The 115,343-nt window shown below is 45.8% G+C and carries 107 protein-coding genes (2 of these 107 only partly in view); 52 read left to right on the plus strand and 55 right to left on the minus strand.

Going from position 1 to position 115,343, the window contains the following annotated elements; all coding sequences use genetic code 11:
* On the minus strand, nt 1-476 hold the 5' end (the start) of the coding sequence (gene ascB / locus ViNHUV68_RS15505) for a 6-phospho-beta-glucosidase (protein WP_391091415.1). The gene continues 916 nt to the left of window position 1, outside the view; 476 of the gene's 1,392 nt are visible here — the first part of the coding sequence; its start codon is at nt 474-476; the stop codon falls past the left edge of the window.
* A 194-nt stretch (nt 477-670) separates the two neighbouring features.
* Here ascB and ViNHUV68_RS15510 point away from each other — a divergent pair, with 194 nt between their 5' ends.
* The 3 genes from ViNHUV68_RS15510 to ViNHUV68_RS15520 all read left to right on the plus strand — a co-directional run bounded on the left by ViNHUV68_RS15510 (nt 671) and on the right by ViNHUV68_RS15520 (nt 2,337).
* Entirely contained in the window at nt 671-1,090 is a 420-nt protein-coding gene (locus tag ViNHUV68_RS15510; RefSeq protein ID WP_038173346.1) for a universal stress protein, read from the plus strand.
* Between the two features lie 281 nt (nt 1,091-1,371).
* Complete coding sequence (locus ViNHUV68_RS15515) at nt 1,372-2,031, plus strand: nitroreductase family protein (RefSeq protein WP_038173348.1); 660 nt, start codon at nt 1,372-1,374, stop codon at nt 2,029-2,031.
* Nucleotides 2,032-2,046: 15 nt separating this feature from the next.
* A complete protein-coding gene (locus ViNHUV68_RS15520; RefSeq protein ID WP_391091417.1) occupies nt 2,047-2,337 on the plus strand; it encodes an antibiotic biosynthesis monooxygenase in 291 nt (96 codons plus the stop codon).
* Between the two features lie 67 nt (nt 2,338-2,404).
* Here the strand turns inward: ViNHUV68_RS15520 and ViNHUV68_RS15525 are convergent, their stop codons facing one another.
* The 3 genes from ViNHUV68_RS15525 to ViNHUV68_RS15535 form a co-directional block, all read right to left on the minus strand.
* Nucleotides 2,405-3,661, minus strand: a complete 1,257-nt coding sequence (locus ViNHUV68_RS15525; RefSeq protein ID WP_391091419.1) for a PTS ascorbate transporter subunit IIC — start codon at nt 3,659-3,661, stop codon at nt 2,405-2,407.
* 9 nt (nt 3,662-3,670) lie between these two features.
* Nucleotides 3,671-3,958, minus strand: a complete 288-nt coding sequence (locus ViNHUV68_RS15530) for a PTS sugar transporter subunit IIB (protein ID WP_038173353.1) — start codon at nt 3,956-3,958, stop codon at nt 3,671-3,673.
* Between the two features lie 64 nt (nt 3,959-4,022).
* Nucleotides 4,023-4,466, minus strand: a complete 444-nt coding sequence (locus ViNHUV68_RS15535; RefSeq protein ID WP_038173354.1) for a PTS sugar transporter subunit IIA — start codon at nt 4,464-4,466, stop codon at nt 4,023-4,025.
* 249 nt (nt 4,467-4,715) lie between these two features.
* On the opposite strand from ViNHUV68_RS15535, the gene ViNHUV68_RS15540 reads away from it, so the two are divergent.
* Complete coding sequence (locus tag ViNHUV68_RS15540) at nt 4,716-5,744, plus strand: substrate-binding domain-containing protein (RefSeq protein WP_391091421.1); 1,029 nt, start codon at nt 4,716-4,718, stop codon at nt 5,742-5,744.
* A 228-nt stretch (nt 5,745-5,972) separates the two neighbouring features.
* Nucleotides 5,973-7,682 (plus strand): methyl-accepting chemotaxis protein, encoded by a 1,710-nt coding sequence (locus ViNHUV68_RS15545; protein ID WP_391091846.1) that lies wholly within the window; start codon nt 5,973-5,975, stop codon nt 7,680-7,682.
* Between the two features lie 27 nt (nt 7,683-7,709).
* On the opposite strand, the gene ViNHUV68_RS15550 is transcribed toward ViNHUV68_RS15545, so the two are convergent.
* The 7 genes from ViNHUV68_RS15550 to ViNHUV68_RS15580 are packed head-to-tail and all read right to left on the minus strand — an operon-like array spanning nt 7,710 to nt 13,863.
* Nucleotides 7,710-8,555, minus strand: a complete 846-nt coding sequence (locus ViNHUV68_RS15550; protein ID WP_391091423.1) for an EamA family transporter — start codon at nt 8,553-8,555, stop codon at nt 7,710-7,712.
* Nucleotides 8,556-8,611: 56 nt separating this feature from the next.
* On the minus strand, nt 8,612-10,369 hold the full coding sequence (locus tag ViNHUV68_RS15555; RefSeq protein ID WP_391091425.1) for a GNAT family N-acyltransferase: 1,758 nt from the start codon (nt 10,367-10,369) through the stop codon (nt 8,612-8,614).
* 17 nt (nt 10,370-10,386) lie between these two features.
* Nucleotides 10,387-10,827 (minus strand): YHS domain-containing (seleno)protein, encoded by a 441-nt coding sequence (locus tag ViNHUV68_RS15560; protein ID WP_038173359.1) that lies wholly within the window; start codon nt 10,825-10,827, stop codon nt 10,387-10,389.
* Entirely contained in the window at nt 10,824-11,570 is a 747-nt protein-coding gene (locus ViNHUV68_RS15565) for an NRDE family protein (protein WP_038173360.1), read from the minus strand. Before ViNHUV68_RS15565 ends, ViNHUV68_RS15560 begins: the two co-directional genes overlap by 4 nt.
* 3 nt (nt 11,571-11,573) lie before the next feature.
* Nucleotides 11,574-12,122: a hypothetical protein gene (locus ViNHUV68_RS15570; protein ID WP_391091428.1), complete on the minus strand. Its 549-nt coding sequence runs from the start codon at nt 12,120-12,122 to the stop codon at nt 11,574-11,576.
* Between the two features lie 27 nt (nt 12,123-12,149).
* The gene (locus ViNHUV68_RS15575; RefSeq protein ID WP_391091430.1) at nt 12,150-13,280 is read right to left on the minus strand and encodes a D-alanine--D-alanine ligase; all 1,131 of its coding nucleotides are present in this window, start codon (nt 13,278-13,280) and stop codon (nt 12,150-12,152) included.
* Complete coding sequence (locus ViNHUV68_RS15580) at nt 13,264-13,863, minus strand: VTT domain-containing protein (RefSeq protein WP_391091432.1); 600 nt, start codon at nt 13,861-13,863, stop codon at nt 13,264-13,266. The genes ViNHUV68_RS15575 and ViNHUV68_RS15580 overlap by 17 nt, the downstream gene beginning before the upstream one ends.
* Before the next feature lie 299 nt (nt 13,864-14,162).
* On the opposite strand from ViNHUV68_RS15580, the gene ViNHUV68_RS15585 reads away from it, so the two are divergent.
* The gene (locus ViNHUV68_RS15585) at nt 14,163-15,320 is read left to right on the plus strand and encodes a DNA glycosylase AlkZ-like family protein (protein WP_391091847.1); all 1,158 of its coding nucleotides are present in this window, start codon (nt 14,163-14,165) and stop codon (nt 15,318-15,320) included.
* 58 nt (nt 15,321-15,378) lie between these two features.
* Here ViNHUV68_RS15585 and ViNHUV68_RS15590 read toward each other — a convergent pair whose 3' ends face one another.
* Nucleotides 15,379-15,927 (minus strand): carboxymuconolactone decarboxylase family protein, encoded by a 549-nt coding sequence (locus tag ViNHUV68_RS15590; RefSeq protein WP_391091434.1) that lies wholly within the window; start codon nt 15,925-15,927, stop codon nt 15,379-15,381.
* Nucleotides 15,928-16,186: 259 nt separating this feature from the next.
* On the opposite strand from ViNHUV68_RS15590, the gene ViNHUV68_RS15595 reads away from it, so the two are divergent.
* Nucleotides 16,187-16,771: a TetR family transcriptional regulator C-terminal domain-containing protein gene (locus tag ViNHUV68_RS15595; RefSeq protein ID WP_391091436.1), complete on the plus strand. Its 585-nt coding sequence runs from the start codon at nt 16,187-16,189 to the stop codon at nt 16,769-16,771.
* Nucleotides 16,772-16,907: 136 nt separating this feature from the next.
* On the opposite strand, the gene ViNHUV68_RS15600 is transcribed toward ViNHUV68_RS15595, so the two are convergent.
* The 16 genes from ViNHUV68_RS15600 to ViNHUV68_RS15675 form a co-directional block, all read right to left on the minus strand.
* On the minus strand, nt 16,908-18,587 hold the full coding sequence (locus tag ViNHUV68_RS15600) for a FapA family protein (RefSeq protein ID WP_391091438.1): 1,680 nt from the start codon (nt 18,585-18,587) through the stop codon (nt 16,908-16,910).
* Nucleotides 18,588-18,705: 118 nt separating this feature from the next.
* Entirely contained in the window at nt 18,706-20,403 is a 1,698-nt protein-coding gene (locus ViNHUV68_RS15605) for a SpoIIE family protein phosphatase (RefSeq protein ID WP_038173371.1), read from the minus strand.
* 17 nt (nt 20,404-20,420) lie between these two features.
* Nucleotides 20,421-20,720, minus strand: coding sequence for an STAS domain-containing protein (locus tag ViNHUV68_RS15610; protein WP_038173372.1), 300 nt, complete (start codon nt 20,718-20,720; stop codon nt 20,421-20,423).
* Between the two features lie 46 nt (nt 20,721-20,766).
* The gene (locus ViNHUV68_RS15615) at nt 20,767-21,921 is read right to left on the minus strand and encodes a methyl-accepting chemotaxis protein (protein WP_391091440.1); all 1,155 of its coding nucleotides are present in this window, start codon (nt 21,919-21,921) and stop codon (nt 20,767-20,769) included.
* Between the two features lie 28 nt (nt 21,922-21,949).
* Nucleotides 21,950-22,987, minus strand: coding sequence for a chemotaxis-specific protein-glutamate methyltransferase CheB (locus ViNHUV68_RS15620; RefSeq protein ID WP_391091442.1), 1,038 nt, complete (start codon nt 22,985-22,987; stop codon nt 21,950-21,952).
* Nucleotides 22,984-23,631, minus strand: a complete 648-nt coding sequence (locus tag ViNHUV68_RS15625) for a chemotaxis protein CheD (RefSeq protein ID WP_391091444.1) — start codon at nt 23,629-23,631, stop codon at nt 22,984-22,986. Before ViNHUV68_RS15625 ends, ViNHUV68_RS15620 begins: the two co-directional genes overlap by 4 nt.
* Before the next feature lie 9 nt (nt 23,632-23,640).
* Nucleotides 23,641-24,492: a protein-glutamate O-methyltransferase CheR gene (locus ViNHUV68_RS15630; RefSeq protein ID WP_038173377.1), complete on the minus strand. Its 852-nt coding sequence runs from the start codon at nt 24,490-24,492 to the stop codon at nt 23,641-23,643.
* The gene (gene aer2, locus ViNHUV68_RS15635; protein WP_391091446.1) at nt 24,477-26,873 is read right to left on the minus strand and encodes an aerotaxis transducer Aer2; all 2,397 of its coding nucleotides are present in this window, start codon (nt 26,871-26,873) and stop codon (nt 24,477-24,479) included. Before aer2 ends, ViNHUV68_RS15630 begins: the two co-directional genes overlap by 16 nt.
* Nucleotides 26,874-26,941: 68 nt before the next feature.
* Nucleotides 26,942-27,406: a chemotaxis protein CheW gene (locus ViNHUV68_RS15640; RefSeq protein ID WP_038173380.1), complete on the minus strand. Its 465-nt coding sequence runs from the start codon at nt 27,404-27,406 to the stop codon at nt 26,942-26,944.
* Complete coding sequence (locus ViNHUV68_RS15645; protein WP_038173578.1) at nt 27,403-27,918, minus strand: chemotaxis protein CheW; 516 nt, start codon at nt 27,916-27,918, stop codon at nt 27,403-27,405. Before ViNHUV68_RS15645 ends, ViNHUV68_RS15640 begins: the two co-directional genes overlap by 4 nt.
* Before the next feature lie 54 nt (nt 27,919-27,972).
* Complete coding sequence (locus tag ViNHUV68_RS15650; RefSeq protein ID WP_391091448.1) at nt 27,973-30,036, minus strand: chemotaxis protein CheW; 2,064 nt, start codon at nt 30,034-30,036, stop codon at nt 27,973-27,975.
* 51 nt (nt 30,037-30,087) lie between these two features.
* Entirely contained in the window at nt 30,088-30,447 is a 360-nt protein-coding gene (locus ViNHUV68_RS15655) for a response regulator (RefSeq protein WP_038173383.1), read from the minus strand.
* A gap of 14 nt (nt 30,448-30,461) precedes the next feature.
* A complete protein-coding gene (locus tag ViNHUV68_RS15660; RefSeq protein ID WP_391091450.1) occupies nt 30,462-30,731 on the minus strand; it encodes an STAS domain-containing protein in 270 nt (89 codons plus the stop codon).
* A 351-nt stretch (nt 30,732-31,082) separates the two neighbouring features.
* Entirely contained in the window at nt 31,083-33,125 is a 2,043-nt protein-coding gene (locus ViNHUV68_RS15665; protein ID WP_391091452.1) for a GNAT family N-acetyltransferase, read from the minus strand.
* Nucleotides 33,126-33,214: 89 nt separating this feature from the next.
* Nucleotides 33,215-34,186, minus strand: coding sequence for a ParB/RepB/Spo0J family partition protein (locus ViNHUV68_RS15670; protein ID WP_038173387.1), 972 nt, complete (start codon nt 34,184-34,186; stop codon nt 33,215-33,217).
* Between the two features lie 7 nt (nt 34,187-34,193).
* A complete protein-coding gene (locus tag ViNHUV68_RS15675) occupies nt 34,194-35,411 on the minus strand; it encodes a ParA family protein (RefSeq protein WP_038173389.1) in 1,218 nt (405 codons plus the stop codon).
* A gap of 1,227 nt (nt 35,412-36,638) precedes the next feature.
* Here ViNHUV68_RS15675 and ViNHUV68_RS15680 point away from each other — a divergent pair.
* Nucleotides 36,639-38,609, plus strand: a complete 1,971-nt coding sequence (locus ViNHUV68_RS15680; RefSeq protein WP_038173391.1) for a replication initiator protein RctB domain-containing protein — start codon at nt 36,639-36,641, stop codon at nt 38,607-38,609.
* Between the two features lie 369 nt (nt 38,610-38,978).
* Here ViNHUV68_RS15680 and ViNHUV68_RS15685 read toward each other — a convergent pair whose 3' ends face one another.
* Complete coding sequence (locus ViNHUV68_RS15685; RefSeq protein ID WP_038173392.1) at nt 38,979-39,452, minus strand: hypothetical protein; 474 nt, start codon at nt 39,450-39,452, stop codon at nt 38,979-38,981.
* 403 nt (nt 39,453-39,855) lie between these two features.
* On the opposite strand from ViNHUV68_RS15685, the gene ViNHUV68_RS15690 reads away from it, so the two are divergent.
* From ViNHUV68_RS15690 to ViNHUV68_RS15705, 4 genes are all read left to right on the plus strand, one after another.
* Nucleotides 39,856-40,053, plus strand: a complete 198-nt coding sequence (locus tag ViNHUV68_RS15690) for a PA3496 family putative envelope integrity protein (protein ID WP_038173393.1) — start codon at nt 39,856-39,858, stop codon at nt 40,051-40,053.
* A 162-nt stretch (nt 40,054-40,215) separates the two neighbouring features.
* Complete coding sequence (locus ViNHUV68_RS15695; protein ID WP_038173394.1) at nt 40,216-40,425, plus strand: DUF3283 family protein; 210 nt, start codon at nt 40,216-40,218, stop codon at nt 40,423-40,425.
* Between the two features lie 92 nt (nt 40,426-40,517).
* Nucleotides 40,518-41,234 carry a YebC/PmpR family DNA-binding transcriptional regulator gene (locus tag ViNHUV68_RS15700; protein WP_038173395.1) on the plus strand — a complete coding sequence of 239 codons (717 nt, stop codon included), beginning with the start codon at nt 40,518-40,520 and terminating at the stop codon, nt 41,232-41,234.
* A gap of 141 nt (nt 41,235-41,375) precedes the next feature.
* Nucleotides 41,376-42,107 carry an SDR family oxidoreductase gene (locus ViNHUV68_RS15705; RefSeq protein ID WP_391091456.1) on the plus strand — a complete coding sequence of 244 codons (732 nt, stop codon included), beginning with the start codon at nt 41,376-41,378 and terminating at the stop codon, nt 42,105-42,107.
* 92 nt (nt 42,108-42,199) lie between these two features.
* On the opposite strand, the gene ViNHUV68_RS15710 is transcribed toward ViNHUV68_RS15705, so the two are convergent.
* From ViNHUV68_RS15710 to ViNHUV68_RS15740, 7 genes are all read right to left on the minus strand, one after another.
* Nucleotides 42,200-42,856 (minus strand): cupin domain-containing protein, encoded by a 657-nt coding sequence (locus ViNHUV68_RS15710; protein WP_391091458.1) that lies wholly within the window; start codon nt 42,854-42,856, stop codon nt 42,200-42,202.
* A 65-nt stretch (nt 42,857-42,921) separates the two neighbouring features.
* Nucleotides 42,922-44,169, minus strand: coding sequence for a protein kinase (locus tag ViNHUV68_RS15715; RefSeq protein WP_391091460.1), 1,248 nt, complete (start codon nt 44,167-44,169; stop codon nt 42,922-42,924).
* Nucleotides 44,170-44,273: 104 nt separating this feature from the next.
* The gene (gene gtfA, locus ViNHUV68_RS15720) at nt 44,274-45,746 is read right to left on the minus strand and encodes a sucrose phosphorylase (RefSeq protein WP_391091462.1); all 1,473 of its coding nucleotides are present in this window, start codon (nt 45,744-45,746) and stop codon (nt 44,274-44,276) included.
* A gap of 61 nt (nt 45,747-45,807) precedes the next feature.
* Nucleotides 45,808-46,899 (minus strand): sn-glycerol-3-phosphate ABC transporter ATP-binding protein UgpC, encoded by a 1,092-nt coding sequence (locus ViNHUV68_RS15725; protein WP_391091464.1) that lies wholly within the window; start codon nt 46,897-46,899, stop codon nt 45,808-45,810.
* 30 nt (nt 46,900-46,929) lie between these two features.
* Nucleotides 46,930-48,114 (minus strand): carbohydrate ABC transporter permease, encoded by a 1,185-nt coding sequence (locus tag ViNHUV68_RS15730; protein ID WP_157631125.1) that lies wholly within the window; start codon nt 48,112-48,114, stop codon nt 46,930-46,932.
* Nucleotides 48,114-49,124: an ABC transporter permease subunit gene (locus ViNHUV68_RS15735; protein ID WP_391091466.1), complete on the minus strand. Its 1,011-nt coding sequence runs from the start codon at nt 49,122-49,124 to the stop codon at nt 48,114-48,116. The genes ViNHUV68_RS15730 and ViNHUV68_RS15735 overlap by 1 nt, the downstream gene beginning before the upstream one ends.
* 76 nt (nt 49,125-49,200) lie before the next feature.
* Entirely contained in the window at nt 49,201-50,553 is a 1,353-nt protein-coding gene (locus ViNHUV68_RS15740; RefSeq protein ID WP_391091468.1) for an extracellular solute-binding protein, read from the minus strand.
* A gap of 340 nt (nt 50,554-50,893) precedes the next feature.
* On the opposite strand from ViNHUV68_RS15740, the gene ViNHUV68_RS15745 reads away from it, so the two are divergent.
* Nucleotides 50,894-51,943 (plus strand): LacI family DNA-binding transcriptional regulator, encoded by a 1,050-nt coding sequence (locus ViNHUV68_RS15745; protein WP_038173405.1) that lies wholly within the window; start codon nt 50,894-50,896, stop codon nt 51,941-51,943.
* A 9-nt stretch (nt 51,944-51,952) separates the two neighbouring features.
* Nucleotides 51,953-53,638: an alpha,alpha-phosphotrehalase gene (locus ViNHUV68_RS15750; RefSeq protein WP_391091470.1), complete on the plus strand. Its 1,686-nt coding sequence runs from the start codon at nt 51,953-51,955 to the stop codon at nt 53,636-53,638.
* A gap of 85 nt (nt 53,639-53,723) precedes the next feature.
* Here ViNHUV68_RS15750 and ViNHUV68_RS15755 read toward each other — a convergent pair whose 3' ends face one another.
* Nucleotides 53,724-54,629: a DMT family transporter gene (locus tag ViNHUV68_RS15755; protein WP_038173407.1), complete on the minus strand. Its 906-nt coding sequence runs from the start codon at nt 54,627-54,629 to the stop codon at nt 53,724-53,726.
* A 122-nt stretch (nt 54,630-54,751) separates the two neighbouring features.
* Between ViNHUV68_RS15755 and ViNHUV68_RS15760 the strand changes: the two genes are divergently transcribed.
* The 5 genes from ViNHUV68_RS15760 (at nt 54,752) to ViNHUV68_RS15780 (ending at nt 59,399) form a co-directional block, all read left to right on the plus strand.
* Entirely contained in the window at nt 54,752-55,234 is a 483-nt protein-coding gene (locus tag ViNHUV68_RS15760) for a MarR family winged helix-turn-helix transcriptional regulator (protein ID WP_038173408.1), read from the plus strand.
* Between the two features lie 31 nt (nt 55,235-55,265).
* Complete coding sequence (locus ViNHUV68_RS15765) at nt 55,266-56,408, plus strand: sugar diacid recognition domain-containing protein (protein ID WP_391091473.1); 1,143 nt, start codon at nt 55,266-55,268, stop codon at nt 56,406-56,408.
* Nucleotides 56,409-56,543: 135 nt separating this feature from the next.
* Entirely contained in the window at nt 56,544-57,809 is a 1,266-nt protein-coding gene (locus ViNHUV68_RS15770) for an SLC13 family permease (protein ID WP_391091474.1), read from the plus strand.
* A gap of 9 nt (nt 57,810-57,818) precedes the next feature.
* Nucleotides 57,819-58,955: a glycerate kinase gene (locus ViNHUV68_RS15775; protein WP_391091476.1), complete on the plus strand. Its 1,137-nt coding sequence runs from the start codon at nt 57,819-57,821 to the stop codon at nt 58,953-58,955.
* Between the two features lie 183 nt (nt 58,956-59,138).
* Nucleotides 59,139-59,399, plus strand: coding sequence for a DUF5062 family protein (locus ViNHUV68_RS15780; RefSeq protein WP_391091478.1), 261 nt, complete (start codon nt 59,139-59,141; stop codon nt 59,397-59,399).
* A gap of 158 nt (nt 59,400-59,557) precedes the next feature.
* On the opposite strand, the gene ViNHUV68_RS15785 is transcribed toward ViNHUV68_RS15780, so the two are convergent.
* A complete protein-coding gene (locus tag ViNHUV68_RS15785) occupies nt 59,558-60,436 on the minus strand; it encodes a LysR substrate-binding domain-containing protein (protein ID WP_391091480.1) in 879 nt (292 codons plus the stop codon).
* 92 nt (nt 60,437-60,528) lie between these two features.
* Here ViNHUV68_RS15785 and ViNHUV68_RS15790 point away from each other — a divergent pair, with 92 nt between their 5' ends.
* The 3 genes from ViNHUV68_RS15790 to ViNHUV68_RS15800 all read left to right on the plus strand — a co-directional run bounded on the left by ViNHUV68_RS15790 (nt 60,529) and on the right by ViNHUV68_RS15800 (nt 62,776).
* Nucleotides 60,529-61,491: a nitrilase-related carbon-nitrogen hydrolase gene (locus ViNHUV68_RS15790; RefSeq protein ID WP_391091848.1), complete on the plus strand. Its 963-nt coding sequence runs from the start codon at nt 60,529-60,531 to the stop codon at nt 61,489-61,491.
* A gap of 262 nt (nt 61,492-61,753) precedes the next feature.
* Nucleotides 61,754-62,164 carry a GNAT family N-acetyltransferase gene (locus ViNHUV68_RS15795; protein WP_391091482.1) on the plus strand — a complete coding sequence of 137 codons (411 nt, stop codon included), beginning with the start codon at nt 61,754-61,756 and terminating at the stop codon, nt 62,162-62,164.
* A gap of 153 nt (nt 62,165-62,317) precedes the next feature.
* Nucleotides 62,318-62,776 carry a GNAT family N-acetyltransferase gene (locus ViNHUV68_RS15800; RefSeq protein ID WP_391091483.1) on the plus strand — a complete coding sequence of 153 codons (459 nt, stop codon included), beginning with the start codon at nt 62,318-62,320 and terminating at the stop codon, nt 62,774-62,776.
* Nucleotides 62,777-62,954: 178 nt separating this feature from the next.
* On the opposite strand, the gene ViNHUV68_RS15805 is transcribed toward ViNHUV68_RS15800, so the two are convergent.
* Entirely contained in the window at nt 62,955-63,548 is a 594-nt protein-coding gene (locus ViNHUV68_RS15805; RefSeq protein WP_391091485.1) for an NAD(P)H-dependent oxidoreductase, read from the minus strand.
* A 275-nt stretch (nt 63,549-63,823) separates the two neighbouring features.
* Here ViNHUV68_RS15805 and ViNHUV68_RS15810 point away from each other — a divergent pair, with 275 nt between their 5' ends.
* Complete coding sequence (locus tag ViNHUV68_RS15810) at nt 63,824-64,321, plus strand: MarR family transcriptional regulator (RefSeq protein WP_391091487.1); 498 nt, start codon at nt 63,824-63,826, stop codon at nt 64,319-64,321.
* A gap of 152 nt (nt 64,322-64,473) precedes the next feature.
* Here the strand turns inward: ViNHUV68_RS15810 and ViNHUV68_RS15815 are convergent, their stop codons facing one another.
* Nucleotides 64,474-66,321, minus strand: a complete 1,848-nt coding sequence (locus ViNHUV68_RS15815; protein ID WP_391091489.1) for a M3 family metallopeptidase — start codon at nt 66,319-66,321, stop codon at nt 64,474-64,476.
* 342 nt (nt 66,322-66,663) lie between these two features.
* Between ViNHUV68_RS15815 and ViNHUV68_RS15820 the strand changes: the two genes are divergently transcribed.
* Together ViNHUV68_RS15820 and ViNHUV68_RS15825 are read left to right on the plus strand one after the other, a co-directional pair.
* The gene (locus ViNHUV68_RS15820; RefSeq protein WP_391091491.1) at nt 66,664-67,839 is read left to right on the plus strand and encodes a lytic polysaccharide monooxygenase; all 1,176 of its coding nucleotides are present in this window, start codon (nt 66,664-66,666) and stop codon (nt 67,837-67,839) included.
* 313 nt (nt 67,840-68,152) lie between these two features.
* Nucleotides 68,153-69,865 carry a S8 family peptidase gene (locus tag ViNHUV68_RS15825; RefSeq protein WP_038173427.1) on the plus strand — a complete coding sequence of 571 codons (1,713 nt, stop codon included), beginning with the start codon at nt 68,153-68,155 and terminating at the stop codon, nt 69,863-69,865.
* Between the two features lie 56 nt (nt 69,866-69,921).
* On the opposite strand, the gene ViNHUV68_RS15830 is transcribed toward ViNHUV68_RS15825, so the two are convergent.
* Nucleotides 69,922-70,404 carry an Lrp/AsnC family transcriptional regulator gene (locus ViNHUV68_RS15830; protein WP_038173428.1) on the minus strand — a complete coding sequence of 161 codons (483 nt, stop codon included), beginning with the start codon at nt 70,402-70,404 and terminating at the stop codon, nt 69,922-69,924.
* A 119-nt stretch (nt 70,405-70,523) separates the two neighbouring features.
* Here ViNHUV68_RS15830 and ViNHUV68_RS15835 point away from each other — a divergent pair, with 119 nt between their 5' ends.
* Nucleotides 70,524-71,123 (plus strand): LysE family transporter, encoded by a 600-nt coding sequence (locus ViNHUV68_RS15835; protein ID WP_391091494.1) that lies wholly within the window; start codon nt 70,524-70,526, stop codon nt 71,121-71,123.
* 140 nt (nt 71,124-71,263) lie between these two features.
* Here the strand turns inward: ViNHUV68_RS15835 and ViNHUV68_RS15840 are convergent, their stop codons facing one another.
* Nucleotides 71,264-71,509, minus strand: a complete 246-nt coding sequence (locus ViNHUV68_RS15840; protein WP_100751681.1) for a DUF3297 family protein — start codon at nt 71,507-71,509, stop codon at nt 71,264-71,266.
* A gap of 90 nt (nt 71,510-71,599) precedes the next feature.
* Nucleotides 71,600-73,585 (minus strand): U32 family peptidase, encoded by a 1,986-nt coding sequence (locus ViNHUV68_RS15845; protein ID WP_391091496.1) that lies wholly within the window; start codon nt 73,583-73,585, stop codon nt 71,600-71,602.
* A gap of 204 nt (nt 73,586-73,789) precedes the next feature.
* Here ViNHUV68_RS15845 and ViNHUV68_RS15850 point away from each other — a divergent pair, with 204 nt between their 5' ends.
* From ViNHUV68_RS15850 to ViNHUV68_RS15860, 3 genes are read left to right on the plus strand one after another with little or no spacing between them, the layout of a single operon-like run.
* Nucleotides 73,790-74,161 (plus strand): GntR family transcriptional regulator, encoded by a 372-nt coding sequence (locus ViNHUV68_RS15850; RefSeq protein WP_038173432.1) that lies wholly within the window; start codon nt 73,790-73,792, stop codon nt 74,159-74,161.
* A complete protein-coding gene (locus ViNHUV68_RS15855) occupies nt 74,158-75,027 on the plus strand; it encodes an ATP-binding cassette domain-containing protein (protein WP_391091498.1) in 870 nt (289 codons plus the stop codon). Before ViNHUV68_RS15850 ends, ViNHUV68_RS15855 begins: the two co-directional genes overlap by 4 nt.
* On the plus strand, nt 75,024-75,857 hold the full coding sequence (locus ViNHUV68_RS15860; protein WP_391091500.1) for a hypothetical protein: 834 nt from the start codon (nt 75,024-75,026) through the stop codon (nt 75,855-75,857). The genes ViNHUV68_RS15855 and ViNHUV68_RS15860 overlap by 4 nt, the downstream gene beginning before the upstream one ends.
* 76 nt (nt 75,858-75,933) lie before the next feature.
* Here the strand turns inward: ViNHUV68_RS15860 and ViNHUV68_RS15865 are convergent, their stop codons facing one another.
* Nucleotides 75,934-76,086, minus strand: coding sequence for a hypothetical protein (locus tag ViNHUV68_RS15865; RefSeq protein WP_169739001.1), 153 nt, complete (start codon nt 76,084-76,086; stop codon nt 75,934-75,936).
* A gap of 118 nt (nt 76,087-76,204) precedes the next feature.
* Nucleotides 76,205-77,797 (minus strand): bacteriohemerythrin, encoded by a 1,593-nt coding sequence (locus ViNHUV68_RS15870; RefSeq protein WP_038173434.1) that lies wholly within the window; start codon nt 77,795-77,797, stop codon nt 76,205-76,207.
* 318 nt (nt 77,798-78,115) lie between these two features.
* On the opposite strand from ViNHUV68_RS15870, the gene ViNHUV68_RS15875 reads away from it, so the two are divergent.
* From ViNHUV68_RS15875 to phnE (ViNHUV68_RS15905), 7 genes are all read left to right on the plus strand, one after another.
* The gene (locus tag ViNHUV68_RS15875) at nt 78,116-80,053 is read left to right on the plus strand and encodes an ATP-binding protein (protein WP_391091849.1); all 1,938 of its coding nucleotides are present in this window, start codon (nt 78,116-78,118) and stop codon (nt 80,051-80,053) included.
* On the plus strand, nt 80,053-81,411 hold the full coding sequence (locus tag ViNHUV68_RS15880) for a sigma 54-interacting transcriptional regulator (RefSeq protein ID WP_391091502.1): 1,359 nt from the start codon (nt 80,053-80,055) through the stop codon (nt 81,409-81,411). The genes ViNHUV68_RS15875 and ViNHUV68_RS15880 overlap by 1 nt, the downstream gene beginning before the upstream one ends.
* A 208-nt stretch (nt 81,412-81,619) precedes the next feature.
* Nucleotides 81,620-82,828: a glycerophosphodiester phosphodiesterase family protein gene (locus ViNHUV68_RS15885; protein WP_391091504.1), complete on the plus strand. Its 1,209-nt coding sequence runs from the start codon at nt 81,620-81,622 to the stop codon at nt 82,826-82,828.
* 237 nt (nt 82,829-83,065) lie between these two features.
* On the plus strand, nt 83,066-84,106 hold the full coding sequence (phnD, locus tag ViNHUV68_RS15890; RefSeq protein ID WP_038173439.1) for a phosphate/phosphite/phosphonate ABC transporter substrate-binding protein: 1,041 nt from the start codon (nt 83,066-83,068) through the stop codon (nt 84,104-84,106).
* 97 nt (nt 84,107-84,203) lie between these two features.
* Nucleotides 84,204-84,989 (plus strand): phosphonate ABC transporter ATP-binding protein, encoded by a 786-nt coding sequence (gene phnC, locus ViNHUV68_RS15895; RefSeq protein ID WP_391091506.1) that lies wholly within the window; start codon nt 84,204-84,206, stop codon nt 84,987-84,989.
* Nucleotides 84,977-85,771, plus strand: a complete 795-nt coding sequence (phnE, locus tag ViNHUV68_RS15900) for a phosphonate ABC transporter, permease protein PhnE (protein ID WP_038173441.1) — start codon at nt 84,977-84,979, stop codon at nt 85,769-85,771. The genes phnC and phnE (ViNHUV68_RS15900) overlap by 13 nt, the downstream gene beginning before the upstream one ends.
* A complete protein-coding gene (gene phnE / locus ViNHUV68_RS15905) occupies nt 85,771-86,574 on the plus strand; it encodes a phosphonate ABC transporter, permease protein PhnE (protein WP_391091508.1) in 804 nt (267 codons plus the stop codon). Before phnE (ViNHUV68_RS15900) ends, phnE (ViNHUV68_RS15905) begins: the two co-directional genes overlap by 1 nt.
* 87 nt (nt 86,575-86,661) lie before the next feature.
* Here the strand turns inward: phnE (ViNHUV68_RS15905) and ViNHUV68_RS15910 are convergent, their stop codons facing one another.
* Nucleotides 86,662-87,444: an HAD-IIB family hydrolase gene (locus ViNHUV68_RS15910; protein WP_391091510.1), complete on the minus strand. Its 783-nt coding sequence runs from the start codon at nt 87,442-87,444 to the stop codon at nt 86,662-86,664.
* A gap of 174 nt (nt 87,445-87,618) precedes the next feature.
* Here ViNHUV68_RS15910 and ViNHUV68_RS15915 point away from each other — a divergent pair, with 174 nt between their 5' ends.
* Both ViNHUV68_RS15915 and ViNHUV68_RS15920 read left to right on the plus strand, forming a co-directional pair.
* On the plus strand, nt 87,619-87,768 hold the full coding sequence (locus ViNHUV68_RS15915) for a hypothetical protein (protein WP_157631126.1): 150 nt from the start codon (nt 87,619-87,621) through the stop codon (nt 87,766-87,768).
* Between the two features lie 3 nt (nt 87,769-87,771).
* Nucleotides 87,772-88,869: an alkene reductase gene (locus ViNHUV68_RS15920; protein ID WP_391091850.1), complete on the plus strand. Its 1,098-nt coding sequence runs from the start codon at nt 87,772-87,774 to the stop codon at nt 88,867-88,869.
* A 43-nt stretch (nt 88,870-88,912) separates the two neighbouring features.
* On the opposite strand, the gene ViNHUV68_RS15925 is transcribed toward ViNHUV68_RS15920, so the two are convergent.
* Complete coding sequence (locus ViNHUV68_RS15925; protein ID WP_391091512.1) at nt 88,913-89,458, minus strand: TetR family transcriptional regulator; 546 nt, start codon at nt 89,456-89,458, stop codon at nt 88,913-88,915.
* A gap of 98 nt (nt 89,459-89,556) precedes the next feature.
* Between ViNHUV68_RS15925 and ViNHUV68_RS15930 the strand changes: the two genes are divergently transcribed.
* From ViNHUV68_RS15930 to ViNHUV68_RS15940, 3 genes are all read left to right on the plus strand, one after another.
* A complete protein-coding gene (locus ViNHUV68_RS15930) occupies nt 89,557-90,012 on the plus strand; it encodes an HPP family protein (protein ID WP_391091514.1) in 456 nt (151 codons plus the stop codon).
* Between the two features lie 75 nt (nt 90,013-90,087).
* Nucleotides 90,088-90,306 carry a DUF6500 family protein gene (locus ViNHUV68_RS15935; RefSeq protein ID WP_391091516.1) on the plus strand — a complete coding sequence of 73 codons (219 nt, stop codon included), beginning with the start codon at nt 90,088-90,090 and terminating at the stop codon, nt 90,304-90,306.
* 88 nt (nt 90,307-90,394) lie between these two features.
* Nucleotides 90,395-91,126 carry an RNA methyltransferase gene (locus ViNHUV68_RS15940; RefSeq protein ID WP_038173449.1) on the plus strand — a complete coding sequence of 244 codons (732 nt, stop codon included), beginning with the start codon at nt 90,395-90,397 and terminating at the stop codon, nt 91,124-91,126.
* 132 nt (nt 91,127-91,258) lie between these two features.
* Here ViNHUV68_RS15940 and ViNHUV68_RS15945 read toward each other — a convergent pair whose 3' ends face one another.
* Nucleotides 91,259-91,591 (minus strand): hypothetical protein, encoded by a 333-nt coding sequence (locus ViNHUV68_RS15945; RefSeq protein ID WP_038173450.1) that lies wholly within the window; start codon nt 91,589-91,591, stop codon nt 91,259-91,261.
* Nucleotides 91,592-91,758: 167 nt separating this feature from the next.
* On the opposite strand from ViNHUV68_RS15945, the gene ViNHUV68_RS15950 reads away from it, so the two are divergent.
* Together ViNHUV68_RS15950 and ViNHUV68_RS15955 are read left to right on the plus strand one after the other, a co-directional pair.
* Nucleotides 91,759-92,286: a DUF2975 domain-containing protein gene (locus tag ViNHUV68_RS15950; protein WP_391091851.1), complete on the plus strand. Its 528-nt coding sequence runs from the start codon at nt 91,759-91,761 to the stop codon at nt 92,284-92,286.
* Nucleotides 92,287-92,297: 11 nt separating this feature from the next.
* The gene (locus ViNHUV68_RS15955) at nt 92,298-92,519 is read left to right on the plus strand and encodes a helix-turn-helix transcriptional regulator (RefSeq protein WP_038173452.1); all 222 of its coding nucleotides are present in this window, start codon (nt 92,298-92,300) and stop codon (nt 92,517-92,519) included.
* Between the two features lie 68 nt (nt 92,520-92,587).
* On the opposite strand, the gene ViNHUV68_RS15960 is transcribed toward ViNHUV68_RS15955, so the two are convergent.
* Entirely contained in the window at nt 92,588-92,935 is a 348-nt protein-coding gene (locus ViNHUV68_RS15960; protein WP_038173454.1) for a rhodanese-like domain-containing protein, read from the minus strand.
* Nucleotides 92,936-93,134: 199 nt separating this feature from the next.
* On the opposite strand from ViNHUV68_RS15960, the gene ViNHUV68_RS15965 reads away from it, so the two are divergent.
* From ViNHUV68_RS15965 to ViNHUV68_RS15985, 5 genes are all read left to right on the plus strand, one after another.
* The gene (locus ViNHUV68_RS15965) at nt 93,135-93,635 is read left to right on the plus strand and encodes a molybdopterin-dependent oxidoreductase (RefSeq protein ID WP_391091518.1); all 501 of its coding nucleotides are present in this window, start codon (nt 93,135-93,137) and stop codon (nt 93,633-93,635) included.
* Nucleotides 93,628-95,751 carry an ATP-binding protein gene (locus ViNHUV68_RS15970; RefSeq protein ID WP_391091520.1) on the plus strand — a complete coding sequence of 708 codons (2,124 nt, stop codon included), beginning with the start codon at nt 93,628-93,630 and terminating at the stop codon, nt 95,749-95,751. The genes ViNHUV68_RS15965 and ViNHUV68_RS15970 overlap by 8 nt, the downstream gene beginning before the upstream one ends.
* Before the next feature lie 132 nt (nt 95,752-95,883).
* A complete protein-coding gene (locus tag ViNHUV68_RS15975) occupies nt 95,884-97,419 on the plus strand; it encodes a methyl-accepting chemotaxis protein (RefSeq protein WP_038173455.1) in 1,536 nt (511 codons plus the stop codon).
* A 21-nt stretch (nt 97,420-97,440) separates the two neighbouring features.
* Entirely contained in the window at nt 97,441-98,169 is a 729-nt protein-coding gene (locus ViNHUV68_RS15980; protein WP_391091522.1) for a transporter substrate-binding domain-containing protein, read from the plus strand.
* A 412-nt stretch (nt 98,170-98,581) separates the two neighbouring features.
* A complete protein-coding gene (locus tag ViNHUV68_RS15985) occupies nt 98,582-100,405 on the plus strand; it encodes a M4 family metallopeptidase (RefSeq protein ID WP_391091524.1) in 1,824 nt (607 codons plus the stop codon).
* Between the two features lie 183 nt (nt 100,406-100,588).
* Here ViNHUV68_RS15985 and ViNHUV68_RS15990 read toward each other — a convergent pair whose 3' ends face one another.
* On the minus strand, nt 100,589-102,250 hold the full coding sequence (locus ViNHUV68_RS15990) for a methyl-accepting chemotaxis protein (protein ID WP_391091526.1): 1,662 nt from the start codon (nt 102,248-102,250) through the stop codon (nt 100,589-100,591).
* A 184-nt stretch (nt 102,251-102,434) separates the two neighbouring features.
* Complete coding sequence (locus ViNHUV68_RS15995) at nt 102,435-102,821, minus strand: DCC1-like thiol-disulfide oxidoreductase family protein (RefSeq protein ID WP_391091529.1); 387 nt, start codon at nt 102,819-102,821, stop codon at nt 102,435-102,437.
* 303 nt (nt 102,822-103,124) lie between these two features.
* Here ViNHUV68_RS15995 and ViNHUV68_RS16000 point away from each other — a divergent pair, with 303 nt between their 5' ends.
* Nucleotides 103,125-103,481, plus strand: a complete 357-nt coding sequence (locus ViNHUV68_RS16000) for a YibL family ribosome-associated protein (protein ID WP_038173463.1) — start codon at nt 103,125-103,127, stop codon at nt 103,479-103,481.
* 131 nt (nt 103,482-103,612) lie between these two features.
* Here the strand turns inward: ViNHUV68_RS16000 and malT are convergent, their stop codons facing one another.
* Nucleotides 103,613-106,321 carry an HTH-type transcriptional regulator MalT gene (malT, locus tag ViNHUV68_RS16005; RefSeq protein WP_391091531.1) on the minus strand — a complete coding sequence of 903 codons (2,709 nt, stop codon included), beginning with the start codon at nt 106,319-106,321 and terminating at the stop codon, nt 103,613-103,615.
* 567 nt (nt 106,322-106,888) lie between these two features.
* On the opposite strand from malT, the gene ViNHUV68_RS16010 reads away from it, so the two are divergent.
* The 3 genes from ViNHUV68_RS16010 to glgB all read left to right on the plus strand — a co-directional run bounded on the left by ViNHUV68_RS16010 (nt 106,889) and on the right by glgB (nt 113,988).
* Nucleotides 106,889-109,342 (plus strand): glycogen/starch/alpha-glucan family phosphorylase, encoded by a 2,454-nt coding sequence (locus ViNHUV68_RS16010; RefSeq protein WP_391091533.1) that lies wholly within the window; start codon nt 106,889-106,891, stop codon nt 109,340-109,342.
* Between the two features lie 104 nt (nt 109,343-109,446).
* Nucleotides 109,447-111,627, plus strand: a complete 2,181-nt coding sequence (malQ, locus tag ViNHUV68_RS16015; RefSeq protein WP_038173468.1) for a 4-alpha-glucanotransferase — start codon at nt 109,447-109,449, stop codon at nt 111,625-111,627.
* Between the two features lie 183 nt (nt 111,628-111,810).
* Nucleotides 111,811-113,988 carry a 1,4-alpha-glucan branching protein GlgB gene (gene glgB, locus ViNHUV68_RS16020; protein ID WP_391091535.1) on the plus strand — a complete coding sequence of 726 codons (2,178 nt, stop codon included), beginning with the start codon at nt 111,811-111,813 and terminating at the stop codon, nt 113,986-113,988.
* 55 nt (nt 113,989-114,043) lie between these two features.
* Here glgB and ViNHUV68_RS16025 read toward each other — a convergent pair whose 3' ends face one another.
* The 3 genes from ViNHUV68_RS16025 to ViNHUV68_RS16035 form a co-directional block, all read right to left on the minus strand.
* Nucleotides 114,044-114,685, minus strand: coding sequence for an START domain-containing protein (locus ViNHUV68_RS16025; protein WP_391091537.1), 642 nt, complete (start codon nt 114,683-114,685; stop codon nt 114,044-114,046).
* 72 nt (nt 114,686-114,757) lie between these two features.
* On the minus strand, nt 114,758-115,171 hold the full coding sequence (gene arfB / locus ViNHUV68_RS16030; protein ID WP_038173473.1) for an alternative ribosome rescue aminoacyl-tRNA hydrolase ArfB: 414 nt from the start codon (nt 115,169-115,171) through the stop codon (nt 114,758-114,760).
* 101 nt (nt 115,172-115,272) lie between these two features.
* A protein-coding gene (locus tag ViNHUV68_RS16035) for a hypothetical protein (protein ID WP_038173475.1) crosses the window boundary here: on the minus strand, nt 115,273-115,343 show its 3' portion. Its footprint extends 169 nt past the window's final position; 71 of the gene's 240 nt are visible here — the last part of the coding sequence; its start codon lies off the right edge, out of view; its stop codon occupies nt 115,273-115,275.

The raw sequence follows: 115,343 nt of genomic DNA on the forward strand, positions 1-115,343 counted from the left end.
CGTTCAAACACGGTACGAGCATAACGCTCAAAGAAAGTGATCAGTTGGCGGTTTCCCCACCCGCCATAGTTTTCGACCAGCGAATACGGCATTTCGTAATGTGACAAAGTGACAAAAGGCTGAATGTCATGCTTTGCTAACTCAGCAAAAATCTTATCGTAATACGCAAGACCTGCCTCATTTGGTTCAAGTTCATCGCCGTTAGGAAAAATACGCGTCCAAGCAATCGATAAACGTAAGCAATTAAACCCCATCTCATTAAACAATGAGATGTCTTCTGGATAACGATGATAAAAGTCGATGGCCACATCTTTAATACCCGCACCGCGCTGCTCGCGAGTTTGGTGAGGGCTTAAAATACCGTTTGGTAACATATCCGCTGTTGATAGCCCTTTTCCGTCGCTATCAAAGTGTCCCTCGACTTGGTTGGCGGCAATCGCACCACCCCATAAGAAATTGGTTGGAAACGTCATCATTTACTCCGATCAATTACATTAACTGATTCCATTGTAGCGATGAAAAACGCCGCAAATGAGGCTCAGTTCACCGAAATAAATTTCCTAGTTTGGCGGCGAAGTAAAGGTTTTGGCATTTTCGAGACATTCGCGACAACTTTATTGTCACTTAGCGATTATGCTTGGATTAGGCGAGTTACAATAAGGTCACTATTATGAACTACAAGCATATTCTCGTTGCACTAGAACTCAGCGAAGAAACTAAGGTGCTAATAGACAAAGCGAATTACTTAGCAACATTGACCAATGCGGAGATATCCTTCATTCATATTGATGGTTCGCATGGTGAAATCTATCCCGAAGTGGCGGATATTCAAGCCAATGACACTCAACGGCCTTTCGGTGAACACACGATAGAGCAGATTCGCGCTTTTGAAGCCTATAGCGAGCATCCAATCAAGCACATCTTAGTCGGCACCGGCGACTTAGCTGACAAGCTAAAAGCGACCATTGAAGACAAACAAGTTGATCTGTTGCTGTGTGGTCATCATCATGATTTTTGGAGCAAAATTGTCTCTTACTCTAAGCATTTAGTTGATAAGTCCCCAGTCGATATTCTCGTTGTACCTATCTAGTATCGCTTAGTTTGTCATTGTCGCAGCCAACCCGCTCTGGCTGCGGCAGAACCTATGCAACTCCAACATCCCCATTATGGAAGAAAATCGCCATAGTCATTGGGTAAATTGGCTATTTTTCTTTTATCGTGTTTGCCATAAATTACTCACATCAAATTGAACAACCAAACAAACTCGCTAGTTTGAAGATATGCAGCTGTCATCTGCCAATCAAACACTGTTGACATATGGAACAACTTTTCTGCTATGACGCGCCCCAATTTAGAGAGTGAGAAATCGATATGACGCACCCAATTATTCAAGATCTTAACCGTCGCTACACAACAAAAAAATACGACGCGAACCAACGTATCTCAGAGCAAGATATACAAGTTATTAAGCAGGCACTGCGCTTATCAGCCTCGTCAATTAACTCGCAACCATGGAAATTTATTGTGTTGGAAAGTGATGAAGCGAAACAGCGTTTCCATGATACCTTCGTCAACAAATTCCAGTTTAATCAACCGCATGCAACAGAAGCATCACATACGATTTTATTTGCCCATAACCCTCACTTCACCAAAGAAGATTATAAAAAAGTAGTCGATGCCGAAGTCACATCAGGTCACCTACCAGCAGAGCGCTACAACGATATGCTTAACGGTGCGTTCGGTTTTGTCGAACTTAACACCGATAACCAAGGCTTTAATGGTCACTGGACCAAAGCGCAAACCTACATCGCGCTTGGAAACATCTTACACACTCTCGCCCGTATGGGGATTGCCTCTACGCCGATGGAAGGTGTCGACGCCGAGCTGATTGGAGAAACATTCAAGCAAGAGCTAGATGGCTATCAATGTGACTTTGCTTTAGCAATTGGCTATCACAAACAAGATGAAGATTATAATCACGGCTTGCCAAAAGCTCGCTTACCCATCGACGATGTAGTGACAACACTGTAAGCGAGATTAAACAAGATGGAAAAGTTAACTATTATTGCCAATATTGTCGCCAACGCCGACAAAATAGAACTGGTGCGAGACGAACTGTTAAAATTGATTGATAACACTCGCCAAGAACCAGGCTGCATCAACTACGATTTGCACCAAGATCAGCACAACCCTGCCCATTTTGTCTTTTATGAGAACTGGCAGTCTGCACAAGCACTCGAAGCGCACTTGGCCAGCAAGCACATTAGCGAATATGCTCAAGCGGTTGAAGGATCCATTGAATCATTCACCATCCATCGTTTGACACCAATCGGTTAATGCCTCACTTGATACAAAAAAGGCTTCCAAAATACGGAAGCCTTTTACATTGTAAATCAATCAAAGGTTAGCGAACAATCAGTCCCAGCAGGATACCCACTGCGCCAAAATCTGCATCACTAAAGGTGGTATTGGCAAAACCTAAATCACCAAGTACTGGCATGAGGAATACTGGCAAGAAGGTGATCAGTAGACCTTGCGCAAACGCGCCAAGAATAGCACCACGACGACCACCAGTAGCATTACCAAACACACCCGCGGCAGCACCGACAAAGAAGTGCGGTACGACACCAGGAATAATCACAGTTAATCCCATCACGTAAAGCAAGAACATACCAACTAGACCGGCAGCAAAGCTCGATAAGAAGCCGACCAATACCGCATTTGGTGCGTAAGGGAACACAACCGGACAATCAAGCGCAGGTTTTGCATTGGGTACCAACTTGTCTGAAATCCCTTTGAAGGCAGGAACGATTTCAGCGATAACCATACGCACACCTTGCAAGATAACGTACACACCACCAGCAAACGTGATTGACTGCATTAAAGCAAACATAAACCAGTGTTTACCGCCACTCACTTCACGCACGAAATCACCACCAGCAAAGATACAGGTCACCATAAAGATGATACCCATGGTAAATGAAATCGCAACGGGCGTATCACGCAAGAACAATAAGCTCTTTGGTACGTCCATGTCTTCAGTCGAGTGCTCTTTATTACCGAACTTGCTACCAATGAAACCTGCCAACACGTAAGAAAGTGTTGAGAAGTGACCGATAGCAACCTCATCAGAACCTGTTACTTGCTTCATATAACGATGTGCAATCGCAGGGAAAAACACCATCACTGAGCCAACGACTAGTGAACCTAGAGCGATAAGTGGCACACCACTCATACCACTAGACGACAAGATTGCAGCAACCATCATCGACATAAACAAGGTATGATGGCCCGTCAAAAAGATAAATTTCCAAGGAGTCAAACGAGCAATCAAGATGTTTACTAACATGGCAAAGAACATGATCATCGCCATCTCTTTACCAAACGCCTCTTGCGCAATTGAGACAATGGCTTCGTTGTTTGGTACCACACCGCTTATGCCGAATGCTTGTTGGAAGATGGTGGCGAAGTCACCAAGTGAACTTACCACCAACCCAGCACCCGCACCGAGAATAATGAAACCTAAAATCGTTTTTACGGTACCTTTGATACATTCCGTCACAGGCTTTTTCTGTGCGATCAAACCAATCAGGGCAATCAAGCCAACCAAGACCGCCGGCTCTGACAGGACATCATTCATTAAAAATTTAAAAAATTCCATAACGCCCCCTTATAGTGCGCCAAGTTCTTCAAGAGCCGTTGACAAGCGCGTTTTCATCGCCACTTTGTCTACCATGTTATCTAAGCTGACAATCTTTGGTTCAACTCCCAAAGATTTGAGCTGATCGGTAATGTCGTTAGTGCCAATAAAGATATCGCAATCCGTTCCTTTAGCACTGCCTAGGTCGATATGATCAACCTCTGCAGCAATACCTAACTCTTTAACTATGCTTTTGATGCTCATTTCCATCATCAAGCTCGTTCCAAGACCGTGTCCACAAACAACCATAATTTTCATCATTCTGTACCTTTTTTATATTCCTAATATCTGTAGGGGGTGATAGCAGGAGTTATTGTTTCAGTTAGTAGTTTTTGATTACCGCAACGATATCTTGTGCGGTTTTCGCATTACAAATTTGTTCAACATGTTCGTCATTCATAAATAGCTCGGCCAGTTTGGATATTGCACCAACATGACTGTCGCTGTCGGTTGCGGCTAACGTGACCAGCATTTTCACAGGGTCATTGCCTTCCGAATCGAAATTAACACCATTTTGGATAACAGTAAGCGCGAGTGAGAGACGGTTTACACCATCTTCAGGTCGGGCGTGCGGCATTGCCATCCCAGGACCGACAACATAGTAAGGACCCAGCTCTTGGTGAGAGCGAAAGATAGCATCGACATAACCTGGCTCAATGGCACCGTTATCTATCAACGCCTGACACGACTTTGTTACCGCATCTTTCCAGTTTGTTGCATCACTATGGATGCGAATAACGTCAGGGGTAATCAGTTCACTAAGCATTGCATCATTCCAGTTTGTTGTGTTGACAGTGACACTCTAGCGATGATCTTGAGATAAAAAACAGATCAACGTCACAAATGATAGCGCTATCTGATAGCGCTACCATAAACTGTGATAGCGCTATCATTTTAAATCAACAAACTGACAGTATTGACTTGAGTTCACTCTCCAATGCGCTAATATCGTTCCACCCCAAGCGCTGTGGTATGATATCAGCGTAAACGATGAGAAAAATTACGAAGTAAAATAATGAGTGAACCGCGAAAACGAAGAAGTACAGGTAAAGTAACACTCGCAGATGTAGCAAAAAAAGCTGGCGTGGGTTCTATGACCGTTTCGCGAGCACTGCGAACACCTGATCAGGTATCGGAAAAACTGCGCGAGAAGATCCAGCAAGTTATTGATGAACTAGGTTATATTCCCAACAAAGCCGCTGGTGCTCTCGCCTCAGCCGAAAGCTATTCCATTGCACTGATCGTACCGTCACTACTCGAAAAATCCTGCTCAATGTTCATTCCTAGTTTTCAGCACAGATTGAATAAAGCGGGGTATCAACTCCTGCTTGGCTATAGTGATTACTCCGTTGATAAAGAAGAAACACTGTTGTCGACCTTTTTAGAGAGTCGACCATCAGGTGTCGTACTTTTTGGTGGCGAACATAGTAAACGAACCCATCAATTACTCGACTCAGCAAATATCGCTGTTCTCGAAATATCTGAAATCACTTCAAAGCCTGACTTTCTCAACTTGGGAGTTGATCACTTTGACATTGGTAAAACATGTACCAAACACCTTATTGAACAAGGCTTTAGCAATATTGGGTTTATCGGTGCACGCGGAGAGCACGCCTCACTACAACGTAAACTGCATGGCTGGCAAAGCGCTATGATTGACAACTACTTGGCACCCGATCATTTTCTTACTACCCACGAAGCGCCCTCGTCACAATTAGGTGCAGAAGGGTTAGCCAGACTACTTCTGCGTGATTCAACGCTCAATGCCTTAGTCTGCAGTCACGAAGAGATCGCTATCGGCGCCCTATTTGAATGCCACCGACGGGTACTTAAGGTGCCCACGGATATCGCCATCATTTGCTTAGAAGGCTCAACGATGGCAGAGCACGCCTACCCAAGCCTAACCAGCGCCGAAATTGATTATGAACATATGGGCACTCGCGCGGCAGAAAAGTTGATCAATAAAATCAAAGGTGAACCTGTCGACACCATCACCGATATCGGTTTTAAACTAACGCGTCGCGCCAGCACGGCGATCAATTAACGCCTTACCGTACTTGCTTCAAAGTAAGTGCGGTCTCCCGACCAAGTCAAACTCCCCCATCACAGCTTCTTCGTAGTTATTTCCCTGCGCAATATTTGACTACGTTAACAATCTGCCATACTGAATATATTTATCCAAATAATTCATGACCTATATCAATTCCAAAATCTGATAGATCTCGTCATCCTAGCTATATTAGTAAAATATAAATAAAAAAAAGGAACCATGATGACTTCAGTCGCGCTAGATCAAACAGCAGGCCAAGATGAAAAACAACCGAAGTTATTTGGCTTTTTCGCAAGCGTCAGCATCAAACTAAAGTTAAGTCTTCTGCTAACCCTATTCGCTTTTCTGGTGCTCGGTTACCAAGGTATTTCGGGAATGCGAACCTCTGCCGCTTATATCGAAGATCTCTATAGTCAGGGAATGCAACACACGATCCGAACAAGCCGAGTGATTGATGAACTTGGCAACGCAAGAAGCGCCCTGTTACTCGCTTCTCAACATGCTCCATCATCTTCCACCGCGTCGATGCACGACCATCCACTCAGCCTGCACATCGATCAAATTCACGCCTCGCTTAAAATACTGCATAACATCATAGATAAGGAGTTATTGCAGTCTAAGCTAGCACCAGAGGAAGCCCGTGTAGTGAATAACCTTGCCAGTGTTGTTGATGACATCACTGACCGAGGTTTTACACCAGCCATCGCTAAACTCAATAATGGTGACTTCACCGGTTCCAACGTCATATTGCTCGAACAAATCAACCCACAATTTCAACAAGCTTACCAGTACGCCGAGCAGTTTTTCACGATGCAAGTAGAAGAAGGTAAAGAGAGCTTCCATGATGCCCAAAACAATACTCAACGTTTCATCTGGACGGTCAGTTCGATAACCCTTATCTCGCTAGTCGTGATTGTCAGCATGTCGTTATTTGTGGTTAAGCGGGTCAATAATGCCGTAGCGCAACTTGAGCACACCTCAGATAAAATTGCACGAGGCGACCTGACTCAACGACTTGATACTTCTGGCGATGATGAATTTTCGCATATTGCGGAGTCAGTGAACCGTATCGTGACCAGTTTCCAACATGTAGTACAAACCAACCGTGACTCAATTAGCCAGTTAGCGCGCTCAGCCGAGGAGAACTCTGCGGTAGCAATGCAAACCAAGCAAAACATCATGACTCAACAAGCCCAAACCGAACAAGTCGCGACCGCAATTAACCAGTTCACTGCCACGGTACATGAAGTAGCGCAAAGTGCTGCGTCTGCGGCCAACGCCTCTGAGCAGGCCGACTTAGCGGCCGCTAATGGACAACAAGTAGTGATGGACAGCGTGGAGATGATTGAACGATTATCCCAAGAGATGCAAGACTCGGTAGAATCGATGCACCAATTGGCCAAACACTCAGAAGAGATTGGCAGTGTGGTGGATGTGATTCAAGGCATTTCTGAACAAACGAACCTGCTGGCACTCAATGCCGCGATTGAAGCGGCGCGGGCCGGAGAGCAAGGTCGAGGCTTTGCTGTTGTTGCTGATGAAGTTCGTACTTTAGCGAGCCGTACTCAAGAGTCGACAGAAGAGATTTTGCAAACCATCCAGCGATTGCAACAAGGTAGCCGCGACTCAACTCAACGGCTTGAAACCGGAGCAAGTAATGCACTTTCAACGGTTGATAAAGCACGCGAAGCGGGCGATGCATTGACCCAAATAAAATTGAGCGTAGACCAGATCACAGCGATGAATGCGCAAATCGCCACTGCGGCTGAAGAGCAGAGTTTAGTGACAGAGGAAATTAACGCCAACATTAGCAGTATTAGTGAGATTTCAAATCAGAATGCAGTGGGAGCTGAGCAAAGTAGCGCGGCAACTCAAGAACTCGCACAACTTTCTGAAGTACTGCGCAGTGAAATTGATCATTACAAAGTCTAATTCCCCAAGGCCTACGCTGTTGTGGGCCTAATTTTTCTCTTTGGCAACAAAGGTAAGCGCAATCCCACCTAAAACAAGTAGCGAAGATAAAACCGCAGTAAAGGTCACGGATTCACCAAGGCCGAAAGCTCCAGCCACAAACGCCATCACAGGTACCGCAAGTTGAGCGACTGACGCCTGTAACACCGATATACGTTTGACGACTTGATACCACAATATATAGCCAAAGCCTGATGCGAAAATACCCGACAGCATGGCCCAAATGATGCCTGACCAAGAGAGGCTTTCACCCGAAAACAGGTAAGGGCTGACGACTACAGCCAGAAACGATGCCAAAACAAACCCGTGGGTAATCGCTACCGAAGCCTCACCCGTCTTTCGTCCTAATAAGGTAAACACTGCCCAGCATATTCCAGCCAACACCATTAACAGCGCCGCGGTAAGACTTGGGGTTTGCGCCGAAGGCAACATCAGTAACGAAAAACCACTAATGGCAATGCCAATACCGCTGAGTTCAAGCCAAGAAAGGCGGTTGCCTGATAAAACATGAAACGTCACTAAGGTGAGTTGCACCATGCCAAATAGAATCAGTGCGCCTGTGCCAGTACTTAACTGGGTATAAGCAAACGAAAAGCAGATCGCATAGCCAAAAAGCGCAATGCCAGACCACCAGCTTAATTTATCACGGACAAAAGCAACGTTAAGTTGGCGACGAAGTCGTAAAATGATCGCAAGGGTCACAGCGCCAGACACCAAGCGAATAAAGGTAAATGAACCCGGGTCAATCGATCCATCAGCCAGTGCATATCGGCAGAAAAAGGAGTTGGCGGCAAAGGCAAATAACGCCAACACCAAGTGGATGGAATGAGACATGCGCTTCCTTTCGAGTGTTGTATTAATTATATCTACCCATAATCAAACCGCCTTGCTTAAGCATCTTTTTGAGTGTGATGGCTTAGATAGGTTTGAGCCTGCTCTCGTCCCATGTACTTAGCCAGAACACGCTCAGAGACTTCGGTTAAATCGACCACGATCAAACCATCAAGGGCAAAGTTAAACGCAGGATCGACATTAAAGCAGACAAGCTTGCCGTTTAACCCTAAATATTGGCGCAGTAACACTGGCATACCCATCCCTTGCTCTAAGCGGCTGAGGACTTTGGACAGTAAAGGGAGCTTGACCAACGAGCTTAGCATATCGGGGCGCCAAAACTCCTCTCCACTTGGTTGCAGTGGTGTGGTGGGATGAACTAACCGTGCTTTATCATCGTCATAATAGTGTACTGTCATTACCGAGGCGATAAGCTGCCTTGCAACAGGACTGTAATCATTACTAATACTTACAGGGCCAAACAGGTGAGTATAATTGGGCTGACGATGGACAAAGGTCGCAATGCCCTTCCAAAGCAGCAGTAGTGATTGCATATTTCGTTGATAAGGCTGCGCCACCACAGATCGCCCGACTTCAATTGAGCGACCAAGCTTAGCTAAAAAACTCTGGTCATATTGAAATAAACTCGACGAATAGAGTGCATCGACGCCTCCTTGTTCAACCAGTTGGTCCACTAAACCTAAACGATACGCGCCGACCAACTCGCGCTGATGATTATGCCAAACAAACAACTGATGATAATGTGGATCAAACTGGTCAATGTCACAACTGCGCCCGCTGCCTTCCCCCACCTGGCGAAAGCTCTCTTCTCGCACTCGGCCAATCTCGCGCATCATATGGGGTATTTGTTTCGTTGGTGCGCAATAGACCGAAAACTCGCCCTGATCAAGTAGCTTGTAGTCACTCAGCTTGGCTAACTCTTGCTCGAGAAGCGCTATCGCAACTGGTGCGATGATCGGCTCAGCTTGATCAGGGATTGGCAGCGTCTGTGGCGCTTGATCTAAACTGCTCATCAAATAGGTATTAAGACGCAAGTAGTGCGTCACCTCTTGATCGCTGGCAAAGTCTTTAACCTCACTAAACACAATAGGACTACCGATCGACACTGAAATTGTCTGCCCCGCCTTGTTTAATAATTCTCGCCCGAGTAACGCAGTCCTAAGCAATGGATGGATGCGCCCGAGTTGGTAGAACAGCTTACTGTTCATACCACGAATGAACACAGGTACCGTGGTGGCTTGGGTGTGTTTGATGAACTTTGCAACAGATTGGCTCCACTGTTTGTCTGTGACCCGTTTGTCGCCAGCTTGCCAAGCAGAAACCTCACCCGCTGGAAAGATGATCAACACACCTCCTTGTTTAAGATGTTGATTCGCTTGTTTAATAGCTTTGCGATTGGTCGCACGCCCCCGTTCACCACCAAACACATCGACGCCAATAAACAACTCATCAAGCTCTGGGATTCGTTTGAGCAACTCATTCGCCAACACTTTGACATCTTTGCGCACCTGAGCAATCAATGAGGCGAGAATAATCCCTTCTATGCCTCCAAATGGATGGTTAGCCACGATCAATACTGGTCCCTGCGGGGGAATATTGTCCAAGCTGCCGTGATCAACCTGATACTGAGTACCAATACGCGCCAGCGCTTCTGTCATAAAATCAAAGCTATTTTTCGGTAACGCGCTTTGACAATAGAGCGTATCAAGTCGTGCTAACCCCGTCGCCCACTCTAATACAGACTCACCAATACCAAAGGGCGTTTTACGCGGTAATCGAAACGGACTGGCTATCATTGGGTGATCCTCATCGTTTATTGGCCAATCAACGTAGGCCAGTTCTGATCTGCGACCTGAATATGACCCGCTTGATCTTGATCCCACCACTGTTTCACTTTAGCGCTGTAGTTAAGGTAGAGCTTACCGTCGACGATCGCCCACTGGTGAGGGTCCGAAGGAGCAAAGTCATTTTTGACCGATACCGCCCAGGCGCAGTATCCACCGTACTGAGGCGCGTACCGCTGAGGGTCAGAAAGAAATAACTCAAGATTCTGCTGCGAAGAAAAATACCAATCGGCACCTTTGTATTCACTGTGCCACTGGCTATTGCCTTCAACTGCCTTGCCTTGGGTAAAATAAGCCACCGTATCAAAACCACTGAGCGCTTTATTGCTAAACAGACTGGTTGAGATTTCATCTTTGGCCAGCACTGGCGTGCTCAACAGTAAGACAAATAGTAAAAATAGTTTCTTCATTTAAAAACTCCTTGTTGTATTGTTTCAGCCGGCAAACAGCTCTGTTGGGTAGCAAAGTCGATATTGAGCTGCTCATCAATGGACTGATAAATCATTTTCTGCTGATTAGAAGAGACGATAACAGACGTAAAACTGACCGTTCGTGCATCGTCTCTGACCATTAGCGGAGATAAATGCGGCGCTGAGACATCGTGGGTTTGATGGAACTGCTGACCAAGCTCTAGCTGTGAATTGTGTTGTATTAAGTGATTAAACAACTGGCAGCGGTAGTGGTGCGCCTTATCAAAATGCAGCGCAGCTGAAGTGATCGGGGCACTCCCGTGAGTGCGGTGAAGTTCTACACCATCCCATAGCCACACCGGGGTCTGGTTAGCATTGCGCCGAGTATCAAACGACACAAGAGTAAAAGGAGCAAAATGGCTCAGATCCATTGCCAGAAGGCGGCTATCGACCTCTTCACTAACAGCACTGCTTGCTAAGCGCTTCACAATCAAACCGCGACTCGTCAGTACACCTTGTGGCAGTGAACCTTGATAGTAGTTGAGCAAACAGAGCGTCACACCATACTGATTGGTGGTAATCCAACTGCCTCCGCCAACCGGATCAATCGGCATCACACAATGCACGCCATCAATCACAAACCGCTGTGGCTCAAGCGCGGGTGCACGTGAGCGCTGTTCATCGCGATTGAAGTAGACTTGGTAGTGGTTGCTGCCATGATAAACCCAAGAAAGTGTACACATAATTTATTGCGCTCTTTGGTAGCTTGCGGTCGCGGGTGCAACGCCAAAACTGGCTTGAGTTTGCACGCCACGTAACGAGGCAACCACTTTCGCCATTGCGAAATGATGGGTCGCATGTAAAGTCGCAAAGGTGAGCTCACGAACCAATGTTGACTTGACCTCTTCACTATGGGTTTGCGACAACATGATTTCCGTTTCTACACACACGTTTTGGTTAAGCTGCTGGTGCGGTAAGTTGAATAACCACTGGATCAACTCGGCAATCTCTTGTTTAGCAAGACTGATGCTTCTTTCGACTCTATGACCGCGACGACGGACGTTGTAGTCAATTTTTCCCGATTGATGCTGAATCGCCTGAAACAGATCGATCCAATGACGATAATGCTCCCCGATAGAGCTACTGACATGCGGCTGGGCCACATAAACATAGTCATCGTCATTTAGTAGTTCGAGAAACTCGTACCCTTGCGACAGAGTTTCTATACAGCCAACTACCACAGGGGAAGTTTTTGCCTTGCTCTCTAAAGCAAGGTCAGGATGGATATTATTCATTATTTAACGCCTTACTAAATTGCACGGTTAATCGGTCATCGGGTAAAGTTTGGTCAGCCGTTTTTCTTCTCGCCACGCCTGCATCAACACAGAGAGACTCGGGCTTTGCAGACCTTGTTGCTTGTGTTTAGCGCCTATCTGATACAGCAAGCGGTACTGCTTGAGCAAAGTGGCAAAGATCTCCCGTAGTGGAGTATCACTGTCCCAAATGTGCGCCGCCTCACTACTGGCACCGTTTATCTCAAGAATGTCGAAGCTTTCCCCTCTCATGAGTAGATTGATATCCTCAAACTTGATATCTAATCGTCCGTAACAAAAACCAGGGAAATCCGCTAACACGCCGTCGAGCGCTTTTTCAAGCGCTTCGGTAATAAACGCGTTACCACTGCGGAAAATTGCGCCACGGGAATGGCTACCAGCAAAAGCCAATTGGAACTCTTCCCCTAGCCCCAAGACTCGATCTAAATCTTGGGTATGGCGCGGTAGATAGAGATGCTTGAGTTTACCCGCTCGCGGGCAACGTTCGATCAGCGCTTTTAGTGTCGATACGCCATCACCTACCACCAAGGGGCTGTATTTCAACGTCAATGAGATGATTTTGCCACAGCGCTCCTCAGGCTGACGGACGTAAAACACCCCAGCTTCAGCGCGATAACGTGATTTCTGTTGCAATAAGAAGCGTCCCTTATTAGGAAAAGATTGAATGTATTGATATAGCTGCTGCTGATCTTGAACCAATTTAACCCCAACACCACGACAACCCAGATCTGGCTTTGCCACCAGCGGATAGGAGAGTGAAGCTCGTGTTAACTCTACGAGCACGTTGTCCACTTGTTCATCAAGACTAACCGCGCTTTTACTCACGGTGATAAAGGGCAATATCCATGCTTTGGTTTGCTCACCGACCGAGGTGAAAATATCGTGTTTTGACTCGCCCACCATGCCGCTGAGCTTGATGCCCGGATTGGCAAGCAGAGGTAACGCCCAATCACGATGCCAACAACTCAAAGCAGCACTTTGAATTAAGACTGGCGTATAAAAAAACCACGTTGGTAGAAACTCAAAAGGAGAGATAACGCGTTTGGGCGGATCTAACACTGGCATGCCAGCATTGATACGCCCTTGCGGCAAGGTTTCTAACTTAGCGAGCGGTGTCATACTTATTCCTTACCAAGCGTTTAGTTATCAGTGTATTGACTAGCCACAACACAAACACACCACAGGGAATAAGCAGCCATCCCATCGGTTGTGACTGTATCCAGCTCAGCTGACCTAGTTGAAGTAAAGAGCCAAAGACAAGTGCCGTCCACAATGCAGTCGCGCTCAACACTGCAATAAAAAAGGTTTTTATCTCGATATCGACAAAACCACTGAGGGTAAAACCGACCGTTCTCAGACCCGGAACAAAGCGCACCACAAATAAGGTCACTAGTGCGTGTTGTTGCAGCTGACGTCTCACTCGTCTGCCGCGCTGAAAACGCAATAGTCGATAACGAAGCAAAGGGACTTTTTTAGCCGCTTTTCCGACCAAATAGAGCGCAAGATCTCCACTGCTGATACCAATAAAAATCGCCAGCAGTGCCATACTGGTCGGCATGGTTTGCTGCACAGCTAACGTCGCGGCAGTCACTATGGCTAAATCTTCCAGTAAATATGAGAGCAAGATAATCGCGACAAACAAAACAGGTGCAGACCATTCTTGTTGTAACAATCCGTTGTTTATCGAGTTGGCAATATCCATGCTCGTTTCCTAGGTTGGTTCGACTCAATGCTTACTTTTCAAAGTCTTTAGCAAAGGCGCACATATTTTGTTCACTGTGAATATAAGGATAGGAAACTCAGATAAAAAATTTCAATAATCGCGAAATTTGTTACCTGAACCTGGATCTAATCAGTGTCAGCCATTAAAAGGAAGCTAGCGCTTACTTTTTGTACAGACCCTATTGCAGATAGCAAGTCAGCATGCAAACATATCGTTCAGAAGAATCGAGCGCCACATCACTATTATCTCTTCTGCGCACGCAAGGAATCGCACTCACTATGGAATCTCTATCACTACCCCAAGCACAAAAACTGGCCCTGCTGTCACAAGGGTTGCCCTCCTCTGCGCAAAAAAGCGGCGCATACGACAAAACTCTCAAAGTCTTTGAGCAACTCGGCTATGTGCAGATAGACACAATTTCAGTGGTACAACGAGCGCACCACCATACCCTTTGGAGCCGAAACCTTAACTATCAACCTCACCACCTTGAGCAGTTGGTCGCGAACAAAAAAGTGTTCGAGTATTGGTCACACGCCGCGGCTTACTTACCAATCAAACACTATCGTTATACCTTGCCACGTAAGGCCGCTATCAAGTCAGGTGAGCAACGTCATTGGTATTGCAAAGACCGTCAGTTGATGCAAAACGTTCTGCGTCGCATTGAAGAAGAGGGGCCGTTAATGGCCAAGGATTTCGAATCTAAAGCCAACAAAACTGACGGCTGGAATACCAAACCTAGCAAGCGAGCGCTCGAAAACTTATACATGCAGGGGGATTTGATGATCGCTGAGAGGCGCGGTTTTCAAAAAGTTTATGACTTAACCTCGCGCGTCTTACCTCCAGAGACGAATACTTCAATGCCAACCGCTCAAGAATACGGGCGCTTTCTAGTCATGAGCTATCTCAATGCTCACGGTTTCGGCTCGTTAGCTGAAATGGTCTATCAGCTCAAAGACGTGCGGGATATTGTCAAACAAGCTCTACACTACTTAGAAGCGATGCAAAAAATCACCAAAGTGAAGATAGGATCCGGTGAATACTATGTCTGCATCAAAGCACTTGAACTGGTAAACAAACGCCTTAATCGCAAACGTGCAAAAATTCTTTCCCCGTTTGACAATCTGCTGATTCAAAGGAAACGAGCAAGTGACATCTTCAATTTTGACTATTTGATCGAATGCTACGTACCAAAACAGAAGCGGCAATTTGGTTATTTCTGTCTACCAATACTTTGGAATGGTCAATTGGTCGCGCGTGCCGATTGTAAAGTTGACAAAAACCACTCAAGGCTTGATGTACTGCATCTATTTACCGAGGCGAATTTAAAAGATAAAGACACGTTTTTGACTGCGTTAGAGCAAGAGTTACAAGCGTTTGCCATTTTTAACCAGTGTCACTGCTTTACCATTCATAACCATTCAGAAAACTGCCGTTAAACCACAAGTATGAGTAAAAAGTAAGCGCCAACTTAAAGTGAGCGCTTACTTTATAAACTTAGACTACCCAAGCGTACGGCTGAAACATTTCATCTAACGGCGTTTTAGCGACACGGTTTACGTAGTTACTGATGACCTTTTGCGACAGGCCTAAAATCACCTCAAGAATTTGCTGATGACTATAACCTGCTGCAAAGAAAGCCTCGACCTCTTGCTCTGACACGTCACCACGCTTACGTACCATGCTTAAAGTGAAGTCGTGCAGTGCTTGCAGTTTCTGAGTTGGCATCGGCGCGTTGTTGCGCAGCGCTTCGGTAACCGCAGGGTCAACTTTCATCGAATGAGCAATCGCGGTATGTGCTGGAACACAGTAATGACACTCATGCTCGACGTTGATGGTTTGCCACACCACCGTTAGCTCTTCAGCATCAAACGACGAGTTAACAAACTGCTGGTGAAGTTGGTTGTAGCCAATCAAGGTTTGTGGCGAGGCAGCAAGACGCGCAAGCAAACCCGGAATCGCACCCATTTGTTTCTGTGCGCCAGCAAGAATTTCTCGGCTCTGTTGTGGTGCGTCTTCTGCTGTGTGTACCGTAAAGTCAGTCATAGTCGTTCCTATATTTATCTTTATTTTTCATGTGGCAGGATTTGTCCCGTTGCAAACGACTATAGAAGCATTTGAACGAACGTTCAACAACTATTTTGAACGAACGTTCAAAACAGTACTGCCGATTGGTTTTATTCACTGTTTTTGTTTGGCTATTGCAACATCTAGCACCAGGAATCGCAGTTGAAGCCTTTGCGCTTTACCTGGCGTGAGTCAGTCTCTATAATTTGAACTATCGTTCAAGAATATAGGTATTATTGTGGCTAAGGCGGCTAAGTTTGATCGTCAACAGGTGATTGAGAAAGCAACCAATCTCTATTGGCAGAAAGGGTTTCATGGGACATCAATGCGTAGTTTGCAAGATGCGATCGACATGCGACCTGGGAGCATCTACGCAGCCTTCGGTAGTAAGGATGAGCTGTTTAAGCAAGCGCTGGATAACTATACCGACTGCGGGCGAGCAGACCTTGAGCGGTGTCTTGCTGCAAATGACTCACCAATTCAAGCTTTAAAACAGTTTATAAAATTGATTGTCATTGATTCTCGTACTCATGCGCCCAATGGCATGTGTATGTTAGCTAAAACCATTGCTGAACTTACTGATGAGCAGCATGATCTGCTTGAGCATGCCAAAAAGTGCTATCAAAGCATGGAAACCGAGTTTACCAAGGCGTTAAGGCTTGCACAGCAACAGGGAGAAATTCGAGCCGATAAAGATCTTCAGCAACTGGCACGTCACGTTCAGATTCAGATCTCTGGATTAAGAACTTATATCAAAGCAAGTCATGATGAATTGCCACTTGAGCAAATGATTGATGATATTTTCACTCACTATCCGTTTTAAGTGATTCTAGCAAATAGCTCAAAACGGGTCTGCAATGCGCTAAAAAGCGCCTATTGAACAATTCAAACACGCCGCTTGAATCAATACACCCGTCATGTAAGCCATGGGTGCACTTCTTGCCAGCGGCGATAAGAGTTTATAGTTGTTGTTCTAAATCATCTTCTTCGAACATAGATGAGAACTTAACCTCAAACTGATTGAATGTGAAAACACTCGCACCATAAACACGTTTAGTGATGATCTTTTCTTCACCAAACTGGACGGTAACGTGACTGTAAACTTTACCCTTAACCTCAACAACTGCTTCTTCGAGGGCTACCTCAAGTTCATTATCATGGTTATCGCGAACGGCTTTAACTTTCTCTAAATGTGCATTAGCTGCCTGTTTATCTTGTTCAAGTTGTTGCTCTTGCTCAGGCGTTCGTTGTGACTTAGGTATTTTTTTCAGCTCGAGCTCTTTACGCACCATATTCATGGTACCTTCTTGAGCTTGAGTGTACTGTTCTTTAAGTTTGGCTTTCTTATCTTTGTACATTTGAAAACGAGCAAAGGCATGGATGAAGGTAGCAGTATCGCCTTCGACTCCTAGGTTTACACAAGTAATTTTACTGCCAACTTTGGCATGTCCGCCACTGAGTGTCCCTTGCTTCCCAGCGGCATCACACACCACAAGATCACGACCACAACGCAGCTCATTGTTCATACAATGGACGCTGAGATTGATGTCATTTGCCGCTTGTAACTCTGAAAACTGGGCATAGTTAGCGGTGATAGACCCCCCTGATTTAACGATACAGCTTTTCTGCTCATTCTCTGAAACATTGTGGCCAATAATGCCTTTCGCGACCTCAATATCGCCTTGTACCTGAACATCCGCCGACTCAATGAATCCACCAACCGTCAGTGAGCCTGTGGCTCTTACCATCATGTCAGACTCAATATTGCCCAACACAACAACGTTTCCTTTAAACTTCACATGCCCCGTTGCGACACCGATAGTAGGTAAGCAAAGGGCGTTTTCCACCTCAACAGTACGCTCTTTGATGATTGGCATACCTGAAGCTTCGGCAATCAACACGTTGGGGTCATCCGGTGAGATTATTGTTCCTTTGCCTTCTTTGAGCACAGCATCACTGCCAGACTTCGCGGGGATAGGTTTACCTTGCACTGTCATGCCCGGTGTTCCTTTAGTTGCAGGAACACGCCTCATTAATGGTTGATTGGCGGCAACATTGATGGTTTCGCCTAAATTGAGCATATCGACTTTTCCACCAGGAGTGGCTTCTGTCGGTGCGAGGACTTGTTTACTGGGATCGTCAACAAGCGCAATAAACTTAGCATCAACGCCTTGTTTAGGCTCTTTGCCTTTCGCTACAGGTTGAGTAAAAGTTTCACCCGGCTTGAGTTGATGGCTCATCACTAACACTTTTTTGAGCGCTAACTTATTAATGCCTTTAGTCACATGTGCTTGAGCCAGCGCATGAACTATTTGTGGGCCTTTTAGGGGAGCGCCTTTATAGGCCCCCGTCACCGTCATATTGGCGATCATGTCTTGCTCGGTAAGCTCGATGTCAATAGCCGCATCTCTTACTTCTGCAATGACAACGCCAACATACGCTTCACTTTTCATCTCCTTGGCATAGTTGATGAACTTGGTCACATTATCATCTATAACGTATAATTCGCTGGCGTTAATCTTAGCTAACGCGTCGCTCAAACCTCGAGTGTCGAAGTTTGAATCTACGGTGATATCTGGCGAGAGTTTGGCTAACACTTGAGTGTTATCGTCAGAAAACGCGACAAATTTATCCCACATGTCATTCTGTCCTTAATACTTCCTGGCCTCAGTGTATAGAAAATATTCGCGGGACTGTATCAAAAGTGTGACGTTTTAAGGCTTACATCACTAGATGTTTTTTACACTGTAAATAACCCTAGCTTGAGCTCGGAAAGTGATGCGCTGCCGACAGTGAATAAACCGCAGTAACACTTCGCCCCTGTTTCGAATATTCTAATGAATCACATAATTCAGAAGCAAGAACAATGCCGCGACCATGCGTTAATGACTTATCTGGGCTGCTACCGCGTGTGCGATAGTCAAATCCTTCACCATTATGCTCTAGCTGCATGGTTAAACGTGCCTGAATGGGATCATAATCAATCATTAGCTCAACCCACATATCATCGCCGAGCTGCTTCAGCTTCTCTTCGCGGAGTTGGTAAAATAAGAAAAACCCATCCTGTTCCTCTTTAATTGACGAGTCCAATTTTAACAAACCATGCTCAATCGCGTTGGCAAACAATTCAGAAAGCACTGAGCAAACCAAATCAAGATGTACACCACCATGTAGTATACCGGTTAGAAATTTACGGACCTCTGTCATCACGCTAATACCACGCAACGCGCTGCCACAGAGCTTAAGTTTCGATTCGATGGGAATATGGTTAAGAACGACCTCATTCGGCGGTGAAATCTGGTTGTTAGCATTTGAAATAGGAAATGTCATGGCTAAGATAGATAAGTCATCACCTACCGTTTTATCAGCAAACTGACGAACTGAATCGTAAAGTGTTGGGATAATGGCGCGATTTTGTTTGAATACTTTCTCTAGCCGTTCTTGGCCAAACTGCTCGCCATGTTCATCAGAGGCTTCGATGACACCATCGGTATAACAGATAATTTGTTGCTCTGGCTCTAAACGGAAATTGACGATGTCTGCTTCAAATTCGTGCGGCTTAAGCACCCCAAGCGGCATGTGAGTTGACACCAGACGACGTACGATGTCACCTTTACGGTCAATCAAATACCCGTCAGGCAACCCTCCTCCCCACCAAGAAACTTCAAAGCCATTAGCACGTACTTCAAAAATACTCGCGGCGAGCATCATCCCCATCGGCAGAAAACGCACCAATACTTCATTCACTTCACGAGCAATTTCTCCCAACGACAAACCTTTTGATGCCATCGAAAAAAAAGCGCGGGTAGCCGGAATCGCGGAAATGGCGGCAGGCAGACCATGCCCGGTCGCATCAGCAATCATCACATAGACGCCACCATGAGGTCGATTGGCGACCACGATTAAATCCCCATTGAATACGGTTGAAGGGGTCGAAAGATAATTGATGCCATAGATATTTTGCACTTGGGCACTCATCTCAAGCATCAGATTCGAAAATATAGACTCGGCTATCGCATATTCATAACGCACTTGTTCATGAAATTGGCTTAGTTCATCACGCTGCTCCATCACTTGGTTGTGTATACGGACAATGCGGTAGTGAGCTTGAACTTTAGCCGTGATCACACTGCGTTCAATCGGCTTGAGAATAAAATCATCGCCATAATTTAAGCAGCGCTCAAACGACGCATGGTCGTCCAACACCGTTAAAAATATAATTGGCATATGTATATCAGGGAAAGCGAGTCGAATTTCTTGGGCAGTGGTAAAGCCATCTTTCACTGGCATCATGACATCAAGCAAAATAACATCTGGCAAAGACTCCATTTGCCTCATTGCCGCCACAACACCCTGACCATTTTCAAACGTTGTCACCTTCTCAGCGAGATGACTCAACATAAAACGACATAGTTCTCTGTTCGTTGCATGGTCGTCTACGATCATTACATGCATACGATCTCCTTAGTCATTTACTCAATATCAAATTTTTTATCGAATCGAGAAATTGTCAGTATTTTTCTCACTTGAGGTAATGTGTTGGTGATGCGTATCGTGCCATCTTGCTGGCCGAGATAATTGTGCATGTTGAGTAACATACCCAAACCTGCGCTATCGATGTAATCAACTTTACGCAGGTCGATAGTAAAACGAAATTCTTGACGATCACTGTAAGTACGGCGAAAGTCTTGAACCAGATTAAATCCGAAAGCTCCCTCTATCATTATCGTTATATGCTTTGCTGTAGAGTCTACTTGTGCTTCTACTGTCATAGTTTATTCCTCACCATCTGTCGTTTTTCGGCTAGCGATATTATTATTAGAACAGCTCTACCTCGCCTTCTTCGATACTATGCTGCGCCGCGGCTGGCGCATCACGACCAGAAATCTGCTGTCGTAGTTGGTTAACTTGCTGTGTGAATTCTTGGATTGACAACGATCCGTTGTCGTAACGCTGACAAAGCTCAGAGAGTGACTGTAGATAGCCAACACTATGCTTAGCATAATCGCCCTGTTGAGTGATGATGTCGGCAAATTGCAACGCGCGAATTCCGTTGTCAACTTGGACTCGCAGTCTGTCACCACTTGAACTGATCTTATACACTTCTTGCTCTACAGAGCGGTTCACCCGTTGAACCCCTTTCAACATCTCATCGACTTTTTCTTTAGATTCGATCGCTTCTGTCATGTCAATCGAAGCCATTTCTCCCACCGTTTTATTGGCTTCCTCAACCGTTTTTTGGGCGATATTAATTTCGGCCTCGATCTGTCCATTTAACTCTTCTGCTTTTACAGAAAGATTACGCACCTCTTGTGCCACGACGGCAAAGCCGCGTCCTGCGTCCCCTGCACGTGCAGCCTCTATCGCAGCATTCAGTGCCAACAAATTGGTTTGCTCTGATAAACCTCGCACTTGTTCAAGTAGTTTGAACACCGTGCCTAGCTTGTCAGACATATCGTGAATACTGTGCACCGCAGAAATACTCTTTTCCGAAACATTGACCAGCGTATCGACAAATTGACGAATGATGGCTTCGGTTTTGGGCAACACATTACTGATATCGCTATCGCTGTCTTGATTACCGAGTAAATTCTCAACCAACTCTGAGGTAATTTTATTTTGCTCTTCGGCCAGTTGCTGTAAGGCAAAATAGCTTTCATTTAGCGTCTTAACAGATTCATCTACGACGCTGCGCTGATGATCAAGCGGTTCGATTAATTGATGAGAAATAAGATCCAGAGTCTGACTAATATCAAAACGAGAGATTTCTTTTTCGCTCGGCTCAATAACGACCGCACTTGCTTGCGTTTGTTGTTTTGGCATGACAAACCAAGGAATGGCTGCCGCAAGAATCATCATCGCGACATTGACGATAGAGGAGGCCATACTGAGTGCAATCAATAACAGCATAATTTGCAGACCAATAGCAGCCACATAGCGTTTTTTTAAGTTAAGTTTGTTGTCTATTAGCATTTTTGCTTCCTTGACATAATGTAAGCAACTAACCATCCGGTGAAAGGTAATGAACGATTTGTTGTGCCACTTTGTTAATGTCGACAACCGACAGAGCTGCACCCATTTCGACTGCAACACGTGGCATCCCCCATACAACCGATGAGTCTTTGTCTTGTGCAATAGTTCTAGCGCCAAGTTGTTTCATGCGGAGCATTCCATGCGCACCGTCTTGGCCCATTCCCGTTAAGATGACGCCAATCGCCTTTGCGCCTACCGTTTCTGCGACAGCGTCAAACATGACATCCACCGACGGCTTGTGACGATTTACCGCAGGTCTGTCATCAAGTTGGCAATAAAGGTGACTGCCCCGTCGCAATACCGTTAAGTGTTTATCCCCAGGAGCGAGATACGCGCAACCATGAGTTAATGGTGCTTGAGTTGCCGTCAGCTCTTTGACTTCTATATCACTGTAATCATTTAAACGCTGAGCAAACGATGCGGAAAACTTCGCACTAATATGTTGCGTGATCACAATTGGAGGTAAACCTGATGGTAAGGAAGACAATACTTTTCTCACCGCTTCTGTTCCCCCGGTTGACGCGCCTATTGCGATCAACTCAATGTGATGATGATGCTTAGGTGCCACCAATTTTTCTGGGGCCGAAGGCATAACCGAAGTGACATTGGCACCTGCGGCAATCTTAATCTTATCGTTGACAAGGCTTTTGTAATTGAGCATCTCTGCGGTATTGTCTACCGATGGCTTGGGAAAGTAGTCGACAGCCCCCAATTCGAGAGCGGCAAGCGTGGCATCTGCTCCATGCTGAGTTAAAGTCGAAATCATCACCACAGGCATAGGGCGTAGACGCATTAAATTTTTTAAAAACTGGACCCCATTCATTTTCGGCATTTCGATATCTAACGTCAGTACATCGGGGTTATGCTGTTTAATCAACTCCCGCGCTTGAAGCGGGTCTTCCGCTGCAGCAACCACTTCTAGATCAGGATCTGAGTTAATTAACTGTGACAACAACGCGCGATAGACTGGTGAGTCATCCACAATCAACACTCGTATCTTCTTCATAAAAATAACTCCACGTCATCAGACTGATGATGGCTCTGTTTATCAAGTTGGTCAGCGTATTGCTCTTCTTGATGTTGCAAACGATAAACTTCAATAAATGGAATTCGCTTTAACCATACTTGCCCACTAACAGGGTCAAAGAGTACTTTTCTTGGCTCTAATCCTCCCAAGTCTTGCGAGACAACCGTCATGCCTTCTTGTGCAACGTAATTGAGAACAAAGGCAATATTCTTTTCACCGATCATTGAATTGCGTCCCATCATTTGCGCGCCACCAAACAGCTTCAAGCGCAGCGACTTGCGTTGAGCACCGCGCTCAAGCATGGCATTAAATAACATTTCCATGGCGTAACTGCCGTAGCGAGATGCGGTCGATATAAGCTCTTCAGGCTGCCAAGATTTGAGCTGTGATTTGCTATCAAAAGGCAATAGAAAATGGTTCATCCCGCCAATACGCAGCTTAGAATCCCAAATACATGCCGCGACACAAGAGCCTAAACCAGTTGCGATCAACTCATCCTCAGCGTCAGTACAATAGACACCACCAGGAAGCACTTTAACGATGTGTTTATCTTTTAGCGGGTGATAAAAACGGTTAAAGTGACTGTTTTCGTATTGTGGTGGTGCCAATTTTGAACCTAGCAAAATTGCCTCCTATTTTTTAACATAAATGGTATGGCCTAAGTGATGGAACAAATCCATATCCGCTGGCACACTTTCTGAGTGGCCTAAGAACAGCGCACCATTTGGCTTAAGCTGCTGATAGAATCGTTCGAGTAGCTGCCGCTGGGTATTTTTATCAAAGTAGATCATCACATTGCGGCAAGCGATCAGATCAAACGTCTGATCAAATTGCCAGTTCTGCAATAAATTAAGTTGGCGAAACTCGATCAACTGCTGCAAGCCGACTCTGCTCTTTATCTTGCCTTTTTGCGCGCCTGTCCCCTTAACAAAACATGGCTTAAGGTACTTCGCCGGAATACTCGACACCGCCGCTTTATCGTAAATACCAAGCTCTGCGTGGCTAAGTACCTTAGTATCAAGATCAGTCGCTAAGATTTTCACATCGTCGATATGATCCAACACCTTAGCCCAGTGAAGCGAAGCCACTAAGCTGTAAGGCTCTTCCCCCGTCGAACAACCCGCCGACCAAATACGCAATTTATTCAGCCCTTGTTGCTGCCACTCCTTAATCAATACCTTTTCGAGAAAATCAAAATGATGATATTCGCGAAAGAACTGAGTTTTATTGGTCGTCAAGCAGTTGATGAAATTCGCATGCTCTTGCGAATCTTGCTCAATGACTTGACGATAATCGCTAAAACGGCGTAGGCCTAACCGCCTTAATTGACGGCTAATACGCCCATACACCATGGTTCTTTTACGATCGGAAAAGTAGATGCCAACGTTCTTGTGCATGAACCACTGAATATATTTAAAATCTTTATCCGATAGCTCAAACTCATCTGGCACTGTCTTTTCGGATTGTGCTAGAACTCTTCCCATTCGTCCCCATCCTCTTCAAGCTTGAAGCTCGAATTTGCGACTTTTGGTGTTCTGATCTCTCTGATATTCGTATCTCGACTTGCTGAACCAGGTTTTGACTCAAACGTCGTCACATTCGTATCAGTGACAAAGAAGTTCATTAAATGAAGCAGTTGTTTACCTTCATCTTTGAGAGATTGGCTTGCAGCTGACGTTTGCTCGACCAAAGACGCATTTTGCTGCGTCATTTCATCCATAGTGGCAACCGCTCGGTTGATTTCATCAATACCTGTCGACTGCTCTTGGCTAGAAGAGGCGATTTGTGCAATCAGCTCAGTCACCTTCTCGACGGCATCGACGATTTCATTCAGTGTCGAACCTGACTCATCGACGAGGCGTGAACCTTCATCCACTTTTTCTACGCTGTCTTTAATCAAACCTTTAATTTCTTTTGCCGCTGCCGCGCTGCGCTGCGCTAGATTACGGACTTCACCCGCCACTACCGCAAAACCGCGGCCTTGCTCACCGGCTCTGGCTGCCTCGACAGCTGCATTCAGTGCCAATAAGTTGGTTTGGAATGCAATTTCATCAATGACACCGATAATGTCAGCAATCTTCTTGCTCGCGGTGTTAATCTCTGCCATCGCCGACACAGCCTGGCCGACCACTTCTCCACCTTTACTGGCTTTTTTCGCCGCATCGTCAGACAGTTCATTCGCACCACGGGCATTATCGGCATTTTGACGTACCGTTGCCGTCATCTGCTCCATACTTGCTGCGGTTTCTTCTAGGTTAGAGGCCTGAGCTTCAACGCGTTGACTCAAGTCGTTATTACCTTCTGCAATTTCCGTTGATGCAGTTGCCACGCGTGCCGATGATTGAGTGATTTTCTCAACCATATTGCGCAAATTCACAATCGAGGTATTCACCGCATGGGATAAGCGGGCAAATTCTCCGGTATTATCATCCGGCATGGTGATATTGAGATTGCCATCTGCAACTTGGCTCATCACATCAATACATTGGCCAAGGGGAGCAACCATTGTATCGAGAAGATTATTAATACCGTTACCCAATTCACGCATAAAGCCGTTATACACACTGGTATCAATACGATCAGTCAATTCACCAGCAATAGCTTTTTGAATTAATGACTCGACCTGACGCTGGCCATCTTGCTGCTCGGTAATATCGATCCACTGCAGCGCTGGGCCAATATAGTTACCTTGGCTATCGTGCATCGCGATACAGGTTAAATTAAATTCCAGTCCCCCGACGCTAATGTTGGATGAAAAAGGTAACCGATCAGGATTGGCGATAATGTTACGTTGATGACCTGGATTCTTATGGAAAACATCGATATTTTTCCCAACCAAATTACTTGCATCAAAACTGGGTAAGACTTTTTGCAAATCACTTTCACGACTGCGCATTAAGTTCTCTAGAGAAGGATTCAAGTAGGTGATGATGCCTTCTTTATCAGCCATCATTAGGTTAGTCGTCATCCCTGCTACCGCAGAGGCTAAGCGACCAATTTCCTCTTCTTTAGCACGCTCTTGAGTCACATCTCGCCACTCAAGTGTATTGCCAATATAATTGCCCGATGCGTCATGAATAGCAGCAACATTCAATTCGATCTTAAGATCTTGAATTTGAATGTCAGTGCTGAAAGGCAAGTTCGTTGGATCAGCAAGTAACGCTCGTTGATGAGCCGGATTACGGTGAAAATCATCAATACAACGCCCCATCAACCACTCTTCACTGGCAGTGAAACCTGTCCAAACACTACGCATCGTCGCTTCGTGAAGGCCAAATAGCTTCAGCGTTTCTTGGTTGATGTAGGTGATGAGAAAATCTCGGTCTATCATTACCATCGCAGTTTGAGCTTGATCAATCGCCGCTTGAAGACGACTCAATTCCTGTTCTTTGCGAATACTGTCGGTAACATCAGACCATTCAAGAGTATTACCGACGTAGTCACCAGACTCATCAATAATCGCTCCGACATTGAGCTCTATTTTGACGTCCTTAACATTAATCGTTGTAATGTAAGGTAGGTTTCCCGGATTCGATAACAGCTGACGCTGATGACTAGGGTTGGCATGGAACAAGTCAATGCAATATCCCAATAAAAAGTCCTCAGAAGCCTTAAAGTTTGGCCATACGGATTGGAATAAGACTTCATGAGTTTTAAACAACTCAAGTGACTTGCTATTGAGATACGTGATGTTGAAATCACGGTCGATCATCATCAATGCCGTTTGTGCCGCATTGAGTGCAGAAAAAAGCTGACTTTTGCTTAAACCTTGATCTTCTTCGATGTCAAACTCCTGCGCGAGTGTGTCCTGCGTTGGGGCGACAAACTGAGTTTCAGGCGCAGTGTTTCTATTCCAAAATGCCATGAGTTACCTCTCACTGGTTATTTCATCTGACGTTGTACCAAAACGAATAAACTGTCATTACGTTGGCATTAAGCCCAACTCTCTTCCGTTTGGCTGGGTTGCGCGAGCTCTGCTGTATCGAACAAAGCTTGCATATTAATTAGGACCATATGTCCATTGGGTACCGAAACAATGCCTTGCACATATCGATGATCAACATCGACACTGACGTGCGGCGATGGCTTTATTTGCTCATTAGTCAGTGAATACACTTCTGACACCCCATCCACGATAATGCCTAGGGGATGCCGTTGCTGATCATTAAGTACAATCACAACCGTTGTTGCGTTGATTTCGGCGGCAGATAAACCAAAGCGTAATCTCAAGTCAACAATCGGTATGTACTCGCCACGAATTTCCAGTACGCCTTGCATATAGTTAGGAGAATTGGGCACCTTCCTCACCGGTGTCCAGCCCCTGACCTCTCTGACATCGAGAATGGGCACGGCATACTCCTCGTCTTCAAGCAAAAAACTGAGGAATTCCTTAGTCATATTGGGTTCCTTAAAATCCGCTCAATATTGAGCAGTTCATCCGTATCAAGCAGAGACATTACACGCTCGCCAACATTTACAATGCCTTGTAGGTATGGCGTAACCAGTGAATCGCCAACACTCGGCGAAAGCACATTGTCCCCCTGACTCACGACATCACTGACCGCATCGACCACCAGTCCCATCATTTTGTCATCGTTATCACCACTGGAACGCAATACAATCACCACGGTGGTTGGCAGATATTGACACTCTCCGACCGAAAACCTTGCTCGAAGATCAATGACCGGAACGATCATGCCACGCAGGTTGATCACGCCCAGCACAAAACTCGGTGAACGTGGAATAGGCGTTGGTTTCTCCCACACACGGATCTCTTCAACATCTTTAATATCAACACCATAGAGTTCATTAGCTAACTCAAAACTCAAAAAGTCGGCATTTTCACTGACTTCATTACTCACGGCTTCGTTAAGAGCGTCCACATCGGTAAGGTGAGCCTGCGACGACATCGCGTTGTGCTCCGGTTGAGGTTTATCTATGCTGATACTGTCCATCGCAACTCCCTAAGCGGCCAAACCATTGTGTGAGGAATCATTACTACGATGAGTAAAGCCGGTAATCAAACCTTGAATATCTAAAATCAGTGATACCGAACCATCACCTAAAATGGTGGCACCAGAAATTCCGGCGACCTTACTGTAGTTAGATTCGAGGCTCTTAATCACAACCTGTTGCTGATCAAGCAGCTCATCAAGCAGCAAGCCGACGCGATTCCCCGCCGCTTCGACAAAGCAGATCAGCTGTCGGTCAAGCTTTCCGCTAACGCCCATCTCTAGTTCATCTTGCAGACGCAAAATGGGGATGTTCTCGTCGCGCAGACGGTAAAGTTCAACGCCTCCTGAAGCTAACTTAATGCTCTCAGGGTCGATTTGTATCGACTCGACAATAGTGAGCAAAGGAATCACGTAGACTTCGCCACCCACTTTAACCAACTGACCATCTAAGATGGCTAATGTCAGTGGCAAACTAATGATAAAACGACTACCTCGCCCTAGCTCAGACTCCACTTCAATGTGACCACTTAGCTCTTCGATGTTGCGTCGAACAACATCCATCCCGACCCCACGCCCTGAAATATCAGAGACTTGTTCTGCGGTCGAAAATCCGGGAGCAAAAATAAGATTCATCAGTTGCTTGTCAGAAAACTCTTCGCGGCGAGAGTCTCTCGGCAATACACCTTTTTCCAGCGCTTTGTTCCACAACTTGTCGCAATCGAGACCGGCGCCATCGTCACTGATTTCAATAACAATCGAACCACCTTGATGGTATGCGTTGAGCTCTATCGTCCCAGCAGAGGGTTTACCTTTTTCAACTCGAACAGCGGGAGCTTCTATACCGTGGTCAATGCCATTTCTGACTAGATGAACTAAAGGGTCAACAATGCGCTCTAACACGGTTTTATCTAATTCGGTTTGTTCACCCTTTATTTTCAGGTCTACTTTTTTATCAAGTCGACCAGAAAGATCGCGAATCAAACGAGGGAAACGACTAAAAGCAAAGCTAACTGGCAACATACGAATATTGAGTACGTTCTCTTGCAGATCTTTACTATTTTGCAGCAGTTGTTCGAGACCGGACTTGAGGTTATCCAGTTTATCCAAGGAAAAATCGTTGCCAATTTCTGTCAGCATCGATTGGGTAATGACCAATTCCCCGACCAAGTTAATTAAGCTGTCCACTTTATCAATATCGACGCGAATTGAACTGACACTAGATTCGGGTTTGGTCGTTTTCTGCCCTGGCTTAGTCACCATGTTTTGCTCAGTCGGAGCAAGACTGTCTGCCACAACCTCTTGCTTAACTAATGGTTCTACGCCAGATTCTGTGGGGGAAAGGTCAAGACGTTCAATTGTGAGATCGCATTCATCTTCAACCCATTCAAATATCTCGGTTATCTGTTCTCGTTCAATAGAAGCGCTAAGCGTTGCCGACCAACTCAAATAACAAAGTTCAGATTCAATCGCTTCTATCTCGGGTAAACGAGAGCAGTCAACTTGGATCACGCAACTCTCATCAAGCTCATTCAACTCCCTTAATATCCTTAATGGGTCATTGCCACTAAAAAACATCTCTTGGTGAGGGACAAAATGAATCAGCCATGGCTGCTCACTGGCATCGGTTTCAACAGCGTCGGATGGTTCGGCATTACTGGCCGTTACCTCGTCAGTGGATGACGCAGGTTCATCAAGCAGTGCCACCAGATCTTGCGTAACTTGCTGCTTGAGCTCGGTATTAACCTCACTCCCCAGTTCATGACCTTCAAGCATATTGTGAATACAGTCGCCACTTTTGAGCAGCAAGTCGACCGTTTGCGCAGTGAGATGACGCTGATGATTACGTACCAAATCTAGGTAGGCTTCAACACTATGAGTAAACTCACTGATGTCGAGGAGGTTAAACGTCCCTGCTCCACCTTTTATAGAGTGTGCAGCACGAAAAATAGTATTGATCGACTCGTCATCGACCTGATCGACCTGCAAATTCAGCAGTATTTCTTCAAGCACATTAAGATTTTCACGACATTCTTCGTAAAACATCTTGCGCAGTTGTTCCATGTCTAAAGCCATTGTTCGCCCTACCGTGTGACGTTGTCGTGACGACTTATAATATTTTCGAGGTTAAATCACGCGTTTTAATGTTTTTAGTAGCGTGTCAGGATTAAATGGTTTTACTAACCAGCCCGTCGCACCAGCAGACTTACCTTGTTGTTTTTTTTCAGTACTGGCTTCGGTGGTCAACATTAAAATTGGAATAAACTTGTATTGAGGCTTTTCACGTAATGCCTTAACCAGTTCAAATCCCCCCATGTTAGGCATATTGACGTCAGAAATAACGACATCAAATTTAGCGCTTGTCACTTTACTTAAAGCATCGCGACCATCGTTCGCTGTCTCGACCTCATATCCTGCATCTCGCAGAGTGTGGCTTACCATTTGGCGAATCGAAACAGAGTCATCCACAGCAAGAATTTTTGTCATATCCTTTCTCCAACTTAGTGATGAATATCAAGCTGATTAATTAGTCCAAGAGTCGTAATACTTTCGACGAGAAGTTCCGTCGGATGCAGTAGGTGAATAGTTACTTGATTGGATTTGGCACTAAGAAACAACGCTGTGAGCGCCTGCAAGCCAGCCGCATCGACTCGCTTAACGTTCGACGCATCTATTGCTAGTGAACCGTCGCTGGTTAACCAACGTTGATATAAATTGGTGCTATCAAGAACCGTTGAAATATCAAGGTTCTCGGGTAATAAATATTCCATTTCATCACCGTGCTACTTTATTATTATTCCTAACCACATACTAAGCATGTTGCTTATTATCCAGTGTAGGAACAATTCAACAATACGCAAGCCGGTACAATAGACATATTGGGCGAACTGCCCCTCATCATATACATAGTTATAACTATTTTTATCGATTAATTAGACAGTTAGATTGAGTTTTTTATCTAATAAAAATTTATGTTATTGATACATATAGTGTTTGATTTCGTCGTATATAAATCATTCTGGAGACATGAAACGAGGATAAGGAAAGGATTGATTTACACTGTAAAATCCGCCGATTCTGGGGCAGTTATGTCCATTTTACAGTGTAAATCATCAAATGAATTAATCACCTGATTGTGACTGAACTTGTTGGATAAGTGATTGCAACTCGCTTCGAAAGGTCAGTTCAACCTGTTTCCGTCCCGCTAGCTTTAACCGTTCAGCACATTGTGTCCAACTGTGCCTTTGTACCACACGATAAATAAACAGTGGGCTTGCTTGCTGTAATATTTGCGGGCACTGTTTCCACCATAAATCGAGTATAGGAGCGACACTATCAAAGCTTGCTCCACCTTGAATATAGTTTTGTATAAGGCCCTGCGCGCTAGGAAACTCAACGGAAGCATTATAATTGCTGAACAAACTACGGACGACATCAATCTCAAGTGACGCAAAATTTTCACTCAACGCATAACATAACGTTTGTCGATATAATTGTTCCGCTTGTTGTCGCCAGATTGGCGCTCCGTACAGCATAACAATCGAATGACACCCACTCGCCTGATCACGTTGAGTCCCCAACCTGACCGGGAAGAAGTCACTTTGACGCCAAAATCGAACCAGTTCTTCGGTTGCTCCAAAGCTGGTGGAGTAATAGTCGAAGTCGGTCTGCTGAATCAATTGCGTGAGCATCTTGTGTCCAATTCCGTTGCCCTGCAATTGTGGATGGACCGCGATGCGCATGATTCGCAAGCTGTGTTGCTCGGCAGCGAGCGCAATACCTAACTGATTGGCCAAGGTTACGGGAACCAAATGACCTTTAGGGCGACGTTTACCACGCTGGATTTGCTCAATAAGAGTGTTGTCGAGCCTTCCTTCTTCAACTGTCAATAGGCAACCTATGCACACTTGCTGTTCAAAACAGCCATACAGTTGAATCGCATCATCAGCGAGTAGCAACATCAGATCATTCGGGGTGGTCTGATAATGCGCATTAACGAGCAACGCAAAACAAGCGCGCAGTAACTCTGGTTGTTCCAACAAGGTTAATTTGTCGAGACGAGTTAAATGCACATCTCCAGAGACAGATGACACAGGGCTAAGTTCAGCGTTCAATAGAAAACTATCGAAGAGCCACTGCTCTAGCGGATCGTTGACGTTCCATCGGATGGGTTGGTCAAGATGAATAAAAACGCTGCCAGGACGTTGCGCTTTAAGCCAAGATTGAAACTTAAGCGTAAAACCCCGTCCACAGCCTTCGTAGCCATGAATAGTGGTAGAAAATACCACTCTATGATAAGACTCAACCATGGCTTGAAGCATCGGAATTGGAATAGCGGATGCTTCATCAACGAGCAAAAAGTCACTCTCAACGTTGCGTGATAACAAGTCATCAGGTGCAACAAACTCAAGAGTAGAGCGTTCAAACTTAATAGAGCGATTGGTCAACTGAGCTTCTGGCAACAGCCGTGCTGCATGTTCAAAGACGGGTTTCACGGCTGCTAGCGAAGGCGCGCTCAAAACAATATGGATATTTCGACTTTGCATCAGCTGAGCGGCTGCCATGCCTAGCGCACTGCTTTTACCACGCCCGCGATCGGCCGTCATCACTAATGGCCGTTTACGATGTCCTTCAACGACATTGATGATTTTATCTATCGCTTGTTGCTGTTGTGAATAGGATTGGAATCCACTCGACACCGCGTTAGGTGGTAATGTTTTAGGAGACAATGCTTCAGGTATGGCAGGTATCGCTGCATTAGGGGTTAAAACCAACAAGCTTTCCAATGCACGCGTCAGCCATTGCTCTGCAGGGGTGATTGGCTGGGCTTGGCTAGCAATCACAATCACTAGCCCCCCGCCCCGAACACAACCTGTCGCGGCGCTGAGACTGTTAGCGTCAAACCCATCACGAATGTCACACAACAATACTCGACACTCTTGGCCTAGCAGTTGATGACCTTTATTGAAAGCGAGCTGCTTGGCAGCTAGGTGATGACTTTCACCACCAAGACAAAATAGCTCATCCGACTTTAGCGGTTGGATTAAGGTTGCGATAGCTTGATTCTGCCACTGTTCGCTTCCTTTAAGCACGACCCCAAATCGATGGTTTCGCTGCAAGGCACGAGTAAGAAGCTGCGAGAAAAACAGTTTGATCGGATTCATTGAAAGTAGCATGGCGATTGGATTTTGTTGGGCTTTATTATGGCACAAAAAAAGCCGCTAAAAAGCGGCTATGATCTGGGAGAGATCGATTAATTGAGTTTTTGCGCGACCAAGTCGAGAATCTCGTTCATCAAGGTATCGTCGACTTTTTTAAGGTTAAGCGTTAAGCTCGTACCTTTACGCGAGTAGCTCGCACGACCTTTAATCAACTCAGTTTTTGCCACTGCTCCTTTCTTGGTAGGTGCGAGTTGTTCAATCCAAGCTTCAATAGTTTCACTGACTTCTTTAGTAATGCGTGCGACCCCTTGAGATTCGCTACGCTGCCAAACAAATCCGTCTTTAGTGCGACATTTTTCTAATAGCTGCGTGCGTTGGCCTTGATCGAGACAATTGTATTGCTTGTGCAATTTAACGATAGTCGGGCGACCCAGATCGGCAACGTTCGGGTAAGCTTGCAAAAGCTCCAATGGCAAATCGGCCGCTTTCAAGGCACCGCTGACTAATGCTTCGCTGCATTGAAACATCTTGGCTAACGCTTTTTGGTCCTCAGCTTCGCCACTTTCAAGCCTTGCCAGCATCTCTTTGCCTTTCTCGTATAAAGAGAGCGGTTTATGGGCATTAGCTACGTCTGATAGAAACTTAGCGTGTTTTGAGCTAATGTTCTCGCCAACGTAGATAAGGAATTCTTGCTCAGCCAACAGACAAGACATACGACGACGGCTGCCATCGAGCACTTCAATCTTGCCGTCTTGGCGTTTACGACCAACGGCTGGATACTGCTGACCTCGTTCGCGGAGTGTAACTAAGACATCAGACAAGGCATGTTCGTTAAGAAATGACTGTTCACGCGCATTCTCAGCAAACACAACGGTTTGCTCAGTGATTTGGTCTGCGGGAATTCGAACCAACTCAAACTGCACTTTACTTTCACCCGCAACGGCTAGCTCAATTACTTGTGTCTGCTCTTTAGCGGCCTGCTGTGCTTCTTGTGGCGTCGTTACATTACGCTTGTTCGCTTTGCCAAATAATCTGGCGTTCAAATCTGAAGTTTTAATAGCCATTTTTTAATTACCCCTGATTTAATGATGACCAATGACTATGCAATACACGTTCGAGTTCTAAAGCACTTTTTTGAACCGCATCTTGCGCCGTCGCCAGAGTTTTCTTACCACCTTCAAAATCACCAGTTGTAAGGTCAAACACTGTGCTATAAGTATCGGCACAGGTTTCAAACGCGCGACTACGTGGAATCGTCGCCATCATCACTTGATCACCAAGCAAGTAGTTCATTTCGGTCAATACAGCGACTTGTTTTTTATTATCGTCTTCAAACATCGTTGGCATTAGACGAGCAAACTCCAGTCCTTGCCAGTCGTCTGGGAACATTTCATATACCGTCGGTAAATGTTGGAAGAAGTTCACCGTTGATGCCCAATCAAGACGCTTAGCTGCACAAGGAATCAGTAACGCGTTTGAGGCGTACATTGCATTCCAAACTAAGGGGTCAACGTGCGGACCGGTATCGATCATAATGACATCGAATTCGTCGGCAATCTTATCGATTAACTTCTCTTTAAGCAGCTTGACAATATCAAGCGACTGGTTTTTAGACAGATGCTGCCATGCCTCAGCATTAAACATTGCGTCTTCAGGGAAAGCTGACACTGTTTTCAAATTTGGGTATTGCGTCGGTAGCAATACGTTCTTTTGTAAGAACTCTTTGTCGATCTCAACACCATCAGGAACATTGTCGAGCATAACGTCTACCGCAGAGTAGATATTGTCATGGTCATTTAGACTAATCTGAGGGTTTAAAAACAAACGCAATGAACCTTGTGGATCCAAATCGATTAAACAAATACGGTAGCGCTTATCTAGATTTAGTGCCAAACAGGCCGCCAAATGAACCGCTGTCATCGACTTGCCTGTCCCACCCTTCTGATTCTGAACATTAATAATCCATGGTTTATTGTCACCATTTTTTTTACGTTCATAGAATTTAGGGATACCAGCAGCATCCATCAGCATATGGGCTTCTTGCAAAGAGATAGAATAGTGGTTGGCGTTATTTTTAGTAAATTGATGGCCATCCGCTTCAAGCTTGCTGATTGCGTCATCGAGCTTGCGGCGTGTTAATCCCGATCGAGTTTCCATTAATGCTTTCGACATTGGAGGAAAATGTTCATCGCTGCGCTCTTCTAATACGATTTCGATACGATCAGCCTGAACCTGGGCTGTTTGTTCTGCTAGCTGAATGAGACTCGCAATGGTTTGTTCTCGTTTCATTTGCCAAATTCCGTTGTTATTGAACTAATGCAATTGTACAGCATTTATAATTACATACAATAAAAAGGTGAACATGCAATTATCGAGCAAAATCACACTAAATATAAAATTGACATAAATTTAATGTTCAATGGACAAAATGACGTCAATTTATAGTCTAAAAAGCGTCGGGATTGCTAATAATAATAAACCAGATTAAAAATGTCACAGCGTCACATATTTACATTGTAAATAAAAAACATCATTGAACAAGATTTACTCGGAACGATTAAGATTCATCACTAATTTACGGACGGTGCCGTTTCGATTTGAGCGTACCTAGTAGTGACAGTAGATATCAGTCATCGTGCGTATTTGGCTCATCAGGGTAGGGCAGTGACCTAAAACACGGAACAATGATCAAGAGGGTACTCATGATCATGCTTTCGAAGCGATGAGTCCTACTAGGAACGATGATCAAGGTTGATTTACACGATGATGAGTGATCGCTTTCGGTCCACAGACAAGATCAATGATCGGAAAAATGATCAAGTGTATATGCGTCCCGGAAGCATGAAAAATATCAACTAATTTACGGTTGAATGTATATGGATTCTGACTTTAGCCAAAATATGCTCGTTCTACCTTGAATATTGAACAGCAATCGAAATATTAGCCGTCGTCTGCCGAATAACATGATCATGCTTTCGGACATTTAAATGAATATGCGATGATGTGGATAAAAACATCACATTGTTTTTCGATAGGAAATATGCTGAATTAAACAGCAAACAGGGTTAAAATAGCACTCTCCTTGATCATTGTTTCGTGATTAAAAGTCGCCGTTCCCTTTTTGATGACAATGATTAAAGTGACCTTACTCGCCAAGTCTGTGGATAAAATGTGCAAGAGTGATGATCATGCTTTCTAGATTACATTGATCATTGATTCAGGCTTTTAATGATCATCGTTTCCAACATTTTTGATCATGCTTTCAGTGACTTAATGATCATGCTTACGGTAAAGTCATGATCATGCTTTCCAACCTTAAAAAAAATAGTCTTTTAAAGACAATAACTTACAACCAAATCACTAGCCGGATCATTAGATCATATAATCATTTAAGATCATATTAATCAGAAAGATCAGTTATTTAAAAGCAACAAATTTTTCTTTATTTATGATCTTTTTTTCTTTATTCTTTCGGAACTATAGCGATATTACGGCTACTGTGACACGGATCTAATAATGAGCTCAGAAGAAAAACTACTGATCAAAGCGCCAAGAAGCCACAAAGATGGACATTTATTTGAAGTGTCAGAATCTGCGGTCAATTGGATCGAGCAATACCAGCACTTCAAAGGCGTGACGAAAAGTATCGTTGAACTTCTGAACTTAATTTCTTTACGTGGATTTAGTAGCAAAGATGGTTTGGTCTCGACCACGGAATTAATTAATGCCACCGACGGTCAAGTCACTCGCGCCGCTATCCAACAACGCCTCAGAGCAGCCGTTACCATTGGCCTGTTCAAGCAGATCCCGGTACGTTTCGAACAAGGCCTTGCAGGCAAAACCATGCTGCACCAGTTTGTAAACCCTAACCAATTGATCTCCGTGTTAGGCGCCACCAGCTTGGTGACAGAATCGGTCAAGCTCAATGAAAAGCAAAAACGTTCCAAGGCATTAGCGCAGACCCAAGTCAACAAACGCCTGCTCAATGAACACGGTCTGAATACGCCACCTGCGATGAAAGACGAGGCGGATCAGTTTGTCGTTTCTCCAACCAACTGGGCTGGGATTATTGATCAAGCGTTAGCGCCACCGCGAACTCGAAAAAGTTATCAGAAAAGCATGGTCTCGATCTCGGGGACTCGTGCCGTGATCGAAACACGATCATCAAAAAGTATCATGACCGTGGATGATCTGATGACGCTGTTTGCGTTGTTCACATTGACCGTTCAATATCACGAACATCACCAGCATCAATACCAGCTTGATGGTACTCATGTACCCAATAAAACGCCGCTCTACATCACCGATATCTTGTCCCTACGCGGCAAAAAAGACAGTGGTCCGGCACGTGATTCAATCCGTGATAGTATTGATCGTATCGAATTTACCGATTTTCAACTGCATGAACTCACTGGGCGTTGGTTAAGTGAGAACATGCCAGAAGGCTTCAAGAGCGATCGTTTCCGTTTTATAGCCCGTACCATTACCGCATCGGAAGAAGCACCTACAGAAGGCGCTGACGGCGAAATACGCATTAAACCGAACCTATACATTCTGGTTTGGGAACCCTCATTCTACGAAGAGCTACTCACCCGTGATTATTTCTTCTTGTTCCCACCTGAAATTCTAAAGCAACACACGCTAGTATTTCAGTTGTACAGCTATTTTCGTAGCCGTATGTCACGCCGCCATACCGACTCGATGTTACTCAGTGAATTGAATCAGAAGTTAGCTCGCAATATCGAATGGCGTCGCTTCTCAATGGATCTGATCCGAGAACTGAAGAAGCTGTCAGACAATAAAGGATCTGATGAGTTATTTGTGGTTAATCTGTGGGGTTACCATTTGACCATTTTGACCTTGCTCGATGGCGACAAAATTAAAGATTATCAATTTGATATCAAGTGTGATGCAGACGAAGTGTTAAGGTACTCTCGAGCGCGTATGACCAATGCGGGGAAACGCAACATGGCGCCAACGTTGCCTAACCCTCTGCGCAATGAAATGGTCTCGAAACAGCAGCTCGAAGAGATGTCGCAAATCATCGACGGTGAGTTTGAGCCTATTCAGCGTAAAGAGCGCTCTCCACGTGGCAAATTAGGCCGCCGAGTCAAACAACGAAAACACTTGGTTGAGATCAACGCTGACGAGATCACCATAACCTTATCCAAATACACCTCCTCAGAGGCCCTAGAACGCTCTATAACGGCTTTAGCAGCCATGACTGGGCACACTCATGCCTCAATCCAAGAAGAGTGCCTGGAGCTTATAGACAAGCTTGATTTCTTACGAGTCGGTGAGCACGTCGTTCCCTACGAAACTTTGAGTAAAATGGTTGAACTGTACAATGGCCAAAGTGAGAACAAGCATTTGTCGATTGAGCGATTGATCGCCGGCCTCGCGGTTAGACGAAAAGTGTGCAAACAGGTTTTTGAAGGCCACCTTGATGAGACAGTATTTAGGGCGTTAGACGAAGTGGCGGTTTAACCACTAACATCATCGATCAGTGAAAAAGCCAGTGAGATTTGTCGCTGGCTTTTTTGCTTATGCCACCACTCGAAACACGCTGTTACACTCTTGGTTAGATCAGACAAAGTAACGACATTCCTCTGACAACGGGCTGACAATGATGAGCTGAGGCTTGGTTATTATTTATCCCGAATAGACAACCTTTTGTCCTTTCTGATAAATGAGGGATAGGATTGTCACTGATAGATTGGCTCATATTGTTACATTCATTCTGAATAGTTTGCGAGTTCTCTGAACTCGCTTTTTTTTGTCTAAAATTCAGGTCTTACAGACGTTTTCGAACAATCTAAAACATAATAATGCCTTGATCATTGTTCCGTATTGCTGTTAATGGACGATCCATGCCCCTTGATCATTGTTGCGGGATTCATTCCAAGCAAGGCTTTGGCTGAAACGTACGTGTGCTTCGATCAATTGCTTTGATTCAGTTTGCCAATGATCTTCCGGACGTTGATTGCAAAACTCCAAACTCATCACCACCAAAAGCTGCAAGCGTTTCATTGCCCAATCTTTGACAACTAATTCATATTGATTCGAACTTGCCAATTGTTGCAACTGCGCGCTAGCGAGTTGAAGAAACTGATAGGCTTTGATTGGTTGGCTATCATGACAACGCTTGAATATTCTCAGACAACCGTCTAACCACAATGCCATGGCTTCGCTTTGCTCATCACTGACCGCGTCTAGCCAGAGTGTATGGGGAGTTGCGAGTAGTAAACACTCAAGTGATGGCTCTTGATCATGCTTTCGGGTCTGGTGCCAGTTCATCATATTTTCTAACCAACGTTCTAGCTCGCTCATACTCTCAATCCTCATTGATGCGCTTCTTGCAACCTTGTTGAATTACAGACGTCAGCATTGTTTTGTCAATAGATATAGTGTGGCTTGAGAAAAGTGACTTCGCCACTGCACATTGAGTTAGTAAGAGAATATCGAGTGGAGTTTGACTAAGAGAGTTGTTAGAAACGCGCGCTGGTAACACTTAAGCGGCAGAAAATGAGACGTTGATCGCTTTGATTTGGCTCGGGGTAATCTTGTGAATGTACTGCGCAATAGCAGTGGGCGCAAAGCTTATTTATACAAAAAACACTAAGAGTTATCGAACTACTAGCACAATCACATTATCGAGCTAAAATTCTTAACAAGGGGTGGTAGATTTTGCTACAGATTAGTTGTCCCTTGCATGGTTTGTTCGGAGGTATTTATGTCCATTAATTCTATTGACCATGATGAAATGAGTAAAATTGCTAGCACGTGGGACTTCACGGAAGAAGTAGAGCAAAAATCGCCAACTAAACAAGTTAAGTCTGCCGAAGCTCGTCGTCGTATCGAAGCATTAAGAGAGATTCGAGAAAGCGGCTTGACTATTGAAGAGGCGAAAGAACTGGGTATTTTGCACTAGTTTTGAACTCATACACAAATACTAGAGGGCGGTAGTGGATTACCACCCTTTATTTTTACCATTTTTTTGATCTATTCCGTAGCACACATAGGGATTGGCTCTCTACAATAGGCGCTTGTGTGGTATATTCCCTCCCCATATTTTGCAGATGAGAGCCTTGGTATGTCGATTAACCTGTCTACTCTTCCGCCGAGCGAGAAAAACAAGATAGAGCTTGATAAGCAAGCGTCGTTTTTGGTTTGGAAACTCCGAGAAGCGAAAGCGATGCCTGATGAAATTGATCAGCAAGCAGCGAGAATTGCCGATGACGCAGAAAAAGTGTCATTCTTAGAGTCTGTTGAAAAATATAAACGAGTAATGGGCGTGGCGTAATTCGCTTTATTCCTCTGCAAAGCGAGAAATTGAAATGTGCTCGCATTTTGCTAAAATCCTTCGCGTTAAATTGAATTAGAGAGAAGATCCCGATGGGAAGAAGTTTTGAAGTGCGCAAAGCCTCTATGGCAAAAACTGCAGGCGCAAAAATTAAAGTTTATTCCAAATACGGTAAAGAAATTTACATGTGCGCGAAAAACGGTGGTCCAGATCCAGACATGAACTTGTCTCTGAAGCACCTGATCACGAAAGCGAAAAAAGACCAAGTCCCAGCGCATGTTATCGATAAAGCGATCGATAAAGCGACTGGTGGTGGTGGTGAAGACTACCAACCAGCTCGCTATGAAGGTTTTGGCCCTGGTGGCGTAAGTGTTATCGTTGACTGTCTGACCGATAACGGCAACCGTACTTTCCAAGATGTACGCCAATGCTTTGTTAAAACGGGCGCGAAAATTGGTGTTGAAGGTGCTGTTTCTCACATGTTCGATCACCAAGCGGTATTCCAATTCAAAGGCGATGATGATGAAGTCATTCTAGAAACGCTAATGATGGAAGACGTTGATGTCACTGATGTTGAACTAGAAGATGGCGTGATCACGGTATTCGCTCCTCACACTGAGTTCTTCAAAACGAAAACAGCGTTGAATAGCGCCTACCCAGACTTAACGATGGATGTCGAAGAGATTACTTTTGTTCCTCAGACTCACACACCAGTTGCTGGTGACGATGCAGAGAAGTTCCAAAAGTTCCTTGATCTTCTTGATGACTGTGATGACGTACAGCAGGTTTATCATAACGCCGAGCTGTAATCGACATATTGCTTTATAAAACCGAGCCTTAGCGCTCGGTTTTTTTATATCTTCACACTGAACACTAGGGTAGTAAACGGTTAGTCACGGTTGATTTTACAGTGTAAAGTGGGACGACAAAGGAATGTTGAAGGAACAATAATGAACAACGTTGTGATAGTGACGGGGGCGGGTCGAGGTATTGGCGCTGAAACGGCCAAGCTGCTTGCCGGGCAGGGGGATTTGGTTTGTGTCAATTACCTAAATAATCATATTCGGGCTCAACAGGTGATCGAGCAGATTACTCAGTCGGGAGGGCGGGCCTTTGCTTTTCAAGCGGATGTGTCTGATCAAGTGCAAGTTGAAGCGATGTTTACTGAAGTGAGAGCTTGCTATGGCATGGTGACTCATCTGGTAAACAATGCCGGGATTCTCTTTGACCAATCGACGCTGTGTGACATTGATGTTGCTCGTTTTAAGCGAGTGATGAACTCCAATGTAGTGAGCTGCTTCTTGTGTTGTAAAACGTTTATCAACCAACTTGATGGTGTAGGGGCTATTGTCAATGTCTCTTCTGCTGCATCCCGTACAGGCGCGCCATTTGAATATGTTGATTACGCCGCTTCCAAGGGCGCGATGGACTCGTTGACGAAAGGCCTATCTCTGGAGTTGGCTGAGCGAGGTGTTCGAGTCAATAGCGTAAGGCCTGGGTGTATTTATACGGAAATGCATGCCGATGGCGGCGAGCCGGGACGTGTTGATCGATTGGCTGAATTTATCCCGCTTAAGCGCGGTGGGACGGCGCTTGAAGTGGCTAATGCCATTGCTTGGCTACTCTCAGACGAGGCCTCATATGTCACAGGCTCGTTCATTGACATTGCTGGCGGGCGATAGGCATTGTCCCTATTAGACGCCTCTTGTGCGTAACAAGAGGCGCTATAAAGACACAGAACTCAACAGCAGCCAAAACTAAGAGAAGACAATGACTAAGGCGTGAGAGGCAAATGTCCGGTTTTGACCAGTATGATCGTTTCTTGGTCAACAAAGGGGAAATGTTCACTCATATGTGGGCTACGAATCCAACTCCCTATCGGATAAACGCCGTGTTCATCAGCAAATTCTCCAGATAGCACAAAAATCTCTTCACCGCCGAAATGACGATGAGGCTGAAATCTCTCTCCTGCTGGCCACTTAACTAAAGCTACGTGCTCATGTTCAAAGTCATGCAGTGGCATGACTTGTAAACCGCCCATGCCTGCTAGCCATTGCTGGTGATGAGTATTGAGTCTGATAGTCGCGCTATCGCGTTTATCAAACTGATTGAGTTTGACTAAGATGACGCAGCCCTCAAGACTGAATGGTGCATGATGGCTGCCTGGTGGATTACGTAAATAACTGCCCGCTGGATAGTCGCCATGTTCGTCAGAAAACACGCCTTCAAGCACGAAGATCTCCTCGCCCATCGGATGATAGTGCGTGTTAAAACGAGATCCCGCATCATAACGCACCACGCTGGTTGTATGGCCTGATTCTGCTTCTTCTCGCTCTAATGGTTTACGCCACACACCCTTGGCAGGACTGGCAACCCAATCTAATTGTTGCGTTTCTATCACCACGCGCTGGGAAAAATCCATGTTGTGCATACAAAACCTTATTCATTTGGTGACCATACGGTATCCATTGTACCAAAATAATCACCACTCGATCACTACTGGGCAATACGCATTAAATTATGCACATAGTGGTAAGTCTCACTGTCGATATCGCGCGGGTCACATACAGAAAGTAAATCTTGGATAAAATGACCTAAGGCTCTTGCTTCCACTTTACGTACACCTTGTTGCTGACACTTAGGTAAGTAGTCGTATACGGAAGCGGCACCAAAGTCGCCAAAGATCATCTCGGCGTGATGATTAATTAACACATTGTGCGCGTACAAATCACCGTGACAGACCTTATTGTCGTGAAGATGACTAAATACTGCCAGCATCTGGCTGACGATATGTTCGATTTGAACAATGCTTAGGATCAACTCTGGCTTGAAGACATCACGGGTGCAGGTAGCTAATGTTGGCGGTAGACCTAAGTTAAAGTATTGGTCAGGAATCAGTTCCATGATCAGCGCTAAATAACCTGGTTGATTGACTTGAGCAATCGACTTTACCAAGTTGTTATGTTGCCCAGCTTTCAAGCAAGCTTGAAGTTCATCGTGAGGATAGCCATCGCTGGTCACCTCGCCTTTAAACACTTTGACCGCAACCTCATTGGGGAAGGGACTATCGTCGTTGAGCCAATTAGCATGAGAGATAACGCCCGATGCACCTTGTCCAAGAACGTGATTGATTGAGTAAGCGTCTGAACTCACTTCAGGCACACTGTTTTGCTGCGCGAGTTGTTCGCAAAACGGGTTGCCGGCAAATGCCATCCAAGCGAGTTTCGGCAGTTTCAACAGTACATCAGGGAAAATCTCTAACTGATTTGCAGACAATCTAACGAGCTCTAGATTGTGTAGATGTTCAAAACTGGTCGGTAACGCTTTAATTTGGTTGCCCGCTAAAGCGAGTTTTTGTAGGCGAGGTCGATAGCCTAAAGACTCGGGCAACTGAACAATTTGGTTGTCAGTGAGAATCAACCAGCGGAGCGGTTTCGGCAGCGACTCTTCTGCTACGCGCACTATCTGATTGCTTTTAAACCCGACCATTTCCAGCTTTTCACAGCGTCCCAACACAAGTGGAAGGTGAGTAAAACGGTTATTCGATGCGAATAGGATTTTGAGCTGAGGAAGATCAGCGAGCCATTGAGGCAAGTCGTTGAGTTGGTTATTGGAGACATCAAGAATTTCTAACGTGTCGGCCAGAGTTAAAATCTCTTGCGGTAATTGTGTTAATTGCTCAGATAGTTGAAGGCGCTGAATGCCTTTTAATTGACCATTCTTTAGTTGTTTTACTGTGTGCAAACCGTCTGCCTATTGTCACGCATGGAAGGGAAAGAGCGCGTATTCTACGCAGCAACGGCGCGAATGGCGAGTCACGTTTCAACCTCTGTGCCGTGAATCAAGCCTCAGTCGTTAAGCAGATGCTTCAAATCGATCTCTTGTCTCTTGCCATCCAATGCATGACGGATCACTGCGCTTTGGTTGGCAAGATCCACCGTTAATTCAATCTGGTTGTGATTGTCGCGCCAGCTTAACTCGAGTTGCTGTTGCGTGCCGGCTAGATGAAATTGACCATTAAACGCGGGGTGGGTGTTACGCAGTTTAATTAGCTCAATCAGCCCTTTAACGACAGGTAGCGCTAACTGCTGATGGATTTTGTCTTGATCGAGGTAAGGACGATTGATATCGCGCCCCTCCTGAGTCTGTGCGAGAAGATCGATATCATTATGCATTGCTAGCAGACCAGCATAATAGACCTGAGGCACTCCTGGGCTAAAAAACTGAATCGCCCGAGCCACCAGATAGTGAAAATCATTGCTTGCCAGTGCATCGTAGTAGCTGCAATTGACTTGATAAAGGTCGAGATTATTGGCGGCCGAGCCTGTTGCTAAGCGACTCTGTCCGCCACTGTTGTGATGAATCGACTCGACCAGTTGATTGATTTGTTCTTCGTTGAGTAAACCCGGCTTGTCACCTTGAGGGCCCGCATCGATGATGCCGATGCCGTCATGAGTATCGAGAACCGTTAAGCAATTACGCGGCGCGATTTTTAACCAGGCAATCAGAGCGTCAAAGTCATTCGCTAACAGCGCATGTAACACCAGCGGTGGCAGCGCAAAGTCATAGACTCGATGAACGCGTTTCGCGACCTCAATTTGCGTTTGGTAGTGGCTGTGAATTTCCGCAACGGTCTCCATCCCGAGTTGATTAGCTCGCTGAGACAGCTTATCGATAAACTCGAAGGTTTCATCCAACATAAAACAGCTGGTATCGGGACGTTTGATGGCATAGCCTGCGGCATCAAGGCGAATGATTTTGATGCCATTGTCGGCAAACAGTGACAGAATCTGTTCTAAGTAGGCTTGGCCTTGAGGGTGCTCGACATTGATATCAATTTGGTTATCAGTAAAGGTGGTCCAGAAGTTGACCTGCTGGCCTGACTTGAGCGTTTTGGCGCTGAAGCAGCGGCTAGGGCGAGGGCGGTAGATCGCTTCGGCCTGATGGTCGGTAATTCCATCAGGGAAGACGTCTTGCTGTTTGAGAAACAGGGGCCAATATTGAGATTGCTTGCCATTGTCGATCACGTCCAAAAATTGGGGAGACTGCGCCGACGCGTGGTTGACGATGAGATCGGCCATGATCTGGCAATGATCACTCAATTGCTTCACGTCTTGCCATGATCCTAAGCGAGAGTCGACCTCGGCATGATTGATGGGATCAAACCCAGCATCACTGCCATCGATCGGATAAAAAAATGGTAGCAGGTGTACACCAGCAAAAAGTTCATCTAACTCATGGCTTAAAAGCTGAGTGAGGCCGTTAAGATCAGAGCCTGTGAGTCGGTCAACATAGGTAATCAATTGAACTTTGTTGTGCATGGTAAACCTCGCGCAAGAAGGCAAGCCCCATTGTCAAAGCTCGCCATTAACAGAGATAGAATTAAAGGTACTTAAGTGAGATTCCGTCTTGGTTGAACAGGTGAATTTTCTCAACATTGGCTTTAAGGTGGATTTGCTCGCCGCGATGGAAGTCTAAAATTCCGGGCAGTTTGGCCACGATCGTTTCATCATGACCTGCAACATTAATATGCAGTAATGTCACTTCACCCAATGACTCAACGAACAGTACCGTGCCTGACATCAACGCATCGTCAGTGGTTGCGACAAGGAAATCTTCTGGTCGAACCCCCAATCTGAGAGTGCTGCCTTTGAGTGTTGCTTGAGCGGCAATTGGTACGTCAATGGTTAGGCCGCTCTGTGCTTCAACCGTGCAACTATCGCCCGCCTCCAGCAAGGTTGCTGAACTAAGATTCATTGCTGGCGAGCCAATAAACTGAGCGACAAACACATTGGCCGGATTGGTATAGAGTTCGAGTGGTGTACCGATTTGCTCAATTTTCCCTGCTGATAGCACCACAATACGATCGGCTAAGGTCATGGCCTCGACCTGATCATGAGTGACGTAGATCATCGTCGTCTGGTCGAGCTCTTCCTTGAGGTTGGCGATCTCGATACGTGTTTGTACCCGAAGCGCAGCATCAAGATTAGATAATGGCTCATCAAATAAAAAGACTTTTGGCTGACGAACAATTGCCCGCCCAATCGCGACCCGCTGACGCTGACCACCCGAGAGCGCTTTGGGTAAACGATCAAGGTAAGGCTCAAGTTGCAGCATGCGCGCGGCTTCCATCACTCGGTCATGAATGGCATCTTTCGACTCTTTTGCAATCCGCATCGCAAAGGCCATGTTGTCGTAAACGGTCATATGTGGGTAGAGCGCATAGGTCTGAAACACCATCGCAATGCCACGCATCGCGGCAGGCAGATCGTTGACGCGCGCGCCTTCAATAAAAAGGTCACCCGAGGTTATTTCTTCAAGCCCGGCAATCATGCGCAGCAAGGTCGATTTTCCGCACCCTGATGGGCCGACAAACACCACGAACTCACCTTGTTTGATGTCGAGGTCGATGCCGCGTAATACCTGAGTGTTGCCGTATGATTTGGTTACGTTAGTTAAAGCTAATCCTGTCATATCATTATTCTCATCATTGGCTAACGGCTGCTATTTGACAGAGCCTGAAAGAAGTCCACGAACTAAGTAGCGTTGTAAGGTGAAAAAGACCGCCAAAGGAACCGCAATAGAGACAAAGGCCGAGGCGGTGAGAATTTCCCAGTTGCCCCCTCGCGAGCCAAGCAGTTCACGCAAACGTGCGGTCAGCACAATATGCTCTTCACCAGTACCAAGGAACACCGTTGCCACCAATAAGTCATTCCACACCCACAAGAACTGGAAAATGGCGAAAGAAGCGAGGGCAGGGAACGACAGGGGTAATACGATACGCATAAAAATTTCAAAATCGGTCGCGCCGTCTACTCGCGCCGATTCAATGATTTCACGTGGCAGACTCGAGATATAGTTACGCAGTAAATAGATCGCCAGCGGCAAGCCAAAACCGGTATGCGCAAGCCAGATACCAAGATAGGTTTTGGCGCCAACGCCAAACAAGGCGCCGATGTCGTTATAGAGCCGTAACAGTGGGATAAGTGACATTTGCAGTGGCACAACCAACAAGCCGACCACCAGCGCGATAAGCAGGTTTCGTCCTGGCATTTTCATCCATGACAATGCATAGGCCGCGTAGGCTGCGATAAGAATGGGAATGATGGTTGCTGGAATGGTCACGGTCAGCGAGTTAATAAACGATCGACCAATGCCTTCAGCGGTGAGCACTTCTTGGTAATTGTCGAGGCCAAATTTTGGCGGCACGATCGCAGTAAAGAAGATGCGCTTACCACGCGAGCCTTTAAATGGCTCGGCAGAAATCATCTGGTATTCACCAGTCTCTGAAACGGTCAGAGTACCGTCGCCACGCATGTCGGCGACCTCTCCGGGTTGGTAACGGGTCGGTTCACGTGATGAAAAGCCAAACGCGCTGACCGTGGTCGGTTGTCCTTCTATTAACAGTTGGCCAGACAATACATAGACATCGCCTTGTTTTACTTGCGTGTCGGCGCCACCGGTTCGCTCGATTAAGTTTTGTTGGGATGAGGTTAAAGATGTCCACCAGCCTGACAGAGCCAATTGATCTTTGTCGCGGAAAGAGGAAATAAACAGCCCTGCAGTAGGTAGTGTCCACAAAATCACGATGATCAGCACTGAAAAATGCATCAGTAGTGTCAGCGGTGAGCGTCTGAGTTTACTCAGGCCAAAGGGGGCTTTTTTAGTGTCAGTGGTTAAGCTTGGCATTAGCGATCCTCCATCTGAGCACTTGCCTGGCGCATATTCCACACCATGACAGGGATAACAGCGACCATGATGATCACGGCAATAGCGGCACCACGGCCAAAGTCACCACCGCCACGGAACATCCAGTCAAACATCATGTTAGCCAGTACCTGAGTGCTCCATTGACCGTTGGTCATGGCTAACACAATATCGAATACCTTGAGTACCAAAATAGTGATCGTGGTCCACACCACGGCGATGGTGCCCCAAATTTGTGGGATCAGGATTTTAAAGAAGATCTGCACGCCATTGGCGCCATCAAGGACCGCCGCTTCGACGGTTTCTTCGGGAATACCGCGCAGCGCAGCTGAGAGGATCACCATGGCGAATCCGGTCTGGATCCAGACAAGGATCACCATTAGAAAAAAGTTATTCCAAAAAGGTAGGGTTACCCACGCTTGCGCTGAACCGCCCAAAAGCTCCACCAACGCATTAAGAATACCAATCTGCTCAGAGCCGGGGGCGCGGTAATCATAGACAAACTTCCAAATAATCGACGCGCCGATAAATGAAATCGCCATCGGCATAAAAATCAAACTTTTGGCGATGTTGCCCCAACTGACTTTATCGGTAAGAGCGGCAATGACTAAGCCAAAAAAGGTTGAGGCGGCAGGAACAACCAGTAGCCACAGTAGATTGTTAAACAGTGACTCGCGAAATTCTGGATCATTAAATAGCCAAGTGTAATTGGCCAAACCCACATATTTATCGCCATTTCTGTCATGCAGTGAGAGCACAATTGACTCAAATACCGGATAGACAAGGTAAAGACCTAAAAAGCACAGCGCAGGGCCAAGAAACAACCAAGGACGAACAGAAGCGGCGCGACGTAGGTTACGCGCCATGGTTTGGCTGGAAACATTTCGGGTCGGGAAAATGATGGTTAGCAACCAGTTGCTGCCAACGAAATAGACCACGCAACTTGCGACGCCTAATACCATGATAAATAAAGAGGAGTAGAGCTGTTCCATCGTGGCCTCACCTAGTCTACAAATTGAACTAACACAAAGCCGATAGAAGAAGTTCCTATCGGCTTTAGAGCGCGGATTATTTCAATGCATCCCAAGTGGCTTGCACATCGTTGGCGACATCTTGCGCAGCTTTGCCGCCACTGTAATCGACCATGCCTGTCCAAAAAGCACCTGCGCCGATCTTGCCTGGCATCAAGTCTGAACCATCAAAGCGGAAAGTGGTGGCTTGAAGTAAAATCTCGCCCTGTTTTTTGAGCGTGTCATTGCCGTAAGCTTCGACGTTCGCCCCTTTATGTGGGGTTAAGAACCCTGATTGCGCCATCCAAATTTCATGGGCAATTGGTGACTGGAGAAATTCCATAAAGGCGCGAGTAGCTGGGGAGTCTTTGGTAATACTCCACATCGTTCCAGCGCCAAGCACAGGTTTACCCAATGGTTTTGATTCGTAGGACGGGAAGTAGAAGAAGTCGACATCGGTGCCGAGCTCTGTGCCTTCAGGAAAGAAGCTTGGGATAAACGAAGCTTGGCGGTGCATGTAACATTTTACCGGAGAGGTAAACATCCCTTTGGGTGAATCGCGGAAGTCGGTTGCGGCCACGGCGCGTGATCCGCCATCGACATAGGCATCATTACGCACGAACCAACCAAACTCTTCGATGGCGTTAACCACTTTGGCGTCGTTAAATTTGAGCTCGTTGGTCACCCATTTATCGTAGTCAGCGGGCGATTGAGTGCGAAGCATCATGTCTTCAACCCAATCGGTTGCAGGCCATCCAGTTGCACCACCTGAGCCTAAACCAACACACCAAGGCGTTTCGCCATCTTTAACGATTTGTTGGGTGAGCGCTTTTAACTCTTCCATGGTTTGCGGTACGTCATAACCTGCGTCTTCAAAGTTTTCAGGTACATACCAAACCAAAGATTTCAGGTCGACTTTATAGAAAAATCCGTACAGCGCCTCTTTGCCGTCTTTACCTTTGAATGTGCCAAGGTCAACCCAAGACGACCCCGCGGCATAATTGTCATTCAGCCAGTCCGCCGTTTTTGGCTCAAGTGGTGTTAAGAAACCTTTGGAGGCCAGATCCGCAGCTAAGCCAGGCTGGGGGAAAATAGCAATGTTCGGCGCACTGCCAGCCTGAACATCAATCGCAATTTGCTGCTCAAAAGAGTCTGACCCCGAGTAATTTACCGTTGCGCCTGTGGCTTGCTCAAAGTAGGCGAACACGCTTTCAACGAGCTCTTTATCTTCGGTTAACCATGGGCCAAAAATGGTCACTTGTTGCCCTTTTAAATCTTGGCTTTTAAGGGCTTCATAGCTCTGCCAATTAAAGCGAGCATCTTCGCCGGGAGCGTATTTTAAGTCGGCAGCTAGGGTCGGGAAAGAAAAGACTGCGACTGCAATTGAACTAGCAAGTAGAGTGGATTTCATTGGTCAGACTCCGTGTATTCAGATACTTAGTAAGCGTTTCTTGTTGTATAACCGAGCGTCTTGTACCTAATTGTGATAGTGATTTATTAGGCTCATGTCTTAATCGATTAAGCTATCAGTAATCAAAATAGGAGTTGACGCTAAAGCTGCTCGTTTTTTGCGCGCTTGTTGTGCCTTCGATCAAACTTTAAGCCGAAGATTTGTATGAAATATGACCGCACTCACACTCACTTAATGCTGATTTTTGCGCGAGTACTTATTTTTACTTAATCGTTTTAGACTTTAGGTAAAGATTAACTATCTTTGCCTATAGTTGTTGCGTAATGGACGATTTCAAACGATGCAAAACAAAAAGCCAACACTTAAAACAGTAGCTGAACATCTCGCGGTTTCAACCGCAACGGTGTCGAATGCGTTTAATCGTCCTAACCAGCTGTCCAAAGCGCTGCGCGACAAGATTTTATTTGAATGTGAACGGCTTGGTTACACCGGGCCAAGCAACGCAGCGCGCAGCTTAAGAACAGGCAAAACCAGTGTGATCGGTGTGTTGCTGGCGGATAATCTGGCGTATAACTTTACCGATCCTGTCGCCAGTGAGTTTCTGACTGGCATTTCCAAAGTGCTTGATGCCGCGCACGTCAATATGCTGTTGCTGCCTTCAAAAAGTGAGAATTATCAAAACACTCAGGTCGAGAGTATTCCTGACAGCTTTATCGTTTATGGCAAGCCGATCGACACCAATGTGATTACCCATATTGTGCGTCAGCATAAACCTGTAGTTGCGGTGGATTTTTGTCTGCCGAACTTTCCATCGATTAATATTGATAATCAACATGCGGCTTATCAAGTCGCCAAACACGCGATTCACCGCCCGGATGACAACGTGATCATTCTCGGTCTGCGTTTGGAGCCCTCGACGTCGCTTTGTCTCACCAGCTTTAATCATCTTTATTCCAGTGAAGAGTCAGTGTCACGTTGCCGCTTTGAAGGCTACAAACAAGCAATGCAAGAGCGCGGCAATCTGCTCAGTGTTGAAAAGGTGTGGCAGATTCATGATCTTGAGATCTCGAGCCTAAAAACCATGCTACGTGGCACGTTAACGGCTCCGGAAAAAGTCGATGTATTGTTGTGTATGAGCGATAAAATCGCCCTGGCAGCGCTTGATGTTGCCAATGAAATTGGCCTGACCATGCCGGACGATATTCGCATTGTTGGCTTTGATGGCATTCCCATCGCAGAGCGGGTTGGACTGACGACTATTGAGCAGCCGATCATGCAAAAAGGGCAACTGGCGGCGCAGATGGCGTTGGGTCAAATAGCGCCAGATTCGATTCAGCTTGAGAGTAAATTAGTGATTCGAGCCAGCAGTGAACGTTTTCCTAATCAGTAAGGAGGCACTATGAACAACCAGCAGTTGGCGAAGCGTTGGTGGCACAACGCCGTTGTGTATCAGATTTATCCGCGCAGTTTTAATGATTCAAATGGCGATGGCATTGGTGATATCAAAGGCATCATCGAAAAACTTGATTATATTCGCGAGCTTGGGGCTAATGTGATTTGGCTGAGCCCAGTTTACCAGTCGCCAATGGATGATAATGGCTACGACATCTCTGATTATCAGAGCATCGCGCCCGAGTTTGGCACCATGCAAGATATGGACAGGTTAATTGCCGAAGCGGATAAGCGCGGCATCAAAATTATGATGGATCTGGTGGTCAATCATACCTCTGATGAGCATCCTTGGTTTGTCGAGTCTCGTGGTTCAAAAGACAGCCCTAAGCGTGACTGGTACATCTGGAAAGATCCCAAATCGGATGGCAGTGAGCCAAATAACTGGGAGTCGTTCTTTAAGCCTAAAGCTTGGACGCTAGATGAAACAACAGGTCAGTATTACCTGCATATATTTAGCGATAAACAACCTGATTTGAATTGGGCCAATCCTGAAGTGCGTGAAGCCGTTTACGAGATGATGCATTTTTGGCTTAAAAAAGGTCTTGGCGGCTTCCGTATGGACGTGATCAATATGATTGGCAAACCGTCAGATTACCCAGATGCGACGATTTTTGATCAAGGTGTTGCAGGATGGGAACATTGGTCAAACAATTTATTGGTTCACCAGTACTTGCGGGAAATGCATGACAAAGTACTGAAACATTATGATGTTTTGACCGTGGGTGAAACGCCTTTTACCACCACATTGGACGGCCGTTTTTACTCCAATCCGGCGCGTAATGAGATCAGTATGATTTTTCAGTTTGAGCATGTCAGCATTGACCGAGAAGAGCACAACGCGGTCAAAAAAGATTTCGATCTGGTGCAATACAAAGAGATCATGACGCGCTGGCAAGAGGATTTGTACCAAAAAGGTTGGAACAGCCTGTACTGGAGTAACCACGATCAGCCGCGTACGGTATCACGTTATGGGTGCGACTCAGCTCAGTATCGAGTTGTCAGTGCAAAAATGCTGGCGACGGTACTGCACATGATGAGCGGCACGCCGTACATCTATCAGGGCGAAGAGATCGGTATGACCAACAAACACTTCAATAGTATCGATGAATTCAACGACTTGATGGCGAAGTTCCATTATCAAAAGATGATCGCGCGTGGTGTGAGTGATCAAGACGCTATCGCATTTCTGAATGATTTTTCTCGAGATCACGCTCGGGTCCCCATTCAGTGGAATCACCAAGCCAATGCCGGTTTCACGTCAGGTACGCCATGGTTGCCACTTAATGATAACTATCAGCACATCAATGCCGAGCAAGCGGTCAGTGATGCGGATTCTATTTATCACCATTACCGTCAGTTAATTGCTCTGCGCCAAGGCGACGACTATGGTGATGTGATTGTTTACGGCGCGCACCAGCTACTCGACCCAGATGACAGCGAAGTTTACGCCTATCGACGCGAGCACCAAGGCAAAACTCTGCTGACGATTGCTAATTTCACTGACAAGTCGCTAGAGAGAAGTTATCAAGGTAAAGTCACAAACCAGCTTATTAATAATGGTGTAGGCGTTGTTGATGACTTAATAAACCTGCAACTTCAGCCTTACCAAGCGCTGGTGGTTGAAATCGTCTAAACGGCGCGCGTATAAGACAAAATAAAATGGCATGGCTTAACAACCATGGCATTTTTACACTGTAAACAGAGGCGATCGATTGAGTTTATTTGGCTTTTTGCGCGCACGGTGTCAGGCGCATTTTTTTTGCTCTTAGCCTAGTCAATACTTGCGGTAGTAGTGACATCGCAATCATGCTCATCATTAAGCTGTATTGAAATAGGCTGAACGATTCGCCCAGTAACAACAAGCCTGTGACGATCCCTGCAATCGGATTGGCAATACCGCCAAAGGTAAAGTCGACCACAGACATGCGTTGTAATAACCACACATACAAACCGTATCCGAGCGCAGTATTGAGTATGACCAGCCAGCTCAAGCCAACAAGATTGAGCATCGATAAGTGGCTCAATATTTTGCTGTATTGTTCAGGAGCGATCACGGCTTGTAGGCCAGAGGCGACAGATAAAATCGCACCACCAAGAATCAATTGCCAAGTCAATACCGTCCACCAATGGATGCGATTGCCCAATGATTTGGTCAAGGTACTGCCGATAACGATACAGGTAATCGCACCTAGCATCGCGATAAGTCCGATAGGGTTAAGGCTGATTGAACTAGGATCAAACAACATCCACGCCAATGCGATTAATGCCACCCCACTTAACGATTGAACATTATTTGGTCGCTGTTTACCGCGGAGCCAATGATAGAGCATGGCAAATACCGGAACCGACACCATACCAACGCCGGCAATGGCTGACGGTAGATTTAAGGCCATCACAAAAATTAAACCAAAGAAGGTGGCAATATTAATCAGCCCAAGTCTGAGCAAGATTGGCCAATCGCTTTTTTGCGGCAAACTTGGCTTGATTGCCAGTAGCAGCAATCCGGCCGGTAAAGCTCGGATGGCACCAAGCAGCAACGGCGGCCAATCTGTCAGGGCATATTGTGTCACCGCGTAGGTGGTTCCCCACAAAAACGCAGGGATCATAGCAAGTAATACATTCATGTTAATTATCTTTATGTGAAGATAGTTTGATTAAAATGTACGCTTAAAGTTGCTGCTTGTAAAGTATCTTTATATTAAGATAACTCTTCTATTGTTGTTAATACCTGTGGAGATTAAACGAAATGGATGCGATTGACCGCGTTGTAGGCCAATGGGCGGCAGAGAAACCAACGTTAGAAACAGAACCCATGGCGATCATGGGACGCCTGATGCGCGTGGCGAAGTATATGGAAGCTGAAGTCGCTCAGTTGCATAAATGTCACGACCTTAAGCCAGGGGAGTTTGATGTTTTGGCGACTTTGCGTCGTAGTGGTCAGCCTTACCGCCTGACGCCTTCTGAGTTGATGGGCTCGATGATGCTGACTTCAGGGGCGATGACCAACCGACTCGATAAACTGGAATCTAAAGGGTTGATTGCTAGGGCGCATAGCCAGTCTGATCGTCGCAGTGTAACGGTCGAGCTATCGGCTGCCGGACTGGCGCTGATCGACACCTTGATAGAACAACACGCCGCAGTGCAAGCCAGTTTGGTTTTAGGGCTGAATAGCGAACAAAAAGCGCAGCTCAATCAAACTCTTAAAGCTTGCCTAGCGCAGTACGAATAACCTTGTCCACCTGTCTAATGGAATCGGTGTTATGCAGTTAAATAGCTTGATCGCTCGGCAAATTGTCGAGCGAGCGACAAACATCATTAAATATCCTGTGAATGTGATGGATGAAAATGGCCAGATCATTGGATCAAGCGATCCATCGCGTTTATATCGGACTCATGAAGGGGCTTTGCTCGCTATTCACGACAACCGCACCCTTGAAATTAACCACAGTGTCGCCAGTACGCTCAGTGGTGTTAAAGAAGGGATTAACCTACCGATTGTGTATCAAGACAGTGTGATTGGTGTGGTGGGCATCTCGGGTAAGCCTGAACAAGTGCGAAATTATGGTGAGTTGGTCAAGATGACGGCGGAGCTGATTGTCGAGCAAGCGGCGTTAATGGCACAGATCCAGTGGAATAAACGCCACCGTGAAGAGCTGTTATTGCAACTTATTCAAGGGTCGACCCTCAATGAAAATCAGCTGCTATCGATAGCCGAGCGGCTCGATCTTGATTTATCTCAGCCGCGGGTTGCCGCAACAGTCAAGGTGATTCCAAAACCCGGAGAGCCACTAACTTTGGAGCAATTGCAACAATTAGTCCATCTGTTGGAGTACCCAGAAAGAGACAATATTGTCGGCATTGTTTCTGTGTCGATGAACGAGGTTGTCGTGCTAAAGCCGGTGACGGTGGTGGAGGGGACGTGGAATAAAACGGAGGAGAAAAAGCGGGCCAAGCGTTTGCTCAAACGGATTGCTCAACAGGCCGACTTCTCTGTCAAAATCGCCATGGGAGAGTATTTTGCTGGGCTTAGCGGGTTATCTCGATCTTATGCCACTGCCAAAGCGACCTTAGCGTGCAATGCAGAGAGTAAAGAGTCGATCCTGTTTTATCAGCAGCACAAGCTATCGGTATTGATTGATGGGCTGAAACAAGACGACTGGCGACGAGAGCAGTTGACGCACCCGCTCGATAAGTTGGGTGAGAAAGACGCAAAAGGTGTGCTGCTTAAAACCCTCAAGGAATTTTTTGCTCAGGATTGCGATCTGGCTCAAACCTGTGCAGCTCTCCATATTCATCGCAATACGCTACGCTATCGCCTAGAAAAGATAGAGCAAATTACTGGTTTATTTATCAATAAGTTAGATCATAAAGTTCAACTCTATCTAGCGATAAAATGCTTATAGTTTGACTATCTAAATTGTGCGTTTGCACAATTGCCATCTCCCTTGTGTGGGAGAAATTTGTTATTTTGCATAAAGAATTTCACGCTAACTGCTTCTACTCTGCAGGCAGTTAACGAAATAAACGGAAACAGCAAAATGATAGAAGTCTCTACGCTCGGAGCCTTGACGGCCTTAGTCGTCGCCATTGCTCTGATCCTCAAAAAAGTACCGCCTGCGTATGGCATGATTATCGGTGCGCTTGTCGGTGGTGTTGTCGGCGGCGTATCGCTTACAGATACCGTGTCACTAATGATCGGTGGTGCGCAAGGTATTGTGACTGCCGTGCTGCGTATTCTTGCTGCTGGTGTATTGGCTGGCGTATTGATTGAATCTGGCGCCGCGACCTCGATAGCGGAAACCATCGTTAAAAAAGTCGGTGAAACGCGCGCGTTGTTAGCACTTGCTATCGCTACGATGATTTTGACTGCAGTGGGTGTGTTTGTCGATGTCGCCGTTATTACGGTTGCGCCGATTGCTCTCGCGATTGCCCGCCGCGCAAATATCTCTAAAACGGCGATTCTGTTGGCCATGGTCGGTGGTGGTAAAGCGGGTAACGTGATGTCACCCAACCCAAATGCTATTGCCGCGGCCGATGCGTTTAATGTGCCTCTTACCTCGGTGATGGCGGCAGGAGTGATCCCAGGTTTATGTGGTTTGCTGCTGGCGTATTTCATCGCTAAAAAATTGGTTAACAAAGGCACTAAGGTCGAGGCCAGTGAGGTTGTCGAAGTTGACCACTCACGTTTGCCAGCTTTTAAGGCGGCCATTGTGGCTCCTTTGGTGGCGATTGCGTTGCTGTCATTGCGCCCGATTGCAGGAATTAACGTTGATCCGCTTATCGCGTTGCCGCTTGGTGGCTTACTTGGCGCAGTGGTGATGGGTCGATTTGCTGATACAAACCACTTCGCGGTTGCCGGTCTTAGCCGCATGGCACCAGTGGCGGTCATGCTACTGGGCACCGGTACACTTGCCGGCATCATTGCTAACTCGGGTTTAAAAGATGGCCTTATTGATGTGTTAACGGCATCAGGCTTGCCATCGTTCGTCTTAGCACCTGTTTCTGGTGCGATGATGGCATTGGCGACTGCCTCAACAACGGCGGGCACGGCTGTGGCGGCGAGCGTCTTTAGCAGCACCATTTTAGAGCTGGGTGTACCAGCATTGGCGGGGGCGGCGATGATTCACTCGGGTGCGACGGTCCTTGATCATATGCCACACGGCAGCTTCTTCCATGCCACAGGCGGCGCGGTACACATGGATATTCGCGAGCGTCTCAAGCTTATCCCTTATGAATCGGCGGTAGGTCTAATGATCGCCTTTGTTTCAACCATGATGTTTGGCGTATTTGGCCTGTTTGTTTAAGGATTTCTTATGAAAATTGTAATTGCTCCAGATTCTTACAAAGAGAGCCTCACTGCGATGGAAGTGGCGACGGCGATTGAAAACGGCTTTAAGCAAGTCTTCCCACAGGCGAACTGCATTAAATTGCCAATGGCCGACGGTGGAGAAGGAACGGTTCAATCCTTAGTTGATGCCACTGGGGGAGAGATTGTTAACGCGTTGGTCACAGGCCCACTAGGTCAAACGGTAGAAGGCTTTTATGGCTTACTTGGCGAAGGTACGACGGCAGTGATCGAAATGGCGGCGGCCTCGGGCTTACACCTAGTTGAGCCAGTGCAGCGTAACCCTCTTTTGACCACCACCTACGGCACCGGCGAGCTGATTAAAGCGGCGCTAGATGCTGGGGTGACACACATAATTGTCGGTATTGGTGGCAGTGCGACCAACGACGGCGGCATGGGGATGGCGCAGGCGCTCGGCGCACGTTTTATCGATAGCAATGGCGCAGAGCTCGGTTTTGGCGGCGGTGCATTGGCTCAACTGGCTAGCATTGATTTATCTGGTTTAGACCCACGTTTGGCCGCGATTAAACTTGAAGTCGCTTGTGATGTTGATAACCCGTTGTGCGGTATAAAAGGCGCATCGCACGTGTTTGGACCACAAAAAGGTGCGACGCCAGAAATGGTCGCCCAGCTAGATGCAAACCTTGCCCATTACGCGCAAGTGATTCATCAAACCAATGGAAAAGAGGTGATTGGCCAAGCGGGTGCAGGGGCAGCGGGCGGTTTAGGCGCTGCGCTATTGGGCCTCTTTGACGCCGATCTTCGCCCTGGCATCAACATTGTTATGGACGCGGTGAACCTTTGTGAAGTGGTGAAAGATGCCGATTTGGTGATCACTGGTGAAGGTCGCATTGATAGCCAGACGATTCATGGTAAAACACCGGTTGGTGTGGCGCGCACAGCGAAAATGTACGATTTGCCAGTGATTGGTATCGCCGGCAGTATCGCTAAAGATTGCCACGTGGTGCATGAGCATGGGATTGACGCTGTTTACAGTGTGGTGCTCGGTGCAACCGATTTGCCCACCGCACTGAAAGAAGCGGCGTTTAACGTTGAAATGACCTCGCGCAATGTGGCCGCCACATTGGCAATGACGTTTAAGTAAGCCTTGCGCTTCACTCTGACTAACGGTCGCTATTTAGCGGCCGTTTTTTTGATCGCCAAGCTTAAATACAGGGATATTTAGGCTCGATAATCTAGCAGCTTAACGAATCTGAAAGTGACACAAGCAAGTGAAGCCTTCAATTTGGTATACTGACCATTCTACTGATATTAAGGGTGACAATGTATGTCAAAAACCGCGAAACTCTTGAATGAAGACAAGTTGGTAAAAAAGGCATTAGAGGTTGGTGTCAAGATGGCAAAGATGCAGGGGTTTGATTTACCTATGTCGCCACAACCGGTTAAAGTTAAAGCGATTTATCTATTTTTGGTTGATGCAAAACAAATCACACCACTGCCAGAGAGTAAATTAGACGGTGCCAGTATCAAACATCGTTTAGCACTATGGATACATAACGCCCTGCCTGATAATGATCCTTTAAAATAGGCACTACTCGTATCAACTGTCTGTCGTTACAGCGGTGGAATGAATAACAAAGGCGAGCCAACAGGTTCGCCTTTTCTGTATGTAAACTTAACCCTAACCCTAACCCTAACCCTAACCGTTATCAATCGATGATAGCGGCAAAGAAGCATGTGATTCAATTAAGGGCGTAGGGCTCGATTCTGCTCTACAAATTGAATAAAGTTATCTCTCGCAAGGTTCTCTAACTGTTCATTCCAAATTAGACCAACATCCCACGAGCTATTTTCTCCTGAAAGTTCCCAAAAAGCGACGTGCTCATTCGCAATATTCTTGACACTTGCTGGAACAATAGTGAAGCCCAAATTTGCCGATACCAGCGCCAACAGTGTTTGAATATCATCAGCCTCTTGAGCAACGTTCAGTTTTTTCTCATGCTCTCCCAATAACATGTTTATTTGTTGGCTTAGACCCATGCCTCGTTCAGGATTGAGCTGTAAATAATCGATTGAATCTAACGAATACCACAATTTGTTTTTGTCTATGATTTGGCTGTTATGCGTCGCTATTACTAGGTAATCTCTCGAGAGCTTCATCCCTTTCAGCGGGGTAATAGCAGGAAGTCGACTAAAACTGAGCTGAAGTTCTCCTGAAAGCAACGCCTCCGACTGGTTTTGAGATGGTATATCGTTGAGTGTAATATGGATTTCTGGGTACTTTTTTTTGAATTTAGCTATGTAACCTGGTGCCAGATGGTAAGAAGAGATACCAAAACCTATATTGAGATTTCCTGCAATTCCCTTGGCGACTCGTTGGGTTAAAGATTTATAAGACTCAAAATTCGACACAATACGTTGCGCTTCAGGTAAAAGAGCAACTCCTGCCGCAGTAAGACTGGCACCTTGTCTTCCTCTTTCAAATAATACTACCCCACAAAAAGCCTCAAGACGTTGAATCTTCTTAGTTAAAGCTGACTGAGTGATATGTAAGTGCTCTGAAGCTACTCGATAGTTACCATCTTCTGCTAATTGGCAGAATGTGCGTAAATCACCAAAATCCATTCCGCTTGCTCATTAAATATAGGAATTTTATTCATTATACGGAATTAAAAGAGCTTTTTAAAATGATTGATATTCACTAAGTAAAAGGAACAATCATGAAAGATATCCGTGTTGCTACTGTTCAATTTAACCACCATGCGAACGATAAAAACTACAACTTATCGCTCATTCAAAGTTACGTAGAAAAGGCGGCTAAACAAGAGGTGAAAATCATCGCTTTCCCTGAAATGTGTGTGACTGGTTACTGGCATGTTTCGAAACTTCAAAAGTCAGAGATCTATGATTTGTCAGAATTCATCCCACAAGGGGAAACTACTCAACGTTTGCTAAAAATGTCTGAAAAATACCAGCTCAGCATTGGTGCAGGTTTAATTGAAAAGGATGAGGACGGAAATCTTTATAACTCTTACGTAATGGCAATGCCTGATGGTCAGATAGCCAAACACAGAAAGCTGCATACGTTTGTCAGTGAACACATGAGTAGTGGGAGTGAATATACTGTATTTGATACACCACATGGATGCAGGGTGGGGATTCTTATTTGCTGGGACAATAATTTGGTAGAGAATGCACGAATTACAGCATTAAAAGGTGCCGATATCCTAGTTGCTCCTCATCAAACAGGTGGAACCAACTCACGCAGCCCAAATGCGATGGGGTTGATTGATCCCCAACTTTGGCATAACCGCAAGCAAGATCCAGAGTCGATTCGTTCTGAAATGCAAAGTTCAAAAGGAAGAGAATGGTTAATGCGTTGGCTACCCTCGCGTGCTCATGACAATGGCATGTTCCTGATCTTTAGCAACGGTGTTGGGGTTGATATGAATGAAGTTAGAACGGGTAATGCAATGGTACTCAATCCTTACGGAGAAATTATCGCAGAAACTGATAGCGTTGATAACGATATGGTTATTGCAGATCTGAATGCAGAACAACTAGATATGTGTACAGGTAAACGCTGGATCAGAGGTCGTAGACCTAATCTCTACAATCCCCTAACAGTTGAAGGGAACGAATTAACGCCTTATCACGCGAGGTTTTCGGATCAGAAGTAGATGGACCAACTGTTCTGAACAGTCGCGATGCTAATAATGTGTTGGCCTTAACTTAACTAGAGGTTTTATACTTCTTTTAAATCGAACATACCAACGTTTAAGAGTGATTCCAAACGCTTGCTAGTTTCGTTTCGATCGAGTGTGGCAAACGCTGTCACAGCTTAACACAGCGTTATGCATACTAATCAAAAATACACCTAACATGTTTATTTACACAGTTGTCATGTGTATGATCCGAACGTAATAAAAGGAACTATAGATAATGACATTAAAATACGAAGCAAAAGTCCCCAGTCCATCAGAGTTTTGTGAAATGCGAGTGAAGGCGGGTTTGTCTCCAAAGTCGTTAAAGGCTGCCACCATTGCTTTGCCAAATAGCTTGTATGCCATCTCGGTTCGAGATGGTAATGCTCTGATTGCCATGGGACGTGTGATTGGAGACGGCGCATGTAATTTTGAAGTAGTGGATGTTGCCGTTGATCCAGACTATCAAGGTCAAGGGTTAGGCCGAAAGGTTATGGAGCACATAGATGACTATTTGTCGTCGGTTGCCTTAGAAGGCTCTTATGTTTCAATGATCGCAGATGAGCCAGTATTCTACGAAAAGTTAGGGTACAAGCTTGTTTCCCCATCTAGCCAAGGAATGACGAAGAAATTTAAGCCGCACGCATGATAGTTTAAGCAGATTCGTAAGGCTTGGCACTTTCGGTTTGAGTCAACTTTTAGTGCCTACAGCACAATAGTTGAGGTCGGTGGTAGTGTTGCCCACTACTTAGTTGGCCATTAAGTGCTTAAATGCCCCCATTCATCAATTGAAGGATTAATTTTGATTATTAGAGAAGCAAACGTAGACGATATTTCGCGATTACTATATTTAGAACAATGTGTTATAGACGCTGAAAGACCATATAACTCTTCTTTAAAAGATAAGTCAGCGCACTATTACGATATAGAAAAGCTTATCTCATGTTATAAATCGCATCTGTTGGTTGTAGAGGTAGACAGCGAGATTGTTGGCACAGGTTATGCTCAAATACGTGACTCTAAGCCCTCTTTAAAGCATGAGCAACATTGTTATCTAGGTTTTATGTATGTATCTCCAAACTATCGAGGCCAAGGGATTAATTCTAAGCTAGTAAGAAAATTAATTGATTGGAGTAAGGGAAGGGGTATATCCGATTTTTATCTTGATGTGTATTCAGAGAATGACTCAGCGATTAAAGCTTATGAAAAAGTTGGCTTTAAAGGCGGGTTATTAGAAATGAAGCTTTGTCTTACAGAGTGAGGCAATGCACCTTAGTAACCCCCCTTGAAAGGGAATAACACAATGGGGCAGTGCTGTGCTCGCCAATCACAGTAACTGATTAGCTCGAGTTCACAACTTTGTTAACCAACAATAATAGAGGCACCTAAACCGCTCGAAAAACAGACGGGCTTTGCAGTTATAGGTGCGATTGATTATTTTACATACCGTAGCGAAATGCTTTCCCCGTAGAGGCCATTTCACGGTGTACCGGAGCTAGTGCTTGAGAATAACTTGCAAGCAACGCCATTGTATACTGACTACGTTCGTACATTTTTTGATCAGTACACTGGTGGTCAATCGTTAGCAGTTCTTCTATATTGCGAAAGATTAGATGATCCGGTAAGAAACATGCGTGGTTGTTCTTACTACCTGTCATGCGTAGCTCACTGATAGGGTAAACGCCATTAACACTAGCAGACACACTCACCAGTAACGCTGGCTTATGAGCAAGTTCTTCATCTGTTGTTAGCAGCAAAAAATTCTTAAGTGCAGGCGTCGCCATTCCGTGCCACTCAGGGGTGATAAAAATCACCGCATCCGATTGTTTAAGCATTTCGGAAATTGGTGTCCATTGCTGCCATTGTTCGCTTTGCTGCCAAACTCCTTCGTTCCAAAATGGTAGGTTGAGTTGATGCAAGTCCAAAATATTCGTCGTCTCGAAGTGCTCTGAAGCAAGTGATGCTAAATAGCGTGCGACGGATAGACTTTGTGAGTTTGCACGTTGGCTACCAGATACAATTGTAATCTTCATATTAATTCCTTTTTAAAGAGTGAGAACAAAGCCATTCGGCCTATTAGGTAAATCAGTTCCATAGGGAGTCGCCACAACGATAGCCATTAGGACAAAAATCGGTCCGATAGTACTGGTCAAACCGATAATCTTTATCTGATGAAATCCGTTCATATCTGACGCCTCGATAAATTTCCATAAAAGTATCTTTCACGAAAGATACTTTTTGTAAAGTAATTGGTATTTGAATTATGATCAAGTATCTTTTTGAAAAGATATTTACAACGGAGATAAAAATGTCATCAGATAGCGTTGATTCTATTCTGGCTCAATGGAAAAGCGTCAGACCCGATCTGGACTGTTCCTCGATGGGTGTCGTTGGGCGTCTACGGCGTACGAGCAATGCCTGGAAGAGCAAGATGGATAAGGTGTTCAAAGAGCATGGATTGAGTAGTATCGAGTTTGATATCTTGGCGACGATGCGTCGAAGTGATCCTTCTGGTATCACACCAACAGAGTTATACAAGACACTAATGCTCTCTTCAGGTGCCGTCAGTACGCGTTTGGAGCAGTTGGTAAAAAAAGGCGTGGTAGAGCGTGTTTCAAGCGAATGCGACCGACGCAGCTGCAAAGTCATCTTGACCTCAAAAGGTGTTGAGCTTGTTGATACTACATTAAACGCTCATATTGATAACATGGATAATATGCTGAATGTATTGACTAAAAAAGAGCAACAACAGCTCGCCAGTTTACTATGTAAAGTGTTGGCTTATAAAGAAAGCGATACAAGATAGTAAAGCTGGTTCAATATTGCTGCCGTTTGGAACAAGTAACAATTGGTATCATTGTAATCTCCAAACTCATCATTTAAGTTCTTGAGATCTCGCTGAACAACATTTTGGGTACAAAAACGGTCGCCAATTGCGACCGTTTCTCGTTAAGTGACTTAGCAGCCGTAATTTTGATAGATGTAGCGTTCAAACTGCTGACACATTTGTTGATCTGAACGGGTGTTGCTGGCCAGTTCGTTGTTGCCATCGACTACTTTAATCGTGGCATTCAAAGGGGCTGGCTCGGCTCTTTGACGTGTGGCTAACTGATCGATTTTCTGTTGCTGCTGCAACCAGGCTTGCTGTGGTGATAAGTTACATTCATCAGCAAGGTACTTGGCGTTAAAACCTTCACCCGTCAGACTAACGATGGTGTCGTTATGTGAGCGTTGGTTACCCGCATGCCAGTAATGTTTTGCCAGCAAAGGGCCAATTTCTGGGTTGTCAGTCAGGTAGCCAAACTTATCTAAGAAATAGGCGCGAGTTTGGTAGACCGCCATGTGCGCAAGCAAGTAACCGTGATAAGCACAAGACGCCTCATCAGACAGTAAATGAGGAATAGCCATCAGTGGGCGTGGGCTACACTCTAGGCCTAAAATCCGTTTTTCACAGTCGCGGGCGAGCGCGGTAATTTTCTCAGGGGTAAGGTCGCCATCACTCATCTGGTACAGCGCGGATTCAAAGTAAGGCACAACCAAGATACTGCGCTCTTGATAGGCTTTAAAAGGCTGATTACTGTTGATCATCGCTTGGATGATCTCGTCTGGTACCGGATTACCTTTGGCATCTAACGCGTATTGTTTGAGCCAGTCGGCGTCGTTTAACAAGCTATCGCAGAACATCGACTGGGTTTCGGCGTAGGCCATCGAGGTTGGCGCAAACTCTTGCGAGAAGCACGGCGCATTCATTTTTACGTTGGCAAAGTGCGCGGCGTGCCCACCTTCATGGAATAGAGTATTGATACCATCATAACCACTGCCCACTTGATCGGGCTTGGCATTGCTGGTGAAGTTGACCTTAGCGGCCACCCACTCATTTTGATTGTAAAATGACGGAATCGGCCCGTGACAGAAGCCATTTGGGTATTTGCCTTTTCTGTCGAGTAGATCCAGCGTCAGTTCGGCGCCAGAATAATCAATATTTAAACGACCAAACGACTCTACCCAGCGACGCAAAGATTTTGAGAACGGCACGTAAGGGTCAAGCTCTCGCATCACATCGCCAGAGTAGGAGTAGACAAAATTGTGCCCTTTGAGTGCATCCAACCCTTTCTCTTGGGCGAGCTTTCCCAAACTGGTGAGATTGGTTTCGCGGGTGCGCTGCTCAAAATCATCCAAAATGCTAAACAGCTGTTTCGATGTCATTTTTTCTGTTTTAACAACCGAGTACTCAAAGAAATTGCTGTAGCCCAATGAGCGAGCAAACTGGTTACGTAGTTTAACCAGTTCAATCAATCCGTTATGCAATAACCATTGCTCAAGATCGAGCAGAGCTTGGTGAGCAGATCGACGAACGCTTTCATGGTTATTGGTACGAATCGTTGACGCCAGTACTGGCAGAGAGCCTTCGGTCACATCGCCATGTTCATTGCTGAAGGTTAAGACGTGTTTTTGCTTCTTCTCAAACAGATCGGTTTCAAAAGCGATCAATTCGTTTTTCAGCTGCTGCGCTTGTTCACCTTCGATAGCATGCGCTTGAAACGTCGCTAACCAGCCTTTTAGGCCCGTTTGAGTGCTGTGCCTTTGCTCGTGATCGGTGATGTGCTCTGCGGCTTCAAGTTGCTGTTTAATTGCGCTAATTTGCGTGGCGTCACTTAGAAAATGGGTCCATGCCGTTTGCGCTTGAGTTGAGCCTTCGTGGTCATCACTGATGCCCATATAGGTCTGCCAAAAGAAGTCTTCTTTGCTGCGGTGGATGGTGAGATAACGTTGATTGAGATCGTTTAAATATTCGGTCGCGGTCATTTGGATCCTTCAAATGGTGGCTTAACTGGAGCCTGAATTATGCCATGCTTCGGCGATGATTAGGAATCTAGATGAGTATTCACCAACTCATAAGTCGTAAACAATGTTCTACGTCAGCAGCTTTGGGTCTGAGTCAACGGCGATGCAGTCGCAAACAGAATTTGAAGTGACTCGAAAGAGTGTGCGTGTGGCAGCGGTTTTCGACAAAAATGTTGGAAAGCAGGCAAAGATCTAACAATTCATCTGGCATATAGGGCGCATAAAACGCGTTTATCCTGCTAGCTTTGAGTGGCAAACCAAATAATTGTTGGTTGGCGAGTTGGCTAAATATAAGGATAAAACATGAAAATATATACCTCTTTATCACTACTTGGGCTCAGCACTTTAGCGGGGCTTAGTACGTTTCACGTCAGTGCCCATGGTTGGGTCGAATTTCCTAACGCACGGCAAAACATCTGTTACCAAGATGGTGGTTTCTGGACCAATGAGATTCCTAATCCAGCGTGTCAGGCAGCGTTTGATCAATCCGGTGCTTATCCGTTTGTGCAACGCAGCGAAGTGTCAGCCAATGTGGCGAACTACCGCGATATGGCACACGTGCAAGCGATAGTTCGAGATGGTGAGCTATGCTCGGCGGGCGATTCAGCTAAAGCTGGGCTTAATGTTGTTTCTTCTCACTGGCAACGCACCGATGTCGCGTTAGATGAGAACAATCAAATAGATTTCGTTTTCTATGGCAAAGCGCCACATAACCCTTCTTATTGGCAATTTTACCTGACTAAGGCAAATTACGACTCAAGTCAGCCGCTCACATGGAATGACCTTGAATTAATTGATAGCGCGGGCAACATTGCAATTGATGAGCAGAAACGTTATCGCACCAAGGTGACTTTCCCTGCAGGGCGTTCTGGTGACGCCATTTTGTATACGCGCTGGCAGCGTGTGGATGCTGCGGGAGAAGGATTTTATAACTGCAGTGATATCACTTTACGTGGGAGTGGCACCCCTCCGACTGACCCAACAGACCCAAGCGATCCGGCGAACAATCTGACCGCACTGGGCTATTTTGTCCCCCAAGGTTTTGGTCCGGTAGAGGCGGGCGATACGATTCGTTTTCGAACCTTTGACGCAAGCGGCGCTGAAATAGTCGATCTCTCTTTAGCGATCAGTACGAATAACACGACGACGTGGGCGGCGGAGATGGCCGATCAATTTAACTCGCAACAAAACGGTGATTGGTATGTGGGGATTTGGCATCAAGAAATGAAGCACTATATGTTTGATAGCAACAACATCTATGCCAATCAGGTGTTAGCACCCAATGATTCGTTTAGCTATGCATTGTCGTTGATCAAGGCTGACACACCACCACCAACCGAACCAGATAACTTATGGCGTAAAGAGGCGGTGTACAACGCAGGCGATGTCGTCACCCACAACGGCCGTGAGTGGACGGCGCAATGGTGGACCACAGGCGAAGAGCCGGGAACCACGGGCGAGTGGGGCGTGTGGCGTTAGTTTTCGATTCATATCAAGCCAAGCGGCTGACCTGTTCGGTTAGCCGCTTTTTTTGCACATAGTGTGATTATAACGTGCAAAGTAAAGTCCAATGTTTATTGTCTAATCTATTGATTACAAATAACTTTCAGTATGTCGGTTGGTATTAATTATCAATAGGTTTGTTAATAGAATGTGTCTCAAACTTTAGCGAAAAAAAACCGTCCTCAGTGAGATCTTGCTATAAATAAATTGATTTCATGAATGCTATTCAATGTGTTGCAATTTATCTTTTGTGCGCTTTTTAAGCACAAATAAATAGGATGTAACAATAATGAACAATGGATATAAACTTTCTGCTGTCACGTTAGCTATTTTGGCTTCTGCGTCAGTGTCTGCCAACGTCAGTGGCAACCCAGCTCCCGTCAACTCGCCCGTCATTACCAATGTCAAAGGGACCATCGTTGAAGACTACACGCCGCAAGCGCCCGCACTCGGTATGTTCACGATGCGTATGATGAGCGACAGCGCTGACAATCGTGGAGACTGGTTTAATTTCTCGGCTAATGATTCAAGTGTCCAAGGTGTCGGTGCAGACTATGTGTACGACTACCTGTTGCCACCGCTTATGCCACAGCCAGTGATTGTGGCTGTGTTAGATTCAGGTGTTGATGTTGAACATCAAGATTTAAAGAACAAACTATGGACTAACCAAGACGAAATTCCCAACAACGGCATTGATGATGATGGCAACGGCTATGTAGATGATGTTCACGGCTGGAACTTCCTTGGTAACTCACTCGGCATCAACGTTGACCATGACACACTTGAAGTCACCCGCGAATACAAAAAGTATGTGGATCTGCAACAAAATGGTCACTGGATTCCACCGAAAAAACGTATCTACTACCAAGAGGTGGAAAAAGACTACCTTGAGTCGGTCGAATACAACCAAAATGCGCTTGATCAAGTTCAACTTGCGACTGAGCAGGCCAATCAATACCAGCAGCAAATACTCGACTTGGTTGAGCATGATGATTTCACCGTGGCTGGTCTGCAAATCTTGCTGTCCAATGCAAATCCTGATGTGGTCAGTGCGACGCAAAACTTGTTAGCGGTTTTCGATAACTGGTATTCATTTGACTACCTAGAGTCGCGCCGCAGCCGTTATCAAGACGCTTTGGATTATCACTATAATCTCGATTTTGATCCTCGTGCTGACATCGTGTTTGACGACATCAACAATCCTTGGGAAAAAGGCTATGGTAACAACGATGTGAAGGGTCCAGTCGGTTCTCACGGAACGCACGTCGCGGGCATCATTGCCGCCGAGCGTGGTAATGGCGTCGGTATTGATGGGGTGGCTGACTACGCACAAATCATGGCTGTGCGTGTGGTGCCAAATGGTGATGAGCGCGATAAAGACATTGCCAATGCAGTGCGCTATGCGGTTGATAATGGCGCTAAAATCATCAATATGAGCTTTGGCAAGAGCTACTCTCCGCGCAAATACATCGTAGATCACGCGTTTCGCTATGCGGCGCGTAAAGGCGTGCTGATTGTCCATTCTGCTGGTAACAGCCGCAATGATAACGATATCAAACCAAGCTTTCCAAACCGCTACTCAGTTCACTATCGCTCTAAGCCAATCTCAACGTGGCTGGATGTTGGCGCATCGGCGAAATATGCCGATAACCAGCTAGTGGCAAGCTTTAGTAACTTTGGTAAAGACTCGGTTGACTTGTTTGCTCCGGGCTACCGGATCTTGTCGACCACGCCAGGTGATACCTATGGCGCGAAAAGTGGCACTAGCATGGCCGCCCCCGTTGTTTCAGGTGTCGCCGCACTGATTTTGTCACGCTATCCAGACTTGTCGGCTACCGAGCTTAAAGCGTTGTTAATGAACAAAGCTCGTACGTACCCACAGCTTTTGGTCAACAAGCCATCGAGCCCAGCTGATTTAGTGCCGTTTAGTGACTTATCGATCACTGGTGGTATCGTTGATGCCGAAGCGGTTTTTGAAACGTTGCAAGGGCAAGGCCACTAAGGCGTGGCATTAAACCTAGAAACCTAGAAACCTACAAGGCTGCGTTTGCAGCCTTTTTAACCAATCGGCAGTTGAAAGGTACTTTTGATCTCTTTAACTGATATATTGGACTGAATCGCACTGACGCCTTTCACGCGGCGCATCGAGCTGATGCGTTCAAAGTATTCGTCTAAATCCTGCGCTACGACCTGCACAATATAGTCAGCGCCGCCTGCGATGCAGTGACACATAAGAATCCAATTGTTCTCTGCGACAAAGTCCTCAAACGGCTCGGTATTTTCTACCTCATGGCTACCCAAGGTGACAAGAGTAAATCCCGAGACTTGAAAGCCAAGTTTCTTACGATTGAGCCGCGCGGCATAACCTTCGATGTAACCTTCATCTTCCATGCGTTTCCAGCGTCGCCAGCACGGCGTTTCACTTAAGTTGACCGTTTCGGCGAGCTTGCTGTTACTCATGCGGCCATCGCGTTGAATATGGCTGAGAATGGAGAGGTCGGTGTTATCTAGAATAAATTTGGTGGATTCTTTCTTTTTCATACTAGCTTTAGAAATATCTTGCTCATTGATGGCTAAATCATAACGTAGATAGCAACTTTATTCCTGCCTAGTTAAGTAGACTGTTGTGAAATTTAAATCATAACCTTAAGAGGGAGCCAATGAGTGCTCAACTGATGACAGCGTTTCTGCTGTTTTCGATATCCATTTCAATGACGCCTGGGGCAGGCAACATTGCGCTGATCGGGCTGTCCAGCCGTTACGGCTTTAGCGCGACATTGCCATTTGTATTGGGTAATGCGGCTGGGGTTATCGCTATTTTGGTTGGAGCCAGCGTGGGTTTAGTCGGACTGTTTAACCTTTATCCCGACGTCTATACCCTATTAAAGTGGTTGGGTGCTGCGTACTTGCTTTATATGGCTTGGGGTATCGCTAACATGGAACTCGATGGCAACAAGGTGGTAAAAAAATCAGGCTTTACCTCCGGGGTGCTGGTGCAGATCCTCAACCCTAAAGGTTGGGTGGCTTCGCTCACGGTATTTTCTCAGTTTGTTTCACCGACCGACGATTACCTAATGCAGGTGGTGGTTATTATTAGCGTGATGGTTGTGACGGGGGTGCTTGGTATGCTCGCTTGGGCTTATTTTGGCACTATACTCAATCGGTTGGTGCAAGCGCCGCATAAAATGGCCTGGGTGAACCGTGGTTTTGGCGGTAGTCTTGCGCTGGTGGCTTTATTTGTCGTCAGTCAGCCAGCGTAAACACGCTCGTTGAGTCGATTATTGAACTCGCTTTCAGCCCACAACCGCGCTATTTGGCACTGCGGTTGTGTTGCCTTTTAACTAAAAAAGCCTGCGTCGTGGCAGGCTTTTTATCGTCTTGAGGGCAAGAAGCTGTCGACTTAGACGTAGTACGCTTCTACTGTTCCTTTAAGTTGGATCAGCATTGGGTTGCCGTAGCGATCTTTTGCTTTTGGCGAGGCAATTTTAACCCAACCTTCGCTAATACAATACTCTTCAACGTCAGTGCGCTCTTTACCGTTAATACGAATACCGATCTGGTGATCGAAGCACTCTTTAACAAAGAAAGGGCTGCGAGGGTTACCCGCTAGGCGGTCTGGAAGCGCTGGTTTAGTCGTATCGTTCATATTTTGAGACCTTGAAGTCATTAAAAAAAGTGCGTCATTGTAGTCATAGCTTGGCTGGCATTCAAGTACTGGCTGACTTCTAATTGGCGTTTACAGCCCTTTGTGATACTGAGCATTTTCGGTTGGACAAATGACCTGATCTAAATCGGTGTCGACATGAGCTTGCGAGAGAAAGCCGAGAAATGTCTCAATTAACATCACTTTGCTGACTGACAGTTTGGTTTCTGTTTGGATATCACGTAGGTCAATCAACACATCGGTAAACTGTTGTGGTAAGTCGCGCAGCAACGCTAAGTTTAGAACATGTTGCTTAGCGTAGAGCGAGTTGTGGCTGCCTTTGTGTTTTTGTATCACGTAAGAAGCGTCTTTTAAGTTGATGATTGAAGTGTGTTTCTCGCAGCGCTTTAAGCAGCCTTTATTAACTTTGAGTTTGCGACACCCTGCCGTCGTTTGAAACAGGCATTGGCGGCTAGTTAGTAAGGTGTTGGGGTGATAAATGCTGTAATAACTGCGCATGCCGGTTGGCCGTTTAATATGACGCATCTGCTTCATATTCAGTTCGTTTGAAATGAAGGCACCACTGGCGGCAAACTCTTGTTGCAAACATTTGAGCACGTATGAGTTGGTGGTATTCATCTGCGGCCCTGCTATCCAGTTTAATCCTAGCTGTTGGGCCAACATGCCGACCCCTGAATTATTGGTTATTAAAAGTGCTGGCCTGATGGCGACTAACAATTCTCGTGCAGCTTGGAAGTCATCACCTATTAAGATGGCTGGAAAGTAAGGTTTCAGATGGGGGTGTGTTTGGAACAGCTCAATCATCGCACTCAGCTCGGCTGCCAAGCCCATCGGCAGTTGGTAGTAGAGCTCAATGTCATTGTGTCGGCATAGTGTCACATCTGTTTTGCTAGCAATAAGCACCGACAGTTTTGGTGGTGTGATTACCGATTCCGCTTGCGGTAATGTGGCCAAAATGGGCATGCAGGTTGCCCCTTTTAAGCGCCGATTGGCAGCGGGATCGGATGTGATGTCAAAAGACGCGGTTTTCTGCGCCACGTTCTGGATGATGGTGGTTTTATCATCGTAGAGTTTCTTTTTGACTCGCTGCACATCTTCAACACTTTGGCACTTTTCAATATGGGTAAAGTGGTTGACTGCATGATCTCTGGGGTTATCAATGTACATGTCTCGGCCAATGTTGCCGTGAAGAAAAGCGTTAGAGAAATCGCGGTTGAATACCGTGTACAGTGCGCGGGTATCATGGCAAAGTTTCACCCCCTGACACAAGCGGTCGATTTGTTCACGCCACTTGTCGACCACAGTAAAAACGTAGTGTGATTTCTTGATTCTTCCTTCCACTTTGAGTGAGTAAACTCCCGCATCGGCAAGGGCGGCTAAATCACTAAACGCAGAGTTATCTTTCAGGTTGAGTGGGTAGTTGCTGCCCGTTTGGGTGGTTTGATATTGATCTCGACAAGGTTGGCTACAACGACCGCGATTGCCAGACGCCCCATTGCGCGCCGAACTGATGTAACAGATACCTGAGAAGCCAATACAGTAAGAGCCGTGAACAAACACTTCCATCATGACATTGTGTTGGCGACCAAACTCAGCCAACGGTTTGATCTCATTGATATTTAGCTCTCGAGACAAGTTTACCCGACTGGCGGTCAGTTGATTTAAAAATTCAATCTGGCCTTCATTATGCGTATTGAGTTGAGTAGAAGCGTGCACATCTAGATTGGGAAAGTGATGTTTAAGGATATAAGCCAAGCCAAGATCTTGCACAATCACACCATCAATTTGAGTGGTATTGAGTTGATTAAGCAAACGAACAATGGCTGGAATTTCACTCTCGAGAATCAGCACGTTAAGCGTAATGAAGATCTTACATTGGTGCTGGTGGGCTAAGTTGATCACACCGTTTAAGTTGTCTAGGGTGAGGTTGGTGGCCCGATTACGCGCATTAAAACGATCCAAACCACAGTAAATGGCGTCTGCCCCTGCGGCAATGGCGGCTTTAATCGACTCTAGATCACCACCTGGTGCTAACAACTCAAACTGATCGCGTGTCACTACTCATCTCTTACTTGAACAAAAAAATAGGCAGGTATCTTATGCGCTTCTGCTTATCAATGTAGTGGAAGTTAAGCCTTTATTAATCTGAATCAACAAATGGGCTCAGATCTGAAAAGATGTGTTTAGGGTTGCATTTGTCTTTAATTGCTATAGTGTTATACCTATATATAACACCAACTCGAAATCAATAGGGTATCGACCATGACAGATTGGAACGAAACACAGCCTATATTTCGTCAACTTGCTGACAGGATCATCGAGCAAATTTTGCAAGGTGTGTGGCAAGAAGGTCAGGCGTTACCGTCAGTTCGATCGGTCGCGGCAGATATGAAAATTAATCATCTTACCGTGATGAAAGGTTATCAACTGCTGGTCGACGAAGGATTGGTTGAAAAGAAACGAGGCCAAGGGATGTTCGTTGCACTGGGCGCATTAACTCAACTTAAAGCGACACAGAAGCAAGCGTTTATTGAGCAACAAATTCCATCGATAGCGAAGAAGTTGCAACAACTGGACATTCCATTAGACGAATTTATTGTGCAGTTAAAGCAGCACGTTGAGGGTGAATCATGAGTGTATTAATTGATGTTAGGCAGGTTTCTAAGCAGTATTCTGGCGGCTCTAAACAGCAAAGAGAAGCGCTAAAAGACATCAGTTTTGAATTGAAAGCGGGGCAAGTGCTTGGCTTACTCGGACATAACGGCGCTGGCAAGTCGACTTTAATCAAGAGTTTGCTTGGTGCCCACCACTATCAAGGTGAGATCAGCGTACTTGGGCTCGAACCAGTGACGCAGCGAGCGAAAGTGATGCAGCATCTTGCTTATATTTCGGATGTTAATGTGTTGCCCGAGTGGATGACCGTTCAGCAGTTGTTGCGTTATACCTCTGGGGTACACCCGAGCTTTGACGTCAACAAAGCTAAGTCTGTGCTAGAGAAAACCGATATCAGGCTGAATAGCAAAATTAAGTCGTTATCCAAAGGGATGAAAGTTCAACTCCATTTAGCCATAGTGATTTCAACCGATACTAAGGTTCTGATTCTTGATGAGCCGACCCTCGGCCTTGACTTGGTCTATCGCGATACCTTTTATCGCCATCTGCTTGAGTGGTTCCATGATGGTGAGCGTGCCTTGATCATTGCCAGCCACGAGGTGTCGGAAATTGAACACCTGTTAACTGATGTGTTGATTCTGAAGCATGGTCAGGTTGTGTTACAGTCCGACATGGACAGCTTGGCGCAAGACTATGTGGTAGTAGAAACCAGTGATGATCATCATGCTGGGATTGAAGCTTTAAAGCCTCTGTCTCGCGAGCGAGGGCTTGGTAGTACACGTTGGCTGTTACATGCTGCCCAGATCGATCAGCTTGATGGCATCAACAAAATTTACAATGTAAAACTGGCGGATCTGTTCTTAGCGCTGCAAAAGGAGGCAGTATGATGAATGCCCATGTGTCTATGCTGGAAAAAGAGTGGTTAGAGCACAAAATAATTACCCGAGCCCCTTTGGGATTGCTGGTTTGTGGCGTGTTACTGCTGCTCGCGGTGCTAATGAATTCGACCATTCAAAGTAATGTCACCTACGAGTTAACCTACGATGTTGACGGAATGGGATCGGGTTTTGAGTTGGGCCAGCAGCTTAGTCAAATGGTGTTTGGCTTTACTGGGTTGCTGTCTATCATGTTAACCACGCTTTATTTCCCCAAAACACTGCGTAAAGAGCGCCAAGAGGGCAGCGTGATGTTTTGGCGCAGTATGCCAGTGTCTGACTTAACAACTCATTCGATTAAACTGGTGTTTGGCTTGCTGGTGACCCCAGTCATTTGCTCGATACTCGTGATCAGCGCGGATCTATTGATGTGGTTAGTTAATGTGATGATGGCGCAGAAATTCCCACTGTTTTTCACTGGTGAATCAATTCTCTACGTGTTGACGCATTGGGTCGAATTTATAGGCAGAATGTGGTTAGTTGGTGTAGTCCTTGCGCCCGTGGCGATGCTGGCGATGGCAATTTCACAAAAGGTTCATTCGCCACTCTTGGTTATGCTGATAGGTTTTTATGTGATCAAGTTGTTTTCAGATAGTCTGCTAGGGACCTCTGTCGTCGGTGACTTTCTTATCGAGGTCACTATGTTGCCGTTAGACGTGCTTCTGGCCGATAACCCATTCATCGCGATTAGTAATATTGGTTTGATTAGCCTTGTGGTGTATTTCTTACTTGGAGCGATCGGACTACTGGCGAGCTTGAAATTAAGCCGCGTTGTCGATTAGACGATAACCAACAAAAAAGGTAGCGAGATCGCTCGCTACCTTTTTAATCAAGTGACAAATTTAATCAAGTGACAAATTAAGCTTTCTTTAGATCTTTTGCAGGGTAAGTGAGTTGCATACCGTCTACTTTGACGTGGACATAGTTACCGCCGCCGCTTAAGCCAGTGACGACCATTTTACCTAAATCAACGCCTTTTGTTGCGACAACAATATCATCGATTGCAAACATGGTTGCTCCTCCTTATGAACAGATTCAACGGATTTTTCGGAGCGGATTAAAGCAATAACGATGTGTCTTGACCAATCAAGTTTTTTATTGACATGACAAAAAAATCTCATGGCAAGGCTTAGTTTAACTGGTTATCTTTAAAGCTTTGTACGTAAGCTTTATCTTCTTTCATGATGTGCTGCACAAGCCAGTTTTTCAAAAAGGCCATCAGCTCGTCGCCAATCTCTTCACCTTTTTCTACTCGAGCTTGAAAGTCCAGTACTTGCTTGACGAGACTATGATGCTTATCGATGTGTTGTTGAGTTTGTTTATAGTCAATTTGCTCGAACAAGATCTCTTCGTATTTAAAGTGGTTGGCTGTATAGTCAATTAAACCTTGTACGACTCGCTTAATCGAAGCTAAGCCATAGTTGTGGTTGAGTAAGTGGTACAACTCGTTGATGAGATGCACCAAGGTTTGATGTTGGCGATTGATCTCATCCAGACCAATATCCAGTTGGCTGTTCCACTCCATCAGTTTGTCTCGTTTGGCTTCCTCTGCTTCTATTTGCTTGCTGTCTGTGGCAAAGCGGTGCAGTAATGAATCTATCTCACCTGATAAGTTGCGCACGGTAATGCTGGCAATCAACGTTTCTTGAGTGGCACGGACGTTGTTCTCGGATTCGCTCGCAATCAACTGCAAGCATTCATCTAAGCTCAATGTTTGACCCAATTGTTGTTCCGATGAAGTGGCGATCTGCTGACCATATTGGCGTACTTGATCGATTTGAAGGTCGAGCTCTGCAAAGGTATGTTCAGCGGTAGAGGCTATCTCTAATGATTTGGTCATGCTCGATTTATTTTCTTGCATGGTATTCATGACATCATCAGTCTTGGCTTGTAGGTTGGATATTTTACCGCGTATCTCTTCGGTGGCTTGCTGAGTTCGCATGGCTAAAGAGCGAACCTCATCAGCGACCACGGCAAAGCCTCGTCCTTGCTCACCTGCTCGAGCACTTTCGATCGCAGCGTTTAGAGCCAACAGGTTGGTTTGTTCAGCAATGCTACTAATGGTCTCCATCACTTGGCTAATTTGCGCGGTCTCTTCCATCAGAGATTGGAAGTGTTGATTGGAATTATCAATATGTTGATTGGCGGTATCTAGGGCCTGTTCAAGCGCACGCATATCTTGAGTGCCTTGATCGGCTTTGGCTTTGGCTTGATTGGCTAAGGTCGCGGTTGACTCACAGTAGTCTGAGACATTCTTAGTGATGTCAGACAGTTGGCTAATGATCTCTTTGGCAGTATCAACATCGCGTTTTTGTCCGATCGCGCCTTTTTTTGATAACGCGGAGTCTTCTTGCACAGTGTCAGCGACTTCGACCAGTCGCGCCGTCGATTTTCTTAATGCGTGGACGGTGCGCGAAATGTCTTCGCCGATGCGATTAAAGGTCTTGAGTAAAGGATCATTGACTGGCGCTTGCCCGCTAATGCGCACAGTGAGATCACCTTCAGAGAGATACTTAGCCGTGCTGCTTAATTTACTCAATAAGCCGTTCATCGAATGAATCAGTATCACAATAATAAGGTGATACAGCACTAATAAAGTAATCCAGCCCCACCATTGTTGAACTAACAGCTGATAGGCGATAGGTGAAATCAGTACCGTTAACAATAATGACCACTGCACAGAGGAAAGTTGATTCAGCTTCGCCAGTACCGTTGTAAACATAATCCTGCTCCCTAGTGGATAATCAGTATATTGCCCCATTAAAGATAGACCAACGGCCTAATTTGAATTGAACTTATTGTGCGAATATTGAACCAACTCGTGCTTAACACGAAATGCGTCTATTTGGCGAACCATCGTGGCCTCGAAAGTGTTGTTGAATCCAACCCGCTGCACAGCGACGATTTCTAACCATCTATGCCACAGATCTGCCATTTACACCTTTATTAATAAAATGTAGTGATGTTTCATTGGTGTTGTTAATTAATTGCTACTTAAAGTCGCATGGCGTTGAGTTGATAGGAACGTTCAGTGAATCAAATGGTTAGTCAAGAGCTCGAGATGGCGCATCTACCACCCCCTAACTCGTACCGAGGTCGCTTTAAATGGCGAGGTATCGAAGTGCGTCTTGGTTTAGCGTTGGCCTTGTTATCATTGACGACGTTATTACTGGCTCTGTTTAGTTCAACCACGTACGACAAATTGGAATTTGCGTTGGTGGAGTTGAAAGAGAAAGATATCGCCTCTCTTGAGCAAGCCGCTAGGCTCAACGACATGGTTCGACTGGTGATTACGGACTCTTCGCAATTGATCGATGCAGAATCAAATTTACAGCGTAACGAGGCCATGCAGCGGATTGAGCAAAGCATTGGGGTGATGAAGCAAGTGCTGGTGCATTTTCCCACCTACCACGCCTATTTTAAAGATTTGATCATGCAGGTGAATAACAGCTTAAGTTTGCTACATCAAAGCAGTGAGGAGTCGCGTAAGCTGAACAATGAGTTACGCAATTTGCTTGAAGGTTTCTATCCGTTGTTACAGCAAGTGAGTGAAGAGCTTAATTTTTTGCCCGATGAGCAAAAATCGCGTTTGCAATATAGCCAGCTAAAGGCATTGCTGTTTTATCAGCTTGGCTTGGTCGAAAAGCTCTACAACGATGGCAGCTTTAATGAGCTTGACTACACCACCTACCGATTAGAACAGCTTGGTCAAGAGTGGTTTAGTTTGTGGCTTGCCAGCGGGTTAGCTGAATCGCTCCCCGCATTAGACGAGAAACTGTCGGTCATCTATACCTTGGCTTCGCGTTCAAGCAAACTCGTCACGCTCAAAAATCAAGCGCTTGAGCACCATTATCAACAAGAATATTTTCTACAAAACAGCCGTGAATATTTGCATCAGCTTTCAGTGCAGATCGAGCGCAACACAGCAGATGTCAATTTAGAAATCGATGCTTCGATTGAAAAGATCCAACACTCTCTGGCTTCAAATCGAACCTTCTCACTGGTTTTGTCGGTATTTAGCTTATTGGCGGCAGCCGCGATTGCGTGGTTTTATGTTCGTAAGAATATCCTCGAGCGGCTGCTGACTTTACGCGATGACATGTTTGCCATTTCAACAGGCCACCTCGACACTCGTATCGAATTAAAAGGTCATGATGAAATCACTCAAATGGCCAAGTCACTGCAAGTCTTTCAGGCAACCGCACAGGTCGTAAAAAAAACCAATCAAAGACTCGAGGCTGAGGTTGAAGAGCGCAGAGCGGCGGAAGAGAAACTGCGTGTCACGCAAGATGAGTTGATTCAAGCCGGAAAGTTGGCCGCACTTGGGCAATTGAGCGTCGGTATAACTCATGAAATTAATCAGCCTTTGACCGCGATCAGCAGTCATGCGCGCAGTGCGCAAAAATGGCTCGAACAGCATCGCCCTGATAAAGCGACCCACAATCTACAGAAAATAGAAACGCTTTTGGGTAAAGTCGCCGCCTTGACCCGACACCTGAAAGCGTTCTCACGCAAAAGTGACGGTAAAGTTTCATCGGTATCAGTGATGCCTGTAGTTAACGATGCGATTGAACTGTTTGCCAATAGTTCGGTACCGATTTTGCTCGACTGCCACCTCACGCCTTATGAAGCAGTAAAAGCGAACCCGATTCGTTTAGAGCAAGTGTTGGTCAACTTAATCAGCAACGCGATAGATGCGGTCGCCGAGAACGTAGAGCCACTGATCGTGGTGTCAGTTAAGCGTGACGACGAAAAGGTGCTCATCGCGGTCAAAGACAACGGTAAGGGCATTCTTGCGCAAGATATTCCTCATATATTTGATCCCTTTTATACCCGAAAAGAGGTAGGCAAAGGCTTAGGGCTTGGGCTGTCTATTGCTTTTAACATTATTAAAGACTTTGGTGGCTCGATACGAGTCTCTTCGCAGCCCCAACATGGCAGCGAGTTTGTCGTCCACTTAGAACAAGGCGAAAAGTAATGACAATCGAAAAACAGATTACCTTAATTGATGATGAATTAGACGTGGTTGAAGCGGTAAGTGAGCTATTAGAGCTTGAAGGCTTTGAGGTCACTGGATTCACGGATCCTAAGCTTGGTCTTAAATCATTAACGCCCAACAGTCAGCAAGTGGTGTTGTGTGATGTCCGCATGCCACAGCTTGATGGCTTGGCGATGTTGGATGCCATTCAAAGCCGCGCACCACGCTGTGAAGTGGTACTAATGAGCGGACATGGTGACATTCCGATGGCGATAGAAGCGATGAAGTTAGGCGCGTTTGATTTTATCGAAAAACCGCTTCAAAGCGATGAACTGCTTGAAAAGCTTAACCTTGCCAACACACATATTCAACACGCAGAAGAGCGTGGTAGCACGATTTCGACACTGCCGATTGAACAGGTTCTGATTGGCGTGTCGCCGCAAATGGAAATGATTCGGACACAAGTGCTCGCACTCGCACGAACGGGCGTTGATACCATCATTAATGGTGAAACCGGAACAGGGAAAGAAGTGGTGGCGTATTCGTTGCATCAGTACTCTCCGCGCCGCGATAGGCCGTTTGTGGCCATCAACTGTGGTGGTATGACGGAGAGCATTATCGAAAGTGAGCTGTTTGGCCACGAGGCAGGCTCGTTTACCAGTGCCAACAAAAAGCGTATTGGCAAAATCGAGCAAGCACATGGTGGTACGCTGTTTCTTGATGAAATCGAAAGTATGCCCATTGCGGTGCAGATTAAGCTGTTGCGGGTGATCCAAGAAAGGGTGATCGAACGCGTCGGAGGCAATAGTTTAATCCCGGTCGATATTGTCATTATCGCAGCCAGTAAAGCCGATTTATCCGAGCTTAGTCAACGAGGTGAGTTCCGCGCTGATCTGTTTTATCGTTTAAATATCGCCAGCTTAAACCTTCCTCCTTTACGTCAGCGTAAAGAGGATATTCAGTCACTGTTTCGCCATTTTGTGGTCCAGGCCAGTCAAAAATATAAAACCCGCGCTTCGACCCTCTATGCCGAGCAAATCCAACAGCTGTGCCGACACGATTGGCCAGGCAACGTACGAGAGTTACGAAATGTCGCTGATCGTTTTGTATTGGGGATTGTTGGTGAAGGGTTTGATTTACAGGCGCCGTCTACGTTAGGCAGTGAGAGTTTCGCCTTCGAGCAACAAATGGAGCAATACGAGCGCAATGTACTCACTGAAGCGTTGATCGAAACCGCAGGCAATATCAATGAAGTTTCTGAGCGACTTAATCTGCCACGCAAAACGTTGTACCGCAAGATGAAAAAACATCAGCTCGATAAGGAAAGCTTTAAAGCTCATAGCCGCGTAGAACTCTAGACATAAATGACCCATGCTATCTGGTTTGGGTTGGTGTTTTCTTTATCTACTTGAAATTTAATGGAAAAAATGTTGGCATGGCGCGTGCAACTCAGATGACAACTCTGATAAAAAACAACCATTATTTAATCGTCTGTAAAACAATTGAAATGTGTTGAGTTCAGAGTCTTGTTATCCAAAACACATCATTTGCTGCAAGGAGAAACCAATGAAGCAAATCGTCACGAGTAGTATCGCGCTCTTATTAGGTGTCAGTTCAGTTGCTATGGCAGGCAATGAACCGGCGCAAGTCGGCCCACGTCCACTTTATTTAGTCAGTGACATGGAAAACAGTCCGCTCAAAACCAAGCTTGAAAGCTGCAGTAGCGGCCCCTTCCATCGTAGTGACTTCTCTATTGGTCACCGTGGCGCTGCGATGCAGTTTCCTGAGCATACTAAAGAATCTTATCTAGCTGCGATTGCTATGGGTGCAGGCGTACTTGAGTGTGACGTTACGTTTACTAAAGATAAGCAGTTGGTTTGTCGCCATTCACAAAGTGATTTGCATACGACCACCGATGTGCTTGCGTACCCAGAACTGGCGAAGAAGTGTACGGTTCCGTTCAAGCCAGCCAACCCAGACACTGGTGAAGATGCTCAAGTTGAGTGTCGTACCTCTGACTTTACCTTAGCCGAGTTTAGAACGTTAAAGGGCAAGATGGATGGTGCTAACCCGAAAGCGACCACGGTTGAAGAGTATATGCAAGGCACGCCAGGTTGGCGTACCGATCTCTACTCCCAAACGGGGACCTTGATGACTCACGCTGAGAGTGCCGCGTTATTTAAGCAGTACGGTGTTAAAGTCACGCCAGAGCTTAAATCGGCGGCGGTTGAAATGCCGTACCAAGGTTTCACTCAGCAAGACTATGCGCAAAAGCTGATTGATGAACTCAAACAAGCCGGTTTCACGCCTGATGAGGCATACGTTCAGTCGTTTAATCTTGATGACGTAAAGTACTGGATTAACAATGAGCCGAAATTTGGCAAACAAGCGGTGTATCTTGATGATCGTATGTACGAGCAGCAAGACTTTGTCGCCTCCCTCGAGAATATGAAAGATCTACACAAGCAGGGGGTTAACATTATCGCTCCTCCTCTCTACGCCCTGATTGAACTCGATGGCAACAAGATAGTTGAATCCAATTACGCTAAGCTCGCCAAGCAAGCCGATCTTGACATTATTGCTTGGACGCTAGAACGTTCAGGGCCTTTAGCGCAAGGTGGCGGTTGGTATTATCAATCGGTAACCGAGCAAATCAAACGTGATGGCGACATGATGAAAGTGCTTGATGTACTGGCAAAAGAGGTCGGTGTAATAGGTGTATTCAGTGATTGGCCATCAACAGTGACGTACTATGCAAACTGTATGGACATTTAAGTTTTAAACGACGTCAATAAGCAACTGAAAGGGCCGCAAGGTCCTTTTTTTGTCTTTATTTTCATAGGACACAAATGACTCAAGTTTGACTAGATTGGTAGGACAAAAATGACCCAAATAAAAGCGACCTAGAATGAGTGATTGTTAACTTATTGAATAATATGTTCTTTTAATCTGGCACGCCGCCTGCAATAGGGAAGGGGAATATCAACAATAACGTGAATGTAAGGTTCTAATATGAAAAACAGTGTAAAAGGATTGTTAATCGCTGGGTCTTTGTTGCTGCCAACCCTTTCGATGGCAAGTGAATGTGCTAACCGTGGTGTTCTTGACGATAGATATTGTGATGAGAACCAAGACCTAGTGGCCGATGCACCGAAACAGGCGTCTGAATGGATTGATCCAAGCACCTTAGTGTTTACTTATACTCCGGTTGAAGATCCGGCACTCTACAAAGATGCTTTCGCGGATTTTCAAGCGCACCTGAGTAAAATCACCGGTAAAAAAGTCATCTATTACACTGTTCACTCTAATTCGGCACAAGTAGAAGCGATGCGTTCTGGCCGACTGCACGTGGCTGGTTTCTCTACAGGCCCAACGGGTTACGCCGTGAACCTTGCTGGCTATGTACCAATCGCGGTGAAAGGTGATGAATCTGGCTTCCAAGGTTATAACTTGGTTACGATTGTACGTAAAGATAGTGGCATCAATGAGATGGCGGATCTAAAAGGTAAGAAAGTGGCGCATACGTCAGCTTCGTCAAACTCAGGTAATCTTGCCCCGCGCGCTCTATTTCCAGCTCAAGGCCTAGTGCCAGACGAAGACTACAAAGTGCTCTACTCAGGTAAACATGACCAGTCGATCTTGGGAGTGTTTAATGGCGATTACGACGCTGCACCTGTTGCTTCTGATGTCTATGATCGAATGGTTGCTGCAGGTCGTGTTGACGATTCAGAGCTAAAGATCATCTACCGTAGCCCACGTTTCCCCACTTCTGCTTTTGGCTACGCTTATAACCTCAAACCTGAGTTAGCTGACAAGATCAATCAAGCCTTCTTTAGTTACCGATTCACTCCAGAAATGAGTGAGGCATTTAAAGGTGCAGACCGTTTCTCTCCGATCACTTATAAAGAAGATTGGTCTGTGATTCGTGATATTGCCCATGCCACAGGTACCGCTTACACCAAAACGGGTTTGAAAAAGCTCGCCGAGAAAGACGCTGCTAAGCGCGCAAAGAAAAAAGCCGCAGAGCTAGCAAAACAAGCCACCGCGCAATAATTATTCTCCAATAACGTCAATAGTACGGTGCCTTGTGTGTAGGGCGCAGGGCACTGTACACCTCAAATAGACCAAGAAAAAAACAAGGAAAAGTAGTATGGCCGTAGCAAGCTGTGACAGCGCAAAGTATGACGGAATCAAGATTAATAACCTGTTTCATCAATATGTGGCGGGCAAGCCAATCCTTAAAGGCATCGATATTGATGTCGACCAGCCGGGCATTATCGCCATTATTGGTCCGTCGGGCACAGGGAAAAGTACCTTATTGCGCTGTATCAATCGTCTCAACGATCCAACCAGTGGTGAAATTCTTTTTCAGGGCGTCGATCTCACTAAATTGCAAGGCCAAGCGCTGCGTAATCAACGTCGTCATATTGGGATGGTGTTCCAAGAGTACAACTTAGTCGAACGTTTAACCGTGATTGAAAATGTCCTGTGTGGTCGTTTGGGTTATATGTCGTCGTGGAATGCGTGGCGTCGTAATTACTCGAAGCAAGATCTAACTAAAGCGTTTGAATTACTTGAATTCGTTGGTCTACAAGATTTTGCTAACCAGCGCGCCGATAGTCTCTCGGGCGGTCAGCGCCAGCGTGTTGGTATTGCTCGCGCTGTCATGCAAGACCCGTATATTTTGCTGGCGGATGAGCCTACTTCATCACTTGACCCAAAAACCGCAGTAGAAATTATGGAGTTGATGGAAACGTTCGCCAAAGAGAAACAGATTCCAGTTCTGGTCAACATTCATGATGTCAATCTCGCTAAGCGTTTCGCTAATCGTATTATTGGGATGTGTAACGGCAATGTACATTATGACGGCAGCCCAGAAGGCATCAGCGAAGACGACCTTAAAGTTATCTATGGAGGTGAGTCATGGCTGGATTAAACGCACCATCAGCAAGTGTCGAAAACCCGTTCAAAGCATCATGGGCAAGCCGTATGGGCGTGGTTGCTGTTATAGGCTACTTGATCTATAGCTTCACGACTCTTAACCTCAGCTTTGAGCGTCTAATCATCGGTTTTGGTGAAAGTGAGCGCCTACTTGCTCGCATGTTCCCACCCGATTTTTCTCGTTCGAGTTTATTGCTGAGCGGTTTGGCTGAAAGTCTGCAAATTGCCATTATCTCGAGCTTTGTTGGCATTGTGATTTCGCTGTTTCTTGGCCTATTGGCGGCGCGCAATATGATGCCCGGCATTGTTTCCACGCCTGTGCGTGCATTTATTGCCCTGTGCCGTTCGTTCCACCCTGTCATCATTGCAATTTTGTTTGTTAAAGCGGTCGGCTTTGGGGCGCTGGCGGGGATACTCACGTTAGTGTTCGCTTCGATCGGATTCATTGCCAAGCTGTTTGCCGAAGCTATCGAAGAAATTTCGTTTAAACAAGTTGAGGCGATTCGTGCGACCGGAGCCAGTTTCCTTAGTGTGATTTTGTTTGCGGTAATGCCGCAGGTCTTCACACGTTTTATCGGCTTCTCTAGTTATCAGCTTGATTCAAATTTACGAAATTCGACCATGGTCGGTATTGTCGGTGCTGGCGGTTTAGGCGGCACCCTATTTTCGGCTTTTCAGCGCTTCGATTACGATTTTGTCGCAGCAATTTTGCTGACCATTATTGCCCTGATTCTAGTTGGCGAGTTTTTGTCTAATGTAGTAAGGAGAATCTTCTAATGACGACTGCTTCGATTGATAAAGAATGGCACCGCTTTACTTTTAATGAACGCCTTGCCAGGTTCGCCGCTTACTTGTGTTTTGTTGCTGCGATTGTGTGGTCTTGGCAAACGGTAGAGATCATTCCTGAATTCTTGTATGACGCGCCTGCGCAGTTTGCCGATATGTTTAGTCGCATGGTGCCGCTTGATTACGCTTTTTACCCTGAAACCATTCACGCAGCGCTGATTGAAACCTTGCATATTGCGACGTTAGGGACGTTATTTAGCTTATTGATGGCGATTCCTTTGGCGTTGTTAAATGCGCCGAATATTATGCCAAGTAAAACGCTGAACTGGATAGCGCAGGTGTTTCTGGTTTCATCACGCTCGGTGAACTCTTTGGTATGGGCGCTGTTGTTTATTGCTCTATTTGGCCCAGGAGTGCTGGCCGGAATCATGGCCATTGCAGTGCGAAGTGTCGGTTTTGTTGGCAAATTGCTGGCCGAAGCGATTGCTGAGGTCAATATGGGCACGATTGAAGCACTTAAAGCCACGGGGGCATCGTGGGGCAGTGTTTTATTCAAAGGCTATTGGCCACAGGTTATCCCTGCGTTTTTCTCGATTGTTCTGTTTCGTTGGGATATCAACGTACGGGAGTCAGCGGTTCTTGGCTTAGTGGGTGCGGGGGGTATTGGTGTGGTGCTCAATGATGCGCAAAACTTATTCGAATGGCAAAAAGTAGCGATGGTGCTCTTGAGTATTTTTGCGGTGGTGTTATTAGCAGAAGCACTGGTTGTGCAAGTACGCAAAAAATTGATTTAAGCTTCCTTCCAAGCGAAGAAACGGCCAAGCGCCGTTTCTTTTTCTTGATTAAGAGTGTGAGGTATTGATGGTGGCTTGTTATCGAAGTTATGCTTGCTTTAAAGCCAATAACGCGTCAGCAAACTCAGCAAATCCATAACCGCCACACTGGTTCATGACCACACTAGGTTTGTGGTCGAGTTTATGCCAATAGTGTTCGATGTTTTTGACCCCGGCCGTTAGTGGTAAAGACTCAAACATTTGTTGGTCATTGAGCGAATCTCCGACGTAACAGCACTGGGTGAGAATGTCTTGGTGTGATAAGCCTTGAGCACGCAAAAACTCAACACTACTGACACGCTTTGAATGATCGCCATACCAAGCATTGATGTGAATGGAACTTGCGGTTGCATGAGCACCAAGAGCGTGAATGTGAGCAACGATTTGATCGATGATTTCGCTGTTGAGAGGCGGTCGATTTTGGCCGATATCGATAGCAACCTCACACAGTCGGTACGCTTGATCTAAGGTGAGGTTCACTTCGACAAAGCGAGTCAAAATCATGTCTATTTGTTGTTTGAGTTTCGCTTGGCTTGCGCGCATCTCGTCTAGTGGTACTGAGGACGTAAGCGTAATGCCGGGCGTTTTTTTCTCTAGGCAAAAGGCACCATTTTCACCCAAAACAGCGTCGACTGGCCACAACTGGGCGATATGATCGCACCAACCTGCACACGCGCCCGTTACGGCGACAACCTTAATGCCATTTTGCTGCAGTTTGTTCAACGCCAACAGCGTTTCTGGTGGTAGTTTGCCCTGCCAAGTCAATGTGTCATCAACATCGGTTAACACCCACTTTATCGGTTTCCATGCCTTTGTCAGCGTCATTTCCATGCTCGGTTTTTTCTAATCAATCGGCTAACCAGTATACCATGGGGACTGACGCTCGGTGATTGCACAGCGTTGAATTGAGACCGCCGCCAATATTCTCTGAGCGGACGAAAATGATAACAATTTATTATCGAATCTATAAAAAACCATAATTTCACTACTAGTCAGTCAGGCGTTATGTTAGCTGCACGATGTAACACAGTGCCATTGGTGGCAGAAGGTAAGATTGATACCAACACTACCATGGTGCGAGCCCGATTGCGTTTATCTTCCGAGCCTGATGGCAATCAGATGAGTGGATTCAAGCAAGCAAATGATGAGGAATAAATGATGAAAGATGCACTATTTCAGCCGATTAAATTAGGTAAGCTTGAACTAAAAAACCGTATTGTTATGCCACCAATGACACGCTCTCGTGCCACTCAGCCGGGTAATTGCGCCAACGACATGATGGCGGCTTACTACGCCCAACGTGCAAGCGCAGGTTTAATCGTCGCCGAAGGCACGCAGATTTCGCCGTTAGGTCAAGGGTACGCGTGGACACCTGGTATCTATTCTGAAGAGCAAATTGCTGGTTGGAAAAAAGTTACCGATGCCGTGCATGCCAAGCAAGGCACTATTTTTGCGCAATTGTGGCATGTAGGGCGAGTTACGCACCCTGATAATACCGGTGGCGAGCGACCGATTTCATCTTCGGCACTGAAAGCGCAGAACGTCAAAGTATTTGTCGACAATGGCCAACAAGAGCCCGGCTTTGTCGATGTGGTTGAACCGCGTGAAATGAGCAAGCAAGATATCCAAGAGGTGATCGAGCAATACCGCCAAGCTGCGCTTAATGCGATTGAAGCTGGGTTTGATGGGGTTGAGTTGCATGCCGCGAATGGGTATTTGATCAACCAGTTCATTGACTCAGAAGCGAACAACCGCACTGATGAATACGGCGGCTCGATTGAAAATCGTCTGCGCTTTTTGGCTCAAGTCGTAGCAGCGATGACCGATGCTATTGGCGCTGATCGCGTTGGTGTGCGCCTGGCTCCATTCACGTCACTCAATGGTACGGTTGATAAAACGCCAGTAGAGACGTACACAGCGGCCGCAGCACTGCTCAATAAACTCAATGTCGTTTATCTGCATATTGCTGAAGTCGATTGGGATGATGCACCAGAGACGCCGATAGAGTTTAAGCAAGCGATTCGACAAGCTTATCAGGGCACGATCATTTATGCCGGACGTTACGACAGTGATAAAGCGGCTCAAGCGATTAATGACGGTCTCGCGGATATGATCGGTTTTGGTCGTCCGTTTATTGCTAACCCGGATTTGCCTAATCGGATTAAACACGATTACCCATTGGCAACGCACGATCCCGCCACACTGTTTGGTGGAGCAGAGCAAGGGCTGGTGGACTACCCTGAATATCAGGTGTAACGACGCTGAGTGATTGTAGCGCCTCATTGTTGAGGCGCTTTTTTTATAACCGAGTTAATATTTTTATTGCGTTGTCGGTGATCGATGTAGTTTGGCCTGTCATGTAAGCGGTCGTGATCGCGCCTTCTTTCATCAGGCAAACCGCATCAAGTAGGTAAGGCTTTTGGCCACAGAGTTTCGCTGCAATGAGCTTGCGTACCTCGTCTTTGTGATAAGCGCAATATTGGGCAATATCACTATCGTGGTCACTAAATTCTGCTGAGGTATTGATAAAAAAACAGCCTCTGAAATTGCCAAGCTCGGCCTCTTGGCCTGCAAACCAACCGCCTAATCCAGTGAATAGCTTTTCTATCACGTCGTGATCTGATTTTGTCTCTGCTAATCGCGAATCTAACCATGCCATAAACCGTTGATGACGTTGCGTAAGTGCGGCAACGATTAACGCTTCTTTGCTAGCAAAATGGCTGTAGAGCGTGCGTTTTGCTACGCCTGAAGTTTTAATTATCTCATTGATACCAATAGTTTTTACGCCATGATGATAAAAGAGATCCAACGCCGTATCTATCAGTAGTTGCCGTTTTTTGCTCATGTTTTTCCCTCATCATTGCGACATATCTTGACAAAAGTAGACCGACTTGTCTATCTTGTTTTGTGTAGACAGAGTGGTCTACTTTTTTGGAGGTGTGCATGAATAATAAAATGTTGGCGTTGGTGGCGGGCTTTGGCGCCGCGCTTGCTATTGGTTTACTCTCAATAGTCGAAGCGAGCTTACACGATGTAGCGCTGCTAATGGCGCCATTTGGTGCGACGGCGGTATTGGTGTTTGGTGTGCCAGATAGCCCGCTAGCTCAAGCTAAAAATGTCATTGTCGGTCATATGATTACTGCATTGATTGGCGTGGTGTTTGTTGAGTTCTTTTCGGTTTCGCCCTTATCGCTTGCCGCAGGAACGGGATTGGGCGTTAGTGTGATGCTGCTGACAAAAACGACTCATCCGCCAGCAGGAGCCAACCCGATTCTGATTATGCTTGCTGGCCAGAGTTGGAGTTTTTTGATTTCTCCAGTGCTGATTGGGGCGGTTACGATCGTCTTGGTCGGAAAAAGTCTACGAATTATCCAGTCGCGTTATGTACAAAGCTACTGACGGCGATAATCTTGAATGGTGATTGAGTAAAAAACGCGCTACTGTCTTGATTTACAGTGCAAATTAGGAAAGACAATGCGCGATTCACTACGAGAAAAAATCCTGAAGGTGTGTCAAAAGAAAATTGAACAAAAGGGAGACAACGTCGGCGTCTCTTTTTACGCTTTTTTCGCCAATAAGAATGATGATCCCAAATTACTTATGGAAGCGGCAAGCTGGTGGATTGAGACCCATCAACTGGATCACTTCGAAAAGGCCGTCAAAATAATCGATTTGGTTCAATCTGGGCGGTAGTTCTATGTTTGTGCCTCTTTAGCTCTGAGGGGCTTTACTCTATAATTGCCGCGCTTTAATTTGCCAGCCCTCATACCGTGGACATATTATGATTTCGAAAAACCAACTCAAATTACTTCGTGCTTTAGGCCAAAAGAAACAGCGTAAGGCGCAGGGTTTATTCTTGGTCCAAGGCGAGAAAAACGTTCTTGAGCTGGTGAATAGTACCCTCACGGTAAAGCAACTTTTTGCCACCGCAGAATTTTTAGCCGAGCACCGCCCATTGCTTCACTTTGAGTGTATTGAAGCGTCTTTGGATGAGTTGACCAAAGCCAGTACGTTAGTTAGCAACAATGCGGCGATTGCCGTGGTGGAAATACCTCAGGTTGAAGTGCCAAAAGCGCAAGGTTTGATGATTGCATTGGATGGGGTTTCTGACCCTGGTAATTTAGGTACCATTATTCGTGTTGCAGATTGGTATGGCATTAAGCATATAGTCGCCAGTACCGACTGTGCCGACCCGTATAACCCGAAAACGATCAGCGCTACCATGGGCAGCTTTGGCCGAGTGACGGTCAGTCAGTTGGATTTACCCGCTTATCTGCAGCAGTCAGATCTACCGGTTTACGGGGCGTTCCTTGAAGGTGAAAGCGTACATAAAACGCAATTTGCTGCTGAAGGTATCTTGTTGATGGGGAGTGAGTCTCATGGTGTTCGTCAATCAGCGGCTCAATATGTCACCGATAAAATTACCATTCCAGCCTTTGGTGGCGCAGAGTCTCTTAATGTCGCGATGGCGACCGGGATCATTCTCGACAATATGCGTCGTCAAAACGGCTAATCGTGTCTTGGGTGTGCTCGCACCTGAGCTCTGTGATGCATCAGTGATGAGTGTTCCTACTTCTACCGCTTTTTAAAAAGGGCTGATGTTTTGGCATCAACCCTTTGACACTTCTCTACTTATATCTTGCGGTTACTCAAAATCGTAACTGAAGCCAAATCCGACACTTCCATCACTGCCAGATTTCGTATAAGTACGTAACTTGTCATTTGGATAGTGCGTCTCATAGCAGTCCGTCTTGACGTGAGTTGGAATACCCGATCCAGAAAACGGGCGACTACTAATGCGATCACAGTCTTTTTCATTATGCCAATTTGGTGTGCTATTGAAATGATCGGCGCGTGGCTGAATGGGTAAGTTGTGCAGTTTATGCTGTTGTTCTAATGAATGAATAAACAGATCGCTCGCTAAAGCGCTACTGGAAAACAAACTGATCAGGGCTACCACTAGTGGACGGTTTATCACGGCTTAAACCTCTTTGATATTGAATGATTGGACAGGAATTGATAGCTAAACTAAATCTATCGAAAATAAAATGCAATAAAAACTTATCGTAAAACGATAAATTATTATTGTTTGTTTTAAGGGTAATGGTTATGATGATGGCCAATCTAGTACTGTTTGAGGTCTTTATGTCACACTCATCAATCAGCGGCTTTAGCCGTAAGTTATTGGCTCTTTTTTGGTTTTCGCTGATATTTGTCGCTGTGTTAAATACATCGTTTTGGTTTGGTGCCACCTTGTTTGATGCCGAGTGGTTTAATGCTACTTTTCCGGTTGAGGTCACTTTGCCACTAACCGTGACTCGCGCTTTGGTCGGTTTTGTGCCGAGTATGCTATCGACCTTGCTAACCATGGCGATGTTGTGGCAACTTATCGTGTTATTTCGCCTGTATGAGAAAGGCGCTATCTTCGAGCGTCAAAATGCTCTTTGCTACAAAAAGTTGAGTTACCTGTTGATTGCAACCCCGTTTGTTGAAGTGATTCAAGACGTGCTTTTGAGTCTCGCCTTATCGTACAATGGTGATCAGTGGTACTTCTCGCTTGAAGTCAATGATGCGGATATCACCATGATGATCATAGGTTTGGTTGTCAGAGTGATTGCTGTTGTAATGGAAAGAGCAGCAGAGCTTAGAGAAGAGAGTGAGCTGACAGTTTAAATGGAAGATCAATGGCTATTGTTATAAATCTTGATGTGATGCTAGCAAAACGGAAGATGCGTTCAAATGAGCTCGCTAAAAAGATTGGCATCACTGAGCAAAACCTATCGATTTTGAAAAATGGTCGTGCTAAAGCCGTTAAGCTTGCGACCCTAGAAGCGATATGTGAGCATTTAGATTGCCAACCAGGAGACCTGTTGGAATACGTCCCTGAATCAGAATGTGTTCAGTAGTCGCCTCACACTGTAGGGAAAGCCAGAGTTAATTTCTGGCTTTTTTTATTCAATTAGGCCAATCAAAGCTATGGCTTAGTTTTAAGCAATTCGTTGAGACCACCGGCATTATGCAGATTGCTAAAGCCTTGAGCTTTAAGATACCGATACGCTTGTTCTGAGCGATTACCGCTGCGGCAATACAACACAATTGCGGTACTTTTTTCAATAGTAGCGAAGTGCTGTTCGAGTTCTGATAGTGGGTAGTTAATGGCGCTGTCTAAATGTCCGTGATTAAACTCTGATGGGGTTCTTACATCTACGACTATGGCACCTTGATCTATCCATTGCCAACCCTTCTCAGCGCGCTCAGAAGCAAAGGCAGAGCTCGTCACCAGCGTTAGCGCTGTAATAACAAGCATCATAAATTTTCTCATAATGGCTCCTTTGTGGTGATTGCTTTGTGATAATTGCTTTGTGGTGAGTAGTATGGTGGCAGTTTTCCCGCCGGTGAAATTGATAGCTTACCTCTGCTATCGAATGATTTTTTAACTCCTACTTTCTTATGTCTATACTTTTATTAACTTAACACTTTGTTGTGATAACAGAGTTGTGAATTTAATAATAGGCAATGACATGATAAAAAAGACTTTAATCACCTTTGTGGCGATATGGCTTTTCACTCCTGTGGCAGCTTTTGCGTTATCAAGTCCAACAGAAGACACCTTGTTGTGGGTCTCCGGTAATATTAACCAATCAAACTCAAACTCTGGCGTTGAGTTCGATGAGCCGATGCTATCTCAACTTGAGATGGGGGTAATTCGAACCAATAATCATGTCGTTGAAGATATTGTTGAGTATAAAGGGCCATACTTGGCAAGTTTATTGGACAAGGTGGGGGCGCAAGGAGAGTCGGTCAAAGTCATAGCATGGGATGACTATATGGTTTCTATTCCGATAAGCGATATCAAAAAGTATCAAGTGATACTGGCGACGCATGAAAATGGCCAAAAAATGACGTTAGATGATAAAGGGCCGTTCTTTGTTGTCTTTCCGTTTAGTGACTTTCCTGAACTTAGAAACGATTTTTACTACAGCTTGTCGGTGTGGCAAGTGAGGGAAATTGTGGTTGAGTAGTGATAAGCAACAAGCTCGCTGGGCTCAAAAGGGGTCGTTTGTCGCGATAGTGATCACTATCTGTGCTGTGATCTTGGTGATGATTGCTTATTTCTCTTATTCGATAACCGAGATCCGTAACATCGCGCCTCAGCCCTATGTCACCATTGTGAATAATAACCTTGGAGTCAAAGTAAAGCTGTTAACAATCAAAAGTGAAATGCTCAGCTATAAGGCAGCCCCTTCCAGTCAGTCATTGGCACAATTGAAGTTTAAATCACGCATTTATAAGTCGAGTATTTTACAAGACTTTCGTTCGACTAGAACCATAAAAGTCCATGAACAATATGGTGAAGTAAAACGGCTCGCGGTACTTGTCGCTGAGCTGGAAAGCACATTTACGCGTATTGATGCGATTACGCTCGATAATGAATCTCTGCTCAATAATACCTTAATCCAGTTAGATGGTCTTTATGACCGTTTTAACGCCTACTTGTCCAATTTTGTCTCCGAAGTGCAAAAAAATCAGATGCAGTTTGTGCTGCAAAAAGAGAGCCTACACAACAGTCAGTATGTCTATTTAGCGGTTATTTTGGTTTGCGCTTTATTGATGGTGGGCGTGATCTCTTGGATGTATCTCGATCAACGAAGACTGAGTTTTAACCTTAAACGGCAGACGCGAGAGATGGAAGAGGCCAAAAGCCTTGCTGAACAAAGCGCCACGACAAAAGCCCGTTTCCTTGCCAATATGTCGCATGAGATGCGTACCCCACTTAATGCCATTATTGGCCTGAGTCAGAAAGAATATTATCTTTCATCAGATGAGCAGACACGAAATTTCACCGCTTTAATCAATAGTTCAGGTAAGCACTTACTTAAGTTGATTAATAGCGTATTGGATATCAGCAAAATAGAACAAGGTAGGGCGAAGCTAGAGATAGAAACCTTTGCCATTAGCGAATTGATTACGGCTGCAAAAACGATTTTCGTTGAGATGACTAAACAACAAGTTGAAGTGCTGTTCACCACTGATTTGGTCGACGATGTTCAGATCAAAGCCGATCAAACTAAATTGCTGCAGGTCATCAATAACATTAGTTACAACGCGGTGAAATTCACGAGTCAAGGTTTGGTTGAGATTCATCTCTCCCTGAGTGAGTTCAACTTACTTAGTATCAGGATTAAAGATACAGGGATTGGAATGACTGAAGAGCAGCTCGATAAGGTATTTGACGAGTTTACCCAAGCGGATGATTCAATTACCCGAGAATATGGAGGTAGTGGCTTAGGTCTATCAATTTGTCGCTCATTGGTGCAGTTGATGAACGGAGAAATGACGGTAACCAGTGAACCTCAACAAGGCACAGAGTTCATCATTAACATTCCGGTTGAGGTGGTTGAGCGTCAAGCCATTGTGGATGAACATATTAAGTCGCTAGGCGTTAGAGTGGTGGCGCATAACATCAACGTGCAGAAAGCCATTTCGTCCGAGTTAACCCAACTTGGCCTGTTTGATCCTGATGGCCAGCTAACGGTTTACTACCACAGTGATGAAGCTGTGCTTGAGGCTGGGCTGGCATTGGCCTCTCGTCAGCAAGATGATCAAGTGTTAGTGATTGCCGATGTTCAAACGACGTTGCCCGAACGGCAGCTTTTATTCAAACTCAATAAACCTTATGACCAATTTAGCTTGATTGCTTCGTTGGTCGCGATGCGCGGTACGTCGTCGCCTAGTATGGCGAGCCCGTTATTTCAAATCGATCCGAACTTGAAAGTACTGTTGGTTGAAGATATGCGGGTTAATCAACTGGTCGCGACCAAGATGTTATCTACCCTTGGAGTACATTGGCAAACGGTCAACAATGGTCAAGAATGTTTACAACGACTCAAAGATGAGCGGTTCGATATTATCTTTATGGACATTCAAATGCCTGTCATGGATGGTTTACAAGCCTTGGCTCATATACAACAACAGTCGCTTGCCCCTGAATCGGTCATCATCGCTTTGACTGCCAATACCTTTGACAGTGACGTACAGCGCTACTTGGAACAAGGCTTTGTTGACGTGTTAGCTAAGCCATTTCAACTAGAGTCGATGGAGAAAATGCTCAATAAATACCAACCTGCATCCGCGTGACAAGCCTCATCCTCTCTTTCTTCAAAATGAATTATTAAGTGTGATCTAAGTATCATTTGGTCCTTTTGTTGATTATTAATCAATCAATAACTACCTTTTTATTATCGGTCTTAAAAATGAAAGGGATCAGTTTTGAAAAGTTTAAAATTAGTCTTTCTTATCCAAGTGATTATCGCGCTAACTTTTGTATTGCTGATTTCTGCATTCATTAAGTATCAAGGTTTTAAAGAAGACCTGACGACAGAGCTACAACAATCGGTAGAAAATACCACTCAGCGGATGATGATTAGTCTACCTAAATCGGTCTGGGACTTCGATTTAGAGTCAGCCAAGGTATCCATTTCAGCCGAACTTAAGCTCCCGGAAATATCGGCGATTCGGTTGATTGATAATGAGGGCAGTGATCTACTGTTCCTTACGCAAACTAGTACTGGTGAAGAGCGCGAAACCATTGATGTTGAGAACAAGGGCGCTTACTCAATCGATAACAGTATCAAGGCGGATCTCACTTTTGTTGAATACGGAGAAGAGAACGCGGTAGGTAGTGTTGTGGTTTACTTTGATACCCATGCTTTAGACACTAAGCTCGCTGACTCGCTTAAAACCAACATTATTGAGCTTGTCGTGCTCGATATCGTCTTATCTGTGGTTATTGTTGTCGTACTATCGATGACGGTGATTCGACCAATAGCACAACTTACTGATGTGATTAAAGATCTGGCATCTGGTGATGGCGATTTGACCAATAAACTTGCCCCAGCTAAATACCGAGAGTTCAATGCCATTACTGAAGGGATTAACAGCTTCACTGAGTCCTTAAGGCAGATAGTGCAAGATGTAAATTTATCTTCGGAAGCGTTGGGCGAGAGAGCATCGGCCAACGGCTCAACCGCACGGATCAATGCGGAAAAATTAGAGATGCAAAAGCATCAGCTTACCACCGTAGCCGCTGCAGCCACTGAGTTGAATCAATCGGTTTCTACCGTGGCTGACACCGCAGCAGAAACCGCGCAGCAAGCTCAAACTGCAACGACTTTGGCTTTGGATGTAAACCAGTCGATTGAACACTCCGCCAATGAAATCATCAACATGCGTGAAGAGATGAATCACGTCAATGCAGAAATGCATATCTTGATTGAGGAGGGGGAAAAAATAACGACAGTGCTGAATGTCATCAATGATATTTCTGAGCAAACAAACTTGTTAGCACTGAACGCCGCCATTGAGGCTGCAAGGGCAGGGGATCAAGGGCGTGGATTTGCGGTTGTGGCTGATGAAGTGCGGAACCTTGCGGTGAAAACCAGTCAGTCGACTGAGCAGATTCAAAAAAACATTTCTGCGCTTGGTGGCGCAACCAAATCAGTTGAAGATGAGTTAACTCGTATTGCCACACTTCTTGAGCAGACGGCCTCTCGAGTCAGTGAATCGCAAGTTTCGGTGAATGAGGTCCAGAATCTCATTGCCGTTATTTCCGATAGAAGCGGCCAAATCTCGCAAGCGACAGATGAGCAACGAATGGCTGTGGAAGAGATAAGTCAGGCAATTGTTGAAGCGTCGGAAGCGACCAATGATGTTTCGTCTGGTGCGACGACTAATGCTAAACGGACGGAAGAAGTACTCAGTCTAAGCCAGAATATCGCCAACCATATGGCGAAATTCCGTACTTAGCCATTCAATAGAGGATACGTTATGAGAAGTTTATTGATATTAGTGTTTGGATCCCTTGTCGCATTCCTAGCTCAAGCGGCAACAATTACGGCCGCACAAGACCCATGGGCGCCTTTTGTTCAAAAAGACAAAGCGAGCCCCGGTGTTTCTGTCGAAATTCTAACGGAAGCGTTTAAATCTCAGGGACATCAGCTCGATTTTAAAATTATGCCTTGGACTCGAGCATTAAACGAGGTCAAAGAGGGCCGAGTCGATGTGTTAGTGGCGACGTGGTATACCACCGAAAGAACCTCGTTTTTAAGTTACAGTGATCCTTACTTGGAAAACTCACTCAAGTTCATTAAACGCGCAGGCGATAGTTTTGAATACAGTGGCATGGATAGTTTGAATGGGAAAACGGTCGGGATTATCCGCAATTATGGTTATGGTGATGCGTTTTTAGGGGCGAGTAACTTTAACAAGCCTGAAGCGAATGATTTGGTCGGTAACGCGAAGAAGCTGTTAGCGAAACGCATTGACTTAACTCTAGAAGACGAGCTGGTTGCAAAATCAACCCTGTCGGGTGCAGGCATGAGTCTCGGTGACTTCGAGTTTACCGACAATGCCTTATCGGTTAATCCGCTTCATGTCACTTCGGGACTGGCTAACCCAAATCATCAGATGTATATCGAGGCGTTTAATAAAGGCTTAGCGGAAATCAAAACAAACGGCACCTTTGATAAAATACTCGCTAAATATGGCATAAAATAATTCGTTGCTTTCAACATTAATTGACAACGCTCTCACTGGTGGGAGCGTTTTTTAGTTTTAGATCGTTCAATTCGCTTGATTATTGCGTACTGTAAACCTGCAATTGAAAAACTAAACTTTTGATTTAGATCTCAGCATTATTGATGATAAAACTGTGTCAAAAAAATACCACGCAACTTTATCAATAGTATCTAACCTGCTGCTTTGTAATGACCAAAACTTGCCCAGTCATCTTGCCATATTTTAATTTCAGCCACTTACGTAAATTTTAAATGACATTCTGTATAAAGTATTTCTACGGCTTAGTTGTTCGTTTTCATCATTATCTTCCATGTTATTGAGGCGATATGTCGCGAAATGCTTCCTATGTAGCGGTTGGGAAGAAGGAGTTTCATAATTACAGGATTGAATAATGAACCAACAACGTCAATTAAGCTGGATGATTTCAGCGATTCTAGGTACGTCTATCACTGTCACGGCTAATGCTGCAGAAATGGTCCAGGTCAACGATAGTGCGCTATTACAACAAAGTTTACAGGCGCAGTCGAACAGTGTGGCCCCAGTAGAAACGGGGTTTGCTGAGGTTAAACGAGTTGTTCTACCCAATGGCAAGACCAAAGTTCGCTACCAACAGACCCACCGTGGTGTGCCCGTGTTTGACACCTCAGTAGTTGCAACGGTGAGTAAAGATCAGCTCAGTCAAGTGTTTGGCACCATGGCGCAGGGCATCAGTTCGGATATCACAACCTTAAGCCCCTCACTTGATCACAAACAAGCGATTGCGGCTGCGGTTAGTGATTATCAAGCACAATCATTGAGTGCGGCTAGAGTAGAAAATCAAAACGCCAAATTGATGGTAAGGCTAGACCAAAATCAAACCGCTCAGATGGTTTATATGGTCGACTTCTTTGTCGCGGCAGAAAAGCCTGAACGCCCTTTTTACTTTATTAATGCCATGACAGGCGAGGTGATTGAGCATTGGGATGGTCTTAATCATGCAGACGCTTCAGGCACTGGCCCTGGAGGCAACCTTAAGACTGGTCGTTATGATTATGGCACTGACTATCCAGGCTTTATTGTCAATAAAACTGGCACGACCTGTACCATGAATAACAGTGCAGTAAAAACGGTTAACTTGAACAATGGCACCTCGGGAAGCTCTGCGTTCAGTTATGATTGTCCTGATGGGACCAATTACAATGATTACCAGTATGTTAACGGCGCTTATTCGCCGCTCAATGATGCTCATTACTTTGGTAAAGTTGTATTCGACATGTACCAAGATTGGATGGACACCTCACCGTTGTCATTCCAGTTAACCATGCGAGTTCATTACAGCACTAACTATGAAAATGCCTTTTGGAATGGTTCATCAATGACATTTGGTGACGGTAAAGATACTTTCTACCCATTGGTCGATATCAATGTCAGCGCTCATGAGGTAAGCCACGGTTTTACTGAGCAAAACTCGGGTTTGGTATATCAAAATATGTCAGGCGGTATGAACGAAGCGTTCTCTGATATTGCCGGTGAAGCGGCAGAATACTACATGAAAGGCTCCGTTGACTGGGTTGTCGGGGCGGATATTTTCAAATCTGAAGGTGGTTTGCGTTACTTCGATCAACCATCAAAAGATGGCCGCTCAATCGACAATGCCTCTCAGTATTATAACGGCTTAAATGTGCATTACTCGAGTGGTGTCTACAACCGAGCCTTTTATTTGCTTGCGAATAAATCGGGTTGGGGGGTACGCAAAGGCTTCGAAATCTTTACCTTGGCGAATCAACTCTATTGGACACCAAACAGTACCTTTGATGCAGGCGCATGTGGCGTCGCCAAGGCCGCGCAAGACTTCGGTTATAACGTTGCCGATGTGAAGGCCGCGTTCAGTACCGTTGGTGTGAATGCTGATTGTGGCGTAACGCCACCTACTGGTAAAGTCCTTGAAAAAGGTGTCCCGTTAAGCGGACTAAGCGGTAATCGCGGTTCTGAGGACTTCTACACCTTTACGGTCGATAGCGCTTCAAATGTGGCCGTTACTATTTCTGGTGGTAGTGGTGATGCAGACCTGTATGTTAAAGCGGGAAGCAAACCAACAACCAGCAGTTACGATTGCCGCCCATACCGCAGTGGTAATGCCGAGCAGTGCCGTATTGCGGCGCAAGCGGGCACGACCTATCATGTTATGCTCCGTGGCTACAATACCTACTCTGGTGTGACACTGCGACTGGATTAAAGTGTGGTTGGATTAAATTAAAGATAAAAGACACCTCAGGGTGTCTTTGTTGTGTGACTCAGTTCTGTTCGAGAAAAACCCAGCCTGTTGTGATATCGGGTCAGCAAGACGGATTTGTGTTCTGAATTGGCATAACAAAAAGCCCGCTTTTTAGCGGGCTTATTCGTTTTAGTTAGGTGTTGTTTACACTTTAAAACGATCAACGAGCTCGTAGAGTTCATTTGCTCTTTGGTTAAGCTCTTGGCTACCAGCGCGGTTTTCATTGGCAAGTTCTGCTGATTGCAAACTTTGGTCTGAAATGACCACCACACGCTGGGAAATTTCTTGACCAACCAAACTCTGTTCTTCAGTTGCGGTTGCGATCAACGAGTTCATATCCATGATGGTGCCGATCGATTCTTGAATTTTAACCAACGCTCTTGCCGCTGAGTTTGCTTCTTCAACCGTGGTTTCGCCGCGTTTTTGGCTTGATTCCATCGCTTTCACTGCATCGTCAGAGGCGGCTTTGAGCTGTTCAATCATCTGGTGAATTTCACCAGTGCTATCTTGCGTTCGGCTAGCAAGCTTACGGACTTCGTCGGCAACGACCGCAAATCCACGCCCTTGCTCACCTGCCCTTGCCGCCTCAATCGCTGCGTTCAATGCCAGTAGGTTAGTTTGCTCGGCAATATCTTGAATCACTGCCAGAGATGATGAAATGTTTTGTACGTCACCCTCTAGGCGAGAAACAACGCCATTCGCTTGCGAGACTTCTTGTGCTAAGGCTTCGACTGACTGAGCCGCAGAGTTCACTATGTTTTGCGCTTCTTTGGCGTTGTCATCTGCCAGTTTGGCTGAGTCAGCCGCTTGGCTGGCGTTGTTGGAAATCTCACTTGCTGTGGTGGTCATTTCAGTCATCGCAGTGGCGACTTGTTCGGTTTCCTCTCGCTGACCAGAAGCCAATTCGTCCACTTTCGCTGCACGCATCGACATGTTATTGGTTTCAGAAACCACTTGTTGACCCACGTCGCTGACACTGCGAATTATGGTTTGCAGGCTTGAAACAAAGGCATTGAAGTTGCTACTTAGTTTGGAAAACTCGGGTGCTTTGAAATCGTCCATGCGTGCAGTAAGGTCGGCATCGCCGCTGGCAAAAGAGCTGATGGACTTATCAAACATTTCTAGCGGCTTCATGATGGTGCGGTTGACCGCAACCGCGAATACGGCGACAAGTGCTGCGATCACCAGACAGAAAACCACAATCGCTGAGAGTGTCGTCTGTAGTGCGCTGGTTGTGGAGCGTTCCATTTCTACCACAATCGCATCGATGTCATCGGTGTAGAACCCCGTGCCAAGCATCAGGTCCCATTCAGGAATAAATATCGAGTAGCTCAGTTTAGGTAGCGCTTGTGTTTGGCCCGGCTTCGGAAAATAGTAAGTGGTAAAATCACCCGTTTTGGCGTTACGGAGTAAGTCTTGGATAAGGTAATTACCTTGCTTGTCTTGTAAGTTCCAAAAGTTATCTCCAACGCCCTTGTCGCTTTTACCTACAGCAACACGGACCCCTTTTGAGTCGTAACCAAACACGTAGCCAGAGTCACCATACTCAAGCGTCTTAATGGTTGGTAATGCTTCTTCTAGCGAAGCGCCACGTTGTAGGAAAGGAGTGATGGCGGATTTGGCCATTTGAATATAGTTCTTCAGTTCCTCTTTCTTCATACTCATCATATTTGAGCGAGTAACTTCGATTTGTTGAGCGTTGAGCTCGTTGGTTTTGAGGTAAGTGACACCCAGCATACCTATGGTCATCACAAGCAGCGGAACGAGAGCCAAAATGTAAAGGCGGCTACGAATAGAAAGAATCATACAAACGTCCTGTAATTAGTACAATGTGGCTTCGTGCCTGGAATGAATGCCCAGATAGCCAGCCTAGTAATTGGATTTATCTTAATAGACCCAAAGTTTATCTATTAAGATTAGCCAATTTATCGACTAATGACTGTGAGTCTTGAGAGATTTGTTATGCTTCGTTACTAGACATTAGTACTATCTAGCGAGAACATTGACCGCCTTCACATTTACTTTTACCTGTCAGCAACTTAGACCATCGATAACGATTGCGTGCAAACTTAAGGTAAGCCCAGTCGGCTAGTGGTTTGACCACGGACCAGCGCAGTGGTGCGTATAGCCAGCCTTTTCCGACCAGCTTCCAAGCATAATAAGTCACATCAAGCCCAAGTAATAATTCACCGTCCTGTTTTAATCCATGCAGAATTTGCCCTGCACGGTGTTTATCGATAGCAGGGTAGTGCTGCATATCACTGCTCTGGGTATCAACCAGTTTAATGGCGTGGTTTTTGTCATGACGATACAGCGAGTTCATCTCTTTAACGCAAAGCGGACAAAGGCCGTCGTAGAAAATTGTTAGTTTGATCATCATTACTCCTTTGCCATTATTACGCATTAATCAAGACTATTGATCAGTGACTGGCGTTTAAGTAATGATGCCAACTGTTTGCCACGGTTGCGCCGTTTTCACTCTATTCACTCATCATTACTGCCGCGAAGTTGTTGACGGCATCAATAGACTTCATCGTGACACAACAGTGGCTAAATTGCTGGTTGGTTGCGACAAAAGCGGAGTCACGCTAACCTAGCTAAAGTTGATTATAATTAGGGAAGTGTCAGCAGGCTTATGCTACACTCGCCGACCTTTTCTGTTTCCAATAAGAGTAAAACCATGAGCCTTAAGCAAGAATTACAAAACCTACATAATCGCATTGATACTTGTCAGCGCAAATTGGAGGCTGCCAAAGGTCGTGGTGATCAGGACATGATCAGCAAATTTACTGACGAAATAGAAAAGCTCAACAAAAAAGCCAGTGCCATGAAGCACAAACAGAACTATGACATCAGCAAAGAGGGTAAAACTCTGACTGATATGCCATTTTCTCGTCCAATTACCAAAGCTGAACAAGCGGACATGGGCAAGTTGAAAAAATCGGTTAAAGGGTTAGTGGTTGTACACCCAACGACTAAACTTGGAAAAGAGCTGAAGCTTGAAGCGATGACAGGTTACGCTCCGAAGAAGTTCTAATCGAGACAAGATTTAAAAAAAGCGCCAGTTAGGCGCTTTTTTACGTTTTGGTACGTGTATTTCTGATGATTGAGCAAAAGCGCAAGCGTAGAGCCTTGCGCTTAGAGTACTTGCTTGATGACGATGAGCGGTTAGTAGCCCATCAGTTGCAGTAAGTTTTCTGCGGTTTTAATCGCTTCTTTGCGGTTGGCGATATTGAGTTTTTGATACAGATTACGAATATGCGTTTTGATCGTAGTACCGGCGACATCTAACTCTTGGGCGATCTGCTCGTTACTAAAACCAGAATAGATAAGACCCAGTACTTGCCACTCGCGTTGAGTCAGCGGGCTGGTGCGCACCAGCTCAGGAATATTGGGGTGATTGACCAGTTTCTCCACAAACTCTTCATCAAAGTGGATAGAGCTGCTGCGTTGAGTGGTTGAAATGTCTTTGAGTAGTTGCTGAGCGCGGTGGCGCTCTAGATCACCCAGTTCATTCTTGTTGTTGAGTTTCTCAAGAATGTGACCAATTTTGGCACCATCGACTAAGAAATTACCCAGCATTCCCGTTTGATTGGTCAGTTCGAGCGCTTGTTTGAGCGTTTGGTGTGCTCGTTCTTCATCGTGTTCGGAAATCGCCAATACTGCTTCCACAATCAAGTTGCGATTCTTGTCGGTCAGTAGTTCGTTCTCTTGTGTTTGTTGCTGAATAAAGTCTAACGTGTCATGCGCTTGTTCAAAGAGGCCTAATGCAATCTGTGCGCGTGCGATGTTGCGCCACTGCAATTGAGTGAAGTGGTTGCAAGCTTGCTCTGGTCGAACTGTCGTTTCTAGCCATTGCGCGATCGAGTCGAGATCACCGCGAGTCTGCCAGAATAAAATCAGCGACAATGACGCATTCGCTGTCCAATCGACATGATAAGTTGATTGTTTGAGTAAGTGGGCAATCTGGTCGATAAACTTACCTGCTTTGTCTATCTCGCCACGTCCAATCGCAATACGCGCCAACATCGAATAACTATGTAAGTGCTTACTTGGGCTATGATTACCCAGCACATCAAGTCCTTTATAAGCGCATTCTTCTGCCTCTTCGAGGCGGTTCCAACACCACAGGATTTGCGCACGCACGCGCAGCAAGAACTCATGCAGTGGTACTTGATGAAGCTGTTGTTCTTCAATCAACTTAAAGGCATTGTCCTGCACTTCATACGCCGCTTGTACATAGCCTTGAGCAATTAAGATTTCGCTTTGCTGCAGCATTGCCCATAACGCCTGATGGTAGACCTGATATTGACGTGCTAATTTTTCAGTTTGCTGCATCATAGGTAACGCACGACTGAGGTGGCCAAGTACGTGGTTAACTTCGCCAACCACAGAGGTCGCGACAATGCGGCTCCGGTAGACGGTGGAATCAAGTTGGCTCAATGCCAATTCCGCCAGCTCAAGTGCTTTTTCAGGTTGATTTTTATTGATGGCGACCTGAGCGCGTAACGCATTAAATTCGCCTTGTTCTTTAGCGCTTAACACCACATTAAGCTTGGCCATTTGCTCGTCAGCTTTGGCCAGAAGATCGCCGACATCATTGTATCTATGCTGACTTTGCGCCAGCCAAGCTTGTAACATGCACAGCTTCGACTCGCTATAAAGTTGCTCAGAGGTCAGAGAGTTAATCGCTTTCTCTAATGTCTGTAGCTCACCGCTGTTAAACATCTTCCAACCATATTGACTAAGAATATCCGCAGTTAACTGGCTGTCTCTGGCTTCTTGCGCATGACGCAGTGCTTGATGGGGCGATGATAAAGTCAGCCAAGCGTTGGCTGCTTTGCGATGCAAGGCTTTTTCTTGACGTGGAATACGCGCCGTACGTTCATGCGCTAAAAATTCAGCAAATAGATTGTGGAAGCGGTACCAGTTTTGCTCCCCTTCAAGCGGATGAATAAACAGACCGAAGCGGTTGAGAGATTCAATCATACTCAGAGCGTCTTCGCGCTCGGTCAATTCAGACACCAGATGATCGTTAAAGTGGTCAAGTACCGAACATTGCAATAAAAATTGGCGAGTCTCTTGATCAAGTAAGTCAAACACTTCTTCAACCAAATAGTCCCACAGATGAGCGTGATTAAACTGTGAAAAAGATTCCGCCGATTGGGCTAAGGTTTTATGCTGATGTTGAGCTTGCAGGGCGATGAGTTGCAGTGCTGACGGCCAGCCTTCAACGTAGTTACGTAAATTGTTGGCTGTGGTGTCGTCAATACCATCGCTCACTCGTTGATTAAAGAATCGTGTCGTTTCTTCGGTATCGAACGCCAGTAATTCATCGCCAATTTCGATCATCAAATCACGTACGCGCAAGTTGGCGGTGCCAAGTGGTGGCGCTGCTCGACTCGTGACAACTAGGGTCAAGTTATCTGGCATATGCTTAAGGAAAAAGCGCATCGCCTCGTGAATTTCATCATCAGCAATAAGGTGGTAATCATCGAGCACCAAATAACACTCTTGATGAAAGTTGGACATCTCAGTGAACACTTCACCAAACAGCGAATGAAGCGATGAAAATTGACGCTTTTCAGCCAGTTTCTGTGAGTTTGGACAGCTGTCATCGGTGGCTTTGTTCAGGGCTTGGAGTAAATAATTCATAAAGCGGAATGAATCATTATCGCTTTCATCAAGACTGTACCAACCAACATGAGGTTTGTCAGACAACCATTGAGCGGCCATCGTGGTTTTACCATAACCTGCTGGGGAACGTAGTAGTACCAATTTGTAAAAAGGTGCTTGCTGAAGTAAATCTAGTACTCTTGGCCTAACAATGGCGTTATGCAGTCGGCCAGGGCGCGTCAATTTCGAAGGAATCCACATCTTCTTAATCCCTATAATGTTGTCCTACTGGTTACGGCTAACACGGTGGAGAGGCTAGCGATAACATGAAGCACAGGGTGTTCATTTTTGCTTATTGGCAAGAATATTACTGGAGATTGAATTCGACCGTTATTGATCAGAGGTCGGTTTCTCGTATGTTTCACAGTTTGCTCTCTTCTACGCCCCATATTTGTGATGCCTGTCACTAAATGTCTATCTGTGAAGTGTGTCTTAGCTCTATATCTGCACGAGAAATAGTGAAATTTGCAGTTAAAGGGAAAACAATATGTGATCCGATAAACAGTTTTGTCAAATACTTACTCCCCGCTACATGTATCTTTAATACAGCAAAGCTAGGCTAAATTCGTTGATGGTGTGATCTCAATCACCCGAGCTCAGACGTTGGTAATTTTTATTGAGAGTTAGATCACTGAGCCTAGGGTAATACACCCTCTACGCCCTATATCCTCCTCCTAAATCGGGCAGTTGGTGGGAGGATGTTTTGTTGAGCTTGTCCATGCACGATATGGCACAGATGGATTAAAACTAATAAGTGAGATTTCTCGAATGAAACCTACGCAACAGAAAAATTTTGACAAGGCTGCATTTCAAGCCGATGTAAAAATGCACCTTTCCGCGACTTACGCAAAGACGATAGAAACAGCAACCACGCGTGAATGGTATCTTGCTATGGGCAAAGCTCTAGCAGAAATCACCACTCTGGATCTACTTAAAACTGAACAAGATCCTAGAATTCAAAAAGCGAAGAGCGTTAACTATCTTTCGCTTGAGTTTTTGATTGGTCGCTTAACCGGTAACAACTTAATCAGCTTAGGTCTGTATGAGCAAATCACTGACGCAATGGCTGAGCTAGGCCAAAACCTTACCGACTTGCTTGAAGAAGAGCGTGATCCATCATTGGGTAACGGTGGTTTGGGTCGTCTTGCTGCATGTTTTATGGATTCATGTGCTGCGCAAGAATTCCCGACTGTGGGCTACGGACTACACTACGAGTACGGCCTGTTCAAGCAATCATTTAAAGATGGCCGTCAGCAAGAAGCACCAGACGCGTGGCGCGGTGTTGAAGGTTACCCGTGGGAAATTGCTCGCCCTGAGCTTGCGCAAGAAATTGGCTTTTATGGTCATGTTGAAGTCACGTACGAAAATGGCCGTGAAGTGCGTAAGTGGGTACCAGGTATGACTGTGAAAGCGATGCCTTGGGATCTACCAATCGTGGGTTACGAGTCAGAAACCGTCTATCCACTGCGCCTATGGGAATGTCAGGCGATTGCACCTTTCTCTCTTGCGAGCTTTAACAACGGTGACTACTTTGAAGCCCAGCACTCATTGATTGATGCCGGTAACATTACCAAAGTTCTTTACCCGAACGATAACCACGAGAAAGGCAAGACGCTACGTTTGATGCAGCAGTACTTCCACTCAGCAGCATCGGTACGTGATATTCTTCGTCGTCATGAAGCCGCTGGTTTTGCCCTTGCGGATCTGCCTAAGCAAGAGACGATTCAGCTTAACGATACTCACCCAACAATCGCGATTCCTGAATTGATGCGTATCCTGATTGATGAGAAAGGTTTATCGTGGGAAAAAGCGTGGGAAATCAGCTCACAAACTTTTGCTTACACTAACCATACGCTACTACCTGAAGCGCTAGAAACATGGCCAGAGTCGTTGATTCAACGTCTATTGCCTCGCCATATGGAAATCATTTTTGAAATCAACCACCGCTTCTTGCAGCAAGTCCGTGCTATGTGGCCTGGTGATGGTGAGAAGCAAGCTAAGCTATCGATCATCCAAGAAGGTTTCAACCGCATGGTGCGTATGGCTAACCTCTGTGTGATTGGTTCTTATGCGGTCAATGGTGTTGCGGCGCTTCACTCTGCATTGGTCAAAAAAGATCTCTTCCCTGAGTTTCACGAAATGTACCCAACGCGTTTGCATAACGTCACCAACGGTATTACGCCTCGTCGCTGGTTAAAATTCTGTAACCCAGGTCTTTCGGACCTTATCACTGATAAGATTGGTCCTGAATGGCCAGCCAAACTAGAGATGCTAGAAGCTATTGCTAAATACGCTAATGATGAGCAGTTCCAACAAGCGTTTATGGCGGTTAAAAAAGCCAACAAACAGCGTCTGGCGGATTGGGTGAAAACCAATATGGATATCGATCTTGATACCAACGCCATCTTTGATGTTCAGATTAAACGCCTGCACGAGTACAAACGTCAGCACTTGGATCTTCTGCACATCTTGTCTTTGTATCATCGTATCCTCAATGAACCAGGTTTTGAGTGCACTCCTCGCGTGGCTATCTTTGCTGCGAAAGCCGCACCAGGTTATCACCTAGCCAAAGAGATCATTTTTGCGGTCAACAAAGTGGCGGAGAAGATCAACAACGATCCACGAATCGGCAATTTGCTGAAAGTGGTCTTCATTCCTGATTACCGTGTGAGCATGGCCGAAATCATTATCCCGGCGGCAGACGTTTCACAACAAATCTCGCTAGCGGGTAAAGAAGCGTCAGGAACCGGTAACATGAAGATGGCTCTTAACGGTGCATTGACTATCGGTACGATGGATGGGGCGAACGTTGAGATCCGTGAAGAAGTCGGTGATGACAATATTTACATTTTCGGCCTAGAAGTCGACGAAGTCGTCGCGTTGCAAGCGTCAGGCTACAACCCTTATGACTACTACCATGCCGATCCGCTGCTGAAAGCGTCACTGGATCTATTGCTTGGTGAAGAGTTCACGCCAGGTCAACCGGGCTTGCTACGAGCGACTTACGATAGCTTGCTTGACGGCGGTGACCCGTACCTATGTTTGGCCGACTTTGCCTCTTATGTGCAAGCACACGAAGCAATGGGCAAGCAATACCAAGATCAAGCGGGTTGGGCGAAAAAAGCGATACTTAATACCGCTTTAGTTGGCAAGTTTACCTCTGACCGCTCAATTCGAGATTACGTCAACAACATCTGGAAACTCGAAGCGGTGAAACGCTAATTAGAGACCATAAACAGCCAAGGCATCGTGCCTTGGCTGTGAACATTTTATCAAGTTAAATAACCCTACATTTTGAAGGTACAAGCAGTCCTTCGGAGAGAGCGATGAAACAACAGAACGCATTAAAACAAGTCGCTGAAATGGCGAGAATTGCCGACAGCTACGTGAGCGCGTGGGGAGATGAAGCGAAAGTTTCAGACGAGACTATTCGCCACTTACTTACGTCATTAGGCTACGATACAACCAATGATGAAACTCTTCTAAAATCGGCAGAGAAAAAACACAAGAAAGAGGTGTTGGATCCTGTGCTTGTGGTTCGAGATGGTGAGCCCGTTGAAGTCACCCTTAACCTAGGTGCAAGCGCTCGTGAGAGTGAGTTTAGCTGGCGTCTAGACACCGAACAGGGAGAGGTACTTGAAGGCTATCTTCAATCACAAATCGTGCGTGACGAGCGTAGCGAGGGTGGCCCTTTAGTGTTTGCATTACCGAGTGATATCGCTTGGGGTTATCATAAACTGACCGTGATGCGTAAGCGTCGTAAAGCGCCGTATGAGATGACGCTCATCGTGACGCCTCAAGCATGTTACAAGCAAGAGGCGATGGAGCTCCGCAAAAAAATGTGGGGGCCCAGTGTTCAGCTCTACACGTTGCGCACTCAACATAACTGGGGTATCGGTGACTTTGGTGATCTCAAACAGCTGGTGGCCGATATTGCATCGCGCGGGGGCGACTTTGTTGGCCTTAACCCGATTCACTCATTGTTCCCAGCTAATCCTGAGGGCGCAAGCCCGTACAGCCCATCTTCGCGCCGTTGGTTAAACATTCTTTATATTGATGTGAGTTCGGTGCCTGAATTTGCGTTGAGCATCGAAGCGCAGCAAAAAGTCGGCAGTGCTGAGTTCCAACAGCGTTTGCAAAAAGCGCGCGATTCACACTGGGTTAATTACACCGAAGTGGCTGAGCTTAAATTAAGTGTGCTACCGCTGCTGTTTAGTGAGTTTAAAAAACGTCATCTTGATAACAATACTGAACGTGCTGAACTGTTCTTGGCGTTCGTCGAACAAGGCGGTGAGAGTTTAGTTCATCAAGCGGCTTTTGATGCACTGCATACTAAGCTACATGCTGACGATTCCAACGTGTGGGGCTGGCCTGTCTTCCCTGAAGAATATCGCCAATTTGAGAGTAGCGCGGTGCAAGCGTTTATTACTCAACACCAAGATCAAGTACATCTTTACATGTATTTGCAGTGGATTGCCGATATTCAGATTAAAGAAGCTCAAGCACTGGCTGAAGAGAAAGGCATGTCAGTCGGTCTGTATCGTGACCTAGCCGTTGGTGTGGCCGACTCGGGGAGCGAAACTTGGGCTGATGAAGGTAATCTGGTGATGGATTGCAGCATTGGCGCGCCACCTGATGTCCTTGGCCCGCTGGGGCAAAACTGGGGCCTTCCGCCACTTAACCCGCAAGTGTTACAAGCAACCAGTTACGATGCGTACATCAAGTTGCTACGAGCCAATATGAAGCACTGTGGGGCATTGCGTATTGACCATGTACTTGGTTTATTGCGTTTATGGTGGATTCCGAAGGGTGAGAACGCAACCCAAGGCGCTTACATCTATTACCCTGTAGAAGATATGTTGGCGATTTTGGCGCTCGAATCACATCGCCACCAGTGCAGTGTAATTGGTGAAGATTTAGGCACAGTACCGGATGAGATTGTTGATATTCTGCGTGATGCAGGCGTTCACTCCTATAAGGTTTTCTTTTTTGAAACATCAGAAGGTGACGGCGGTTATATCTCTCCTGCCCATTACGCAGAGCAATCTATGTCGGCGTTGTGTACGCACGATATGCCAACCTTACGCGGTTTTTGGCACTGCGATGACCTGAAGATGGGCGAAGAATTAGGTTTATATCCAGACCCAGAGCAGCTAGAGAGTCTATTTGCTGATCGTCTGGCTTCGAAGCAGGGTATCCTAGATTCAGTGGCGTGGCATGGTTATTTACCAGAAGGCGTTGGCCGTGATGCCCAATTCGTTCCTATGGATGCGTATTTAGCCGAAGCGCTTCAACTGCATGTGGCGGCGGGGTCATCAGCTTTGCTCAGTGTTCAGCTTGAAGATTGGCTAGAAATGGATAAGCCCGTCAACATACCAGGTACGGTTGATGAGTACCCTAACTGGCGCCGTAAATTATCCATGAACCTTGATGAAATATTTGCTCATGAAGGGGTGAATCGCATCGCGCATAAACTGACGGAAGTTCGAAATAAAGTCGCGAAATAGTGGCCCAATTGCACCGCCTACATAGAAAACTTGAGGATAGGTCACTCTATGTAAAGCAGGAATTCGGTAAACTTAAAAAATGCTAATCAAGCCCGCTATTTAGCGGGCTTTTTGGCTTTTGTTACATCGAAACTATTTGATTAGAGAGTTCGATAAGAGAGTTCGGTTAGGGAGAGATAAGACTTGAAAATAACAACGTTAGATAAGACAACAAAAATTTATAACCAACTTTCACATGCAACATGTTCTGATCCTTTTTCATTTATTGGTCCTTTTATCGACCCCAAGCAAGGCGCACTTCGAGTATGGATGCCAGGTGCAGATAAAGTTGAGTTGGTGATTGATGAAGAGCGTATAGAGTTAGATCGTGAAGAGGCATCGGGATTTATTCTCAAGCAGCCGCGAGACTTGCACTTGACTCATTACCTGCTCGCGGTAGATTGGAATGGCACAGAACAACTGATTGATGATCCATACCAATACCACAATATCTACGCAGAATACGATGAACTACATACTCCGAAAGAGATGTACAAACATATGGGTGCTCAGTTTGTCACCATAGAGCGCGATGGTAAGCAGGTCTCAGGGATCCGCTTTCTCGTTTACGCGCCTCATGCTTGTGCGTGTAGTTTGGTCGGCGAATTTAATCAGTGGGATGGTCGTCGCACACCAATGCAGCGTTTAGACTATGGTATTTGGGGCGTCTTTATCCCTAACTTACTCGAAGGGACGCAATACAAATTTGAACTCAAAGGACCCAATGGGGAAGGCTTGCCACATAAAGCCGATCCATGGGGTGCATTTGCAGAGCAATATCCATCGTTTGCTTCGATCACCTACGATCACAGCCGCTATCAGTGGCAAGATACACAGTGGCAACAACGTCCGATCACTGAAAAACGTAAGCAGGCGCTGTCGTTTTACGAACTCCATCCGGGCTCTTGGCGTCGCGATGATAATGGTGATTTTCTCAATTATCGACAGCTTGCCGATCAATTGATTCCTTACCTTATCGATATGGGGTATACCCACGTTGAACTCATGCCAGTGTCGGAACACCCATTCTATGGTTCATGGGGTTATCAACCGGTTGGGCTGTTTGCGCCAACGAGCCGTTATGGCTCACCGGATGACTTCAAATACTTCGTCGACCAATGTCACCAAGCAGGTCTTGGCGTTGTGCTAGATTGGGTTCCAGCGCATTTTCCATCTGATGACCACGGCTTGGCCAACTTTGATGGCACACCACTGTTCCATGACCCAGATCCACGTCGCGGTTGGCACCAAGATTGGAGCTCATACATTTATGACCTAGGTCGTGAACATGTACGTCGCTTCCTTGTTTCGAATGCGCTGTATTGGTTTGAGCAATTCCATATCGATGGGATACGCGTTGATGCGGTGGCCTCAATGCTCTATCTCGATTACTCACGCAGCCATGATCAGTGGATCCCGAATGTTGATGGCGGCAACGAGAATCATGATGCCATTGCGACCCTGAAGTGGATGAATGAGGAAGTGTACAAATACTTCCCGAATGCGATGACGATTGCCGAAGAATCGACGGCATTCCCAGGCGTTTCTGCACCTACTTTTATGGGAGGCTTAGGTTTTGGCTTCAAATGGAATATGGGCTGGATGCACGACTCGCTCGCTTACATCAAAGAAGATCCTGTTCATCGTAAATACCATCACGATACCATTACTTTCCCGTTAGTTTACGCACATAGCGAGAACTATGTGTTGTCGTTATCTCACGATGAAGTGGTGTATGGCAAAGGCTCAATCCACAATAAAATGCCAGGGGATGAGTGGCAGCAAACGGCTAACTTGCGCGCTTATTTAGGTTATATGTATGCGCAACCTGGCAAAAAACTCAACTTTATGGGTACAGAATTCGGCCAAACTGGCGAATGGAATCATGATGATCAGCTGCAATGGTTCTTGCTCGATTTTGAGCGTCACCAAGGTGTTCAGGCATTAACTCGCGATCTCAACAAACTCTACTGTAGTGAAAAAGCGCTGCATGAATTGGATAGTGAGCCGCGTGGTTTTGAATGGCGTTTGCAAGATGCGGCCGATGCATCGATATTGGCGCATGAACGATTGAGTGATCGTGGTGAACGTATTTTGGTGATCAGCAACTTTACTCCTGTCCCTCACGAGGCATTTCGCTTAGGCGTACCGCTGCAAGGTACTTATCAGTTATTGCTCAACAGCGATGATACTAAGTACTCTGGCAGTGGTTATGAGGTCGCCTCTTCGGTCAGTACTGAAGCGGTAGAGAGTGAAGGCTTGGCTCAGTCCTTGATGTTGCGGATTCCACCGTTAGCAACGCTGTTTTACAAGCTAAGCTAACGTAAACGAGATGACATGACAGCCCAGCAATCGCTGGGCTTTTTTAGGCGTGCGATTATTCAATAATATTTGGATGTGTCATGGCTTGATAACGAGGAAGTTGCTCTCGTAGACCTTGAAAAGTGGCGCGTGCACTTTCTTTTGCGAGCTTGTTGACTAACCAGTCTGGGAGCGAGCCACCAGGGTTGGCAAAGGCCTGATATTCAATCATGGTGTCGCCATTGCTGAGTTTTTGCAGTGTCCAAGTTGCCTTAACTTGGCGTATACGAATGTAACCTTGTTGTTCTGGCAGGGTTTGCGCAGGCGCATCTTCAATGGTTAAGCGAAAACCGAGAGCATCCAGTTCGTATTGTGAGTAGGTGACCATATCACGGTCTTTGGCAGGCCAAGGGGCGTCAAACTGGGTGTAGACAATGTTTTCATTGCTTGAGATCTGCTTTACTACTCGACTGTGGCTGACGTTGTCGATCCACTGGGGGACATTGGCGGTGTCTTCGAGTAAACGCAGAAAAGCGCTGTAGGTGGTCGGTGTAAACATTTGTACGCGGACTTCGACTAAGCCGTCTCGGTGTTCACGGGTATAAATGGTGACCCCCTGATTGTCACTGTCAAACTGCCAATAAGTGGGGGCTTTAGCCAGTGCTATTGAGGTGACAAATAGCAGGGCAAGTAACGGGTTCTTCCATAAACCAGACATAACACGACCTATTGTTAAGGGGGCAATGTTATTCAAGCATAAATCGTGAGATCAGCACAATCACACCTTAATTTAATGCTTTATACGGCCACGTAATGTTTTAGTTTGTGACTTCATCCCTTTGCTTTTCAATCTGCGTTCTTTTGATGCACGGGTCGGTTTGGTCTCTCGGCGCTTCTTTTGCACCACCATCGCGGAGCGAATCAAGTCGGCTAAACGATTGAGCGCATCGTCTTTATTTTGTTCTTGAGTACGGTACTGCTGCGCTTTAATTGTGATGATGCCTTGTTTCGAAATCCGTGAGTCATTGAGTGCAAGCAGGCGCTCTTTATACATGTCAGGGAGCGAGGAGTGGGTAATATCAAATTGCAGGTGTATAGCCGATGAGACCTTATTAACATTTTGGCCACCGGCACCTTGGGCGCGAATGGCCGTTAATTGGATCTCCCACGCTTGAAGGGTGACGTTGTTGGATATTTTAAGCATCTACTTCTTTTTATCGGTCAAAGAGCGTTATTGTAGCGTGTTCATCAACGAAAATCCTCATGTCTCATTTGAGCGCACTCTCCGCGTCGTACACGATCAGGTTATTTAAACTCTTCACCATGGTTTTCGAGTTTTTTGTGCCCACATTCTTGGCAAACGACATAGCGATCGA

The organism is Vibrio sp. NH-UV-68 (genome assembly GCF_042940635.1).
Lineage (GTDB): Bacteria > Pseudomonadota > Gammaproteobacteria > Enterobacterales > Vibrionaceae > Vibrio > Vibrio pacinii.

Excerpts from the sequence above, each read along its gene's own strand:
- phnE (WP_391091508.1), top strand. The coding sequence starts at position 85,771 with ATGACGACTGCTTCGATTGATAAAGAATGGCACCGCTTTACTTTTAAT.
- ViNHUV68_RS15515 (WP_038173348.1), top strand. The coding sequence starts at position 1,372 with ATGACGCACCCAATTATTCAAGATCTTAACCGTCGCTACACAACAAAA.
- ViNHUV68_RS15785 (WP_391091480.1), bottom strand. The coding sequence starts at position 60,436 with ATGGATTTTGGTGATTTACGCACATTCTGCCAATTAGCAGAAGATGGT.
- ViNHUV68_RS15745 (WP_038173405.1), top strand. The coding sequence starts at position 50,894 with ATGCAAAACAAAAAGCCAACACTTAAAACAGTAGCTGAACATCTCGCG.
- ViNHUV68_RS15880 (WP_391091502.1), top strand. The coding sequence starts at position 80,053 with ATGACAATCGAAAAACAGATTACCTTAATTGATGATGAATTAGACGTG.
- ViNHUV68_RS15700 (WP_038173395.1), top strand. The coding sequence starts at position 40,518 with ATGGGAAGAAGTTTTGAAGTGCGCAAAGCCTCTATGGCAAAAACTGCA.
- ViNHUV68_RS15555 (WP_391091425.1), bottom strand. The coding sequence starts at position 10,369 with ATGATAGCCAGTCCGTTTCGATTACCGCGTAAAACGCCCTTTGGTATT.
- ViNHUV68_RS15980 (WP_391091522.1), top strand. The coding sequence starts at position 97,441 with ATGAGAAGTTTATTGATATTAGTGTTTGGATCCCTTGTCGCATTCCTA.
- ViNHUV68_RS15815 (WP_391091489.1), bottom strand. The coding sequence starts at position 66,321 with ATGACCGCGACCGAATATTTAAACGATCTCAATCAACGTTATCTCACC.
- ViNHUV68_RS15695 (WP_038173394.1), top strand. The coding sequence starts at position 40,216 with ATGTCGATTAACCTGTCTACTCTTCCGCCGAGCGAGAAAAACAAGATA.
- ViNHUV68_RS15575 (WP_391091430.1), bottom strand. The coding sequence starts at position 13,280 with ATGACACCGCTCGCTAAGTTAGAAACCTTGCCGCAAGGGCGTATCAAT.
- ViNHUV68_RS15560 (WP_038173359.1), bottom strand. The coding sequence starts at position 10,827 with ATGAAGAAACTATTTTTACTATTTGTCTTACTGTTGAGCACGCCAGTG.
- ViNHUV68_RS15960 (WP_038173454.1), bottom strand. The coding sequence starts at position 92,935 with ATGAGAAAATTTATGATGCTTGTTATTACAGCGCTAACGCTGGTGACG.
- ViNHUV68_RS15550 (WP_391091423.1), bottom strand. The coding sequence starts at position 8,555 with ATGTCTCATTCCATCCACTTGGTGTTGGCGTTATTTGCCTTTGCCGCC.
- ViNHUV68_RS15510 (WP_038173346.1), top strand. The coding sequence starts at position 671 with ATGAACTACAAGCATATTCTCGTTGCACTAGAACTCAGCGAAGAAACT.
- ViNHUV68_RS15670 (WP_038173387.1), bottom strand. The coding sequence starts at position 34,186 with ATGGCTATTAAAACTTCAGATTTGAACGCCAGATTATTTGGCAAAGCG.
- ViNHUV68_RS15910 (WP_391091510.1), bottom strand. The coding sequence starts at position 87,444 with ATGGAAATGACGCTGACAAAGGCATGGAAACCGATAAAGTGGGTGTTA.
- ViNHUV68_RS15590 (WP_391091434.1), bottom strand. The coding sequence starts at position 15,927 with ATGACTGACTTTACGGTACACACAGCAGAAGACGCACCACAACAGAGC.
- ViNHUV68_RS15925 (WP_391091512.1), bottom strand. The coding sequence starts at position 89,458 with ATGAGCAAAAAACGGCAACTACTGATAGATACGGCGTTGGATCTCTTT.
- ViNHUV68_RS15840 (WP_100751681.1), bottom strand. The coding sequence starts at position 71,509 with ATGAACGATACGACTAAACCAGCGCTTCCAGACCGCCTAGCGGGTAAC.
- ViNHUV68_RS15985 (WP_391091524.1), top strand. The coding sequence starts at position 98,582 with ATGAACCAACAACGTCAATTAAGCTGGATGATTTCAGCGATTCTAGGT.
- ViNHUV68_RS15810 (WP_391091487.1), top strand. The coding sequence starts at position 63,824 with ATGTCATCAGATAGCGTTGATTCTATTCTGGCTCAATGGAAAAGCGTC.
- ViNHUV68_RS15690 (WP_038173393.1), top strand. The coding sequence starts at position 39,856 with ATGTCCATTAATTCTATTGACCATGATGAAATGAGTAAAATTGCTAGC.
- ViNHUV68_RS15630 (WP_038173377.1), bottom strand. The coding sequence starts at position 24,492 with ATGGGAAGAGTTCTAGCACAATCCGAAAAGACAGTGCCAGATGAGTTT.
- ViNHUV68_RS15950 (WP_391091851.1), top strand. The coding sequence starts at position 91,759 with ATGTCACACTCATCAATCAGCGGCTTTAGCCGTAAGTTATTGGCTCTT.
- ViNHUV68_RS15580 (WP_391091432.1), bottom strand. The coding sequence starts at position 13,863 with ATGGATATTGCCAACTCGATAAACAACGGATTGTTACAACAAGAATGG.
- ViNHUV68_RS15820 (WP_391091491.1), top strand. The coding sequence starts at position 66,664 with ATGAAAATATATACCTCTTTATCACTACTTGGGCTCAGCACTTTAGCG.
- ViNHUV68_RS15755 (WP_038173407.1), bottom strand. The coding sequence starts at position 54,629 with ATGAATGTATTACTTGCTATGATCCCTGCGTTTTTGTGGGGAACCACC.
- ViNHUV68_RS15875 (WP_391091849.1), top strand. The coding sequence starts at position 78,116 with ATGGTTAGTCAAGAGCTCGAGATGGCGCATCTACCACCCCCTAACTCG.
- ViNHUV68_RS15525 (WP_391091419.1), bottom strand. The coding sequence starts at position 3,661 with ATGGAATTTTTTAAATTTTTAATGAATGATGTCCTGTCAGAGCCGGCG.
- arfB (WP_038173473.1), bottom strand. The coding sequence starts at position 115,171 with ATGCTTAAAATATCCAACAACGTCACCCTTCAAGCGTGGGAGATCCAA.
- ViNHUV68_RS15660 (WP_391091450.1), bottom strand. The coding sequence starts at position 30,731 with ATGGAATATTTATTACCCGAGAACCTTGATATTTCAACGGTTCTTGAT.
- phnD (WP_038173439.1), top strand. The coding sequence starts at position 83,066 with ATGAAAAACAGTGTAAAAGGATTGTTAATCGCTGGGTCTTTGTTGCTG.
- ViNHUV68_RS15920 (WP_391091850.1), top strand. The coding sequence starts at position 87,772 with ATGAAAGATGCACTATTTCAGCCGATTAAATTAGGTAAGCTTGAACTA.
- ViNHUV68_RS15930 (WP_391091514.1), top strand. The coding sequence starts at position 89,557 with ATGAATAATAAAATGTTGGCGTTGGTGGCGGGCTTTGGCGCCGCGCTT.
- ViNHUV68_RS15915 (WP_157631126.1), top strand. The coding sequence starts at position 87,619 with ATGTTAGCTGCACGATGTAACACAGTGCCATTGGTGGCAGAAGGTAAG.
- ViNHUV68_RS15795 (WP_391091482.1), top strand. The coding sequence starts at position 61,754 with ATGACATTAAAATACGAAGCAAAAGTCCCCAGTCCATCAGAGTTTTGT.
- ViNHUV68_RS15935 (WP_391091516.1), top strand. The coding sequence starts at position 90,088 with ATGCGCGATTCACTACGAGAAAAAATCCTGAAGGTGTGTCAAAAGAAA.
- ViNHUV68_RS15825 (WP_038173427.1), top strand. The coding sequence starts at position 68,153 with ATGAACAATGGATATAAACTTTCTGCTGTCACGTTAGCTATTTTGGCT.
- malT (WP_391091531.1), bottom strand. The coding sequence starts at position 106,321 with ATGTGGATTCCTTCGAAATTGACGCGCCCTGGCCGACTGCATAACGCC.
- ViNHUV68_RS15680 (WP_038173391.1), top strand. The coding sequence starts at position 36,639 with ATGAGCTCAGAAGAAAAACTACTGATCAAAGCGCCAAGAAGCCACAAA.
- aer2 (WP_391091446.1), bottom strand. The coding sequence starts at position 26,873 with ATGGCATTTTGGAATAGAAACACTGCGCCTGAAACTCAGTTTGTCGCC.
- ViNHUV68_RS15605 (WP_038173371.1), bottom strand. The coding sequence starts at position 20,403 with ATGCATGTAATGATCGTAGACGACCATGCAACGAACAGAGAACTATGT.
- gtfA (WP_391091462.1), bottom strand. The coding sequence starts at position 45,746 with ATGCACAACAAAGTTCAATTGATTACCTATGTTGACCGACTCACAGGC.
- ViNHUV68_RS15940 (WP_038173449.1), top strand. The coding sequence starts at position 90,395 with ATGATTTCGAAAAACCAACTCAAATTACTTCGTGCTTTAGGCCAAAAG.
- ViNHUV68_RS15870 (WP_038173434.1), bottom strand. The coding sequence starts at position 77,797 with ATGTTTACAACGGTACTGGCGAAGCTGAATCAACTTTCCTCTGTGCAG.
- ViNHUV68_RS16010 (WP_391091533.1), top strand. The coding sequence starts at position 106,889 with ATGAAACCTACGCAACAGAAAAATTTTGACAAGGCTGCATTTCAAGCC.
- ViNHUV68_RS15965 (WP_391091518.1), top strand. The coding sequence starts at position 93,135 with ATGATAAAAAAGACTTTAATCACCTTTGTGGCGATATGGCTTTTCACT.
- ViNHUV68_RS15955 (WP_038173452.1), top strand. The coding sequence starts at position 92,298 with ATGGCTATTGTTATAAATCTTGATGTGATGCTAGCAAAACGGAAGATG.
- phnE (WP_038173441.1), top strand. The coding sequence starts at position 84,977 with ATGGCTGGATTAAACGCACCATCAGCAAGTGTCGAAAACCCGTTCAAA.
- ViNHUV68_RS15860 (WP_391091500.1), top strand. The coding sequence starts at position 75,024 with ATGATGAATGCCCATGTGTCTATGCTGGAAAAAGAGTGGTTAGAGCAC.
- ViNHUV68_RS15765 (WP_391091473.1), top strand. The coding sequence starts at position 55,266 with ATGCAGTTAAATAGCTTGATCGCTCGGCAAATTGTCGAGCGAGCGACA.
- ViNHUV68_RS15585 (WP_391091847.1), top strand. The coding sequence starts at position 14,163 with ATGGAATCTCTATCACTACCCCAAGCACAAAAACTGGCCCTGCTGTCA.
- ViNHUV68_RS15830 (WP_038173428.1), bottom strand. The coding sequence starts at position 70,404 with ATGAAAAAGAAAGAATCCACCAAATTTATTCTAGATAACACCGACCTC.
- ViNHUV68_RS15850 (WP_038173432.1), top strand. The coding sequence starts at position 73,790 with ATGACAGATTGGAACGAAACACAGCCTATATTTCGTCAACTTGCTGAC.
- malQ (WP_038173468.1), top strand. The coding sequence starts at position 109,447 with ATGAAACAACAGAACGCATTAAAACAAGTCGCTGAAATGGCGAGAATT.
- phnC (WP_391091506.1), top strand. The coding sequence starts at position 84,204 with ATGGCCGTAGCAAGCTGTGACAGCGCAAAGTATGACGGAATCAAGATT.
- ViNHUV68_RS15520 (WP_391091417.1), top strand. The coding sequence starts at position 2,047 with ATGGAAAAGTTAACTATTATTGCCAATATTGTCGCCAACGCCGACAAA.
- ViNHUV68_RS15865 (WP_169739001.1), bottom strand. The coding sequence starts at position 76,086 with ATGTTTGCAATCGATGATATTGTTGTCGCAACAAAAGGCGTTGATTTA.
- ViNHUV68_RS15685 (WP_038173392.1), bottom strand. The coding sequence starts at position 39,452 with ATGAGCGAGCTAGAACGTTGGTTAGAAAATATGATGAACTGGCACCAG.
- ViNHUV68_RS15705 (WP_391091456.1), top strand. The coding sequence starts at position 41,376 with ATGAACAACGTTGTGATAGTGACGGGGGCGGGTCGAGGTATTGGCGCT.
- ViNHUV68_RS15665 (WP_391091452.1), bottom strand. The coding sequence starts at position 33,125 with ATGAATCCGATCAAACTGTTTTTCTCGCAGCTTCTTACTCGTGCCTTG.
- ViNHUV68_RS16025 (WP_391091537.1), bottom strand. The coding sequence starts at position 114,685 with ATGTCTGGTTTATGGAAGAACCCGTTACTTGCCCTGCTATTTGTCACC.
- ViNHUV68_RS15735 (WP_391091466.1), bottom strand. The coding sequence starts at position 49,124 with ATGGAACAGCTCTACTCCTCTTTATTTATCATGGTATTAGGCGTCGCA.
- ViNHUV68_RS15645 (WP_038173578.1), bottom strand. The coding sequence starts at position 27,918 with ATGTCGTCGCAGGCTCACCTTACCGATGTGGACGCTCTTAACGAAGCC.
- ViNHUV68_RS15750 (WP_391091470.1), top strand. The coding sequence starts at position 51,953 with ATGAACAACCAGCAGTTGGCGAAGCGTTGGTGGCACAACGCCGTTGTG.
- ViNHUV68_RS15770 (WP_391091474.1), top strand. The coding sequence starts at position 56,544 with ATGATAGAAGTCTCTACGCTCGGAGCCTTGACGGCCTTAGTCGTCGCC.
- ViNHUV68_RS16000 (WP_038173463.1), top strand. The coding sequence starts at position 103,125 with ATGAGCCTTAAGCAAGAATTACAAAACCTACATAATCGCATTGATACT.
- ViNHUV68_RS15535 (WP_038173354.1), bottom strand. The coding sequence starts at position 4,466 with ATGCTTAGTGAACTGATTACCCCTGACGTTATTCGCATCCATAGTGAT.
- ViNHUV68_RS15650 (WP_391091448.1), bottom strand. The coding sequence starts at position 30,036 with ATGGCTTTAGACATGGAACAACTGCGCAAGATGTTTTACGAAGAATGT.
- ViNHUV68_RS15655 (WP_038173383.1), bottom strand. The coding sequence starts at position 30,447 with ATGACAAAAATTCTTGCTGTGGATGACTCTGTTTCGATTCGCCAAATG.
- ViNHUV68_RS15565 (WP_038173360.1), bottom strand. The coding sequence starts at position 11,570 with ATGTGTACACTTTCTTGGGTTTATCATGGCAGCAACCACTACCAAGTC.
- ViNHUV68_RS15740 (WP_391091468.1), bottom strand. The coding sequence starts at position 50,553 with ATGAAATCCACTCTACTTGCTAGTTCAATTGCAGTCGCAGTCTTTTCT.
- ViNHUV68_RS15855 (WP_391091498.1), top strand. The coding sequence starts at position 74,158 with ATGAGTGTATTAATTGATGTTAGGCAGGTTTCTAAGCAGTATTCTGGC.
- ViNHUV68_RS15780 (WP_391091478.1), top strand. The coding sequence starts at position 59,139 with ATGTCAAAAACCGCGAAACTCTTGAATGAAGACAAGTTGGTAAAAAAG.
- ViNHUV68_RS15600 (WP_391091438.1), bottom strand. The coding sequence starts at position 18,587 with ATGTGGGATAAATTTGTCGCGTTTTCTGACGATAACACTCAAGTGTTA.
- ViNHUV68_RS15675 (WP_038173389.1), bottom strand. The coding sequence starts at position 35,411 with ATGAAACGAGAACAAACCATTGCGAGTCTCATTCAGCTAGCAGAACAA.
- ViNHUV68_RS15540 (WP_391091421.1), top strand. The coding sequence starts at position 4,716 with ATGAGTGAACCGCGAAAACGAAGAAGTACAGGTAAAGTAACACTCGCA.
- ViNHUV68_RS15725 (WP_391091464.1), bottom strand. The coding sequence starts at position 46,899 with ATGACAGGATTAGCTTTAACTAACGTAACCAAATCATACGGCAACACT.
- ViNHUV68_RS15835 (WP_391091494.1), top strand. The coding sequence starts at position 70,524 with ATGAGTGCTCAACTGATGACAGCGTTTCTGCTGTTTTCGATATCCATT.
- ViNHUV68_RS15760 (WP_038173408.1), top strand. The coding sequence starts at position 54,752 with ATGGATGCGATTGACCGCGTTGTAGGCCAATGGGCGGCAGAGAAACCA.
- ViNHUV68_RS15995 (WP_391091529.1), bottom strand. The coding sequence starts at position 102,821 with ATGATCAAACTAACAATTTTCTACGACGGCCTTTGTCCGCTTTGCGTT.
- ViNHUV68_RS15885 (WP_391091504.1), top strand. The coding sequence starts at position 81,620 with ATGAAGCAAATCGTCACGAGTAGTATCGCGCTCTTATTAGGTGTCAGT.
- ViNHUV68_RS15610 (WP_038173372.1), bottom strand. The coding sequence starts at position 20,720 with ATGACAGTAGAAGCACAAGTAGACTCTACAGCAAAGCATATAACGATA.
- ViNHUV68_RS15805 (WP_391091485.1), bottom strand. The coding sequence starts at position 63,548 with ATGAAGATTACAATTGTATCTGGTAGCCAACGTGCAAACTCACAAAGT.
- ViNHUV68_RS15730 (WP_157631125.1), bottom strand. The coding sequence starts at position 48,114 with ATGCCAAGCTTAACCACTGACACTAAAAAAGCCCCCTTTGGCCTGAGT.
- ViNHUV68_RS15710 (WP_391091458.1), bottom strand. The coding sequence starts at position 42,856 with ATGCACAACATGGATTTTTCCCAGCGCGTGGTGATAGAAACGCAACAA.
- ViNHUV68_RS15775 (WP_391091476.1), top strand. The coding sequence starts at position 57,819 with ATGAAAATTGTAATTGCTCCAGATTCTTACAAAGAGAGCCTCACTGCG.
- ViNHUV68_RS15620 (WP_391091442.1), bottom strand. The coding sequence starts at position 22,987 with ATGAAGAAGATACGAGTGTTGATTGTGGATGACTCACCAGTCTATCGC.
- ViNHUV68_RS15615 (WP_391091440.1), bottom strand. The coding sequence starts at position 21,921 with ATGCTAATAGACAACAAACTTAACTTAAAAAAACGCTATGTGGCTGCT.
- ViNHUV68_RS15570 (WP_391091428.1), bottom strand. The coding sequence starts at position 12,122 with ATGAATAATATCCATCCTGACCTTGCTTTAGAGAGCAAGGCAAAAACT.
- ViNHUV68_RS15640 (WP_038173380.1), bottom strand. The coding sequence starts at position 27,406 with ATGACTAAGGAATTCCTCAGTTTTTTGCTTGAAGACGAGGAGTATGCC.
- ViNHUV68_RS15530 (WP_038173353.1), bottom strand. The coding sequence starts at position 3,958 with ATGAAAATTATGGTTGTTTGTGGACACGGTCTTGGAACGAGCTTGATG.
- ViNHUV68_RS15990 (WP_391091526.1), bottom strand. The coding sequence starts at position 102,250 with ATGATTCTTTCTATTCGTAGCCGCCTTTACATTTTGGCTCTCGTTCCG.
- ViNHUV68_RS15545 (WP_391091846.1), top strand. The coding sequence starts at position 5,973 with ATGACTTCAGTCGCGCTAGATCAAACAGCAGGCCAAGATGAAAAACAA.